Genomic DNA, 105,489 nt, shown 5'->3' with positions numbered 1-105,489 from the left:
ACCCTGGACGGCGGTGCCGGCAATGACACCTATTACGTGGACAACGTCGGCGACACGGTGATCGAGCGCGGTGCTTCGATTCTCGAAGTCGACAGCGTCATTTCCTCCATCAGCTACACCCTCGGCGCCAACCTCGAGGCCCTGACCCTGAGCGGCACAGCCGGCATCAGCGGCACCGGCAACGGGTTGAACAACCGCATCACGGGTAACGCCGGGGCCAACACCCTGGACGGTGGCATCGGTATCGATACCCTGGCCGGCGGCACGGGTAATGACACCTATGTAGTGGACAACCTCAAGGACGTGGTCAGCGAAACCAGCACCCTGGCCAGCGAAATCGACACCGTACGCTCCTCGGTGACCTGGACCCTGGGCGCCAACCTGGAAAACCTGACCCTGACTGGCACGGCCGCCATCAACGGCACCGGCAATGCCCTGGGCAATGTCCTGACCGGTAACGTCGGCAACAACGTGCTGAACGGCGGCGCAGGCAACGACCAACTCGATGGCGGTGCGGGCGCCGACATGCTGGTGGGCGGGCTGGGCACGGATACCCTGACAGGTGGCGAGGGAGCCGATCGATTCGTCTTCAGTGCACTGAACGAGTTGGGCAAGGGGGGGATTCGCGATGTCATTCTCGACTTCAACAGCCTCCAGGGCGATAAGCTTGACCTGTCGAAACTGGATGCCAACATCCTGACCATCGCGATCAACCCGTTCAGCTTCATCGACTCGAACGTCTTTACCGGTGCAGGGCAGTTGCGCTTCGTCGATAACGTACTCTACGGCAATATCAACGGTAGCCTGGACGCGGATTTCGAGATCCAGCTGGTAGGGGTCAATACTTTCAGCGCCAACGACCTGGTCGCGTGACGAGGCTACTCGCTGGCTGAAATAAAAAGCGCCGCTCGATGAGCGGCGCTTTTGTTTCTGTTCTTGCTTACGCCTGTCCCGGGAAGAAATAGAGAGGCCTATACAGCTCTCCGCGCCTGTGGTCAGCAAGGGCACAGAGCGCGTCGTCACCAAAAGAGGGCAACCCCGCGCGCGCATATCCAGTGGCTGGCGAAGTGGCCTGACGCGGTGAGATCGGCGTCACCTGTCGTTACTGGAATAGGGCGGTGAGGCGAAAAAGAATCACACCGCCGGCTTTTGCTCCGCGGCCTCGTCGAACTTCGACCGGGCCGCTTCGACCTCGGGTAGTTTGTCGAGCGTCCATTTATGCAGTTCGCGAAATGGCTGCTGCAGCGTTTGACCCAGTGGGGTGATCTCATACTGCACCGCCACAGGTGAGAACGAAATGATCTGGCGCGAGACGAGACCATTTCGTTCCAGTCGCCGCAGGCACTGTGTCAGTGCCTTCTGGGTGACGCCCTCCAGGCGGCGCTTGATGGCGTTGAAGCGATGCGGTCCGTCATCGAGCACCGCCAAAACCATCATTGACCACTTGTCCGCGATCTGGTCGAACAGCGCCCGGCTTGGGCACTCCGACGAAAAGCATTGCGGCTTCAATTCCAGCATCGAAGTTTCCTCATGTATACCAAGGCGACTTTAAGTGCCTAATTGACATCAGGTTTACAAAATATACTTTATGGCCTCCGAAAACAAATGGAGTCCATCCGATGTCGATCCCCGATACCAGCATCTTATTCCGTCCTTTTTCCATCCGGTCGCTCGAACTGAAGAATCGTATTGTCATGGCACCCATGACGCGTCTGTTCTCACCCGATGGCATTCCGAGTGAAGCGAGTGCTGCCTATTACCGGCGACGAGCAGAAGGAGGTGTCGGGCTGATTCTGTCGGAAGGCACCGTGATCGATCGTCCGGCATCGCGTAATGATGGCGGCATCCCATTTTTTCATGGCGACGCGGCGCTGGCGGGATGGAAAAACGTGATCGATGCGGTCCACGGCGCGGGCGGACGCATGGCCCCACAGATCTGGCACACCGGTTCCACGCGTTACATCAACGACTGGGAGCCGGATGCGCCAGTGGAGAGCCCTTCGGGCCTCGTTTCGCCAGGTGATCCGCGTGGCGTGGCGATGAGTGAAGAGGACATTGCCGACACGGTAGCAGCGTTCGCCAAGGCCGCAGCAGATGCCAAGCGACTGGGCTTCGATACCGTGGAGATCCACGGAGCCCATGGTTATCTGATCGACCAGTTTTTCTGGTCTGGCAGCAATCTGCGCACCGACCGCTACGGCGGCCCGTCCATCAAGGAACGCTCGCGCTTTGCCAGCGAGATCGTGTCTGCTGTTCGTCAGGCGGTGGGTCCTGAATTCCCGATCATCATGCGTGTCAGCCAGTGGAAGCAGCAGGACTACGGCGTGCGCATAGCTGAGACACCCGCAGTGATGGAGGACTGGCTGCTGCCACTGGTCGAGGCCGGTGTCGACGTCCTGCACTGCTCGCAGCGACGTTTCTGGGAACCTGAGTTTCCCGACATTGACGGTGAGAACGGGCTGAACTGCGCGGGATGGGCGAAGAAGGTCACGGGAGTCACGACCATCAGCGTCGGTTCGGTCGGGCTGGATAACGATGTCACTCACGCTTTTGCCGGCGAGGGATCGCTCCCGGCCAGCCTGGATCGGCTCGTTGAACGCATGGAGCGCGAAGAGTTCGATCTGATCGCCGTAGGGCGTGTCCTGCTGAGTGACATGGATTGGGTCGCCAAAGTGGAAAAAGGCGATTACGCAGGCCTGAAGGGCTTCAATCCGGCATCTTTGGCTGAATTGGTTTGAGCCTCATCGGGCGGTGGAGAGCGTGACGCCACAAAGGTCCTAGCCTGAAGACAGCAGCGGTCTGGCCTCGGATGTTGCGAGGTCGAGACCGTGACCCGTTGTCGAGTGTGCCCTGACTGTTAATGGTTGAACCCGTTGAGGCCACTCAACACCTGTGAACAGGATTCTCTTGCAGCCTGTGGCCCGGGCGTTTACGCGCAGGCCATGGAGCGTCACAAGCTGTCCGGGTCCCCAAAGAACATTTTGACTTGGCTCTAGGACGGTAGTTTCAGTTTGAAAAAGTCTTGATGTGCCCCCAATTTTGCCCCCAATCCTATGCCGTACACGAGCGATCACGAATGACGATTCCTGACACGGACTGGGGTGGCAATGTAATTTTCAGTTCTATTTTGAGTACCTGCCGCGCTCAAAAGCGTTTTTAAACAGCCTCGGCCAAAAGCGGACTGTTGCGCAGTGTCTTAGCCGGCCTCCGAGCGGCCCAGCTAAGCTAGGCCAAAGGCGCAGGTTTATCTCAAGAAACTGGGCGGCGTACCGTCAAAATGGCAGCGCCGAAGCAGATGAATGCTGAGCCTACGAGCCTGCCGATCCATATGGAGAGTGCTGGGCGGGTCAGTACACTTTTGACCTGAGCCGCAGCGGCGGCATAAACGCTCAATGAAGCCAGCGACAAACCCATGAAGATGAAGGTGAGTAGCAGGAATTGTGGCAGCAGCGCGACGTCCTGGTTAATAAACTGCGGGAACAGGGCGGTAAAGAATATCGTTGCCTTAGGATTGGTGACGGCGGTCAGGAAAGCCGACTTGTAGAGTTTCATACGTGACGGTGTAATCGCTTTGCCATCCGGCTGCACTTCCTGAATGAGGATTGGATGCTTGTTGAACAACTGCTTCACGCCCAGATATAAGAGGTAACCGGCACCCAGGACTTTCACCGCATTGAACATCCATTCGGAGCTTGCGAGCAGGGCGCCCAAGCCAGACACCGCAGCAGCCGATAAGCAGAACAATCCGCAAGCGTTGCCCAATGATGACCATACGGCATAACGCGGCCCAAATGCCAAACTGTTATTGATCGCCATAACGGTCGCAGGGCCAGGGCTTGCGATGGCAATCGCTGCGACTAGGGTAAAAGCCAAAACTGAGTGCGGATCCATATTTCATGTCCATAGGTGGTTGAGAGGGGGCATATTACAAGACGACCTGAAGCTGCCTGAACAATGCTGCCATCAAAATCCCGGCTGCAATCGCCGGAAGAGATTTGTGCAGTGTTAGCATCACGATGGCGGTCGTTAGCAATGCGAGTCGCGCGCCGTTATCACCCGTAATTGCCATCGGTGTCAGCACCGCCACCAGTACCGATCCGGACATGGCACTGATGAATTGCTGCACCCGGTAGTTGATGGGCACAAATGACATCACGAATACGCCGCCCCACCGGGTGGCGAGCGTGACAATTGCCATGATCAGAATGATGTACAGCGTGCCGAAGCCTGAAGTTTCAATGCTCATTCTTTTTCTCCGGCCAGAAGGCGCCCAGTAAACCGCCGGCCAATGCTCCAGTAACAACGTGACTGTTTTCAGGCAAATACAAGTAGGCCGATAAGGACGCTGCGGCCGCCACACTCCAGATGATCAACATGCGCAGGTTTTTTTGGCCTCCGAGCACCATCGCGAGAAGAAAACAGCCCATCACCATGTCGAGGCCCAGACTCACTGGGTTTTGAATGACGCTTCCAAACTTCAGCCCCAGCCAACTGCCAAGCGACCAAGCCGACCACAGCGCAAGACCGCCCCCAAACAGCAGTCCCATGCCTCGCTTGCCGCTGTTGAACGCCTGCATCGACATCGCCCAGTTGGCGTCGGAAACCACCATCATCACGCCGTAACGCTTGGCGCGTGGTAGTTCGCGTAACCAGGGGTACAGGGTTGCTCCCATCAACAGATGGCGGGCATTGATCGCGAATACCGTGATCACCAACGGTATTACCGGGACGTGCTGACCCCAGAGGTCAAGCACTGCAAATTGTGCTGCGCCAGCGAATACCAGAATACTCATTAGAAGAGTTGACGCTTCGCTCAGCCCTGTCTGCGCGGCAGCAAGCCCGAAGGCAATCGCAAAGACCACAACGAACATGGAGATCGGCAAGAGCTGTTTGAAGCCGCTCCATATTTCGTATTTATCCAACTCTACGGAGCTTGCATCGACACTTAACACCATTCCACCTCACTGGATCAGGTTGTACCTCTATTCAGGCGCCATTTTGGGGGCGCTGAGCGATCCAAGAAAAGCGAATAAGTTTTATAATCGCCATTCGAGTTTCGAATTGCTAAGGTTTAGTGATGCACTCCAAGGATTTGCAGATTGACTGGCTACGAACCTTCCTGGCGGTGGTTGATACTGGTTCCATGACGGCGGCGGCGCGACAGGTATCGCGCTCGCAGTCAGCGGTGAGCATGCAATTAAAGAAGCTAGAAGATAGCATCGGTCGCCCGTTGCTCAACCGCGAGCCTAGGCAACTGTCTCTGACGCCCGCTGGCTTCGATCTGCTGGGCCATGCGCGCAAGTTACTAGCGTCTCACTCGACCCTGGTGCTTGCTATGCATGGTGGGGCTCTTTCCGGGCGGGTGTCTTTTGGCGTTCCTGACGACTATGCAGTGCCGTACCTGGTGCCGGTGCTCAGGCACTTTGCTGCGCGCTTCGGTGAGGTCGAGGTCACGTTGGTGTGTGAAGAGTCCACAGCGCTGCTGGCAAAGGTTGATCGAGGTGAAATCGATTTGGCGCTGGTGACCCGTGATGCACCTTCACGTGGTGAGTTGCTCTTCAGGGAAGCCTTGGTGTGGGGCGCCGCTGAACAGCACGAGATCTGGAAGCGCAGCCCGCTACCGATTGCAGTGCATGAATTAGGCGGACGGTTGCGTACCGAGATACTGGCAGCGCTTGAGGCTCAGCAACGTGAGTATCGAGTTGTCTACAACAGTCCTAATGTCAGCGGGCAAATAGCTGCTGCTCAAAGCGGAATGGCAGTTGCTGTGCTTACGCGGTGCAGCCTTCCTCCCACTCTAAAGATGCTCGATGCGCGGCAAGGTTTACCCGAGCTTCCGGTAATTGAAGTCGTGCTGATGCGGAGCCGGGATTCAAAGGGATCTCGTGCCGTGGATACGCTGTACGATGAGGTCGTGGGTTCCCTAAGAGATCCTCTATGTGTTGAACGAGCTAAATAAATCGGGCTTTGAACTGGACAGACATGACGGGGGCTCTGGGAAAATTACTTCGCTCAGATAGAATAATTCGACTCTTCGGTGCTATTTGCTGTACCTAGCAGGATATTTAAAAGATATGCACATGAGGGGCTTTGAATTGTACTCATAAATCAATGTGCTGACTGTAGCTGTATCCAAAAAGGGTAGGAAACTAAAATTCAGTGACTCTCAACCCTATTGGACGACCAATCATGCACAGCGTCAGTTTTAAGCAAGTTGATGTGTTCACTTTCGAGCGATACAAAGGTAACCCTGTGGCAGTCGTTCTCGATGCGAAGGGGCTGTCGGACGCCGAGATGCAACAGATTGCCAATTGGACGAACCTTTCCGAAACCACTTTCGTATTACCGAAAACTCAAGAGCAGGCCGATTATCGCGTTCGCATTTTCACGCCTGGATCAGAGCTCCCGTTCGCGGGCCATCCCACTATCGGCACCGCACACGCTCTTATAGAGGCCGGCGCCATCGTTCCCACCGACGGCGTCGTCGTTCAAGAATGCGGTGCTGGGTTGGTGCGGCTTGATGTCACCATTGACGAGGCCGGAAAGCAGTTAATCTCGTTTGAGCTCCCCCATCCGAAATTCGAGCCATTTGATGCTCAACGTATTGATGAATTGGAGGCCTGTTTGGGCACATCCATATCACGTGAGTATCCACCTGTTCTTGTTGACGTCGGTGCACGTTGGGTTGTCGTCCAGCTCGCCAGTGCTCAGCAGGTGATTGCGAATAAGCCTGATTTGCAGAGTATGAAGGTAAGCAATCTACGCGATAGAGCAACTGGGGTAATTGTGTTCGGCAAGTACCCGGTTGACGGCACTGCAGATGTAGAAATACGCGCTTTTGCTCCAGCTTGCGGTGTTAGCGAAGATCCCGTTTGCGGCAGTGGAAACGGAGCCATGGCGGCTTTTATCCGACATACCGGGCAGGCCGAAGCATTTGGCAGTCAATTCCGAGCCAGTCAGGGTCAAATTTTGGGCCGCGCGGGTTTCATCAATCTCGAAGTGAGCGATGAGGTCATTAAGGTCGGAGGCGAAGCCGTTACCTGTATTGACGGCTTGATCAATCTTCGCTGATGAACGGTGTCCAGCTACCTCCGGTGGCTGGGCATGCCTAATCACCGTCACCAACTTTTGAAAGAAGGGGGGGAACACCCGTATCGGTGCGTCGTCAGAGTTTCTTTTGCTTGGTGGTCAATGAGACCCACGCGACACCGCTCAATGTCACTAAGGCCGAAATGCCGCTGAGCATTGTGATGTCCTCGCTGAGGATGAGAACGCCAAGTACCATGCTCAAGATGGGAACTGAAAGCTGAACGGCCCCGGCAGTAATAGTGGTCATTCGAACCCGTGCCCAATACCAAATCGCGTATCCAACGGCTGACGTTAAACCTCCAGCAATCACTGCATACCACGCCCCGGTAGTATCGACACGCAGATGATCATGTTGGTAAAGCACGAGCACAACAGCAAAGGGAATTGCCCCAAGAAAACTGCTCGCAGTCTTGACGAGTGGAGACTCGTTAGCCTTTCCCGCCACTGAGAAAGCGCCCCACGCGATTCCTGCAACCGCCATCAACGCGGCAGCATACGCAGGTGGTGCCGATGCGGATGGGGCGAGAAAAGCGATCATTCCGCCGAGAGCAACGAACAGCCCGAAGATGCTTGTGCGTTCCCCCCTCCGGAGCCCATAAGAAATCATAAGGACTTGTGCAGATGCAAAGAGTATCAATGCGCCTGCGCCGGTACTGATGTCACGGTAGGCGAAGGAAAAGGCGGCGACATATGTGAACAGGAAGATTGCGGCCCACCACTGCGCTTTGAGCTGTTTAATTTTTCCGCCCTGAGCCAGGAAAATTATCAGTAATGTCAGTGCGCCCGATATCACTCGGATGCCACTGAATGAAGCCGCATCGATGTCGGTCGTTTGAAAAGCTGCCCTGGTGAGCAATGAGTTGGCTGCGAACGCAATCATTGCAAGGCTCGTCATCAGAACGATAAAAGGCGCGACTGATGCGTTGCTAGCCGCTGTGTCAGTGCTCTGGCCTGAGCTCTTGAACGTCATTCTGAATCTCCATCACCGATTTCAATGCAATCGCAAGTGCGACAATGTGCGCTAGGTGTTAGCGCACGAGAGCGATGACGCTTAGGGCAAACCTTTCTGTGCCACACTTTCACCTGCGACAGTCAACACAATCCGGAATTTGGCTTCACCAGACTTCAACTTCTGAAAGGCCTCATTGGCTTGTTCGAGTGGCATGACCTCGATTCTCGGACGTACATCCGTGAGCACGCTGAAATCCAAGGTGCGCTCATTTTCGTAGGGTGTGCCTGTGAGGGATCCGCACACACTGCGTTCGCCGACGACTAACTGTCCAGACGAAACGGGCAGGGGTGACTTGTGTGCTCCAAGCAGAATCAACCTTCCTTGAGGTGCCAATCCGCCCACCACCGCAGACACCGCGTCGGGATGACCGACGGTGCTGACGATGGCCTGAGCACCGCCCAAGCTGTTGAGCGTTGCTGCAGCATCTTCGTTATTGGTATCGATATAAAGATGCGCCCCCAATGCCAGCGCATCATCTGCAATGTCTTGACCTCGGCCCACGGCGATGACTCTAAACCCCATGCGGCGCGCATACTGGAGCGCCATGTGTCCGAGGCCTCCTATACCAAGAATGGCCACGGTGTCACCCGCGTTGGCACCACATTTTTTTAGGGCATTGAAGGTCGCTATACCTGCGCAGAGGAGCGGGGCGGCCTCCACGGCGTCGAGCTCGTCGGGGATCGACACCAGTCCGCTGCTGCGAGCGATCATCAGCTCGGCATAGCCACCGTCACAGGTAGCACCAACGAAATGTTGGTTAGGGCAAAGTTGAAAGTTGCCCTGACGGCATTGGGCGCACTCGTTACAGTGTCCGCCGAGTCGGCCCACCCCTACGCGTTGGCCAATCTTCCAGATGGAAGAGGTGTGAGCGCCGAGCGCCTTTATACGGCCAACCACCTCATGACCTGGTACCCGTGGTGCTTGCAGCGTTGGATCTGCACCTTCGATGTCGCTTATGTCGGCACCACAGATGCCGCACGCTTCGACTTCAATCAATACCTCTCCGGTACATGGAGTAGGTATCGGGCGATCCACCATTTCGAGGACTCCAGGCCGGGTCACTTGCATTGCTTGGTAAGTATTTTTCATGGTCTTGTGTCCTATGGGTAGGTCAGATTTGACGTGAGTGGGTTCAGCGCTTCATCGATTCAAAGCTGGGCGAAGCCCCCGTCAACAACAATCTCCGCACCCAACATGTAGCGCGACTCATCACTGGCAAGAAACAGGACGGCTTGGGCAATCTCGTGTGGATCCCCTAAGCGGCGAGCAGGAATTCGAAGCGCCATTTGCCGCTTTGTCTCGGCCAATTGTTCAGGCGTGGCACCTTCCAATTCGAAGATTGGCGTGTCTACTGCACCAGGGCTTACGGCGTTGACGCGAATTTTTCGATCCATTAATTCGCATGACCACGAACGAGCAAATGACCGTACGGCTGACTTGGTCGCGGCCAAGGCAGAGAAACCACCCATGCCGACCGCATTTAGCCAGGCCGAGTTGAGTACAACGGAGGCGCCGTCACGCAGCACAGGTGTAATGGCTTGCATGGAGAAGAACAGACCTTTGACGTTGACGGCCATAAGCTCGTCAAAGCGAGCCTCTTCGGTAGTGAGCAGGGGTGTGGAGAACGCCACGCCAGCATTGCCGAAGAAAATGTCCAAACCACCTTCACCAAACGTCTCGGCAACCTTTCGAGCCATGCGTTGCATATCATTGAGGCTGCGTACATCGGCCTGAATCGTTGTCACTGCGCCGCCCAGTTCTGCTCCAACCCGTTTAAGACGTTCTGCGTCTCGGCCAGTAATGACCACCCGGGCTCCTTCTTCGACAAACAGCTGTGCAGTCGCCAGACCAATGCCACTGGTTGCGCCAGTGATCAAAGCAGTTTTGCCTCGTAGTCTCATGTTCAGTTCCTCAGGAGATCGGCTTAATGAGGGGTTCTTCGTCATCCACTAAAGCGTCGCTCTCAACTAGAGAAGTGCTGACGTCTGAACCGCGAACCAGCGTCATATCGACGGGGCATCTATCGGCGATGGCCAGAAGCTTTCGGCGCTGCTCATCGTCGAGAGGCCCGTTCAAAGTGATCGAACGGGTGAAAAGATCCGCAGGTGACTGGTCGTTTCGCTTGGCGTGCGTGACGTGGGCACTGGCACGTTGGAGCGGAATTCCTTTGCGGCGGGCATACATGCGCATGGTCATAACCGTACATGCCGCCAAACCTGCAGAAACGAGCTCATAGGGTGACAGTCCGCTTGCGAGCCCTCCCACGGATTTCGGTTCATCCGCGAGCAAATGGTGAGCGCCGGTGCTCAATCTGAGCTGGAACAATCCCGCTCCTGCCTCCTCTGCAGTTACACCTTCGCCCGTAGAGATATCGGCGATGTCATCGACCCATTTGGGCAGGTAGCGGGCGGCCCAAGCAGCGATTACTGATGCTGCATAGTCCGAGTCAGCCCGGCGTGTTAATAGATGGTTGGCATCGTCCAGCGAAACAAAACTCTTCGGGTGGCGCGCCGCGAGGAAGATCCTTGAAGCGTTGTTGATTCCGACCACATTGTCGCCAGGAGCATGCAAGACCAACAACGGCTTGCCCATCTGGGCAATGCGCTCTTCCAGATTCTGCTGTCGAGCGTCGTCTACGAATGATTTGCGTACTGTGAAAGGGCGACCACCCAGTAGAAGTTGCGCTTCGCCCTCTGTCTCGATCTGCGCGAGAGCGTCATTGTCGAACTGATGAAGGATATGTTTCACATCGGCAGGAGCACCGATGGTTGCCACTGCTTGCACGGAGGGCATTTCGGCGGCGGCACTCAACGCTGCCGCCCCACCCAAACTGTGGCCAATCAGTAATGAAGGAGGATGGCCTGCTTCAGTCATGGCGCGGCCTGCGGCGATGAGATCACCCACATCAGCGGCGAAAGTTGAGTGAGCGAATTCTCCTTCGCTACCCCCGAGTCCTGCGAAGTCAAAACGCAGTACACCAATCCCGTTCAGTGCAAGGGCTCGTGCAATTCGCGCTGCCGCGAGGCTTTCCTTTCCACAAGTGAAACAATGGGCAAAAATAGCCCACCCACGAGGTGTGGTCTGTGGACGCTCAATTCGTCCAGACAGCACTGTTCCAAGTGCTCCGTGAAAGTCAAAACGTTGATCTGGCATGTTCTCATCCTCAACGAATGGGGAAGTATTCGTTTAGTCCGGCAATGGCGATAAGGCCCGAATTGCCAGCGACGTGGCCTCAATGGCACCGGCAACGTATCCAGGGAACTGTGGTGACCATTCACTGGCGATGCCGGTGAGTCGCCCCTTCCAAATCCCTGAGCTCGCCGCAGCTTGGGGAGTGCTTGTGGGGTGGCCAGCCGAGCCAAGATCAGCTTCGGTAGCGGTCAAAGGATCCTGCGCCCAGTCCTTGATGAAGTCAGCGCGTGGTTCCGCTGCCTGTGATCCAAAGAGACGTACGAGTTGTGCACGGCTGTGTTCGCGCAGCACATCCTCGGGAACCGCTTTACGGACGTACGCAGGTACACCGAAGAAGCCAAATAGCGCCGCGCTGCCATCAGGCATGGAAGCATCGTGTATCTCGCCCAATGGGCCACGCGCACTCCGCGCGGCACCGGACAGCCCCTGCTCACGCCAGAATGGTCTGTCGTAGATCGCAAGGTATTTGGCATGAGGCGCCATCCAAGTGGCAGTGTCTCGCCACTGTCGAGCCAACTCGGTTGGCAATGCTGGCTCAAACTTGATGTTTCGCTCTACCAGACGCGGAGGCATCGCCAGCAAGACCTGCTCTGCGCACCAGGTCGTGAGGTTTCCGGCAGAGTCTGTGCTATCAATTTCTACATTGGCCGGTGTGGCGCGAATCGAGAGGACGGTCTGATCGGTAAGCGTTTGTTTTGAGTCCAGCGATCTGCTCAGTGCGTCGATGAGTGCCGACATGCCACCTTTCAAGCGAATAGAGGCCGGTGAGCTGGCATAGCCGCGCGTGCGTGCCGGCGATTCACTCGACGCGCGTTCCACCATCATGTCGCCAGTGTCGAACTGCTCGAAGTATTCCAGGCCTAGCTGCACAATCAGTTGATGCAATTCAATTTGGAAGTCGGGCCAGAACCAAGTGGGCCCTAAATCAAATCGATCAGAGGTATGTGTCGACGCCCGGTCGTGGGGCGCTCTGACTGATGCGATTCGGCCTCCGAGCACATCACGCGCCTCCAGAAGGATGTAATCCTGGCGACCCTGACGTTCGAGCAGATAAGCGGCATACAGGCCACTCAAACCTGCTCCGACGATGACAGTGCGTACGTTTGGCATTTAAATTCCTGCCGTCAGATCGGCCAGATGACCTGTTTTGAGATAGACGGTGGCACCCTGTTCACCAGCGGTGATCGGGGGGATTTCTCCAGCGGGTGTGCGCACCCAGCTACCGGAGGTAAAAGAGCGCTCACTCACAACCACTTCACCTTCCAGCACCAACAACTCCGCGCCTTGTACGGGCGTGGAGAGGAGTGCTTCAGATGCTGGCAGTCGAGTTAGGCATACTTCCTCAGATTGATCTGAGAATAAGGGGCATATCTCTCGATTACCGTGACGAAGCCAATTGTTTGGGTCACTGGTATCAATCCGCACGTGTTGGGCTTCGTCGTCGCGCATTTGCTGAAGTTTGACGAAGATAGTCGCGCCCTCACTGCTGGAGGGGCGGTGTCCAGAGCCAGGTGGGTTACGCAGATACCAGCCAGCAGGATAATGTTCGTCGTCCTCAGAAAAAGTACCGGCCAACACCAGGATTTCCTCACCGCCTGGGTGCATGTGGTGTGGGAAGTACGAATCGGGTGCATACCGCACTATGCTGGTTGCACGAGCTTTCTCTGCCCCCACGCGATCCAGCATCACACGCTCGACACCGTTTTGAGGGGAGGAGACCCATTCATACTTGTGGGGTGCCACGAACGCGCGGCGCGAGAAATCTGAATTGATCAGCATGGGGATTCTCCAAATAACGCGCTGACAGGTGCCCCCTAGCGGGCACCTGTCGCTGCGGCTTAGTCCTTTGGAAGCTGTTGGTAGGTCTCGATGACACGCGCCGAATAGGTCAGCGCTGCACCAGCATTGAGAGCAATAGCGACGCCCAAGGCTTCGGAGATTTCTTCGAGAGTGGCACCAGCATCGACAGCCTTTTTGGTGTGCACTGAAATGCAGCCGTCGCAGCGCGTGGTAACGGCCACAGCGAGGGCGATCATTTCATGAAACTTGGCTTCCAAATGACCAGTCCTGGCGGCAGCGTTGTCGATAGTCATCAGGCCGCGCATAACGTCGGGGCTCTGTTTTGCGTAATCGCCTACGCGTTCCAGAAGGGTTTCACGGTAAGCGTTCCAGTCTTGCATCATGACGGTATTCCTCTTGAAAATTTGGGCATGCGTCGCCGTGCTGCGCTTGTAACGCGGCTTAAGCGGCTAGGTAGATGCGCACATCGGGTGCAGCATCGAGTAATGGTTTCAGAGCTTCGACGACGTCCGCTGTGAACAGCTCGCTTTGCAGGTATGCGCGTGCGTTTTCTGTGGTGTCAAAGCCGTGCAGCACTTGCACATCCTCATCGCGTACAAGCAGCTCTTTGGACTGCGCACCCTTGATGGTTTCGAGGAAGGGCGCCTTGTACGTCTGGTAGATGCCGGCGGCTTCAGCACGTTTGGCAGCGGCAATCTTGAGGTTGATTTGCAGATAGACCATATGCGTTTCTCCTTACCAGTGGTGCAGCAATGTCGGCAGGCGCGAGCGCCTGCCCGAGGTGATCAGTTGCGGCCAGCCATCACGCCGCCGTCGACATCCCAAATCGCGCCAGTGACCCAGCCTGCTTTATCCGAAAGCAGGAACGAGACGACTTCGGCCACGTCCTGTGGAGTGCCGACACGACCGATTGGGTGGAAACTGTTGAAACCTTGCAGTGCGCTATGAACTTCAGCTTTAGGAATAAAGCCTTCGTAGATCGGGGTTTGTACCACCGCAGGGGAGACCGCATTGACGCGAATTTGCTTGGGGGCCAATTCCATCGCCAGATGTTGGGTCAGCGAATGCAGACCGGCCTTGGCCATCGAGTAGGCCGACGATGGAGTGGCTGCAATGGCTTGTTTGGCCCACATCGAACCGATGTTGACGATCGCACCAGGCTTGCTCTTGGCGACCAGGTTGGCGGCTACTTTCTGAGTGATGAAGAAGAACGCTTTGTTCAGCTTCATGTACTGGTCGTAATCTGCACCCTCGTGTTCCAGAAATGGTTTAGGGAAGAAAACGCCAGCCGCGTTCACCAGCAGATCGACATCTGCATGCTGCTCATCAATGGCTTTGAGCAATGCGTTCAAACCCTCGCTGCTGGATAGGTCAGCGGTCACTGCCCATACCTGGCCCAATTTCGCCAGCTCCTGACGCGCCGCTTCGGTCTTATCCGGGCGGTTGCCTACAATTACAGCGCTACCACCGCCAGCCAGCACCATGCGTGCCGATTCCAAACCCATACCGCTGGTGCCACCGACGACCAACAGCTTTTTGCCTTTGAATTCAATGCTCATTTTGAAAACCTCGATTTACGCCTGTCGACGACAGGACTCAGTAAAAGAAAAAATATCTCGGAGCATCCAGCTCATGCCCTTACGCTAAACTGCATGTAGCCTCGTGGCGTCCATTTACCGCTTCATCGATGGATGCGCTTTTTCTGACAGAATCATTACGTCAGACTTCGAGTTTCCTGAGCAGGGACTTTGCTCCGGCTTCGATATGGGATGGATTCTTCGCTGATTTGCATACGCCGACAAACGAGATAAAGTGTTCCTTTTTAAAAGAAAATCTTTACCGACATGAAAACGCCCGTTCATCTGAATGCTCTACGCGCGTTTGAAGCCAGCGCCCGCCATCAAAGCTTTTCAGCGGCAGCGGCGGAGTTGAACGTCACACCCGCCGCAGTCGGACAGCTCGTACGCACCTTGGAGGATTGGCTGGGCGCACCACTGTTTCTGCGCAGTAGCAGTGGACGGGTGCGGTTAATACCTACTGAAACTGCTGAGCGTGCACTGCCGGATATTCGGGCCGGCTTCGACAGGTTGGTTCTCGGCATGGAGAGACTCCAGGAGGCATCTCCTTCAGGCGTACTCACCGTGGCGATAAGTCCTGCATTTGCTGCCAAGTGGCTGCTGCCAAGGATTGAGCACTTTCACAACGCTCGACCTGATACTGATGTGAGACTTGATACCAACCTAAAGCCTGTGGACTTCGTCGCTCAGCGTATTGATATCGGGGTGCGATACGGCGCAGGTAGTTGGCCAGGCCTGGTGGCAGAAAAGCTAATGGGGGAAGAGGTCTACCCTGTATGTTCGCCAAAACTGCTTAGCGAACATTGGCGTTTGCAAAAGCCAAGCGATCTGGCAAGCGAGACCTTGATTCATGATTTGTCGATGGATAGGCCTACGGGGTTTCTATCTTGGGACATGTGGTTGCAGACGGCTGGCGTCCCCAACGTTGCGACACGCGGAATGCAAATCAACAATTCAGCGGCGGTTCTACAGGCTGCCATCGACGGTCACGGTATCGCTCTCGCTCGAAGCGTGATGGCAGCCGATGATCTCGCGACGGGACGTTTAATACGTTTGTTCCCCGAGATATCGTGCATTTCGCCATTGGCTTATTACGTCGTGTATCGAGCAGAGTGCTCGAGTTTGCCAAAACTGTCCGCTTTTCGAGACTGGCTATTCGAGGAGGCAGCGTCGAAGTAAAGGAACTGACATTCGGAGCGGCTACCAATAGTTAGCCGCTTGAGGACGGCGCTCGCCCCGAAGTGCTTTACTACCTAACAGGCTGAACCACATGGCATTGACCTTCTGGCTGCAAGCAGGCCAGTGCCGAGCCGACCTGTAAGGTTTGAGGTTGGACGCCTACGTTAGATGGGCGACGCTGTAGCCAAAGGAGCCCGAACATAGCCAGCAGCATTGGAACCAGAATTAGACCGGAGGCGGTCGTCCAGCCATAGGCGTCGAGCAGTCCGCCAGATAGAAATGAACCGAAAACCATAGTGCCGAATACAACGAAGTCGTTGATCGCTTGTACGCGCGGCCCGTCTTCTGAGGTGTGACAGGTCAGCACCAAGGCAGAGGCCCCGAGAAAACCGAAGTTGCAGCCGACGCCAAGCAATACCAGTGCAAGCCAAAAATGGCCAACGCTCATCCCTAGCATCCCAACCAGTGCAGCCATGCCTATCAGCGCAAGCCCTAATTGCCCCTAATGTAGCAATCCACTGGAGGTGGATGGATCTCCATGGTCTATCAAAAGGCAGAAATGATCAGGATTAACAGCCTTCCTGACGACGCCTATAGACTCTCAGGGTCGCCGAAAAACATCTGAATCCGCGAACGCAACCAGCGCTCGCCCGGATCGTTGTCCTGGGAGCCGCGCCAGGCCATGTGCAGCTCGAAGCTGCGTACCGGGATGGGCGGGTCTTCGGCGCGTACGCCACCGGCGGAGGTCAGGGCCTCGGCGGTGTAGTCGGGCACGGTGGCGATGATGTCGGTGCCCGACAGCAGCGTACTCAAGCCGTTGAACTGCGGGACGGCCAGTACGACGTGGCGCTTGCGGCCGAGCTTTTCCAGTTCTTCGTCGATGAAGCCGCTCAGGTCACCGGCGAAGGACACCAGGGCATGGGGGCGGGCGCAGAATTCGTCCAGGGTCAATTGCCCGGGCGCGGTATCGGCCCGCAGCACCTTGGGCGAGCTGCGCCGCAGTACCTTGCGCTTGGCGTTGGCCGGCAGGTCGTCGGTATAGCTGACACCAATGGAGATTTCGCCGGACGTCAGCAGGCTCGGCATCAGGAGGTAGTTGACCCGGCGCACCACCAGCACGATGCCCGGCGCCTCGGCGCGCAGGCGCTTGAGCAGCATCGGCAGCAGGGCGAATTCGGCATCGTCCGAAAGGCCGATGCGAAACACCGAGGTGCTGGTGGCCGGGTCGAATTCCGCCGCCCGGCTGACTGCCGTGGAAATCGAGTCCAGGGCCGGGGAGAGCAGGGCGAAGATCTCGATGGCCCGTGCCGAAGGTTCCATGCTGCGGCCGGTGCGCACGAACAGCGGGTCATCGAACAGGCTGCGCAGCCGCGACAGCGCGGCGCTGATGGCCGGCTGGCCGAGGAACAGTTTCTCGGCGGCGCGGGTTACGCTGCGTTCATGCATCAGTGTTTCGAACACGATCAACAGGTTCAGGTCGACACGACGCAGGTCATTACGATTCATCTGGGGTCCTGGCAGATTCGGCAAGCTTGACGTGGGCGGCCATATGGGAACAATGGCCGGCATGAATCTTACGGGTAAAGGCTGGTACTCTGCACCGGCTAATTGAATTTTCCTAGGCTCTGTAGGGAAAGCCCTGATACTCGTTCATGCTGCGTTGAAAACGGCCTCGCAAGGCTCATGTACCCCGGTACGCTGCGCTTGCCCGGCTGTGTTCGCCTTGCCTGAGCTTGGTCCCAAGACGTTTCGTAGCCTAGGGGCGGGCCTGCAGGGCTGGTGGTTTTCTGATGGCGGAATCAATGACAGGCATGTCGACTATTAATAGCCACTGATGGTCTTGGGCACAAAGCCCGGATAGAGTTCAGGGCATTAGAGGTTACTTTGACGAGGTTTGCGATGTCCCGCACGATCCGTTTTCACAAGTTTGGTGGTGCCGAGGTGCTCAAATGCGAAGAGCAGACGACGGCTCTTCCTGCGCCAGGAGAAGTGCAGGTCCGCGTAGAAGCGATCGGTATCAGCTGGTATGACACCCTTTGGCGCCAGAACCTGGCGTCGTCCCAGGCTCGCCTGCCTTCTGGCCTGGGCCATGAAATGGCTGGGGTGGTCACCGCCGTGGGCGACGGTGTCGACGACCTGGCCGTAGGCGACAAGGTCGCCAGCTTCCCCGCCGAAAGCCCGAACGACTATCCGGTGTACGGCGAGCTCATCGTGCTGCCGCGCACCGCGCTGACCCGGTATCCCGACGTCCTGAGCCCGATCGAAGCCGCCGTGCACTACACGCCGCTGCTGATCGCCTATTTCGCCTATGTCGACCTGGCGCGGGTCAAGCCCGGGCAGTTCGCCCTGGTGACGGATGCCAGCCATTGCGCCGGTCCGTCCTTTGTCCAGTTGGGCAAGGCGCTGGGGGTGCGGGTGATCGCGGCCACCAAGACCTCCGATGAGCGTGAGTACCTGCTGTCCCTGGGGGCCGAGAAGGTCATCGTCACGGAAGAGCAGGACTTGCTCATGCAAATCAACAAGCTTACCGACAATCGCGGTGTCGACGTGGTGTTCGACGGCCTTGGCGGACCGCAGATGTCCTTGCTGGGCGACGTGCTGGCGCCACGGGGCAGCCTGGTGTTGTACGGCCTGCAAGGTGGCAATCAGACGCCATTCCCGGCCTGTGCGGCGTTCCAGAAGAACATCCAGTTCTTCGTGCATTGCATTGGCAATTTCACGGGCAAGCCGGAACTGGGTATCGTCCAGGACCACGTAGCGTTGCAACGGGCTCTGCGCGATATCAACCAATTGACGGCCGATCGCGTCCTGTTGCCCCTCAAGACCCGTGTTTTCCCGTTCGCCGAGTTTGTCGAGGCGCACCGCTACATGGACGAATGCCCTTGCCGCGAGCGTGTTGCCCTCCAGGTGGTCGATCCCGCCTGACGTCCGTCCCGCGCAAGAGTCGTCGCAACGGGCTCTTGCGCATCCTCCGACCCGACCCGGTCATCCCCGCCATCATCGTAGGCCAGTGAATCCGTGCTGACACGGTTGCTTGCGCCTGCCTTTCGTTCGAACCCACTTCGTTTGTGCCCCGGACAACTGAGCTGGTTTTTGCCATTAATCTGTATCTTCTAATCATTAATGAAGTCCTGATAATTGAACGCTGGTTTTCAGCTCAAGGAAGAAGTCGTGGTGCAATACACGTTTTCGGAAGGTCTTCGTCCTTCAATACCTGTTCAAGATGCTTTGGCCGTTATTGGGTCCGGGTTCTTCTATCGATTGTCAGAAGAACAGCGTGGGGCAGGCTGTTCACTAAAGTTCAGCATGTTCTTTGTTTTTTGTACTCATTATCTGTGGGACGTTGTCGGAAATCTCCTAGGACGCGCCCGTGGCTTGTTGAAAGCCAATGATTGTGCGGGTTTGAGCCGGACCCTGGACGCAAGTTGGTTGGCGCTCAATGTATGTGTCAAATAATTACGGCAAGCAAAGTTCAAGCGTATTAACAATACTCTTCGCAGTAGTAGAACAGATCCTCCAGCCCAACATGTCGCGCGGTCACATCAGTGGGTGCGAGGCCGATATTCGAATTTCCAGGTAAATGGTTATGAGTGCAATTCATGAGCAGGCAATGGTTCACGTGTATCAACAGATATTGCAGCGACTGCTAAGTTTCTATTCCCGTGCCGAGCGCACGGCGTTGCAGCTTTTGATACAACGCCTGATTGTCGCCGCCGGCGGCATCGAGCGGATCGGTGATTACCGGGTGCTGACGGTCCAGAACGGAAGCCGGGACAGTTTCTATGTCCTGACGGCCCTGAGGGCGGCGCAATTGAGCATTGCCGGCCGGCATCCGGTCACCTTCGACCTGCGTGTCGCCACGCCGCGGTTGGGCGAGACCACCCAGTCTACCCTGGAAAACATCCACCGCTGCTATAGCGCGCTGTTCGTCTACGATGATCCCCGGGTCGAACTGCTGATGAGCGATAACCGCGAAGTGGTGCCGTTCAATCACCGCCAGCCATTGTCGGTGGCCGGGCACGAATCCAATCGCATGGACATGCTGGTCCTGGGACACCTTCGCTCCCCCGATAGCCCCCTGGAGATCGGCGACGATGGCTATCTGGCCATGGCGGAGTTCTATCGGCACATGGCGCGCTGGGAGGCGGGGGTCGATTCCCTGGTGAGCAGCGATACGCCACGCCAGCAGAAGCAGTTCATGGCGGGCCTTCGACGGGCGACCCGCAAGATCGGCCTGGTCACCGAGCCAACCGGCACCTTTGACAGTCTGTTCGCGCAGCTCGATGGTCTTGGCGGCGATCTCTTCCAGCATTTCTATGGGGCGCACCGGGTCGGGGCGTGGAAACCCGAGGGCTGTTTCCAGGCCTGCCGTCGCGTCGGGCATATCGGTATCGACGACCTGATCGTCGAGCGCTCCGAGGAAACCAACTGGCCGCTGTTCAGCGAATTCCTGCGGGTGCGGACCGACGACTTCATCGCGTCTTCCCCCGAGAACGAATACCTCAGCCCGCCGCTGTCGGCTCATCTGCATGGCCTGCAGGCTTGCTACCTGCAGGGGCGCAGCTACGAGACGGGCTATGGCGACTATGTCCAACGGGCTGTCATGATCATGCACCGCAAGCAACTGCCGGAGCATGCCTGCGCGCAGGCCAACGAGCTGTTCGGTCCGCCCTCGGCCATTGCCGAGCGGCGTGCCCTGGCCGCCCTCGAAGCGCAGAAGACGCTGGGGCTCAACGAAGCGCAACTGGTGTGCATGCTGTTCGCGCCCTTTGTCGAAAAAGGCGCAGGCCTCGAGCATTTCCTGCGCTGCTGCCATCCCGGCATGCTGGTGGCGATGCCGGACTTGCACAAGGCCATGCAGGGCGCGCCCATCGCCGACCAGGTGGCGCAGTGGATGGTGGATGTCAGCGGCCTGTCCATCGACATGCTCGGCAGGCTCTATGGGGCGAGCATCGCGGCGCCGGACCAGGAAAACGCGTCCGGAGTCGATCCGCAACAGGGCCTGGACGACACCGACGATGACGCGCCGGGACTGGACGCCGATGGCTTGCGCGAACGCTCGGCCAGGCATTGAGGGGCGCGGCTTGACGGATTTATTCAACGACTGCCCGGCCGGTTCGGTGCTCGCATCAATGGCGAGCCTGAAGTCATGAAAGGAGGGCGGGAAACGGATTTCGCCTACCAGGCGGTCTATCGCTACCTGACGACGTTGATCAACGAACTGGGCGCCGATGCCCGGGTGCGCCTGCCGTCGTTGCGGCAACTGGCCGACCGCCTGAGCGTGTCGATCTCCACCATCCAGTACGCCTATTCGCTGCTGGAGAAGGAAGGGCGGGTCTATTCCATCGCCAAGTCCGGGTATTACGCCTCGCCGGTGCCCTGCGTCGCGACCCTGGAGGGGGGCGACGATTTGCTCGAGACGCTGTATGTCAATGCACGGCGACCGGGCATGCGAGTACTCAGCGCCGACGAGCCTGCCGCGCTGCAGCCCCTGGACAGTCCGCTGCTATTGCTTGAGCGCGAATTGTTGCGACAGTATCCACGCTCCTCCCAGATGCCTTCGCAACCCTGGGGTGAACAGGAATTGCGTACCGCCCTGGCGGCCCGCTATACCTCTTCGCCGGCCCGCTGCTGGAATGCCGATGATGTCTACATCGGTGCCGATCCGAGGGGCGTGCTGGAAATCCTCATTGCGGTCCTGGAACTGCGGGGCGCGACGGTCCTGGTGGAATCGCCCTGCGACTGGACCCTCCTTCGCCTGTTGCAAGCGGCTGAGGTCCGGGTGGTGGAGTTGCCCTTGCTGGGGGATGGCGAAATCAGCCTGGAGCTACTGGAACAATTGCTGGCCAACGAGTCGGTGCGCCTGGTGGTGCTCTCCTCTGTGCTGAACATGCCCATGGGCACGCTCGCGTCCGAAGGCAATCGTCGCGCCGTGGCTCGCTTGCTGGAGATGCATGGCACCTGGGTGCTGGAAAACGACAGCTACACGGACCTGGCATTCGAAACGGGTGCCACGCCTTTTCGTGACCTGCTGGACCCGGATCGGCTGATCGTCTATTCCACCTTCGAAAAGACCGTGGGCCCTGAAGCGCCGTACGGTTATGTGCTGTCGCGTCAGCTGACCCTGCCGCTGCAACGGCATTTCCTGCTGCGCGCGTTTCGTCTGTCGCCGATTCGCCAGAAAGCCATCGCCCGGCTGTACAGCAATGGTCGGATCGATCAGCACGTGCTGGTCCTGCGGCGTCTGTTGCGCGACAGCGCGGGCGCTACGACGCAGCTGCTGGGCGAGCGGCTGGGGGACAGCGTGCAATGGGTGCAGCCCCAGGGAGGTGCGACGATCTGGGTGCGCTCGTTGCGACGGGTGGATCCGCGGCGGGTGTTCCAGCGCCTGCTTGCCCAGCGGATCGTCATTGCCCCGGGGGAGCTGTTCAGCCTCCAGGGCCTGTATGCCCAGCATCTGCGCCTGACCCATGCCCTGGGCGGATCGGATGAGATGGACGTCGCGCTCTGGGCGCTGGTCGAGGCCTTGAGGCTCGAGCAATCGTAATGCAGGGCAATGGATCGAACCCATCGCGCCACGGTCGAACTGTCAGTAAACTGCATTCCATTTCCCAAGCCACTCCATTCAGAGGTTTTGCATGACAGTCAGTCCATTTGCGGGCAAGCCGGCGCCGGCAGAGTTGTTGATCGATATCCCGCGACTGGTGACGGCCTACTACACCGGCCGGCCCGATGCCTCGGTTGCCACCCAGCGTGTGGCTTTCGGCACCTCCGGTCACCGTGGCAGCTCATTCGACCTGGGATTCAACGAGTGGCACGTGCTGGCGATCAGTCAGGCGATCTGCCTGTACCGAGAAGCCCACGGGATCGACGGGCCGCTGTTCGTCGGTATCGACACCCATGCGCTGTCTACCCCGGCGGGTGCCAGCGCCCTGGAAGTGCTGGCGGCCAACGGCGTGACCGTCATGATCGCCGAAGGCGACGAATACACCCCGACGCCCGCGGTGTCCCATGCCATCCTCTGCTATAACCGCGGGCGCACCAGCGGCCTGGCGGACGGCATCGTCATCACGCCGTCCCACAACCCGCCGCAAAGCGGTGGCTACAAGTACAACCCTACCAACGGCGGTCCGGCCGATACCCACATCACCAAGTGGATCGAAGCCAAGGCCAATGAATTGCTGGCCAACCAGTTGGCCGGCGTCAAGCGCATCAGCTACGAGCAGGCGCTGAAAGCCCCAACCACTCACCGCCATGATTTCCTCAACACCTACGTGGCCGACCTGGTCAACGTCATCGATTTCGACGCCATCCGTGCCGCCGGCTTGCGCCTGGGCGTCGATCCGCTGGGCGGAGCGGGGGTGCGCTACTGGCCGGCCATTGCCGAGCATTACCGCCTGGACCTTGAGGTGGTGAACACCCAGGTGGATTCGACGTTCCGCTTCATGACCGTCGACTGGGATGGGCAGATCCGCATGGACCCGTCTTCCAGTCATGCCATGCAGGGGCTGATCGGCCTGAAGGAGCGGTTCGACGTGGCCTTCGCCTGTGATCCGGACCATGACCGCCATGGCATCGTGACGCCGTCCGGTGGACTGCTGGCTCCAAACAACTACCTGGCCGTCGCCATCGACTACCTGTTCCAGAACCGCCCGCAATGGCGCGCCGATGCGGCGGTAGGCAAGACGGTGGTCAGCAGCGGGCTGATCGACCGCGTCGCCCGGCGCCTGGGTCGTCGTCTCTATGAGGTGCCGGTGGGCTTCAAGTGGTTCGCCGATGGCCTGTTCGACGGTTCCCTGGGGTTCGGTGGCGAAGAGAGCGCCGGGGCTTCGTTCCTGCGCAAGGACGGCGGTGTCTGGAGCACCGACAAGGACGGCCTGATCCCGGCGCTGCTGGCGGCGGAAATGACCGCCCGTACCGGTCGTGATCCAAGCCAGGCCTACCGCGCCCTGACGGATGAGCTGGGCGAACCGTTCTCGGTGCGCGTCGACGCCAAGGCCAGCCCGCAGCAGAAGGCCTTGTTGAGCAAGCTTTCGCCAGAGCAGGTCGCTTCCACCGAACTGGCCGGTGAGCCGATCCAGAGCATCCTCAGCCATGCCCCGGGCAACGACCAGGCCATCGGCGGCCTGAAGGTCATGACCGAAAATGGCTGGTTCGCGGCGCGTCCGTCCGGTACCGAGGACATCTACAAGATCTACGCCGAAAGCTTCATTGGCGATGAACACCTCAAGCAACTGGTGAGTGAGGCGCAAGCCCTCGTGGATGGCGCCATCAGCTGACCTGTGAGGAGGACCGTGTGCGAGCCTGCCCGGGAAGGCGGTTCAGTGGGCGAAGAGGTTGACTGACCTACCGCTATCGCCAGCAGGCTCGCTGCCACGGAAATCCGGGTGAAGATCTCGGCGCCATCTCTATCCCTATGGGCGCGCGCCCACGAAATCGAGCGTCCAGGCGATGGCAAGGGGCTTATTCCAAAGGCCCCAGCACCTGCCGGTATTTCTCCAGGCCCTGGGGTGTCCGGCGGGTCAGGCTGATTTCGATGCCTGTCGGGTTGTCCCGGCGGTTGCCGCTGAGCTTGCGCCAGCCTTTTTCCACGTCCCAATACCGCAATGCGGCATCGCTGACTTCGCTGAGCACGGCCACCCCCGGCCCGGGGGCGGGCAGTGGGTAGTGGCTGCGGGCCGGGCCCTGGGCGCGGTAAAGCGTGTCGCCCTTGAGCCACCAGCGCACCCGTTGCAGCTGGCCTTCCTGGGTCGCGGAGACACGGATGACATCCAGGCGAAACCCCCGACCCTCGGTGCTGCGCACGGTCAGGGCGGGTGGGGCGGTGGAGGGTTCGTCGTCGACGCCGGGCTTCATCGGTTCGCTCAACTCGGTACTGGCGCGCAGGGCCACGTCGCGCTCCAGCTGGTTCAGCACCCGTAGCAGCGCTTCAGTCTGTTCGGTGCTGGCCTGCAGGTGGCTGTCGGCCCGGGTCACGCTGTCCAGCCCGCGCCAGGCGATCAGACTGACCACCGCCATCAGCAGGATCGCCACCATGACTTCCAGCAAGGTGAAACCTGTCTCCCGGTTGTTCATCGGACCTGTATCCGTCCGGCGTCACTGCGTTGCACGGTGAGGCTGTTGAGGCCATCCGACAGGCGAATCTGCAGGGGCTCGGCAATCCATTCGGCGCTCAGGACGACACGTGGCCCCGGTTCGATATCGACTTGCAGGGAGGAACTCTGCCAGCGACGCGGGCGCAGTTGCGGATCGTCCTTGAAACGGTCCAGGCCGGTCCCCTGGTCGGCACGACGGCTGAAGCCGAACCCCTTGGCATCTGCGCGCCAGGTGATAGGGCGCCCGTCGACGCGGGCTTCGGTCTGGGCCAGTTGCAGCAATTGCGCCAGACGTTCGGCGTCCTGGCGCAGCAACTTCAACGGATCGGGCCGGATACTCAGGCTCACGGCGACGCTGGCGATTCCGACGATCACCAGCACCACCATCAATTCGATCAGGGTGAATCCCCGCAGCCTGTCCCGGCCCATGTCGCGCTCCTTTGCGTTGAGCGTCATCCTGCACGGCGAAGATGATAAGCATGTGAAATAAAACGGAGAGAATTGACGCGTAAGCTGAATGTCGGAATCAATACAAGGAGAGCCAGGTCATGTCCTTCATAGAGCGTGTGTCGCCGGCGCAGATCGTCCAGGCGCTAGGCCTGTTGGCGGCGCTGGCCGGGGTGGCGACCTGGTCTTCGTTATTGACGACATCCGCCGAATCCCGCACACCGGACGTGACGCCGCAACGCATGGCTGAGCGTTCCGATAACCCGGCGTTGCAGTGGTTTTCCAGCCAGCCGGCATCAGTGGACATCAAGGTCAGCGGCGTCATGGCCGGTGCCCGCGCGGCTGTGGCGATCCTCAGCCTCAACGACGGGCCACCCCGCGGTTTCCTGGTGGGCGAGAGAGTGGCCCCCGGCATACGCCTGGTGTCGATCGAGGCGCAAGCGGTGGTGATCGAACGCGGCAACCAGCAGACCCGGCTACCCCTGGCCCGACTGCCGGATTCGGTGAGCCTGCCTTCCCTGATACGTCGTTGAACAGCGAGCGGACGCAGGTCCGGCGCTCATTTTTCCCGACCGACCAGCGTCTCCAGCCGGGCCAGTGGCGGCGCCTCGCGGCTGCGGTCGGACACGCTCAGTTCGACCCGCAGCATCCGCCCGTTCTCCGCCGGGCGCAGGCTCTGTTCACAGCGCAGCAGCAGTCGCCCCTGGTCGCAGTCCGATACCCGGGTGCCCGGGGTGAAGCGGCCTTGCAGACGCAACTGCGCCAGTTGGGTACGGGCGGCCAGCAGGGCGATGGATTTGTCGCGCAACAGGCCATTGCCTTGGGTCATCACTGCGGCCACGCGCACCGCGGCCGACATGGCCACGGCAATGATCGCCAGGGCCACCAGCACTTCGATCAGGGTGAAGCCGGCTTGTGGAGCGGGGCGGCACATGGCTAGGACTCGATCGGTGAAGGCAAGCCTGCAAGGCTAGCCGGGGTTCGTGACCGATTGAAGACGCAAGCTCCTGACCAATTTCAATATCACTGACATATTTTCTTGCAACACTGCGCCTCGAATCGAATCCAGCGAAGGACCGTCGAGATGCAGATCGCCCGTTACACCGCCCGTCCCCAAGGCCCCAGCGGGCAGCGCGGCTTCACCCTTATAGAAATCATGGTCGTGGTGGTCATCCTCGGCATCCTGGCGGCGATGGTGGTGCCGAAGGTGCTCGACCGGCCTGACCAGGCGCGGGCGACGGCGGCCAAACAGGACATTGGCGGCCTGATGCAGGCCTTGAAGCTCTATCGTCTGGACCACGGCAGCTACCCGAGCATGAACCAGGGCCTCAAGGTCCTGGTCGAGCGGCCGGTCGATGCCAAGAACAGCACCTGGCGTTCCTATCTGGAGCGCCTGCCCAACGATCCGTGGGGTCGTCCCTATAACTACCTCAACCCCGGTGCCAATGGTGAAGTCGATGTGTTTTCCCTGGGCGCCGACGGCCAGCCCGACGGCGACGGGGTCAACGCCGACATCGGTTCCTGGCAGCTGTAAGGAACGTGATGCGCACGGATTCGCCCAACGGCGCGAAGCAGCGTGGCATGGCCGTCATCAGCGCGTTGTTGATCGCCGCGGTGGTGGCAGTCATCGCTGGCGGCATGCTGGCCCGCCAGACCCTCTTCACCCGTAGCGTTGAGGCCGAACAGCTACGTATCCAGGGAACGGCACGCTTGCAAGGCGGCCTGCAATGGAGCCGCCAACTGCTGTGGGAGGCCCGCCAGCGTGATCCCTTGACGCGTTTCGGCCAGCCTTGGGCGAAACCCATCGTGATACCGGGTTCGAGCGCGGTCGAAACGCCGTTCGAAGGACACCTGGAAGACGAGCAAGGCAAGTTCAACCTGCGCAACCTCGTCGCCAACGAGCGGGTGGACCCGGAGCAACTACGGGCCTTCGAACGGCTGTGCGAGCAACTGGGTGTTGCCGCGGCGGTACGCGGGCGCATCGTCGAACGCGTCATCGCGGGGTACCCGAGATTGCCGGACACCGAGCGCACGAATGCCGCGACGACGGCTCACACCTTCGACAGCGGTCGCGACACCTCGCCCCACGCCGGCGGCACGCCGCTGGCGCCCACGCGGCCGATGATACGCACGTTGCAGGATCTGCACGGCCTCAAGGGGGTCACGACCAAGATACTGGAAACCCTGGCGCCCCATGTCACCGTGCTGCCGGCCAACACCTGGCTCAACGGCAATACCGCCAGTGCCCAGGTGCTGGCTGCCTACGTACCCGGACTGTCGCTGCAACAGGCCCAGGCATTGGTGGCCGAGCGCGACGGTGGCCACTGGTTCATCAACCGCGGCGATTTCGTCAATCGCCTGCGCATGCCGCAGTTGGAAACCACCGCCGTCAAGGTCGGCATCACCAGCGACTGGTTCCGCTTGCGCGGTCAGGCCCGCAGCGGTCAGCGTCGGGTCGAACTGGACGCGTTGCTGCAGCGCAGCCCGGATCGGCTGCCCCAGGTGATCTGGTCACGGGTGGGTGTATGAAGCGGCTGCGGGTAGCGCTGGCGCCGCTGGGGAGCCTGGACCTCGACACGCCATTGGCGTTTGCCTGGCTGGACCGCCAGGGGCGGGTGAGCGAACACGGGCGCAGCAGCCTCCGGGCCTTGGGGCAGGGCGCCAAACACCTGTCGGTAGAATGCTTCCTTCATCCCCGGGACAGTTTGCTGACTCGGTTGGAACTGCCTTCGCTACCGGCGGCGAAAATCAGCGCGGCGGTGACCTGCGCGGCCCAGGCCCTGATGCTCGGGGCCTGCGAGCGGATGCAGGTCGCCCACGGCCCTCGGGACCCCGATGGACAGGTGTCGATTGCCTGGCTGGACCGCGAGTCGCTCAACCTGCTCGGCCGCCTCCTGCAACAGGCCGGCCTGAGGTTGCGCGGCCTTTACCCGGCGGCCTACGCCTTGCCGGCCTTGGCCGGACCGGTGGCCTGTATCGAAGACGGGCATCTGCTGGTGCGCCATGGCCCGCAGCATGCCGAGGTACAGCCGCTGGTCGGGGAGAGCGCGGACCCATGGCTGATGGACGCCGGGCCGGGTTTGCACTGGGTGGGAGAATCGCCGCCGCAGCCTTCCATCGCGACCTTGCCGGCAAGCCAGCGCCTGGCGGGTGCCGTGCCGGGCTGGGGCTTGCATGGGGGGCTGAACCAGCGAACGACCGGACGTGGGGGCTGGGGCCGGGCGGCGGCGATCTGCGCGCTGGCCCTGGTGGTCTGGGTCGTTGGCCTGAATCTCTACGCTGCCCGCCAGGCAGCCCAGGGGCAACGGCTCAAGGCGCAGATGACCCAGCGGGTGAAGCAGGCGTTTCCGCAGTTGCCGGTGGTCCTCAACCCATTGCAACAGGCGCGTCAGCAGATCGCTGCCCGTCGCGAGGGCTCGGCCACCGATCCGGCCCGGCGCTTCGCTGCCCTTGTGCGACAGGCCGGCAGCGCCATGCCCTTCATGGGCGGCAACGTGCAAACCCTGGTCTTCGATAACGGTGAGCTACGCCTGACCGTCGTCGCCGATGCGCAGAAAGCCACCGCCGCGGACGATTGGAAAATACCCCTGGCCCAGGCCGGCATCGACGTCGTCGCCATCGAGCAGGGCTGGTTGTTGCGTACGGCCTCGAACGGTACGGGTGCCGCGGACACCCCCGACGACACCTCGGAAGCCGACGATGAGTAACCCCTCCCTGACCCGCCTGAAGGTTCGCTGGCAGACCCTGCGTTCGCGTCTCAAGGGCGCCTGGCAGGGCCTGGCGTTGAGAGAGCGGCGCGCCGTGTCCCTGGCGGCGCTGGTGGTGGGCAGCTGCCTGGTCTGGCTGGTCCTGATCCAGCCGCCGCTCAAGACCATCGCCTATTGGCAGGCAGAAACCCCCAAGCTGCGTTCGCAGACCGAAGCGCTGGAGGTGCTGCTGCGGGATGTCGGCGGGCCTGCCCAGGGGCAGCCGGTCGAGTCGGCATTGCGTCAGACCCTGGAGGCCAGCGGACTGGGCGAACATTATCAGCTGCAGGCTGCCGACCCGGGTAACAACGCCTGGCAACTGACCCTCCAGGACGCTCCGGCCGATGGCGCGATCGACTGGTTGCTGAGCTATCCCGGACGATTTTCCCTGGAAGTGATCGAGGCCCGCTTGCAACGCACGGGCCCGGCCAGTTCCGACGACACCGACACCGCCGGCACATTGTCCGGAACCGTTCGCATGGATCAGGCGCAAGGCGCTAAGGAAGCTTCATGAAGGGGGCCAGATATCCACGTCATTGGCACAAGGCCGCGCCGTTGCTGTTGCTCGCGTTGAGCGCCTGCAACAGCATGCCGCCAGCCTCGCAGCCACCCTTGCTGGTGGACAGTGAGCTGGGCATGCCGCTGGGCAATACCCAGCGCACGGGCGACGCGTTGCTGGACCGGCAGCGGGCCCAGGCCTCGCGGGAACAGAAACCTGCGGCGAGGCATCCGGTCGATCTCACGTCCCGCAGTCGCGAAGCCCGCGCCAGCACGCCTGGGCGCAATCCGCTGGGGGATCAACCCGTCACGCTGAACTTCGTCGAGGCCGATATCCAGGCCGTGGTGCGAGCCTTGTCCCGCTCGACCGGGCAGCAGTTCCTGGTGGACCCCAGGGTCAAGGGCAACCTGACCCTGGTATCCGAGGGCCAGGTGCCCGCCCATCAGGCCTACGACATGCTGCTGGCGGCGCTGCGCATGCAGGGCTTCAGTGTGGTGGACGTGGGCGGCGTGGCCCAAGTGGTGCCCGAAGCCGATGCCAAGCTGCTGGGCGGGCCGATCTACAGTGCCGACAAACCGGCCGGCAACGGCATGCTGACCCGCACCTTTCGCCTGCAATACGAGAACGCGGTGAACCTGATCCCGGTGTTGCGGCCCATCGTTTCGCCCAACAACCCGATCAACGCGTACCCCGGCAACAACACCATCGTCGTCACCGACTACGCCGAGAACCTGACGCGGGTGGCGCAGCTCATTGAAGGCATCGACACCCCCAGCGCCATCGACACCGACGTGGTGCCCATCCAGAACGGCATTGCCGTGGACATCGCGCAGATGGTCTCCGACCTGCTGGAAACCCAGGGCGGTGACCAGACCCAGAAGATCAACGTGATCGGCGACCCGCGCTCCAACGCCATCATCATTCGCGCTGGCAGCCCCGAGCGCACCGAGCTGGCGCGCAACCTGATCTACAAGCTCGACAATGCCCAGAACAATCCGAGCAACCTGCACGTGGTGTACCTGCGCAACGCCCAGGCCGGCAAACTGGCCCAGGCCCTGCGCGGCCTGCTGACCGGGGAGAGCGAAACCGAGGGCCACGACAACTCGCGCTCGGTGCTCAGCGGCATGGGCGCCAGCACCAACGGCCAGGGCAGCCAGGGCAGCAGCGGTGATGGCAGCAGCGGGAACAGCGGCGCGGTCGCCCCCACCAGCGGCGGATACGGCCAGGGCAGCAGCGGGCAGGCTTCAGCCTCGACACAGAACGAGCAGAGCACCGCGTTCAGCGCCGGCGGTGTGACCATCCAGGCCGATGCCACCACCAACACCTTGCTGATCTCGGCGCCGGATCCGCTCTACCGCAACCTGCGGGAAGTCATCGACCTGCTGGACCAGCGCCGGGCCCAGGTGGTGATCGAAAGCCTGATCGTGGAGGTCGGCGAGGACGACGCCAGCGAATTCGGCGTGCAATGGCAGACCGGCGATCTCGGTGGCAGCGGCGTGATCGGAGGCGTCAATCTCGGCGGCACGGGGCTCAACCTCAACGGCAAGACCAGCATCGACGTACTGCCCCCGGGCCTGAACCTGGGGGTGGTCAACGGCACCGTGGACATTCCCGGCATTGGCAAGATCCTCGACCTGAAAGTCCTGGCCAGGGCCTTGAAAAGCAAGGGCGGCACCAACGTGCTGTCGACGCCGAACCTGCTGACCCTGGACAACGAAGCCGCGAGTATCTTCGTCGGCCAGACCATCCCCTTCGTCAGTGGCAGCTATGTCACCGGGGGCGGCGGCACCAGCAACAACCCGTTCCAGACCGTGACCCGCGAGGAAGTGGGCCTGAAGCTCAACGTGCGGCCGCAGATTTCCGAGGGCGGCACGGTCAAGCTCGATATCTATCAGGAGGTCAGCAGCGTCGATAACCGCGCCTCCGGCACCACCGGGATTGTCACCAACAAGCGCGCCATCGACACCAGCATCCTGCTGGACGACGGGCAGATCATGGTCCTGGGCGGGCTGCTTCAGGATGGCTACAGCCAGAGCAACGACGCGGTGCCATGGCTGTCGACCCTCCCTGGCATCGGTGCGCTGTTTCGCAATGAGCGGCGGCAGATCACCAAGACCAACCTGATGGTGTTCCTGCGGCCCTACATTATCCGTGACACGGCGGCGGGGCGCGGCATCACCCTCAATCGCTACGACTTCATGCGCCGCGCCCAGGGCCTGCTGCAACCGGAGCGCAGTTGGGCCATGCCGGACATGCAGGCGCCGCAACTGCCGGCCTCGGCCAAGGCGATCCCCGGCGCGGCGCCGGTCGGGCTGCAAACCCCGAGGGCGGCGATCAAGGCGGTGCCGGTCGAGGGAGATTCTCGTCAATGAGCATCAGCCCTCTGAGTGTTCGCGGCATGCGCAAGGCTGAAGCCAGCCCAAGAGTCTGTGGGAGCGAGCCTGCTCGCGATGACGGCAGTTCACTCAACCTCATTGCAACCGTACCGCCGCTACCGCGAGCCAGCTCGCTCCCACAGGCGGCATGTGTGTTTCTTGGGGTCGAGGTGTCGGCATGAACACTCTCCCATACGCCTGGGCCAAGGCCCAACGCCTGGTGCTGCGCCAGGGCGAAGAGGGGGCCGTGCTGATGGTGTGTCCTTCCACGCCGGGCTGGTCCATCAGCGAAGTCCGTCGTCAGTTCGGCGAGGTGCGGCTGGAGCGGGTGCGCGAAGACGACATCGAAGGCCTGCTCAACAGCGCCTACGCCGACACCGGCAGCGCTGCCGCCGTGGTGGGCGCGGCGGAAAACGAGGTGGACCTCGACCGCTTGATGCAGGACATTCCCGAGATCACCGACCTGCTCGATACCCAGGACGGCGCGCCGGTGATCCGCATGATCAACGCCTTGCTGACCCAGGCGGCCCGGGATGAGGCCAGCGATATTCACATCGAGCCCTACGAGAGCCATTCGGTGGTGCGCTACCGGGTCGACGGTACCCTGCGGGACGTGGTTTCGCCGCGCAAGGCCCTGCACGGTGCGCTGGTGTCGCGAATCAAGATCATGGCCCAGCTCGATATCGCCGAAAAACGCCTGCCCCAGGACGGCCGCATTGCCTTGCGGGTGGCCGGCAGGCCTATCGATATCCGGGTTTCCACCGTGCCCACGGGCCATGGTGAACGGGTGGTGATGCGGCTGCTGGACAAGCAGGCCGGGCGCCTGCAACTGGAGACCCTGGGCATGGACCCGGATGTACTGGGCAAGCTCGATCACCTGATCCGTCAGCCCCACGGCATCGTCCTGGTCACCGGCCCCACCGGCAGCGGCAAGACCACCAGCCTGTATGCCGCCCTGGCCCGGTTGGACGCCAGCGTTCATAACATCTTGACGGTGGAAGACCCGGTGGAATACGACCTGCCGGGCATCAGCCAGATCCAGGTCAACGCCAAGATCGACATGAGCTTCGCCCTGGCCCTGCGGGCGATCCTGCGCCAGGACCCGGACATCATCATGATCGGCGAGATCCGCGACCTGGAGACCGCGCAGATCGCGGTGCAGGCCTCCCTGACCGGTCACCTGGTGCTGGCCACGCTGCACACCAACGACGCCGTGTCGGCCATCAACCGTCTGATCGACATGGGAGTCGAACCGTTCCTGCTGGCCTCGTCGATGCTCGGGGTGCTGGCCCAGCGACTGGTGCGCAGGCTGTGCCCGCAGTGCAAACAACCCGACCCGGCGGCACCCGGCACCTGGCGCCCGGTAGGATGCGCCGCCTGCAGCCAGACCGGCTACAGCGGGCGCACCGGGATCCATGAACTGTTCTGCATCGACGATGACATCCGCACGCTGATCCACCAGGGGGCAGGGGAGCAGGCCTTGCGCGCCGCCGCTCGCCAGGCCGGCATGTTCAGCATGCGCGAGGATGGCGAGCGTTGGGTTCGTGGCGGCGTGACCGCTCCTGAAGAAATCCTGCGCGTGACACGGGACGCCTGATGAATCGCTATCGTTTCGAGGCGGCCGACGCCCAGGGCAAGATCGAGACCGGACACCTGGAAGCGGACAGCCAGGGTGCTGTTTTCAGCCTGCTGCGCAGTCGTGGATTGACCGCATTGCAGGTGCAGTTGGAACGCAACACACCTCAAGCCCACGGTGGCGGGTTATTCGCGGCCCGGCTCTCGGACAACGACCTGGCCTGGGCCACCCGGCAACTGGCGAGCCTGCTGGGGGCGAGCCTGCCTTTGGAAGCTGCGTTGAGCGCCACGGTGGAACAGGCCGAGCGCAAGCACATCGCCCAGACCCTGAGTGGAGTCCGGGCCGATGTACGCAGCGGCATGCGCCTGGCCGAAGCCCTGGCGGCGCGTCCCAAGGACTTTCCGGACATCTATCGGGCACTGATCGCCGCCGGCGAGGAGTCCGGTGACCTGGCCCAGGTCATGGAGCGGCTGGCCGACTACATCGAGGAGCGCAACAACCTGCGGGGCAAGATCCTGACGGCGTTCATCTACCCGGGGGTGGTGGGGCTGGTGTCCATCGGCATCGTGATCTTCCTCCTCAGCTATGTGGTGCCCCAGGTGGTCAGCGCGTTTTCCCAGGCGCGCCAGGACCTGCCCGGCCTGACCCTGGCCATGCTCACCGCAAGCGACTTCATCCGCGCCTGGGGGTGGCTGTGTTTCGGTGTGCTGGCGGGCGGGTTCTGGAGCTGGCGGATATACCTGCGCAACCCTCGGGCACGATTGAACTGGCACGCGCGTGTGTTGCGCCTGCCGTTGATCGGGCGTTTCGTGCTGGGGCTCAATACGGCACGTTTCGCCTCCACCCTGGCGATTCTCGGCGCCGCCGGGGTGCCGCTGCTGCGGGCGCTGGAAGCGGCGCGACAGACACTGTCCAACGACCGCCTGAGCCTGAGTGTCAGCGATGCCACGGCGAAGGTCCGCGAAGGGGTCAACCTGGCGGCCGCCCTGCGGGTGGAAAAGGTCTTTCCGCCGTTGCTGATCCACCTGATCGCCAGCGGCGAAAAGACCGGTTGCCTGCCCCCGATGCTCGAACGCGCCGCGCAGACCCTGTCCCGGGACATCGAACGCCGCGCGATGGGCATGACCGCGTTGCTGGAGCCGCTGATGATCGTGGTCATGGGCGGCGTGGTGCTGGTGATCGTCATGGCGGTGCTGCTGCCGATTATCGAGATCAACCAACTGGTTCAATAAACCGTCCTCGTCTGGTTGACACAGACCTTGTGGCAAGCACCGCTGCTCCGGGGATCTTTCACCGCAGGGCTGCGCAGCAGCCCCATGTCACCGCGCCAATCCGCCTGACACACCCGGGCGCAGTTGTGAAGGGCGCTTCGCACCCCAACGGGGAGATAAATCCCCTCGCCAGAAAAGCACACCGAGCAAAATAGACACAGACGCCGTCGACACCTCCCGAGCCTCGCTTTCGCCAAACTCGGGTTCCTCGTTCTGTCATCTTCCGCCGTTCGGCAACCATTCGCCGCCACTCCACGGCCAACCCTTGCCGTCCCCCCTGGAAAAACCGCCAGAACCCACGGCGCAGAGCCCCCGAACACCCGAGGAAAAAACTCGAAAAACAGCCCTCGGCTCCCGAGGTTTTTTCCTTTATCTGTCACCGGAAACTGCGAATTTCTAACCCATGGCCTCACCCCATCGCCACTGGCACAGGACCGAGCGCCATGACGGCAAGCACGCGTCAATCAACCTACGTACGAACACGATGAAAGGAGATTCTTCATGTTTAAGCGCAACGTTCTCGCGGTATCCCTGACCCTCGCCGGCCTCTGCGCCGCCCAGGCCGCCATGGCTGATGTCAACGGCGGTGGTGCGACCTTGCCTCAGCCCCTGTACCAGACTTCCGGCGTACTGACTGCTGGTTTCGCTCCCTACATCGGCGTGGGCAGCGGTGCTGGCAAGGCTGCTTTCCTGAACAACGACTACACCAAGTTCGTAGCGGGCAACACCAGCAAGAACGTGCACTGGGCTGGCAGCGACTCCAAGCTCAGCGCCACTGAGCTGAGCAACTACGTCACTGCCCACGGCGCCGCCTGGGGTCCATTGATCCAGGTGCCTTCGGTGGCTACCTCGGTCGCCATTCCGTTCAACAAGACCGGCACCGCCAACGTCAACCTGAGCGTCAACCAGCTGTGCGGCGTGTTCTCCGGCCGCCTGACCGACTGGAGCCAGATCACCGGCTCGGGTCGTACCGGTGCGATCACCGTGGTCTACCGTGCCGAGAGCAGCGGCACCACCGAGCTGTTCACCCGCTTCCTGAACGCCAAGTGCGCTGAAACCGGCACCTTCGCCATCACCACCAACTTCGCTTCCAGCTACAGCGGCGGTCTGCCAACCGGCGCCGTGTCTGCCACCGGCAGCCAGGCTGTGATGACTGCGTTGAACGCTGCCCAAGGTCGCATCACTTACATGAGCCCGGATTACGCCGCTACCTCCCTGGCCGGTCTGGATGACGCCACCAAGGTCGCTCGCGTTGCCGGTGTGTCCCCAGCCCCAGCCAACGTTTCGACTGCCATCGCTGCTGTTCCAGTTCCTGCCGCTGCCAACCGCGCCAACCCGAACGCCTGGGTGCCCGTGTTCGCCGCAACCACCAACCCGAACGACCCAAGCGTAGTGGCTTACCCATCCTCCGGCTATCCGATCCTGGGCTTCACCAACCTGATCTTCAGTCAGTGCTACGCCGATGCAACCCAGACCACCCAGGTGCGTGATTTCTTCACCCGTCACTACAACGCCACGGCAGCCAGCAGCAACGACGCCGCCATCACCGCCAATCGCTTTGTACCGCTTCCAGCGACTTGGAAAACCGCCATTCGCAGCAGCTTCGTAACCGCAACCAATGCCCTGAGCATCGGCAATGCGAACGTCTGCAACGGCATCGGTCGTCCGCTGTAACGAATCGCGCTAGCTCCATGCAACACGATCAGCAACGGCGCAAGCCGTTGCTGATCTTTTGCGTCAGGCCCCGACCAACACAGCCACATGAAATTTTCATGACAACCGTTCGGTCCCGAGCGGCTGTAACCGCCTAACCCCTATAACCAACGCTGGCAGCTTGATGGCAATGCCTTGCGACCCCTTAGAGCGAACCCGAAAGGATGAGTAGGATGCTGCGCTGCAAACCCCAGACGAACCTGAAGGCTCCACGTCGCGATGGCGAATTGTCGATGTTGCGACTCAAGCCGCTGGCCCAGGCCATTGCGCTGCTGATGGTGGCCGGCAATGCCCAGGCGGCGACGGCGTTCAGTTCGGCCTGGTTTGCCGCCAAGGGCGCCTCCCAGGCCGGTGGCGCGGGGCGGCCCGCTACGGCGCAGCCAGGCATGCCGCCGCCTTTGGCGCAACAGCAACGGGCCAATGCGCAGTTGCAGCGTTCGTTGACCAACCTCAACAACACCGTGGCCGCCATCGCGGCCCAGCAGGCGGCGCAAGCGGCGGGGCGGCAAGCGGCGTTCGGGCAGGTGCAGACTGTGCCGGATGGATTGGGCGAGGGCGGCCTCAAGGTCGATAACAGCCTGACCCAGGGCTGGCTCAACGCCAAGGGGCCCAAGCAGACCCAGGCCGGCGGCAAGACCACGGTGACGATCGAGCAGACCGCCGACAAGGCGATTCTCAACTGGGAAACCTTCAACGTCGGGCGCAACACCACGGTGGATTTCCAGCAGCATGCGGACTGGGCCGTGCTCAACCGGGTCAACGACCCTCAAGCGCGACCCAGCCAGATCCAGGGCCAGATCAAGGGCGACGGCACGGTGATGCTGGTCAACCGCAACGGCATCATTTTCAGCGGCAGCAGCCAGGTCAACGTGCGCAACCTGGCGGCCGTGGCGGCCAATATCAGCGATGAGCAATTCAGCAAGCGTGGGTTGTACGTCGATGCCACCGGCAGCCAACCGACCTTCACCGACGCGGCGGGCAAGGTCGAAGTGCAGCAGGGCGCGCTGATCGAAACCCACCGCGCCGCTACCTCCACGGCCGGTGGTGGTTATGCCTTGTTGCTGGGCTCCGAGGTGGAAAACGCCGGTTTCATCATCACCGCCAAGGGCCAGACCACCCTGGCGGCGGGCGACAGTTTTTATATCCGCCGGGGCCAGGGCACCAGCGGCAACCTGCGTTCCACTACCCGTGGCAACGAGGTGGCGACGTCCCTCAAGCCCGGCAGCAGCGCCGGCACGGTGATCAACAGCGGACTGATCCAGGCCAGTACTGGCGATATCACCCTCACCGGACACCGGGTTGAGCAGAACGGCGTGGCCATCGCGACGAGTTCGATGGACACCCGCGGCACCGTGCACTTGCTCAACGCCTTCAACGACAGCACCGGCAGCGTGACGCTGGGGCAGGGCAGCGCCACGGCGGTGCTGCTCGATGCTGCGGGCGGCAGCGCCCTGGACAGCCAGCGCAATGCCGGACCGGCAGGCCTCGATGGCACGCCGAACAACCTGATCACCGGTCAATTCAACAACCTCAGCAGCGTAGTGGACCGCAGCGACCAGTCCCGGGTCGAGATCGTCAGTGGCGCCAGTGTCGACTTCCAGAACGGCTCCATCACCCTGGCCACCGGCGGCCAGGTGGCCGTCAGCGCCGCCGGGCGCAGCCTGGTGCGCGATGGTGCGGTGATCGACGTGTCCGGTGCCATCGGCGTCAAGGTGGCGATGGAGTCCAATTCCATCAAGGTCAATGTACAGGGCAACGAGCAGCGCGACGCACCGGTGAACCGCGACGGCGGCAAGTTGACCAACAACGATGTCTGGGTCGACGTGCGTGACCTGGTCTACGTGCCGGCGGGCACCAACGGTTACGCCACTGACCGCTGGTATACCGCGGGTGGTCTGTTGGAAGTCGGCGGCTACCTGGGCACCCGAGGGCACAGTGTCGGCGAATGGGCGGCCCAGGGCGGTACCCTGACGTTTACCGGCAACGATGTCGTGACCCAGCAGGCGGCCCAGTTGAACCTGTCCGGCGGTACCCTGGACGTACAGAGCGGCTACCTGCGCCAGTCCTGGCTCAAGGGCGCTGACGGGCGTTTGTATGAGTTGTCCAGGGCGCCGGGGGACATCCTCTACACCGGCATCTACAAGGGCTACGAAGACCACAGTCAACGCTGGGGCCAGACCGATTACTACTACAACCCGCTGATCGCCCCCCGCGAGCGCTTCGAGGCCGGTTACACCGTCGGCCGCGACGCCGGCAAGCTGGTGGTGTCGACCCGCAACGCGGTGCTGGAAGGCCAGATCGTCGGCGAGGTCTACCAGGGCGAGCGCCAGACCCAGGCGCCGAACCTCAACCTCGACGGCTACCAGCAATCGCAAAACGCCGTGGCCCGTCGGGCCCAGTTGTGGGTGGGCAGCTACACGCCGATCTATGACAAGGCCAGTGGCGTGATCAACAGTGGCTTGAACCCCACCTTCGATCAGGTCACCGTCGGCAAGGTGACCGACAAGATTGCCGCAGGCTTGGACCTGACCTCGGCGGTCGGCAGCGACCGGCAAGGCAAGTTGATGCTGGATAACGCACTGCTCAATGGCTTCCAGCTCGGCGCAGTCAAGGTAGCGGCGGCTGAAGGCATCAAGATCGACGGCGCACTCAAGGTAGCCGACGGCGGGGATATCACGCTTTATGCGCCGCAGGTGGAAGTGAACGCCGACCTGACGGCCCGCAGTGGTCGCATTGTATTGGGTAACATCCTCAAGCAGGTCAGGACCGACAACTTCCAGATGGGAGACGTCACGCTTTCACCCGTTACAGGACAGCGGGCGACGGTCACATTGGGCGAAGGCGTCAAGCTGGACACCGCCGGACGCTGGAGCAATCTGCTGCTCGACGGCCACGACCGCCAAGGCCTGCCGTTCATTAACGGCGGCAGCGTGTCCGTGCGTAGCAGTGGTGATATCGATGTGCGCCGGGGCAGCCTGATCGACGTCAGTTCCGGCGCTGCGATCATGGCCGATGGCAAGACCCGGGGCGGCAAGGGCGGTGACTTGACCCTGATGGCGGCTACGGGGGCGTCGTCCGGCAACGGCGATCTGAACCTGGACGGTGAGTTGCGTGGCACCGGGGTGAGCGGTGGCGGGACCTTGAAACTGGCGGCCAACAAGGTGCTGATCGGCAACAGCGGTTCGTCCCTTGAACCCGGCACTTTGCAACTGGACGGCGATTTCTTCGATAAGGGCTTTTCAGCCTATGACATCACCGGCAACCAGGGCCTGACCGTGGCAGACGGGACCCGGGTCGATGTGACGATGCCAGTGTACCGTTTTGACGAGCAGGCGTTGAGCACCGGCAGCGGTGCAGACCCGGCCGGTGCCTTGCAGCGCTGGACGCCTGAGTTGTACCAGGAAGACGCGATCAAGGGGGTGCTGACCCAGCGTCGCGGCGCGAGCCTGAGCCTCAATGCCGGTACCGCGAATGCCAGTGCCGCCGACATGGCCGATACCGTATTGAACCTTGGCACAGGCAGCGTGATCAGCGTCGATCCCGGCCAGGGCATCGATGTGCGAAGCATCGGGCAATTGACCGCCAATGGCACGCTCAATGCCTGGGGTGGGCGGGTCAGCCTTACCGGGTTGGGCGTCAATGAAACGGTCAGCGACCCGGTCAATGCCCAGGGGCATGGCCGTTCCATCTGGCTTGGCGAGCAGGCGCTGATCGACGTCTCCAGTCGGGCCGTGACCGCCCGCGATATGCGTGGCCAGACCTACGGCCTGGTACGCGATGGCGGGCAGATTGTCATCGGTGGCCAGATCGATGTCGCGAAAGGATCGGCCTCGGCGTCCGAATTGTTCGTGGTGGTGCGCGAGGGCGCGCGCCTGCAGGCGGATGGCAGCCAGGCCGTGCTGGATATTCCCGGCCAGGGCCGCACGACGGTGGCGAGCAATGGCGGCAGTATTTCCCTGGCATCGGCCAACGGGTTGTACCTGGATGGCGCCTTCAGCGCCCGTTCGGGTGGGGCGGGGGCGGCGGGTGGCAAACTGTCGGTGGCGCTGGAAACGCCCTACTACGTGAAGAATGCCGTCAATGATCGAGTGCTGAAGGTGCGTGAGTTGGTGCTGGGGCAGTCCGCTCAGGCAAGTTTGCCGGGTGGCAGTGCCCAGACCGTGGCGGATTCATTGGTCTATGGTCATGGGCGGTTGGGTGTGGACCAGGTCCGGTCGGGCGGTTTCGACAGCCTGGCCCTGCTGAGCAATGGGCTGTTGAGTGTCGACGGTGACGTTTCTCTGTCTCTGGGGCAGAGCCTGAGTCTGTATGCCCGCAGCTTCGGGTTGGGTGCAACTGCACCAACCCATAGCCAAGTCCGGCTCAACGCCTCGCACGTGCTGCTATCGGGTCTGGCGGGACGTCAACCGAACAAGGACAACTACAGCCGACCGGTGATCGAGGGCGGTGTATCGCTGTTGGCGAACAAATCGGTCTTTGCAGTCAATGCCGACCTGCTGGATGTGCAGGGCAACGTGATGTTCAGCAGCAAAGGCACTGTGCTGCAGGCCGATGGCAGCTCCGTCGAGATGGAGCGCGGCGGTTTTGACCGGGTGCAGTTGAACAGTCGGGGCGATATGCGGTTGCTGGCCGGGTTCTCCGGCGACGATTTGCCTCAGGGCTTCACCACTCAGTTATTGACCCCCTCGGACATGATCCTGCGGGCCGCGCAACTGTATCCGGCGACCGGGGTTGGCGCACGGGTGTTGGCGGGATATGGCTGGGGCGCTGAGTCCGGAAGTGGCACCAAACTCTATGATCCGGCGCGCAGCCTGGTCATCGGCCGTACGACCCGGATCGCACCCCAAGTGCCTTATTCGGTATTTGGCCGCTTGCAATTGGGCAGTGCGAAGATCGAACAAGGTGGTGTCGTCCGGGCACCTCTGGGGTTGCTGGAAATCGGCACGAACAGCTCGGAAGGGGTATCCGATCGGGTGGAGTTGTTGCCAGGCAGTCTGACGTCGGTCAGTGGCAAGGGATTGGTGCTGCCGTATGGTGGCACCGTCGATGGTCAAAATTATCAGTACGCCGGCAAGAAAGTCGTGTTGCTGGGGCAAGGAGGGGTTCCTTCCGCCAACGGTGATCTCGAAATCGGCGTGATTCTCGGTGGCAGGTCGGTGGCGGCCGAGGCGGGTTCGGAACTGGATCTTTCGGGTGGAGGTGATTTGCTTGGCGCCGGTTTCATTTCCGGCCGCGGTGGCTCGACCGATGCGCGTTTCAATCCGCTGGTGCAAATGGGTGCCAACGGCGGATTCACCTTGCCTGGCCTGTCCAGCAACCCGGTCTACGCCATCGTGCCAGGCAACCAGAGCCAGTACGCGCCGGTCGCTCCGGAGGGCGGCGCCGTGGATCCGAGGGTAGGGCAGCAGATCACCATCGGCGCCGGCGTTCCTGGGTTGCCGGCGGGTACGTATACCCTGATGCCGTCCACCTATGCCTTGCTGCCGGGGGCGTTCCGGGTCGAGGTCAATGGCTTGGCGGGGCAAGGCGTCACAATGGGCGCGCAGCAGATGCGCAACGGCTCCTGGACTACCGCTGGTGTGTTATCGGTGGCCAATACCGGGCAGCGTGACAGTCTGTCCAGCCAGCTCATCCTGACGTCGGGCGATGTGCTGCGTCGCTACTCGCAATACAACGAAACCAGCTACGCCCAGTTTGCCGTGGCCGACGCCACGCGCTTGGGCGTCCCCAGGGCCCTGTTGCCGGTCGATGCCAAGACCTTGAAGTTGAACCTGGCGACGGGCGCTGGAGACCAGGCCTTCACCTTCAAGGGCGTCGGCAGGTTCGCGCCTCAGGCCGGGGGATTCGGCGGCACCGTCGCGGTGGTTGCCAGCAACGGTACCGCACTGGAGGTGGTCGCCGAAGGGCGGGGGGCCACGACCGGCTTCGAGGGTGTGACCCTCGAAGCCGAGAGTCTCAATGCGCTGGATGCGTCACGGCAGGTGATTGGCGGCCAGTTTTCAGTGCTATATGGCCAAGGTGGCAATTACATCACGCCACAGCGGGTATCGCGCAGCGTGACCTTGCGTGAAGGTGCGACGCTGGCAGCGCCCGAGGTTTTCCTGTTGGCCGACGGCGGCGAGCTGTTGGTGGAGCAAGGCGCCGCCATCAACACTATCGGGCAGGGCAAGGCGGCATACGATGCCCGTGATGGCTTTATCTATAACCTCAATGTGAGGAACCAGAATTACAACATGCTGGCGGCCTCCAACGGCTTGCTCAACGTGTTGGCTCCGCAGTCAGGCTCCATGGGCTCGGTCAACATCGGCGGGTGCAGCCTGACACCGTGCAGCGGCGTGACCCGGATTCACTCCGAAGGCAGCATCGTTGCAGCCTCCGGCAGCAGCCTGGAACTGGACGACCAGGTGCGTTACGGCACCCGTCACCTGACCCTGGCCCTGAGTAACATCAATGTCGGCACCGCCCAGGCATTGAGCGATGCGGCGGGACGCAACGTATTGCCTGCCGGCCTGACCCTGAGCCAGACGGTGCTCGATCGCCTGTTGCGTGGCGACACCCAGTATGGCGCTCCGTCCCTGGAAACCCTCGAACTGTCGGCCAGTCAGGCGCTGAATTTCTACGGCACCGTCAGCCTGGATACCTATGACCTGACAACCGGCAAGTCACGCCTGAGCAACCTGATGCTCAGCACCCCGGCCATCTATGGCGCCGGCAGTGTCGACGACGTGGCGACCATCCGCACCGCGAACCTGATCTGGAACGGTGCTGTCGGCGCGCCGGGTTCGGTGATCGCCGGTGGGGCCGGTACCGGTGCCGGTCGCCTGGACATCCAGGCCCAGCGCATCGAATTGGGCTACGGCGACTTTGCCCAGCCCAGCTCGGTCACTACCCTGGATCGCCTGGCGCTGGGATTCGCCAACGTCAACCTCAGCGCCAGCGAGCGTCTGACCGCCAACCACAAGGGCAGCCTGGCGGTGTATCGAAGCCAGGGAAGTTATGACGCCAAAACAGGCTACGCCTATAGCGGCGGCAATTTGAATATCCTCACCCCGTTGCTCACCGGTGAAGCCGGTTCGGTCAACCGCATCACGGCGGGCGGGGCGGTCAACGTGACCGGCACGACCGCCAGGCCGGGCACTGTCTCCGGGCTTGGGGGCGAGTTGTCCATCAAAGGCGCGAGCCTCAATTTGGCCAGTGCCGTGGTGCTGCCTGGCGGCAAGCTTACCCTCAGCGCGACGGATGACCTGACCCTGGCCGATAAGTCGCTGATCGACGTGGCTGGTCGCGCAGTCACTTTCAACGACGTGACACGCTACAGCGCTGGTGGCGAGGTGATCCTGCAAAGCCAGAACGGCAATATCCGCCAGGCTGATGGGGCCAGCATCGATTTCTCGGCTCGCAACAACCAGGCTGGCCGGCTCAGCGCGGTGGCCCTGGACGAGGCCGCCGGGATCGTTGATTTGCAGGGGCGGATTCTGGGTGGCAGCACAGGCGAATATGACGCTGCAGGCATCGCCATGCCGTACCTGGCCGGCGGTGTGGAAATGCAGGCCCAGCGCCTGGGCGGGGGCGGTAGCCTGAGTGAGCAGTTCGCTGCGTTGAACCAACGGTTGAACGAAGGACAGGTATTCGGTTCCCGTGGTTTCCAGCTCAAGCAAGGCGACCTGGTGATCGGCAACGAACTCAGGGCCTCGGCCATCAGCGTGTCGCTGGATAATGGCAGCCTGCTGGTCAACGGCAAGGTCGACGCCAGTGGCGAGCGGGTCGGCAGCATCCGGCTCGCGGCCGGGCGTTCCCTGACCCTGGGCAGCAACGCGGTGCTTGACGCCCACGGCGCCCGTCTGCGGGTGGACAGCTACGGCAAGATCATCGATTCACCGAACCGTGCCATCGTCGACCTGACTTCCCGCGGCGGTGTGCTGACCCTGGCCGAGGGTGCACGTATCGATCTGCGGCATGGCACTGCGGCGCCCGCCGGGCAGCACGACGGCCGTGCCCGTGGCACGCTGGAACTCAACGCGCGACGTGCCGGCTCGGCTCCGACCCAGGGCGACATCGCCATTGACGCCCGCGGTGGCCTGGATATCCAGGGCGCTCGTTCGATTGCCGTCAACGGTACCTGGCAGTACAACGACGCAGCCTACGGCAGCGATCCGGCGGCCAGCGGTCGGCCTTATCAGGTCATCGACCAGGCGTACCTGGATGGCAAGCACCAGGACAGTATCGCTTTCATCAACGCGGCCCTGGCCAACGGCGATTTGATGCAACGCAAGCTCGCCGGTCTGAACAACGCTCGATATGCCGATGCGTTCCACCTGCGGCCCGGCGTGGAGATCGTCAGCGCGACGGCCGACGGTGACCTGGTGGTGCGGGGTGACCTGGACCTGTCCGGTTATCGCTACGCCAGTGTGAATCCGCGCGCTCGTAAAACCGCCGTGTACGGCTCCGGTGAGTCGGGTGCACTGACCCTGCGCGCCGGGGGGGACCTGAACATCTATGGCAGCATCACCGACGGTTTCGCCCGGCCGCCCGCCACCAACGATGACAAGGGCTGGGTGCTGTTGCCGGGCATCGATTTCGCCGCGGGCGATATCGTCGTGCCCGGTACCGGTGTGACCTTGGCGGACGACACGGCGTTTCCGGCAGGCTCGGTGCTCAACTTCGACGTGCCACTCAAGGGTGCCACCCTGGCGGCGGGAACACGCCTGCCGGTCGCCGCGACGCTTGATCAACCACTGGAGCTGCCGGCCGGTACGGTGCTGGCCGCGGCGGTGCATGACGCCTCGGGTAACCTGTTGTTCGCAGCCGGCACCTTGTTGGCTTCGGCTCAGACCCTCGAGGCAGGAACAGTCCTGGGGGCTGGCAGCCTGCTGGGCACCAGCGCAACCATAGGCAGCCTGATCTGGCCTAAAGGCGTTGCATTGCCAGGCATTGCGGACGCGAGCAACGGTTTGACCAATGTGCAGCGTCTCAATGGCGCCCTGGCACTGAGCGTGGGCTCGAAAATCCCTTCAGGTACCGACATCAAGCTGCCGGCCGGTGTGGAGTCGGTGCAGTTGCGTCCGGAAGTGGCGGGGAGCAACTGGGCTATCGCCCCGATGCTGGCCGAGGGTTCGCAATCCTGGTCGTTGCGCCTCGTGGCGGGGGCCGATACACAGGCGGCTGACAGTCGGGTCGTGAAGCCCGTGTCGGCCAGAGGCGATCTGCATCTGGCCGACAGTCATTACGGCGTGTTTGGCGTGCCGAATATGGTGTGGACCGAAGCAGGATCGCTGGAGTTTTTTGGTGACACCAGCATGGTGGGGCAACCGGTGGACTTCGCAGGGTTCGGCGATCCGAACCTATGCATCGACGATCCGTCTCGCTGTGAAGTGGGAGGTCCTCCGGGTTATAAGCCGGGCAGTCAGCGCTGGAGCGTCATTCGCACCGGCACGGCAGACCTTGAGTTGCTGTCGGCAGGTGACTTGAGGATGGATTCTCTTTACGGGGTCTACACCGCCGGCAGCTCGGCCAGCGCAACCTACGCCGGCGATCCGTACAACCAGCCCAAGGCGTTGGGGGCAGGAGGTACGGTGCTCAATGACGAGACAGGCGAAAACGAGCAATTCGTGGACGGCGGCGTCAACAGTGTCTATCGCGCCTGGTACCCTGACTCTGGCGGTAACCTGACCCTGAAGGTCGGTGGTGACATGACCGGCAACGCCATGGATGTTTCCAGCAGCAGTTATGGGCGGCCCAACTCATTCGATACCGGTTACGACACGGTCAACGTTGGTAACTGGCTGTGGCGCCAAGGCAACGGCTCAGTTGCCACGGGTGCCGGGGCACAACCGTCCGCCTGGTGGATCAATTTTGGCAGCTACACCGCTGCGCAGGACCCCAGCATGGCCGATCTGATGGTCGGTTTTACCGGTTTCGGTACGCTTGGCGGCGGCGACCTGAATGTTCAAGTGGCGGGCGATGCCGGGATACTCGATCGACTGACGGGGAGTCTTCTCGAACCGCGCAGCAACAGCCGCAGTCAAGGGCTGGTCCTTGCCGTGGGCAGTACCGGGCGTGTAGGCGCCGATGGCAGGCTGCAACTGACTGGCGGTGGCGATCTCAATCTGCGTGTGGGGGGGGCTGTGAACCCCGAGAGCCTGATCGCCAACGGGCATCTGAACGGTGCGGTGATCAACCTGCGGGGCCACGTGCAGGTCGACAGCGGCGCCATCGGTCGAATCGACCTTCAATACGGCGACGCCGTCTCGGCACAGTCACCTGGAGAAACCCGAGCCTACGACTCCTTCAAATCCACACGAGGCTTTGCCACCGGTGGACTGACCCTCATGCCGGGGGACGCTACCTTTGATCTGGCAACTTCGGGCGACCTTGTCGTGATGGACGTCGCCGATCCGGGCCGGGCGCCGATGATGAGTGGGTCGCCCTTCAAAAACGCTGCGACTGACGGATCAGGCCTGAGCTGGTTCACGTTGTGGACGGCCAATACTGCGGTCGATTTGTGGTCGTCGGGAGGCAACCTGACACCTTTGACATCCAGCATCGCAACCGACCTGGCGGTGGTATATCCGTCCATCCTGAGGGCTGTGGCAGCCAGCGGCAGCCTTTATTACGGGAAGTCCTCAGCGCTCTATGATAATGGCTACAACGGCAACGACCGCCCAGCGCTGCTGCTCGCTCCCGGCATCAACAGTGAGCTGCAGTTCATGGCCGGCGATTCCATCTACGGTGGCGACATGTCGGTCAGTCGTTCCGGTGCTGCCTCCGAGGCCCTGGCCACACCGTTGCGACCGGCTTTTGCCGGGCTCGTCAATGGTAGTGTGGCGCTCAGCAATCTCTCCGCCGATGCCAATCGTGCGCGTCCCAGCGCGAATATCCTGCCGTTGCTTGCGTTCGATACCAGCAGCGCTTCCAGCGAGTGGGCCGGCAACGCAGATCCTGCTCGCTTCTATGCACTCACCGGCGATTTGCTGGCCGTCGCGAGCGGACGAACGATGAGGTACACCTCCGAGAACGATAGCCGATTCGGGCAGATTGCCTATGAAGGCATGGGGGCTGTCTGGATGAGGGCCGGACGAGACATTGTAAGCAGTGGTATACCGCTGGGCGGCTCGCTGAACAGCGACTTCTTCCTGGGGAACTACACCAGTACCGGCAATCTATTGATCCACAACAACCCCACCGACATCTCCATCGTCTCGGCCGGGCGCGACATCCTCTACAGCAACTTCAACGTCGCCGGCCCCGGCCTGCTGGAGATCACCGCCGGGCGCAATATCCTGATGGAAGACAAGGTCAGCATCACCAGCCTCGGCGCCGTGGTACCGGGTGATTCGCGCCCTGGGGCGAGCCTGGCGCTGCAAGCCGGCACGGGTCTCGACGGGGCGGACTACCAGCGCTTCTTCAAGGCGTACCTGGACCCGGCAAACCAGGCCCTGGCCGGCGTGCCCCTGGCGAACCAGGACGGCAAGGTCGCCAAGACCTATGAAGCTGAATTGGTGGATTGGCTGGAGCAGCGCTTCGGCTTCAGCGGCGACAGCGAGCAGGCCCGCGCCTATTTCGCGGCGCTGCCAGCCGAGCAGCAGCGGGTGTTTGCCCGCAATGTGTACTTCGCCGAGCTCAAGGCCGCAGGCCGTGAGTACAACGAAGCCGGCGGTGTGCGCCAAGGCAGCTACCTGCGGGGACGGGAAGCGATCGAATGGCTGTTCCCGACCAAGGACGTGGCGGGCAATCCGATCACCTACAAGGGCGACATCACCCTGTTCGGCGGGGCAGGCGTGCACACCGACTTCGGTGGCAGTATCCAGATGCTCACACCGGGTGGCGGGCAGACATTCGGCATCGAGGGCAACGCACCGCCGTCCACCGCCGGGGTCATCACCCAGGGTGAGGGGGATATCCAGTTGTACGCCCGCGACAGCATCCTGCTGGGCCAGAGCCGGATCATGACGACCTTCGGCGGCTCGATCCTCGGTTGGTCGGCCCAGGGCGACATCAACGCCGGCCGGGGTTCGAAAACCACCGTGGTCTATACGCCGCCCAAGCGCTTGTACGACACCTGGGGCAATGTTTCCTTGTCGCCGTCAGTGCCGAGCACGGGTGCCGGTATCGCCACCCTCAACCCGATTCCCGAGGTGGCGCCGGGGGATATCGACCTGATCGCGCCGCTGGGCACCATCGATGCGGGCGAGGCCGGAATCCGGGTATCGGGCAACGTCAACATCGCGGCGCTGACCGTAGTGAACGCGGCCAACATCCAGACCCAGGGCAAGTCCACCGGGGTGCCGCTGGCGGCCTCGGTGAACACCGGGGCGATCACCTCGGCCAGCTCGGCGGCGTCCTCGGCCACCCAGGCGGCTGAAGATGTGGCCCGCCAGCAACAGAATGCGGCGCGGCAGAACCAGGCATCGGTGTTCACCGTGCAGGTGGTGAGCTTCGGTAACGAACAACTGGCGCCGTCCCGGGACGGCGCCAGCCGCGAAACCCCAAGGGCCTACGACCCGGCCAGCCCGGTGCAGGTACTGGGCGCCGGCCCCCTGGACGAGCAGTCAAGGCAGCGTCTGACCGAGGAAGAGCGGGGGCGGTTGAGTTTGTAGGGGGCTGAGCTTGCAGTGAGGTGGGCTGTGCTGGCGTCATTGCGGGCAAGCTCGCTCCCACAGGGAACCGGGGGGGCTTTTGCATGCACCACAGTGCCTATTGTGGGAGCGAGCTGGCTCGCGATAGCGGTGGGAGGGTTACAGCCAGCGCGGTGTGGTGAAGAACGAGGCCATTTCCGAGCGAGCCAGGGCGGAGCCGAAATAGGGGCCTTGGACGTGGTCGCAGGCCACACTGCATAGTTGCCTGAATTGCCGGGCATTTTCGATGCCTTCGGCAGTGACCATCAGGCCGACGCTGCGACTGAGGCGGATCATCGCCAGGACTCCGGCCTCGTCGTGCTCCAGGCCCAGCTGGGCGAGGATGTTGCGATCGAAACGGATGCCATCGAACGGCTGGTTCAGCACTTCGCGCAGGGAGGCGATGTTGGTGCCGAACTTGTCGATGTTGATCAGCACACCGACATCCTTGAGGGCATGCAAGGTCGTGGCGACAGTCTTGTGGTCCACCAGCAGGATGCCTTCGGCCACTTCCAGGGTCAGGCGATGGGGTGCCAGGCCGCTTGCATCCAGGGCCGTTTGCACCTGGTTGAGCAGGAAACCGCTGCTGAACCATTTGGGCGAAACCGCCAGCGACACGTTGACCGGCGTCGGCCAGCTTGCCGCTTCCTCACAGAGATTGGTCAGCATCCACGTCCCCAGCTCTTCCAACTGGCCTGACGTTTCGGCGACGGGTATGAAGTCGCTGCCGCTCAGTTCACCTTTTTCGGGATGGTGCCAGAACATCTGGGCTTCGAACCCATGCAACTGCTCGGCATTCACATCGAAGCGGGGCAGGTAGCGCAACTCCAGCTGGCCGTGGTGCATGGCATCGCGCAATTGCTGCTCATAGCGGCGGCGGTCCCGGGCCACGTTGCCCATCGCTTCCACGTACACGCGCCAGGTGTTGCGGCCGGCAGCCTTGGCCGCATACAGGGCGATGTCGGCCTGTCGCAGCAGCTCGTCGGCGCGGGTTTCACCGGGTTGTGCCCAGGCAACGCCGATGCTCACCCCCAGGTACAGGGTATTGCCGTCCAGGTGCATGGGGCGCTGCATGCAGTCGATCAGGCGCGCGCACAGTTGCTCCAGGTCCTGCGAATCGCCCGGCTCAGGCATGACGATGACAAATTCATCGCCCCCCAGGCGAGCCACCAGGTCGGTGCCGCGCACGTTCTGCACAAGCAGATGCGCCACTTCCCTGAGCACCTTGTCGCCCACGGCATGCCCCAGGGAGTCGTTGACCGGCTTGAATCGGTCCATGTCCAGGTTCAACACGGCCAGCGGGACGCCGCTGGCCGGATCCAGGTGTTCGTTGAGGCAGTCGAACAACCGGTTGCGGTTGGCGAGCCCGGTCAGCGGGTCGTGCAGCGACAGATGCTTGATCTGGGCCAGTGCCCGCAGCTCATCGGTGATATCGGTGGCGGTGCCGCGAAATCCCAGGGCGCCGGCTTCGATGGCCCGCACCGAGAGCTTGCAGGTACGCATGCGCTGGTTGCGCGCGGTGTACTCGCACAGCAGTGGGGAGGACGAACCACTGCTGGCGCCGCCCAGTAACCATTGGGCGATGGAAATGCTGCCGCCGTGTGGATGCAGCAGCCTGTGCAAGGGTTTACCCAGCCATTCGCCGGGACTGAAACCGGTCACCTGTTCGAAGCGTTCCGAGAGGTAGGTCAATGTCCCTTTGGCGTCTACCTCCCATAGCCAGTCTGACGACACTTCGGCAATGTCCCGGAAGCGTTCTTCGCTGCGCTCCAGGGCCTTGCGGTGGGCCAGCAGGCTGTCGTACTGGCGCTGCTGGGCACGGAGCATCATCAGCGCATGCCGCAACACGGCGAGCGCCAGGATCCCCAGGATCAGCAACGCCACGATCAGCAGCGGCAGCAAGACCTTGCGCAGGTCGTGTCCGGGAGTGGCCGGTCGCCAGGCGAGGGCTTCCTGGCCTTGGCCGTCAAGGGCCTGGTCATCAAGGGCTAGCTGGGCGGTGCCCTGCGGCCCCTGGGTTGCGGTGATGAATGCATCGGGCAAGGCAAAATCCCGGGCCAGGGCCTGTAGGGAAGCAGCGTCCAGGACTTTCACGAATAACAGCAGGCTGGGCGGCCCTGGTATCTCGGGCACGCTGTTGTCGGTGCCGATGGTGATGGCCGAGGCGGCGACGAATGCCGGCGCATTGTTGTGATGCAACAACTTGACCACGACCTCATCGTGGTTTTCCGGGGCCCTGGCAAGTTTCGCGAGCCCTCGCAGGTCACCGGCCAGCCAGGTATCGGCATCGACCTCGTCCATTTTTCCGTCGATCACCGAATACACGGTTTTCCCGCTCGGGGACACGACGAATACCGCCTGGTAGCCGTAAAGCGAATAAACGCTGCTACCAACGTTCTCCTGGTCGTAGGCCCACTCCTTATCCACCGTCACATGCAGGTGCCGGTAGGCGTCGCTCCACTTGGAGTAGTCACTCAAGTCACGTGCAATTGCGGTGCGGATCCCCTCGATGGCCCGCTGGGCGAAGAAAAAGCTCTGTTCCCGGGCGCGCTCATCCTGGTTCTGAGTGATGTTGAGCAGCACGCCGATCGCCAGGGCGGACATGACAAACAGCAGGAGCATGATGGCCGGGAAGGTGCGTCGGGTGAAGCTACGGGTCGGCAGCCCCGGGGACAGGTCGGTGGAATGGTCACCAGCATCTTCAGTCATAAACAAGCCATCGGCAAAACGCGAAATATCCCGCACGACTTTGTATCGGCTGTCGGACAATTAACTTAATTGCCCGACAGCCGATGTACAGCCGCGGATTGCGCGCTGCGCGAGCGCTTGGCGCTATTGCTTGTCCTTGCGGTGCCCCGGCAGGAGCCCGCTCAGCACCTGCTTGGCCGTCTGCGCCAGGATGCCTGCCTCGTTCGGATCGCCCTGGAGCAGGGTGCTGGCGAATTTCTTCGCCTGTTCCAGCTTGATATGGGGAGGCAGCGGCGGGACGTCGGGGTCGGTGCGAAATTCGATCAGTACCGGGCGATCCGCCGCCAGTGCGGCTTCCCAGGCGCCGGCCACATCATCCTCATGCAGTACCAGGATGCCTTTGAGGCCAATGGATTCGGCGAACAGGTGGTAGGGCACGTCGGGAATGTCCTGGGAGGCTTCGAACTTGGGGTCGCCCTCCATGACCCGCTGTTCCCAGGTCACCTGGTTCAGGTCCCGGTTGTTGAACACCGCACAGACCCAGGCGCCATTGCCCCAGGTCCGCCAGTACTTGGCCACGGTGATCAGTTCCGCCATGTTGTTCATCTGCATCGCGCCGTCTCCCACCAGGGCGATCACCGGTCGGTCCGGATGGCAGAATTTCGCGGCGATGGCATAAGGCACGGCGGCGCCCATGGACGCCAGGCCGCCGGACAACGAGCACATCATGTCGCGACGGATATGGAGGTCCCGGGCATACCAGTTGGCGCAGGAGCCTGAGTCGCAGGTGACAATGGCGCGATCCGGCAGCCGGGGCGACAGTTCGAATGTGACCCGCTGCGGATTGATCGGCTTGGCGCTGACCAGGGCGCGCTTCTCCAGGGTCTGGTCCCAGCGCTGGCGCCAGTGCTCGATTTTCTCGCGCCAACTGCGGTCGGTCTTCTCTTCGATCAGTGGCAGCAGGGCCCGCAGGGTATCGGCGCTGTCGCCGTGCAGGTTGACTTCCATGGGGTAGCGCAGGCTGAGCATGTCCGCCTGAATGTCGATCTGCACGCCCCGGGCCTGGCCCTCGGGCGGCAGGAACTCGGCGTAGGGAAAGCCGGAGCCGATCATCAGCAATGTGTCGCAACCGGCCATCAGGTTGTCGCTGGGCTCGGTCCCGAGCAGGCCGATGGAGCCGGTGACCCAGGGCAGGTCGTCCGGCACCGCCGCCTTGCCCAGCAGGGCCTTGGCCACGCCGGCACCGAGTTTCTCGGCGATGGCGATCACCTCATCGGTGGCCTGCAGCGCTCCGGCGCCCACCAGGATGGCGACTTTCTTGCCGGCGTTCAGCACATCGGCGGCCTTGCGCAAGTCTTCTTCGTAGGGCACGACCCTGGGTTTGCGATAGCCGACGCCGGAATGCACGGTGCCATGCTTGTGGGCTGGCGCCGCGTAGGGCATCTCCTGGAGGTCGTTGGGCAGGATCAGCGCCGTGACCCGGCGCTCGCCCACGGCCGTGCGCACGGCGCGGTCCACCAGATGGCGGACCTGGGCGGGTGCGCTGGCTTGCTGCACGAACGCCCCGGCGACATCCTTGAACAGGCTGACCAGGTCCAGTTCCTGCTGGTAATGCCCGCCCAGGGCGGCGCGGGCCTGCTGGCCGCAAATGGCGAGCACCGGCATGTGATCCATTCGGGCGTCGTAGAGTCCGGTCACCAGGTGGGACGCGCCAGGCCCCGAGGTGGCGATGCATACCCCCAGCTCGCCGGTGAACTTGGCGTGGGCACAGGCCATGAAGGCTGCCATTTCTTCGTGTCGGGCCTGGATGAAACGGATTTTCCCGTTGGCCCGGTTCAACGCGCCAAAGACGCCGTTGATGCCATCGCCCGGATAGCCGTAGATCCGGCGAACCCCCCATTCGTAAAGACGTTCCACCAGAAAATCACCGACGGTCATGCTCATGTCTGTCCCTCGTTTCAGGCCGCGAGCCGCTTGGAGCGGCGTGCAGCGGTTGGCGTGCTTACAGACTTGACCGACACAGGCCGCGCAAGGTTTAGATTTTTTCCGGGGCGGGTGCCAGGGCCGGGCGTGTATCTCAGTGTGTACCGGGGCAGGGCGGATACATCTGCTTGACGAAGGGGCGGGTCCGAGACACAGGCCGGATACACACCGACGATTAACTACGCCAGCCAGCCGGGACCCATACGCGGTGCCGGTGACTGGCGATCGAATCCCTGGAGGAAATACCCCATGCTCAACTTCTCGCGCAATTCGTCCCTGGCACTCGGCCTGGCCCTGGTCGGTGGCCTTGGCCTGTCCTCGGCGGCTTCTGCCCTGACCATGAACGACCTGGCCCAGGGCTATACCCTGGCAGCGGCCGATACGGTGAAGAAACCTGCCGAAGGCAAGTGCGGCGAAGACAAGTTCGCCAAGACCGATACCAACCACGATGGCAAGGTCTCGCGGGACGAGTTCATCGCCGCCGCACCGGAGCGTGCGGCCGAGTTCGACAAGATCGACGCCAACCACGACGGCGGCATATCCCTGCCGGAAGCCAAGCAATACCTGTCGGCCCAGGCCAAGACCGCCGAAGGCAAATGCGGCGAGGGCAAGTGCGGGGCGGCAATCGAGTCCTGATCCTCCGCCTTTGGGGAGCCCCGACTGGTACATGAATGGGGCAGGCGTGTTTGTGTGGCGAGGGGTTGACGCTCCTCGCCACAGGTCGGTGGCGACGTGCCCCCATCCGTCGTGGCTCTCCCTCTCTTGTTTGTCAAGGAGATGTGCCATGTCCCAAGAGTTTTGCCATAGCTTCAACCGTCCTGCCGCTGGTGCTTCATTCCCCCAGACCTCTGTCGGCCTGGGCTTGCGCCGGGCCTTGCTCGATGAACTGCGCGAGGCGCCTGCCGGTGATTTCGACTTCCTGGAGGTCGCGCCGGAAAACTGGATCGGCATCGGTGGCGCCCATGGCGCCGCTTTGCATGGGTTGGCCGAGCGTTTTCCACTGTCCTGCCATGGCCTGTCGCTGTCCCTGGGCGGGCCGGCTCCGCTGGACCTGGCGTTTCTCGCCCAGGTGCGCGGTTTCCTGGAGCGCTTCGATGTGCCGCTGTACAGCGAGCACCTGAGCTACTGCGGCGATGACGGGCATCTGTATGACCTGCTGCCGCTGCCCTTCACCGAGGAGGCGGTGCATCACGTCGCGGCCCGCATAAGACAGGCCCAGGATGTCCTGGGGAGACGCCTGGCGGTGGAAAACGTGTCTTACTACGCCGCCCCCCACCAAGACATGAGCGAGCTGGAATTCACCCAGGCAGTGCTGCACGAGGCGGATTGCTACCTGTTGCTCGACGTCAACAACGTCTATGTCAATTCGGTCAATCACGGTTTCGACCCCTGCGCATTCCTGGACGGCCTGGATCCCGGGCGGGTGGTGGCAATGCATGTGGCCGGGCATTACGACGAATCCGACACACTGAAAATCGACAGCCACGGCGCGCCGGTCAAGCCGGTGGTCTGGACGCTGTTGGCCAGGGCCTATGCGCGTTTCGGCATCCAGCCGACCTTGCTGGAACGGGATTTCAACTTCCCACCCTACGCCGCGCTGGTAGCCGAATTGCAGATCATCCGCCAGTTGCAGCGGCAAACCGCCGACCGGCAGGCGGTGATCCATGGCTGAACTCCGGCAGACCCTGCACCAACAGCAGCAGGCATTGACCGGCTACCTGCGCGATCCGGAGCGGTGTCCGGTCCCGTCCGGCATGGACGTGGAGCGGGCCCAGGTCTATCGCGACCTGATCTTCGAGAACATGCGCTCGTTACTCAGTGGCACCTTTGCGGTGCTGGTAAGCGTGCTGGGGCAGGACCGCTGGCGCGCCTGTGTACGCCGCTTCCTGCGCGAGCATCGCTGCGTCACGCCCAGGTTCGCAGAGATCGCCAGGGAGTTCGTGGACTATCTGTCGGCCCGGCCGGTGTCCGAGGAACCGCCGTTCATGGCTGACCTGGCGCATTACGAGTGGGTCGAAATGGCACTGTTGCAATCGCCGGCCCAAGCCTTGCCCAACGATGACGAAACGTTGTGCCTCGACCGGCCCTTGCAGCTTTCGCCCCTGGCCTGGCCGTTGGCGTATGAATGGCCGGTGCATCGCCTGGCGCCGGATTACCAGCCGTCGACACCGCCATCCCAGCCAACCTTGCTGTTGGTCAGGCGTACCCCTGGGCTCGACGTGCGCTTTTCTGAACTCAGCCCCTTGGCCTGGCGGTTGTTGCAGCGTATCGAGCAATTTCCGGAACTGAAGGCACGGGCGCAATTGCTGGGATTGGCCGAAGAAGCGGGGGCGAATGCCTTCGAATTCATGGACAGCGCCTTGGCGCTGCTCAAGCGCATGCGAGAGGAAGGTGTGGTGGGCGCAAGACACTCGCCGCCGATTGAAACGCAAACCCTGTAAGAAGTGAGCTTGCTCGCGATGCCAGCGGGTCGCCATCAACCGTGACCGATACGCCGCCATCGCGAGCAAGCTCGTTCCCACAAGGTTTGTTTTCAGGCGTCGTTTCGACGGTTCAGGGCAGTCTGTAGCAGCGCATCCACGCTCAGTTTCCCCGCCCCCTGCAACAGCAGCGGCATCAACGCCACCAGGTAGATCAATGGGAGCTTGAAGTTGCCATGGCCTTTATTGGTGATCGCATAGCCCTGGGCCAGCTCGCTGAGGCTTGACCAGTCTGCGGGCCAATGCACGGCGGCGGTGGCCACCACGGTGACGATAATCAGTACCAGCGCCGATAGACGGGTGCCCAGGCCGATCAGCAGGGCGATGGCGCAGAGCAGTTCGGCCCACATCGACAGCTCCCAGTTCCAGCTGGCGGGCAACTGGTCGAAGGGAAATGGGAAGGCGGACTGGATTTCGCTGAACCAGTTCGTACCGTTCCATTTTTCCAGGCCGGATTCGAAGAACTCCCAAGCCAGGAACAGGCGCAGGCCCAGTGGCGCAAGCCATGCTCCGGCGTGATCGAGACGAGTGGGCAGGGCTTTAAGGATGCTTGGATACATGACGATCTCCCCCGATTACGCTGCGTGTTGCAGAGGTTGGGCACGCGTGTTGGCCCGGCCCGGCGTGCCGACCAGGCGGATGATGGTGGTGGCGCAGGTCAGGCCAAACGGCAGTACGTCCCCGTCGCTCGTGGGGACGCCCTTGAAGTCAGAGCAGGCAAAGATCGGGAAGCGACCCTGGAAACGCAGGTTGGATGGCGTGGCGGTGGCAGGCATGGCGAGACTCCTTGAGGTGTGGTTCCCGACCCTTTCAGTGGCCGGGGCTCGGGGAGTCTTTCAAGCGGGTGTAAGCGGGGTGTGTCGGGAACGCGGGGGATTGCAAGTTCGTGTGTGCCCGGCGACGGCAGACACATTGGCATACAAACCCGGATGCCAGGCCTTGTGGACGTTCAGCTGGCAGGAGCGGTTTCGCGGCTCAAGCGCAGCTCGGCGCACAAGCCGCCGCCTTCGCGATTGCTCAAGGTCAGCGAACCGCCCATGGCGATCGCCAGTTGCTGGGCAATGGCCAATCCCAGGCCCGTTCCGCCGGTTTCCCGGTTGCGCGAGCTTTCCACGCGGTAGAACGGCTTGAGCACCTCGGTCAGTTCGTGCTCGCTGATGCCGGGGCCACGGTCCAGGACCTGGATCGCCAGTTGGCCATTGCCGGTCAATTGCACGTGGATCTGCGCCGAGCCGCCGAATTTCAGTGCGTTGTCCACCAGGTTGACCAACACCCGGCGCAGGGCGTGGGGGCGGGTGTCGATGACGGCGGCGTTCTTGCCCGACAATTGAACGTCCTTGCCGGTGTCCTGGTAGTCGAACACCAGGCTGTCGAGGAACGCATCCAGGTTGATGCGGCAACTGGCTTCTGTAGCGCCATGGATGCTGCGGGCGTAGGCGACGCCTTCGCGCACCAGGTGTTCCATTTCGCCCAGGTCGCTCCACAGCTTGTCCTTTTCGATGCCATCGTCCATGAACTCCGCGCGCAGCTTCATGCGGGTGATGGGCGTCTGCAAGTCGTGGGAAATCGCCGCCAGCAGTTGCATGCGCTCTTTCAGGTAAGCGGCGATGCGCTCCTGCATGGCATTGAACGCCTTGGCGGCATGGACCACTTCGGTCGGGCCTTTTTCGTCCAGGCGCGCGCCGTGGGCGTTGGGGTCAAGGGTTTCCACGGCCTGGGACAGGCGGGTCAAGGGCCTGACGGCAATGCGCACGGCCAGCCAGGTGCAGCCGATCAACAATGCCAGCTGCCCCAGCAACACCACCGGCAGCCAGGGAGACAGGGGCGTCATGGCCGGGCGGACGTCGATGGTCAGCGGGCTGCCGTCGCCCAGGCGCAGATGGGCCTGGTAGTGCTTTTGCGGGCCGGGAATGTCGGTGAAGGTCAGCGCATAGGCCTGGCCGATGGCGTCCTGGATCGAGCTGACCGATATCGGTGCGTCTTCCGGGACCATGGGCTGGCCGGGCAGGCCTTCATCGAGCAGGTAGTTGTAGTTGCGCCGGGTGAGGCGGGGCAGCCAGGCCGGACGCTCGGCAGCGGGCAGGCGATCGAGGATGGCGACCGAGGTCGAAACGTCGGTTTCCAGGTTGCCGAGCATGGTGGTCTTGGCGCTCTGGTAGCGTTCGTAGTACTGGACACCGAAAGACAGGCCCTGGGCCAGGATCAGGCCGATCAGGAAGATCAGCGACAGCCTCGACGCGAGGGTCCGCGGCCAGCGCAATGACAGGTTCATGCCGAAACCTCGAGGATCTCGACCGGCAGCGAAAACACATAGCCTTCGCTGCGCACGGTCTTGATGTAGGCCGGCTCGCGGGCATCGTCCAGCAGGCGCTGGCGCAGCCGGCTGACCAGCAGGTCGATGGAGCGATCGAACAGGTCGGCATCCCGGCCCTGGGTCAGGTTGAGCAACTGGTCACGGTTGAGCACTCGCTGCGGATGGTCGAGGAACACCCGCAACAACCGGTATTCGGCGCCGCTCAGGGCGACCATGGTGCCGTCGGTATCGAGCAGATGGCGGGCCGTGGTGTCCAGGCGCCAACGACCGAACGCCAGCAGGCGCCCGCTTTCGGTCACCACCAGATTGGGGGGCAGCATGCGGGTGCGGCGCAGCACCGCGTTGATGCGGGCCAGCAACTCCCGGGCGGCGAAGGGTTTGACCAGGTAATCGTCGGCCCCCATTTCCAGGCCGATGATGCGGTCGGTCTCGTCGTTGCGCGCGGTGAGCATCAGCACCGGCGTGGCCTTGTGCTTGCCGGCACGCAGCTCCCGGCACAGCACCAGCCCGTCGTCGCCCGGCATCATGATATCCAGCACGATCAGGTCCACCGGGGTGGTTTCCAGAAAGGTGCGCATCTGCCGGCCGTCGGCGACGACGGTGGTACGTAGGCCGTTCTTCTTCAGGTAGTTGCCCACCAGCTCTCTGATCTCGCGATCGTCATCCACGATCAACACATGGTCGACATGATCCATGGTGTACAGCCCCTTATGGCGTTTCGTTGGTGGTCAGTCTACAGACACCGACCGGCCTGGCTCGCGACGGTTTGTATTGCAGTGTATCTGGCGCGCGACGGATACACAGCGATGCAAAAAGCCGCCTGGCTCGATACAGGCGCGATACCTCGGTGGCATTCAATGGCTTCCAACGAGGCGACACCACGAGCCTCGACACAAGTCAGCCCATTGAACGAATCGAGGAACGCACCATGAACACCAAAGCCATCTACGCCGCCTGTCTTTTCGCCGCACTGAACATCTGCACCTTGTCGGCCCGAGCCGAAAGCAATGTTCCGGCGCAAACCTACGCCTACGGCTCCCACCTGGATATCCAGAAGGTGCTGTCGCTCACCGAAGACGCCAACCCGACCTGCGGTGTGGTGAACGCCCGGATGACCTACCTGGACTCAGCGGGCCACAAGCAGGCGTTGGACTACCGCAAAATTTCCGAAAACTGCAATAACGAAAACTGATGAAAAAGATCAGGAATGCTCTCCAACCGTTTGTTGCAACTGGATTCATGTCACTGGATCGCCACGGGCCATGGTGCTGCGCAACGCTGTTTCAGGCCTCTCCAGGGGCTGTTGCGCAGCCCCGCAAGCCACATCATGTCCGGTTGATTGATCCGACCTGGCTGCTTATCCATTCATCCATTATTAGGTGATGCCATGCTTCTGATCGCTTTTCTTGGCGGGATCCTGACGATCCTCAGCCCCTGTATTCTTCCGGTCGTCCCGTTTCTGTTCGCCCGTGCCGACCGGTCCCGCAGTTCGGTATTGCTGACCCTGGGCGGCATGGTGTTGACCTTCGCCTTGGTGTCGAGCCTGGCGGTGGTCAGCAGTGAGTGGGTACTGCGCGCCAGCAGCGTCGGCCGCCAAGTGGCCCTCGGGGTGATGGTGCTGTTCGCCTTGTCGCTGATGTTCAGCCGGGTCGGCACCTGGTTGGCGCGGCCGTTGGTGAACCTGGGCAATCGCATCGATGCCGGTGCCGGGCAGGTGGCCGGGCCGCTGGCGTCCGTGTTCATCGGGGTGGCCACCGGATTGCTCTGGGCGCCGTGCGCCGGTCCGGTACTCGGCGTGATCCTGACCGGGGCCATGCTGCAAGGCGCCAATGCGCAGACCAGCCTGTTATTGCTGGCTTACGGCCTGGGCAGCGCCTTGTCCCTGGGTGTGCTGATCCTCGCCGGACGCGGGCTGGTGGGACGCCTCAAGCTCTCCCTCCCGGTGACGACCTGGTTGCGCCGCGGCACCGGAGCCGTGGTGTTGCTGGCTGCCGTGGCGATTGGCACGGGTGTCGATGATCGTCTGCTGGCCAATACGTCCTCCCAGGGCGCGGCCACTCTGGAGAAAGGCCTTTTGGAGAACGTGCCCAAGGCGATCGACTACGTGGTCAGCAAGGCCAACGCCGCACCCATGCCGAACCTTCAATCCCAGGGGGCCATGCCTTCGCTGGACGGCGCGGTGCAGTGGCTGAACTCGCCTGCGCTGAGCAGCGAGTCCTTGCGCGGCAAGGTAGTGCTGGTGGATTTCTGGACCTATGACTGCATCAACTGTCAGCACACGCTGCCTTATGTGAACGGCTGGGCGAAAAAGTATGAGAAGGACGGATTGGTGGTGATCGGCGTCCACACACCGGAATATGGTTACGAGAAAATCATCGACAACGTGCGCCAGCAGGTGCGCAAGCTGGATATCCAGTACCCGGTGGCTATCGACAACCAGTATGCGATCTGGCGCGCCTTCAACAACCAGTACTGGCCCGCCCACTATTTCATCGATGCCAAGGGCCAGGTGCGTTACAGCCATTTTGGCGAAGGGCGTTATGGTGAGCAGGAGCAGGTGATCCAGCAACTGTTGCAAGAGGCGAAGGCAGGCCAGTGAGCCGTGGCGAGGGAGCCTGCTCCCTTGTCATAGGGGCGTCAGGCTTGAGGTATTTCTACTTAAAGTCGTTATATTTCAATATTTTGCTTTTAAAACATAAAGTGATTTATAGAAAAAAGACGGCCCTTGAGAGGGTCGTCTTTTTTAATAAAATTCCATTATTTTCAATAAGTTATTGATCTAATCTACAGTTGTTTGGATGATTTGTCGCGCTCAGGCGCCAGGCAGCAGAAACGGCTGGTTTGGCAGCCCCGCAGGCGTGCAGTCATCTTGAACCGCTTCGGCCGAATACTGGCCCCTTGCTCATGGCAACGTCGTCAAACTTCTTCTATTTCAGAACGTTGGGCGACAAATCTATGCGCATTTCTATGTGGGTCGTGGCGACATTTCTCTTGGCGATCGTCTCGCTCGAAGCCCAGGCCAGGGCGTTGACGAAAAACCAGCTGTCGGTGTGCCGCTGGGGTTCGGATATCGCGGCCGGGGCCCAGGCCTCGAAGCTGTCCGGGATCACCCTTTACGGCGCCCGGAAAAAACTGCAGGTGCGCAAGTTTCCCCGGCCGTGGATGCGCATGACGGCCCTGGGCATTACCGAGCAGACCTACAACAGCGCTTCGCGCCTCAAGCCGGCCGCGGTCAAGCAGACCTATTACGAGCAATGCGTGCGCCATGAACTGGCGCAACGCTAGGCGGTGTCGCGAATGGATTCATGCCGGGCTTCTGCCGGGCATCTCGATGCCATGCTGGTGCACCCGTCGATAGAGGGTGGCCCGGGAAATGCCCAGGGCCCGGGCCGCGGCGGTGGGCTTCCAGCGATGACGCACCAGCGCGTCGAGCAAGGCCTGGCGCTGCGCACAGGCCACCGGTTCCGGCGTATCGGCCATAGCGCCCGGGCCCTGCAACGACTCGGGCAGGTGGCTGAGCAAAATCACGCTGGCCTCGCATACCGCGCAGGCGTAGCGCAGCACATGGCGCAACTGGCGGATGTTGCCCGGCCAGTGATAGCCGAGCAGGCATTCCAGGGCCGGGCCGCTCAACTGCTGCAGCAAGCCTGAGCAGCGCATCGATTCTTCTTCGAGAATGCGATTGATCAGCGCCAGCCGGTCGGTGCGTTCGCGTAACGGCGGAAGCTGGAAGCGGGCGCCTCCCAGGCGGAAATACAAGTCTTCGCGAAACTCGCCGGCAGCCACCAGGGTTTCCAGGTCGCGGTGGGTGGCGCAGATCACCTGGATGTCCACGGCCCTGCGCCGCGAGGCCCCCAGGGGCGCCACTTCACCTTCGGCCAGCACCCGCAGCAGGCGGGTCTGCAAGGCCAGGGGCATGTCACCGATTTCGTCAAGGAACAGCGTGCCGCCATCGGCCTGTTCCAGCAGGCCCTGCATGCCCTTGGCCGAGGCGCCGGTGAACGCCCCGGCGACATACCCGAACAGTTCGCTTTCGATCAGGCTTTCAGGGATCGCCGCGCAGTTCAATGCCACGAAGGGGCGCTCTCGGCGCTGGCTGGCCTGGTGCAACTGACGGGCGAAGACCTCCTTGCCGGAACCGGTTTCACCCTGGATCAACACCGGCAGGTTGCGATCCTTGACGCGCACCGCCAGGCGCAGGCTGTCGGCCAGGCGCGGATCCAGCTCGGAAGGAGCCATCGCCACCCTGGGTCGCGGAACCGCCCGATGGCGGGGCGCACTCAGGCGGCCATGCAGGGCATGATCGAGTGGGTAAAGGCTTTCGTCACGGGCGCGGTGCAATTGCTGCTGATCGAAGACCTGGCTGATGTTCTGCGGCAGTTGGCCGTAGTGTTGCAGCAGATACTGGCGGGCGGCGGGGTTGAGGGCCTGCAGGCAACCGTCGTCGTCCCAGGCGAACAGGAAATCGGGCTGGCTGTCGACATAGCCGGCGTTGTGATGAGCCCGCAACACCCAGTAGCCCTGGGCGCTGCTCATGAAAAACGCCTGTTCGATTTCCCGGGCGCTCTGCACCACCATCTGGCGGATCAGGTGTTGGGAACGGCGATCATCCGGTGAGCGCACCGCCGACACATCCAGCACCCCGAGCAGTTCTCCCTGGGGATCGAATACCGGCGCGGCGGAACAGGTCAGGCCAATGAATGCGGCTCGGAAATGGTCGCGCTTGTGCACGGTCACCGGGGCCCGGGCGGTGAGCACCGCCGCTACGCCGCAGGTGCCTTCTTCGCCTTCCGACCAGCAGGTCCCCAGGTACAACCCGGCCTTGCGGCAGTCGTTGCGGATCGTGGTTTCCACCCGGTAGTCGATGGTCTGGCCCTGGGCATCGGTCAGCAGCACGCAGTAGTCGGCATCGCGCACCCGGCCGTGGAGGCGGGTCACTTCTTCACTGGCGATGTTGAGAAACAGCTCCGAGCGCTCGCGACACTGCCGGAGCACGCCCTCGGACAGGATGCGCGGACCCTGCAGCGAGCCAGGGTCCAGGTGGTGTTGCTCCATGGAGCGGCGCCAGGAATCGAGGATCAGGTCCGGGACGGGACGTTGGGGCAACTGGTCCGCGTTCTTCACCACGCGGCTGACGCAATCCACATGCGCCCGGGAGTGAGCGGAAAGCATACGGGCCTCCGGTTCAGCTTCTTATCGTTGTGCGCTCATTAAGCGCCGTTCCCCTGGCGCAGACAAGCACGACGGACGACAGGCCCGCTGTGAGACGCCACGTCTCACAGTCTCACGACTGGCTCGTGCAGGCTGACATGCCACGTCTCACCCAGACCGGATCCATGGCCGGGCTGATCCGAAACCGGCCGCTCTGGCTCGCCTGTCTCGCCGCTTCTGCGCGGTTCTGGCACCGCCCTTGCTCTATCCCCTTCAACCCGCCCGACGGGTCTTCCAATAATAAAAACGAGGTTCGCATGGGTTATCGCTCAGGTTCTTTTCCTGCCCGCAACGGGGTGGCGCCATGAACCGGCCGCCCCTGACCGTAGGCATCATCGCCAATCCCGCTTCTGGTCGGGACGTGCGTCGCCTGACCGCCAATGCCGGGTTGTTTTCCAGCACCGACAAGGTCTCGGTGATCCAGCGCCTGCTGGCGGCCTTCGGTGCCACCGGCATCCAGCAGGTGCTGATGCCCACCGACATGACCGGCATCGCCGCCGCCGTACTGAAGAACAGTCATGGCCGGCAGGCCCGTGGCAGCCACTGGCCGGCCCTGGAGTTCCTCGACCTGACCCTGCGCCAGACGGTCGAGGATACGCGCAATGCCGCGCGCCTGATGGCCGAGCGGGGAGTGGCGTTGATCGCCGTACTCGGCGGCGACGGCACCCACAAGGCGGTGGCGGCGCACGTGGGAGACATCCCCCTGCTGACCCTGTCCACCGGTACCAACAATGCATTCCCCGAGCTGCGCGAGGCGACCACCGCCGGGTTGGCCGGCGGCCTGTACGCCAGCGGCCGGATCCCCGCGCAGATCGGCTTGCGCCGCAACAAGCGGCTTCTGGTCTGCGAGGCCCAGCGTGGCCTGCGGGAAGTCGCCCTGGTGGATGTGGCTGTGTCGCCGCTGCGGTTTGTCGGCGCCCGGGCCATCAGCCGGGCGGCGGACCTGGCCGAGGTCTTCGTGACCTTCGCCGAGCCGCAGTCCGTGGGCTTGTCGGCGCTGTGCGGCCTGTGGTTCCCGGTGTCGCGCCAGGCGCCGGGAGGGGCCTGGATGCGCCTGGACCCGCAATCGCCCGAGGCGCTGCTGGTACCGCTGGCTCCCGGTCTGCTGCAGGGCTGCGGCGTACTGGCCGCCGGCCCGCTGGAGCCTGGCATTGCCCACGGGCTGTCGCTGTCCAGCGGCACCCTGGCCCTGGATGGCGAACGGGAAATCGAATTCAACGTCAACGACCGGCCCACGGTCACCCTCGATGCCGGCGGCCCGCTGAGTATCGATGTCAATGCGGTGCTGGCCTACGCCGCGCAGCACCGTCTGCTGGCCATCGGCCGCGAACACCCGCAACACCCCCAAAACCTTCAAGACACCCCTGGAGAATAAAAATGTCGACAACCCTCACCCACGATCAATTGCTGCACGCCTACCAGGTCATGCGCACCATCCGCGCCTTCGAAGAGCGCCTGCACGTGGAATTCGCCACGGGCGAGATCCCTGGGTTCGTCCACCTGTATGCCGGCGAAGAAGCCTCGGCCGCCGGGGTCATGGCCCACCTGGGCGATGACGATTGCATCGCCTCCAATCACCGTGGCCATGGCCATTGCATCGCCAAGGGCGTGGACGTCTACGGGATGATGGCCGAGATCTACGGCAAGAAAACCGGCGTCTGCCAAGGCAAGGGCGGCTCGATGCACATCGCTGATTTCGAGAAAGGCATGCTCGGCGCCAATGGCATCGTCGGTGCCGGCGCGCCCCTGGTGGTGGGCGCGGCGCTGGCGGCCCGGCTCAAGGGCACCGACAGCGTCGCCGTGGTGTTCTTCGGCGATGGCGGCTCCAACGAGGGCGCGGTGTTCGAAGCCATGAACATGGCGTCGGTGTGGAACCTGCCGTGCCTGTTCATCGCGGAAAACAACGGCTATGCCGAAGCCACCGCGTCCAACTGGTCGGTGGCCTGCGATCACATCGCCGACCGCGCGGCCGGGTTCGGGATGCCGGGCGTGACCGTGGACGGCTTTGACTTCTTTGCCGTGCACGAAGCCGCCGGGGCCGCCATCGAGCGGGCCCGGGCCGGGGAAGGACCGTCGCTGATCGAGGTCAAGCTGACCCGTTACTACGGGCACTTCGAGGGCGATGCCCAGACTTATCGGGCACCCGATGAGGTCAAGCATTTTCGCGAAAACCAGGACTGCCTGATGCAGTTCCGCGAGCGCACCACCCGGGCCGGCTTGCTGTCGGCAGAGCAGTTGGACCAGATCGACAAGGAAGTGGAGCTGCTGATCGAGAACGCGGTGTACAAGGCCAAGTCCGATCCCAAGCCCACGGCCGCGGACCTGCTCACCGACGTGTACGTCTCCTATCCCTGAACGCCTTCCTCAAAACAAGAATAGAGAATCCCATCATGGCGAGAAAAATCAGCTACCAGCAGGCAATCAACGAGGCCCTGGCCCAGGAAATGCGTCGCGACGCCAGTGTCTTCATCATGGGCGAGGACGTGGCCGGCGGCGCCGGTGCGCCCGGTGAAAACGACGCCTGGGGCGGAGTGCTCGGCGTCACCAAGGGGCTTTACGACCAGTTTCCCGGACGCGTGCTGGATACCCCGCTGTCGGAAATCGGCTATGTCGGCGCCGCCGTCGGTGCCGCCACCTGCGGCGTGCGGCCGGTGTGCGAACTGATGTTCGTCGACTTCGCCGGTTGCTGCCTGGACCAGATCCTCAACCAGGCGGCGAAGTTTCGCTACATGTTCGGCGGCAAGGCCTCCACGCCCCTGGTGATCCGCACCATGGTGGGTGCCGGCTTGCGCGCCGCGGCCCAGCACTCGCAGATGCTCACCTCGCTGTGGACGCACATCCCGGGGCTGAAGGTGGTCTGCCCGTCATCACCCTACGACGCCAAGGGGCTGCTGATCCAGGCGATTCGCGACAACGACCCGGTGATCTTCTGCGAGCACAAATTGCTGTACGGCATGCAGGGCGAGGTGCCGCAAGAGCTCTACACCATTCCCTTTGGCGAAGCCAATTTCCTGCGCGATGGCAAGGACGTGACCCTGGTCTCCTATGGCCGCACGGTGAATATCGCCATGGATGCGGCCCGCAGCCTGGCCGGGCGGGGTATCGACTGCGAAGTCATCGACCTGCGCACCACCAGCCCGATGGACGAGGACAGCATCCTGGAAAGCGTGGAAAAGACCGGGCGGCTGGTGGTCATCGACGAGGCCAACCCGCGGTGCTCCATGGCCACCGATATCTCGGCACTGGTGGCGCAAAAAGCCTTCGGGGCGCTCAAAGCGCCGATTGAAATGGTCACCGCGCCCCACACGCCGGTGCCGTTCTCCGATGCCCTGGAAGACCTGTACATCCCCGATGCGGCGAAGATCGAAAGCGCCGTGCTCAATGTGATCGAGTGGAGCAAGCGCTGATGAGCCAGATTCATACCCTGACCATGCCCAAGTGGGGGCTGTCGATGACCGAGGGCCGGGTCGATGCCTGGCTCAAGGAAGAGGGCCAGGCCATCACCAAGGGCGACGAGGTGCTGGACGTGGAGACCGACAAGATCTCCAGCAGTGTCGAGGCCCCGTTTGGCGGTGTGTTGCGCCGGCAAGTCGCCCGCCAGGACGAAACCCTGCCGGTGGGCGCCTTGCTCGGCATCGTCGTGGAAGGCGAGGCCAGCGACGCCGAGATCGACGCGGTCATCGAGCAGTTCCAATCCAGCTTCGTGCCCGGTGACGCAGCCGATGAAGACAGCGGCCCGGCACCTCAGAAAGTCGAATTGGACGGCCGGGTGATTCGCTATTTCGAACGCGGCGAGGGCGGTGTGCCGTTGGTGCTGGTGCATGGTTTTGGCGGCGACTTGAACAACTGGCTGTTCAACCATGAAGCACTGGCCGTCGGGCGTCGGGTCATTGCCCTGGACCTGCCGGGCCATGGCGAATCGTCGAAAACCCTGCAACGTGGCGACCTGGACGAGCTGAGCGGCGTGGTGCTGGCCTTGCTCGATCACCTGGATATCAATGCTGTGCATCTGGTGGGCCATTCCATGGGCGGGGCGGTGTCGTTGAATGCCGCGCGCCTGATGCCCCAGCGGATACGGTCCTTGACCTTGATCGGCAGCGCCGGGCTGGGCACGCAGATCAATGGCAGCTACCTGCAGGGCTTCGTCGAGGCGGCCAACCGCAACGCCCTCAAGCCGTCACTGGTGCAACTGTTCTCCAATGCCGAGCTGGTCACGCGGCAGATGCTCGACGACATGCTCAAGTACAAGCGCCTGGAAGGCGTGGACGCAGCCCTGCGGCAACTGTCGGCGACGCTGTTCGCCGACGGCCGCCAGCAGGTGGACCTGCGCGAAGTGGTGCAGGCCGGCCATGTACCGACCCTGGTGATCTGGGGTAGCGACGACGCAATCATTCCGGCGGCCCACAGCGAAGGGCTGGCGGCGCGGGTCGAGGTGCTCGCCGGGCAGGGCCACATGGTGCAGATGGAAGCGGCCGAGCAGGTCAACCGGCTGATTCTCGAATTCGTTCAACAGAACTGATCAAGCGGGCGCCGACCGGGTCGTCGCCCCAAGCCTTGGAGGCACTATCATGAATGTTTCAATCACGCCTGCCCGCAGCATGCGCGCCGCCGTCTGGCACGGTCGCAACGATATCCGCGTCGAGGACGTACCGTTGCCGGTTTCGCCGCCCGCCGGCTGGGTGCAGATTCGGGTGCAGTGGTGCGGTATCTGTGGCTCCGACCTGCACGAATACGTGGCCGGGCCGGTGTTCATCCCGGTGGATGCACCGCATCCGCTGACCGGTATCAAGGGCCAGTGCATCCTTGGCCACGAGTTCTGCGGCGAAATCGTCGAACTGGGGGCCGGTGTGGAGGGTTTCAGTGTCGGCGAACCGGTGGCGGCCGATGCCTGCCAGCATTGCGGCACCTGCTATTACTGCACCCATGGGCTCTACAACATCTGTGAAAACCTGGCCTTCACCGGGTTGATGAACAACGGCGCATTCGCCGAGCTGGTCAATGTTCCCGCCAACCTGCTGTACAAGCTGCCCGCCGGATTCCCGGCCGAGGCCGGTGCGCTGATCGAACCGCTGGCGGTGGGCATGCACGCGGTGAAAAAGGCTGGCAGCCTGTTGGGGCAGAACGTGGTGGTGGTCGGCGCCGGAACCATCGGCTTGTGCACCATCATGTGTGCCAAGGCTGCCGGCGCGGCCCAGGTGATCGCCCTGGAAATGTCCAGCGCCCGCAAGGCCAAGGCCCTGGAAGTCGGGGCCAGCCACGTGATCGATCCCAACGAATGCGACGCCCTGGCCGAAGTGCGACGGTTGACCGGCGGCCTGGGGGCCGACGTCAGCTTCGAGTGCATCGGCAACAAGCACACCGCCAAGCTGGCCATCGACCTGATCCGCAAGGCCGGCAAATGTGTGCTGGTGGGGATCTTCGAGGAGCCGAGTTCATTCAACTTCTTTGAACTGGTCTCCACCGAGAAGCAGGTGCTCGGGGCGCTGGCCTACAACGGCGAGTTCGCCGACGTGATCGCCTTTATCGCCGACGGACGCCTGGACATCTCGCCCCTGGTGACCGGACGTATCCAGCTGGAGCAGATCGTTGGGCAGGGCTTCGAGGAACTGGTCAACAACAAGGAGCACAACGTGAAGATCATCGTGTCACCCGCACGGATCTGAGGGCGCCTGAGGTGGGGCGATTTGGCGATGGTCGGAGTGGCCATCGCCTTTTTTCAGGTATAGGCCAGCAGCCGGCCACAGCAGATCACCGCGAACCATAGCGCCATGGACAGCAGTGCCTGGATTCTGGCCAGGCCGGGTGCCTTGTGGCCGATATTCCATTGCTGGACGCCGCGGTAGGTTCCAACGTGGAACACCAGGGCGTTGAGGCCCGCCGTCGCGATCAGGCAGAGTTTGAGGACGAAGACGTCGTTGCCGGCAAAGTCATGGGGGTGCGCGCTGAACATCATCAGCCCGGCAGGCACGATGAGCAGCAGGGCCGCAAGGGCCCAGGTCAGCAGATGACGGGCCAGGGCGGTCACGGCGATGCCCTTGGACAACCCCAGGATGCGCAGGTCGAACATCACCACCGCGCCCACCAGCACCGAAAAGCCGATGATGTGCACGACTTCCACCAGCGGGTAGAGCCACAGCTCGCCGCGCATGGCCACCGCCAGGGATGAATCCGCCAGTTGGTCCATCCAGCCTTGGGTCGCACCCGCCGGGGAGGCCTGCATCAGCGCAACTCGGTGGTCTTGCCGTCGATGGTGATGCGTTCGGCGCGCAATTCGTCGGGTTTGTTGCGGTTTGCATAGCCGACCACGGTGGCCCGGTTACCCGCTTTGAGCCTGTCTTTGGTCAGGCCCCGATTCTCCATGCGCGACGGCGGGGCCAGCACGACGGTCCAGGTTTTGTCGGTGGTTTGCAGGCGCACGTAGCCGTGGGGATGGGAGTAACCGGATTCCTTGATGGTGCCGTCGAGTTGCAAGGGGGTGCTGGCGTCATATTCGCTCCAGCCGTGGTGAGCGAGTGCTGCCGTGGCCATCAGCATCGACGCCAAACCGATGCAGCGAAGGATAACGTTCATGGCAAGGTCTCCTGTGAGGGCGGTTCAACCCGGCAAGTAAGCGCGCCAGACCCGCCGTTCATCGAGCTGAAGCCGCTGTTCCTCGTCCTTGCGCAAGGGGCGGTCGCAATCGAGAAAGAACTCATCGAGTTGTGGCGGCTCGACATGGGTGGCGCTGAGCATGGTGTGGACCTGCCCACGATGATGGATCTGATGTTCGAACAGGTGCAACAGCAGCCGGTCGATTCGTTCGCGCACGACACCGTCGGCCCGGACCAGGTCGACGCAGCGGGCGAGGTCTGTTTGCCGCAGGGTTTCGCAGAACGCCACCAGCCGCTGGTCGGTCTGGGTCTGCTTATGCACCAGTGGGGCAAAGGCCAGGGTTTCGGAGAAATCCTTTATCTGGCCGTCTCGGTCGCCTTCCAGGGCGGTGAGGTAATAGCGGTCCACTTCCAGGATGTGGCAAAGCGTGGCTTGGATGGACGGGAAGAATCCCGTGCGCGGCGCGGCATAGTCAGCCTCGCTCAACTGCGCGCAGGTGCTGAGCAGCCGGTGATTGGCCCATTGGTTGTTCAGGGCCTGGGCCAGGAAATAGTTCATGGGCGGTCTCCCTGTGGTGTCCGCCACAGACATCGTGGGAGCGAGCTTGCTCGCGATGAAGGCGGCATATCCAGCATAGCCGGTTCAGGCCGACCGCTATCGCGAGCAAGCTCGCCCCCACAGTTTGAGTCCCATGCGCCCACTATCGTGTATTCACCATAGAACCCTGTGGGAGCGAGCCTGCTCGCGATGGCGGCGTCCCAGTCACCGCCAGTTGGCGCCATGCCCCGGGGTCAAAGCCCTACATCCGGTAACGCCGGCCGATTGGCCATGGCCTTGGCCATGATCTGTTCCACATACACCCGGTCCTCTTCCGGCAAGGCCAGGCGCGGTGGGCGGGTGAGGGCGCTGCCGCGACCGGCGATGGCTTCGCACAGCTTGATGCACTGCACCAGGTCGGCGCGGGCGTCCAGGTGCAGGATCGGCATCAGCCACTCGTAGATCGGCATCGCTTCGGCAAAGCGTCCGGCGCGGGCCAGCCGGAAGATGGTCTCGCCTTCCTTCGGGAACACATTGGACATCCCCGAGACCCAGCCTTCGGCCCCCACGGCGAGGCTTTCCAGCACCACGTCGTCAAGGCCGGCGAACAGCACGAAGCGGTCTCCCACCTCATTGCGCACATCGATGAAGCGCCGGGTGTCGCCGGAGGAATCCTTGAAGCACACCACGTTGTCGCAGTCGGCCAGGGAGATCAGGATGTCCGGCGTCACGTCGTTCTTATAGATCGGCGGGTTGTTATAGACCATCAGCGGTACGTCGGCATGCCGGGCCACATAGCGGAAGTGTTCGGCGGTTTCGAACGGCTTGGAGCCGTAGACCAGCGCCGGCATCAGCATCACCCCGTCGACCCCGACCTTGCGCACCGCGTTGGCGACCTTGGCCGCCTGCACGCTGGTGAACTCGGCTACGCCGCAGATCACCGGGACCCGGCCACGGGAGGCGTCCACCGCCACTTCGGTCACGGCGATCTTCTCCTCGGCGCTCAGGGAGGTGTTCTCGCCCACCGAGCCGCAGACCACCAGGCCGGATACGCCGTCGCGGATAACATTGGAAATCACTTGGTGGGTCTTTTCCAGGTTGATGGAAAAGTCTTCGTTGAATTGAGTGGTGACAGCGGGGAATACGCCGCTCCAGTTGATGCGTTTGCTCATGGGTTGTCTCCGGTGGTTAGCGGTATGTGGCAAGAGGACTTGCACAATCGGAAAATCATGCGCCAGGCCAGGTATCTGAAAGCCGATAGCCTTGTGGCCACGGATCGGCCGGGTCGAGCAACAGCTGATGGGTCCCGGTGATCCATGCCCGTCCGGCGATGCACGGGTAAATCGCCGGGCGTCCGGCCACGTCGATCAGTGAGTCGATGCGGCAGTGGAATTCGGAGCCGATGATCGAGCGGCCGATAAATCGCTCGCCCACCTGCATCAAGCCCTTGGCGTGCAGCACCGCCATGCGTGCCGAGCAGCCGGTGCCGGTGGGGGAGCGGTCGATCTTGCCGGGCTGGATCACCACGGCGTTGGCGCCAGTGGCAATGCCGTTCTCCTGGACGATGGGCGCGGCGATCTGGCAGAACGAGATGTGTGACCAGTCAGGATTCAACGGGTGCACGAAGCCCAGTTGTTCGTTGGCGGCGCGGGTGATCTTCAAGCCCACGGCCACCAGCTCGGCGGCTTCCTCGGGGCGAATGGCAAAGCCCAGGCGTTGGGCGTCGACGATGACGAAGCTGTCGCCGCCATAAGCGGTGTCCACTTGCAGGGAGCCCAGGCCTTCGACTTCGATCCAGGCATCGAGGCGGTCGGCGAAGGAGGGCACGTTCTTGATCTCGACCCGTTGCACCTTGCCGTCGCGGCAGTCGGCCACCGCTTCGATCAGGCCGCCAGGGGCCTCCAGTACCAGGCGGGTCCGGGGCTCGGTCATGGGCAGGATGCCGCTGTCCAGCAACACGGTGGCGACGCACAGCGAGTTGGAGCCGGACATCGGCGGGGTGTCGGCCGGCTCCATGATGATCCAGGCCATCTGCGCCCGCGGGTCCTTGGCCGGCACCAGCAAGTTGACGTGGCGGAACACACCGCCACGGGGCTCGTTGAGGACGAAGTTGCGCAGGGTCTGGTCCCGGGCGATCCAGCGTGACTGCTCCCACACCGTGGCACCGGGTGGTGGGGCGACGCCGCCGACGATGACATCGCCGACTTCGCCTTCGGCGTGGCAACTGACTACATGGATGATTTTCGATGAGCGCATGGATCAAATCCTTGTGTTGTCTGGCTGGGTTTCATCGCGAGCAAGCTGGCTCCCAAAAGGGGGGGCTGTCGTGTACACAAAACAGTGTGGGAGCGAGCTCGCTCGCGACAGGGCCATCCGCTATTTCACCGACTTGAGAAACGCCGCCGTCTCCGGCTGCACCGGATTGCCGATCACCTGGTCCGGCGGTCCGATTTCATGGACCCGGCCGTTGCAGAAGAACGCCACCCGGTCGGACACGTCCCGGGCAAAACGGATTTCGTGGGTCACCAGCACCATGGTCATGCCGTCTTCGGCGAGCATGCGCATGGTGTCCAGCACTTCACCCACCAGCTGCGGGTCCAGGGCCGAGGTGGCTTCGTCGAAAAGCATGTAGTCCGGCGACATGGCCAGGGCCCGGGCGATGGCCATGCGCTGTTGCTGACCGCCGGAAAGCTTGCCCGGAAACGTCTTGAGCTTGTCCCCCAGGCCCACGTGTTCGAGTTGGCGAACCGCCAGGGCCTCGGCGTCCTGCCTGCTCTTGCCCAGTACCTTGCGCGGGGCCAGCATGACGTTTTCCAGCACGGTCAGGTGGGGGAAGGCGTTCCATTGCTGGAAGACGATGCCGATCTTGCGCCGCAGGCGGTTGAGGTCGGTGGACGGGGCATGGACCTCGACGCCGTCCACGCGGATGCTGCCTTTCTGGATCGGTTCCAGGCCGTTGATGCACATCAGCAAGGTCGACTTGCCGGAGCCCGAGCCGCCGATGATCGACACCACTTCGCCTTTGTCCACCGTCAGGCTCACCCCCTTGACCACTTCCAGGTGGCCGAAGGATTTGTGTACGTTTTCGATCTCAATCATTTTCCTGCCACCTTCTTTCCAGGCGTGCGCCAAGGCGGGCGACCACCAGGCTCATGACGTAGTAGATGAGGCCCGCGATGCACAGCACCAGCAGGGGTTCCTGAATGCGCGTGACGATGGTCTGGGAGGCCCGCAGCAGTTCGACGATGCCGATCCACATCACCAGGGCGGTGTCTTTCATGACCCCGAGCACCAGGTTCAGCCAGCCGGGAAACGCGACCCGCGTGGCGATGGGCAGGACGATGAAGCGCAGGTCCTGCAGGTAGCTCAGGCCCAGTGAACGGCTGGCCCGCCGAGTGCTGAGGGGCACCGCCAGCACGCCGCCGCGCACGATTTCGGTGAAGTACGCCGCGGCGTAGATCCCGAGCACGATGCAGCCGACTGCGAACGCGCTGAGGTCCAGGCCGGCGATGCTCTTGAGGGAGTTGAACAGCACGAACTGGATCAGCAACGGTACGCTGCGAAACACGTCCAGCACCCAGGCCAGCGGCAGGCTGGCCCGGGGCATCAGCGCGCGCAGCAGGCCGAACAGCAGCCCGGCCAGGGTGCCCAGCAGGATCGACCAAGCGGTCAACTGCACTGTGACCCAGGCGCCGTCGAGCAGGAACAGCAGGTCGTTGAGCGTGAGGCTGGTGGCGAACATGACGAACCCTCAATAGCGGAACAGACGCCAGGACAGCAGCCGGGCCAATCCGACGATCGCCTTGGCGATCAGGTAATACAGCAGCGCCGCAAGGGCGAAGTACTCGAAGGTCCGGAACGTCTTGACGTTGTATTCCTGGGTCACGCCGGTGAGGTCGTTGTTCAAGCCGACGACCACGCCCAGGGAGGTCATCAGCACCGCCCAGACCATCTGGTTGGTAAGCGGGTAGAACACGATGCGCAACAACTGCGGGACGATGATCATCCGGTAGGCCTGGGACGCGCTCATGCCCAGGGAGCGGGCCGCGCGCATCTGCGTATCGGGTACCGCCCTGAGGCCGCCGCGCAGGTTTTCCGCCAGGTAGCCGGCGTTGTTGAAGGTGATCCCGGCCAGCAGCGCCAGCCATGAGCTGACATGCAGGCCGAGGGAGCCGAGGCCGAAGTAGAGGATGTAGATCTGGAACAGCGAGGGCGTGTTGCGGGCGATGGACACCCAGCCATTGCCCACGCCCCGCAGCAGAGGGTTGCGCGCCTGGCGCATCACGGTCAGGACCAGGGCGATCAGCACGCCGAAGATCATCGACAGGGCGGCGGTCTCGAACGTCACCCAGGCGCCGGCGAGCATGTCGGGCAGGGCCCGCAGGGCGGGGCGCCATTGGAAGCTGTAGTCAAACATGGGGGCGGGATCCTCGGCCAGTGGCAGGTTGCAGCCAGCGCGGCGGCTGTCCGCCGGTGGCGGCGGTGCAGGCTGCCTCGACGCATTCGGCCAGGCTGGCGAAGTGCACGCCGCGTCCCACCAGGCCTGGCGCGTAATGGGCGTATTTGCCGGAATTGGTCATCAACGTGGTGGCCCGTGGCGGGATGACGGGTTCGCCCAGCATGCACCAGCAGGTATCGGTGACCAGCGTTGCGCCAAAGGCCTCCAGGGGCTCGATATGCCCCGCGGCCCGGGCCTGTTCCAGCACGGTGCGGCCGCAGGTGATCGCCAGCACCACGTGCGGATGTTTGCGGCGTCCCGCGCACAGCGCCGCCAGTGCGGCGAACTCACTGAGGGAAAAATGCGGGTTGCCCAGGGACACCACATCCACGTGGTTGTCCCTGGCGTTGTTCAGCTCGCGCCAACTGGCAAGCAGGCCGGCGATGGCCACGGTTTCCAGCGGCAAGGCCTGATCCCATGCGTCGGGGTCCAACGCTTGCGGGGTCACCCCGGCGATATGGAACAGCGGCGCGGCGCTGGTGGTGGCGAACGCGGCGCCGAAGGCCTTGAGGTTGTCCAATGTCGGAGCGGCATTTTGCAGGCCACGAATCAACGGGATTCGCCGGCCCGCCAGGTGGCCGATGTGATAGCCCAAAAGCGGATAGAAGCTGTCGTCGGCGACCTCCATGGCCGGCACGTCGATGATCAGTTGAGCCTCGCGCTGGGCGTCGAGATGACAGCCGGACAACGGCGCGCGGCCGCACAGGGCGATGCAGATGTCGAGGAAATCCGGGTACTTCTGAGTGCGGGCGCCCAGCACGCTGTTGGCGTAGACCACTGCGTTGGACTCGGCCCAGACGATCTGCTCGCCGACCTTGGGAGCGGTGTCCAGCAGGTAGGGTGCGCAGGTGAAGCTCAATTGCGCGCCCATTGCCATGTAGGCATCCCCCAGGGCGCTGGCCGGCTCGCCCAGCGCCGGATCGACCCCCAGTTCTCGCCAGCGGCGCTGGTCCACGGAAATGGCATTGAGGGTGGTGGGGATGCAGACCTTTGCCCCCCACTGCACCAGTTGCTCGGCGAAGCGCAGGCTCGCCGGGCCTGTGTAGATGCAACCGTCGATGTGGGCCTGGGTCACGTCCAGCAGTTGTGTGGCAGCCTGGATCCCGGCCATGTGCAGCACGATCTGCATCGCCACCTGGGCGGCCTTGCCGTGGGTGCCATCGAGCAAGGCCCGGTCCCGTTCGGTGAGCTGGATGTGCGTCGGTGTGCAGGACGGCGTAAATCCCTCGCGGCCTTGCCAGCCATCGTCGGGACGACGGCCGGACAGGGTCAGGCGGTTGTCTTCGACACGCACGAAACCCTGGCCCCGCAAGCGCTCGAACGCTTCGCGTCCAACGCAGACCACGGGCAATGAACGCTGGAAGATCACCTGCGCCACCAGTACGCCCAAGGCCAGGATCTCGTCCACCTCGGCAAGCACCAGGGCGGCGGGGGCATGACCGTTGCTGATCAGTTCCATCAACACGCTGCTGCCGGTGCAGGAGCCGCGTCCGCCGGGAATCGCCAGCACGCGCCCGGCCAGGCGCTCGCCGCTCAGCGGATGATGGCGGTCGATGACCTCGCCGCTGGCCGGGTCGACACCGCCCCAGAAACTCAGGCCCACGTCGGCGAAGAGCAGGGTGCCCTGAGCGGCTCCCTCCACCAGGCAACGTCCTTCGATGCGCACAGGCGTGCTTGGCATGCGCCGCTCCTCAGTAATAGACCTGGGGAACGGTCAGGTCGGTGGGCGGGATGTCAGTGCCGACCCATTTGGTGAACAGCTCCTTGTACCGCCCGGTGCGCACTTGCTGGTTGATGAACAGGTTGAGGTAGTTGATCAGGCCATACTCGTTGCGCTTGGCACCGAGGGAGACGTAGTCGATGACATAAGGTGCGTCGCCAGCGATCTTCAGGTTCTTGTATTTACCCGACTTGATGGTGGCGGCCGCCACGGTGTTGGTCACCACGGTGGCATCGATGTGCCCCTGGGCAACGGCCAGCAGCGTGTCGTTCTGCGACTGGTAGGCGCGGAAACTGCCGCTACCCCAACTCTTCTGGTCCTTTTCCAGGGCGATGGCCTCGTAGGTGCCGCTGGTATTGCCCAGGGCCTTGCCCTTGAGGTCGGCGTAGCTGTTGATGCCGGTGTTGTCCCGGGTCAGGACTACCATCTGGAATGCGAAGTAAGGCACGGTGAGGCCAACGGTCTTGGCCCGCTCAAGGGTGTCGGAGGTGGATGCGACGATGACATCGGCGCGGCCGGAAATCAGCGCCGGGATGCGGTCCGGAAAGGGCGTCTCCACCACTTCGGCTTCCACGCCCAGGACTTTCGCCAGGTCGTGGCAATAGTCCACGTCAAAGCCTACCGGTTTGTTGCTTTCATCGCGCGAGCCCATGGGCGGGAAGTCCAGGGTCACGGCGCAACGCAGCTTGCCCGAACCGATGATGTCGTCGAGCTTGTCGGCCTGGGCCGGGGAAACAAGGAGAGGGGTCAGTACAACGCTTAACGCTACGGCCAATGCAGGGTTCTTCATAGATGCCTCGCTGTCGAATGGGTGCGTTGAAATATCGTATTGAGGATTTCGTATACGATATTAAATAAGCAATCCCCATGCCTGTTCAGGCTGTGTCGCCTGGCGACGCGTCAGAGGGTTGATCTAGAGGGCTTTCGCTCAAACAGGCGCCCTACAAGGCCGTGGGCGAACCTGGTCCAGGGTGTTACAGATAGGAGCAGCGCGGCGCGCTCGTGCCCCGAGAGGGAACAATTCAGCGCTGGTTCTCCCGATACTGGCTGGGCGAAAGGCTGGTCAAGGCGCGGAACTGACGGCTGAAGGCGCTGTGGTCGGTATAGCCACAGCGCAGGGCGATTTCGGTGATGGGCAGGTCCTTGTCCAGCAACAGCCGCGAGGCTTCTTCCAGGCGCGCCTTGTGAATCATCTGCCGGGGCGTGAGCTGGAAGATGCGTTTGCAGTGACGCTCCAGTTGCGCCACCGACAAGCCGGCGATTGCGGTCAGTTCCGCCAGGCTGACGGCGCGGGCGAAGTGCTGCTTGATATGGGCATCCACCGCCGCCAGTTTCTGGAACGCCGGGTGGCTGGACTGGGGCAATTGCAGGTCCCGGGAAATGCCCGCCAGGCCTACGATCCGTGCATCGGCATCGCGCAGGGCAAGCTTGTGGGTCAAGCACCATACCGGTTGGTTGCCGTAGTACAGGTGGAGTTCGAGTTGGTCCGCCAGCTCTCGGCCGCTTGCCAGCACCCGCCGATCCTGTTCGGTGTACAGCGGCCCGAATCGTTCGGGGAAGACTTGTTCGGCGGTGAGCCCCAGCAGATCGCCGCTGTGCTTGAAGCCGCAGCGTCTGGCCAGGGTCTGGTTGACGAAGGCATAACGTGCCTGCCTGTCCTTGATGAAGAACACCACGTCCGAAAGGGTATCGAGCAACGGTGCGATGGGTTGCAGGCTGTGCAGCAGGGTGTCCAGGTCGCAGGGCGGGAAAGAAGTGAACGAGGGGTACATGGCCGGCATCGTCTTGGAGTGGGCGCGAGGGTGCTCGCGATAGCGCAGTGTCGTTCGAAAATCGGGTGGCTGTCACGCCGCAATCGCAGGCAGGCTCAGTCGCTTGCAGAGGCCCCCAGGTCCAGCAGTGTTTCGATTCGCGCCGGGCTGAAAGGCGGACGCGGCACCGGCGGGGTCCAGCCAAGCAGGTGTTCCAGGGCGGCACCGCAGACCCGACCCTGGCAGGCGCCCATCCCGCAGCGACTGGCGAGTTTCGCCTCGCGCCAGTTCCGATGGCCCGTCAGCTCGCCAAAGGGCACATCCTCGCAGCGGCAGACCAGGGTGTCTGCCTGGGCCAATGACTTGAGCCTGTCATCCAGGGCGAACGCCTTGTTCAGGGTCGTGGCAAAACCTTGCCAGTAGCGGCGACGGGTCCACAGCGCCTGGGCCGAGGCGGTATCGCCCACCGCCGCATGCCCGGCGATGCTGCCTTCCACAAGCGCCAGCTCGCTGCCGCCGAAACCGGTGCATTCGCCGGCGGCGTAGTGTTCGGGGCGGCTGGTGGCTTGCCAGGCGTCCACCGCGAGGGCATTGCCAGCCAGCTCGCAGCCCAGGGCCTGGCCGAGCTGGGTGTTGGGGATGAGTCCGAAACCACAGGCCAGGCGATCACAGGCCAGCTCTATCGTCTTGCCCTGTTGCAGCAGACGCACGCCTTCGAGCCGATCATGACCATAGGCTTGCAGCACATGGCTGTCGGTGCGGTAGTGCCGGTCGAACAGAGCGACAGCTTGCAGGCACTTGCCCGGCCAGCGCGGCAGTCGTGCGGCAAAACCGGCCACGGCGCTGCGCTTGGCTTGCTCGGCAATCCGCACGAGCTGCGCGCCCTGGTGCCTGGCTGTGGCGGCGCTGGCCAGCAGCAGCGGCCCGCTGCCGGCGATCACCAGCCGTTCGCCGCGTACCGGCAAGCCAGCCTTGATCAATGCCTGCAAGCCGCCGGCACCGGTCACCCCGGGCAGCGTCCAGCCGGGGAAGGGCAGCAGCAGTTCGCGTGCACCGGTGCAGAGGACCAGGCGCTCATAGGTGATCTGCCAGCCACGTTCGGCATCTTCCAGCAGCAAGGTCTTGTCGCCAACCTCCGCGATCACCCGGGTGCCGGCATGGCAGTGCACGTTGGCGCAGGCCTGCAGTCGGGCGCGCAGGCGTTGCGCCGCGGGCGGCAGGTTGGCCTGGGGCCCGTCGCGCCAGATCTGTCCGCCCGGTGACGGGTTGTCGTCCAACAGCACGATCCGTGCGCCGCTGCCGGCGGCGGCCAGGGCCGCGGCCATGCCGGCGGGGCCGGCGCCGATGATCAGCAGGTCGGTGGTTTGGTTCATGGTCGGGTTCGCACCTGCATGCCATCGCGGCACAGCGTCTGGCAGGCCAGGCGCCGCTGGCCGTCGATCAACACCCGGCATTCCTGGCAGATGCCCATGCCGCACATCGGCGCGCGGCGTTGTCCGCTGACCGAGGTCCGGCTGCAGCCGTCCGCGCCCAGGGCGAGGGCGGCCGCGACGCTGGTCCCAGTGGCGACCGACAGCGGCCGGTCATCGAGGAATAATTCAGGCATGGGCCGGTTCTCCCAGGAAACGCTGCGGCAGGTAGGGGCGTGCCGCCAGCGGTGACGTTTCGTTGAACAGTTGAGCCACCAGCAGGTCGGCCGTGGCCGGTGCGGTGGTGACCCCCAGCCCTTCATGGCCCACCGCCAGCCACAAGCCCTTGCGCCGCGGGTGTTGCCCCACCAGTGGCAGGCCGTCCGGGCTGGCGGCGCGAAAACCGGTCCAGGCGCGGATGCCGTTGAGTTGCGCCAGCCCCGGCAGGTAGTCGACGGCGCGCTTGAGCATCCTGGCCAGCATCCAGCCTTCTACCTGCGGGTCGACGGTACCGAACTGCCGCGACGCACCGATGAACAACTGGCCGGTCGGTCGGGGCTGGATATTGCACGCCACGGAAGGGCCGCTGGCGTTGTGGGCGCTGGTGACGTAACCCAGTTCAACCAAGGTGTGGGTAACGGTGGCGGGGTAACGATCGGTGATCAGCAGGTGACCTTTCTTCGGCTCGATCGGCAGTTCCGGGCAGAGGTCGGTGGCCTGGATGCCGTTGGCGAGAATCACCGCTTCGGCGCGCAGCCAGCGACCGTCGTCCAGGCGTACCCGCTGGCCATCCACTTCGACGACCTGAGCGCGCTGCTGATCGATGAGCGGATTGTCCAGCATCCAGCGGGCGGCCGCCGGAGCGTAGAGGATGGCGTCGCCGTTGATCAGCAAGCCACCCTCGAGGCCTTTGCGCAGCCCAGGTTCGCGCTGCTGCAGGCTGGCCTGGCCGATCAACTCGCAGGCTTCGCCATGGGCCAGCAGGTTCAGGTATTTGCTGTGGGCCACCGCCATTTCCTCGGGATTGGCCGCCAGCCACAGGGTGCCGTTGTTGCGCCAGGCGCAGCCTGGGGGCAGGGCATCGGCCAGCTCGCGCCAGCGGCCGAGCGAATATTGGCTCAGGGCCAGTTCCGCCGGGTTGTCGTCCAGCACCAGCAAATGGCCCATGCCGGCGGCAGTGGCGCCGTGCCAACCGGCGTCCAGCACCAGGGCCCGCACGCCTCGTTGGGCCAGCGCCCGGGCACAGGCGGCGCCAATGATACCGGCACCGATGACAATCACGTCGGCAACGGCGCCCTCGCTCACGGACGGATGCCCCAGGCGAACGGGTCGTCCGGCTCGATGATCAGCGAGGCTTCGGCGCTGATGAATGCCCGGCCGCGAATGGTCGGTACGATGCGTTCGCCCGCCGTTTCGTAGCAACCTTCGAACTGGCTGCCGATGACGCTCGCCTGGCGCCAGGTCTGGCCCGCTTGCAGCTTTCCGTCCGCGGCCAGGCACGCCAGCTTGGCGCTGGTACCGGTGCCGCAAGGGGAGCGGTCATAGGCCTTGCCGGGGCAGAGCACGAAGTTGCGGCTGTCAGCGTCAGGGTCATCGGCAAACAGCTCGACATGATCGATCAGGCCGCCGTCTTCGCCACGAAAGCCTTGCTGTTCCAAGGCTTGCTGCACGGCATAGGTGTAGGCGGTCAGCCCGTCGAGGTTATCGCCCGCCACCCGTTGGCCGTGGTCGGCGATCAGGAAAAACCAGTTGCCGCCCCAGGCCAAGTCACCCGTCACCGGGCCGATTCCGGGAACCTCCAGGGTCAGCGCCTTGCGGTAGCGATAGGCGGGCACGTTGCGCACGCTGACCGAGCGGTCCTCGTGCAAGGTCGCCTGCACGGTGCCCACCGGGGTTTCGATGGCGTGCACGCCGGGCCCGATCCGTCCCAGGTGGGCCAGCGACGCCACCAGGCCGATGGTGCCGTGGCCGCACATGCCCAGGTAGCCGCTGTTGTTGAAGAAGATCACCCCGGCACAGGCGCTGGGGTCCTGCGGCTCACAGAGCAGCGCGCCCACCAGCACGTCGCTGCCGCGCGGCTCCAGCACGCAGGCCGTGCGCCAGGCGTCGTGCAGGCTCGCCAGGCGCTGCTTGCGTTCGGCCATGCTGCCCTGGCCCAGGTCGGGAAACCCGTCGATGACCAGTCGGGTCGGTTCGCCGCCGGTATGGGAGTCGATCACGGTGATGCGCTTCATGGGTGGGCCACGTCCATTCAGATGAGTGAACGCAAGCGTCGCCCGTGCCGGGGGCCGGCGGCTTGATGCTTTTATCCGCCGCCGATGACGAAATCGGCACAGCGCCGGTCCCTCAATGACTGGACGGCAGGAACTCGAAAAGGGTCTTGCAGACCCCGGCGATGTGTTCGTCCAGCAGTTTCACGGCCCGCTCTACATCCCCGGCCCGGCAGGCGTCGACGATCTCCCGGTGTTCGTGGTCGGCGCGTTCCTTGCCGGCCGACAGGCTCATCTGCATGCGCAGGTAGCGCTCCAGCTTGTCGTGCACCGAGCGGATCAGGCTGACCATGAACGGCCGCTGCGCCGGCTCGTACAGGCAGGCATGCAATTGCCAGTTGAGTTCGGCCCAACGCCCCACGTCGTCTTCGCCGATGAATTCGCGACAGATGCCCTCGGCCCGAGCGAAGGTCTCTTCGGTCATGTTGGGAATCGCCAGGCGCAGCACCTTGTCTTCGAGCAGCATCCGCACCTCGAACATCTGTGCCAGTTCTGCCTCGGAAATGCGCGTCACCATTGCCCCGCGATTACGCTGGAACATCACCAGCCCTTCGGCCTCCAGTCGCTTGAGGGCTTCGCGCACGGGAATCTTGCTGACGTTGAACTGCCGGGCGATGTCGTCCTGGCGGATCGGTTCGTCCTCGGCGAAATGCCCGGCCACGATGGCGTCGCGCAGGTGGCGGGTGATGATTTCCGAAGTGGAGGGGGTATTGCCCAGGTCGGGCAGGTTGAACTTGGATAAAGTCACGGCGGCGGTCGGATGGCTGAGATGGGGATATGGTATACGACTTTACCGAGACGGTCGTTGGGACTATCAGCCGTCAAGCCGACCCCACTGTGTGGCGCGGGGATCAATCCCCTGGACACAGGGTTTCTGCGTTATCCATGGGAGAAACTGGCCACGCTGGCCTGCGTCCGAACGACGACCAGCCCGGTGACGCACGCTCCGACGCTCAACGCTATGCCAAACAGTATCAACGCCACATTGGCGCCGAAGGCATCCGCCAACAGCCCGGTCACCACGACCGGGATGCTGAAGCCAACATAGGCGAACAGGAAGAACCCCGCGCTGACCCGCGCCTTTTCCATGCCGGCCATGGCGGTGACGGCTGATAACCCGCCCAGGTACAGGAAACCGTAACAAGCACTGCTGGCACCCAATGCTCCCACCAACACGGCGAGCAGGGAGCCGACGCTCGCGCCCCAGGCCAGCAACGCGTAGCTCCCAGGCAGGATCAACAGGCCCAGGCTCGTGGCCCTGGCCGGTTGCAGGCGGCGTACCCAGGGCTGGAAAAGCAGGCCGCAACTGATCACGGTGAATGTCGACAGGCCCGACCAGCGCTGCAGATCATGGGTTGCCAGCACCGACGGCAGGATGGCGATGACCAGGCCCGAGGTGGCCCAGGCCAGCAGCATGGAGAAGCTGTAGGGCAGGCTGCCGGCCGGGAACAGGGGCAGGCGTAGCATTGGCGCATGGCGGTTCCTTGCGGCAGGGTCCGGCAGTCGCCATACCACCACGATCGCCACGGTGGCCATGGCCAGCTGCAACCAGAAACTGCCGGGGACCACGCTGGGATATACCAACAGGAACAGGCTGGTCAGGGCGGCACCCAGGCCGAACCCAAGGGACGTACTGGCCGTGACCCGATTGGCGCAGGCGCGCGGGTCGCCGTTCGCCAGCAGTTCGCTCATATAGGCGGTGGAAGTCGCCGAGGCCAATCCGGTACCCAGTCCCATCATCAGGCGCGCCAGTCCCAGGGCGATCAGGTTCGGCCAGAGCGAGGTCATCACGGTGGCCACCATCGACAGGCCCAGGGCGACCAGGATCAGCGGCTTGCGCCCGACCCGGTCGGGCAAGCCGCCAAGGGCGAGCAGGACCGGCAGCACCCCCAGCACATAACAGGAGAATGCCACCGCCGTGGCCCCGGCACCGTGGCCGGAGGCTTGCGCATAGGTGGTGTACAGCGGCGCCTGGAGGTTGACCGCCAGGGTGATCAGGCAAAGGCCGAAGGCCAGTCCCCATGAGTGTCGATCCGGTGTGTTCAAGCGTATGTCCTGATGGTCTGCACGTGTGAGGGACTATCAAGTCCGGGCCGCAGACGGACAAGGAACACAACGGTGCCTTTTGTGTTTAACTGTTCCCTCGAATCATGGAAACACTTGAGCCAAGAGACCGCCAAGGGCACGCGCCATGGACTTGAACATCGATCGCAACGCCGGGACCCCAGTGATCCGGCAACTGGTGACACACCTCGGGGAGTGGATACACGCCCAGCACATCCGTCCTGGCGCGCGGATGCCCTCCATTCGTTCCCTGGCCCGGGAAAACGGCGTGAGCCTGTCTTGCGTGATCAAGGCCTACGACCAGATGGTCGCCAGTGGGGTGCTGGAGTCCCGCCACGGCTCGGGATTCTTCGTGGCGCAACAGGCGGCCCGCGCCGCCGAGCCGGACACAGAGCCGGGGGATGGGCGGTGGTCGCTGTTCGACAACGCGTCGACGCAGCTCAAGCTCGGTTGCGGCTGGCTGCCCGACGCCTGGCGCGACGATACCGACCTGGGCCAGGCGATCCGCCAGGTGGTGCGCAGCGACAACCACGCATTGTTCAACTACAGCAGCCCGTTGGGCTCGCCTCATCTGCGCCTGCAACTGCAAAAACGCCTGGGCCTGATCGACATTCACGTCGACCCGGCACAGATCATCACCACCCAAGGCGCCAGCCAGGGCCTCGACCTGTTGGTGCGAACCCTGCTCAAGCCCGGCGACCTGGTACTGGTGGAAAGTCCCGGCTACTACAACCTGTTCAATCTGCTGAAGTTGCAGGGGGTCAGGACCGTGGCGGTGCCGAGAACCGCCCAAGGCCCGGACATCGCCCGCCTGGAACAGCTTCTCGGCGATCACAAACCCTCATATTTCTTCATCAACAGCATGTACCAGAACCCCACCGGCACCAGCCTGGCGCCGAGCGTGGCCTATCGTCTGTTGCAACTGGCGACGGCCCATGACTTTCGCCTCATCGAAGACGACATCTACGCCGATTTCCAGAATGGCCCGACGTCCCGCCTGGCCTCCCTGGATGCACTGGACCGGGTGATTTACCTGGCGAGTTTTTCCAAGACCTTGTCCAGTTCGCTGCGCATCGGTTATGTGGTCGCCCAGCCCGACATCATCCGGCGCCTGGCCGAAGTCAAGATGATTACCGGCATCGGTTGCTCACTGCTGGCGGAAAACGTGGTAGCGACATTGCTGGCCAACGGTGCCTATCGCAAGCTGATCCAGCGCTTGCGCCAGCGACTGAACAAGCAGATGGCAAGTACGCTGCGCCACCTGGACCCGGCCCACTGGGAAGTGTTTGCCGAGCCGATGGGGGGGATGTTCGTCTGGGCCAGGCCTCGGTACCTGACGGCACAACGGGTGCAGCAGATCGCCCTGCAATTGCAGATCCAGTTGTCCCTGGGTTCGACGTTCCTGCCCCAAGGGGAGGCGTGCGACTGGTTGCGGTTGAATGTGGCCCATACTCAGGATCATCGTGCGCAGGTGTTCTTCCAGCGGGTGGAGCAGGAATCGATTGTGGCGGGCCAGTAGAGCATGGGGAGACTGTTCTGGTGCCATCGCGAGCAAGCTCGCTCCCACGGAGCAGAGCCGGGGGGCACCGAAGATCCCTGTGGGAGCGAGCTTGCTCGCGATGACGGACTGACCGGTCACAAAAAATATTTTTGCTAATGGGAATAGATATCAAACAGAAATGAGTTGCTGTATCTTTCGCGACACATTCTTGTCAGCCTCCCGATGCGGAGGCTTTTTTCCATTAGGATTGTGCATTGATGCGTCGGATTCTCGTTTCACTGTGTGTGCTCCAGGCTTATTCCGTTTCCACCTGGGCTGAACAGCCAGTCCCTGCCAAGCCGGCTTCCCTTGAGTTGCAAGCCACGGATATCGTCGGTAGCGCCGACTATGAATCGGCACAGGGACCGGTGAAGGGCTATCACGCCACCCGTTCGGCCAGTGCCACCCGTACCGACACCGCGATTCATGAAACGCCACAGTCCATTTCCGTGGTATCCCGCGACGTGGTCCAAGACCTCAGTGCCACGCGCCTGCAGGATGCCCTCGATTACGCCGGCGGCGTAGGCCGGGCCAACAACTTCGGTGGCCAGGGCCTGACCACGTTTACCGTGCGCGGCTTTACCACGGGGGAGTTCTACCGCAACGGTTTCCCCATCAACCGTGGCTACCCGAACATGCCCGACGCCAACACCATCGAGCGGCTGGAGGTCCTGCGTGGCCCGGCCACCATGCTTTACGGTCGTGGCGATCCGGGCGGTACCTTCAACGTGGTGTCCAAGCAGCCGTTGGCCGAGCGCACGGTGACCCTGGGCAGCCAGGTCAATGACCAGGGCATGCGTCGTGGCACCGTGGATGCCTCCGGACCGCTGGACGAAGAGGGCCGCCTGGCTTACCGGTTGAACGTGATCGGCGAGGGCGGCGATACCTTCCGCGATCACGTCGAGACCGAGCGCTATGGCATTGCGCCTGTGGTGACCTGGCAGGTCAACGACACCACGCGCCTGACCTTCGAAGGCGATTTCATGCGCAACAATGCGCCGCTGGACCGTGGCCTGACCCATTACGCCGGCCAGCGCGGCACTGCGTCGCGGGATACGTTTTTCGGCGAAAAGGACGCCGGCAAGCTGCACAACGACAACAACATGCTGCAGGTACGCTTCGAGCACATGCTCAACGACGACTGGACCCTCGCTGGCGGAACCCAGTGGCTCGACGGCACCTTGCAGGGCAACGCGGTGGAGGGCAACGGGATCGCTGCCGACGGGCGCACCCTGGGCCGCAACTTCAACTACCGCAAGCTGGAGTGGACCGATCGTGACACCCAGCTCAACCTCTCCGGGCATTTCTCCACCGCAGGGTTCGAACACACACTGTTGACCGGTATCGAGTACGAAGACTACGACTATCAGTCCATCATCCAGCGTTCCTCCGGCGCCGCCGGTGCCTACCCGATCGACATCTTCGATCCGGTGTACGGCCAGCCACGCCCGGCGTTGACACGCACGCCGACCAATGACCAGGAAAACCTCAAGACCCTGGGCGTATTCATCCAGGACCAGGTGGCGCTGACCGAGCGCTTGAAGGTGTTGGCCGGCGCGCGCATCGAGCGGTTCGAGCATCGGTACGAGAATTTCACCACCCGCAATGGGGATTGGGATGCCAGCCATAACGCGACCACTCCACGACTGGGCGTGATCTACGACCTGACCGACACCGTGGCGGTGTATGCCAATACCGCCCGTTCGTTCAAACCTAACACTGGCCGTAGCCGTGCAGGCGGTGGGTTCAAGCCGGAGGAGGGCAAGTCCTACGAAATGGGCGTCAAGTGGGAAGCGCTGGACCGCCAGTTGAGTGTCGATGCGGCGGTGTACCAGATCGAAAAGCGTAACGTACTGACCCCCGATCCCTTGGACCAGGACTTCAAAGTGGCGGCCGGCGAAGTGCGCAGCCGCGGTTTCGACTTGAATGTGGCGGGCAACCTGACACCACAATGGCGAATGATCGGTGGCTACGCCTATGTGGATGCCGAAGTGACCAAGGACACCAGCATCCCGTCCGGCACCCGCTTGCTCAACGTGCCCAGGAACTCCTTCAGCCTGTTGAACGTCTACGAGTTCCAGGACGGTGGCCTCAAGGGCCTAGGCCTTGGTGTCGGTGCCCGGTACGTCGACGAGCGGGCCGGCAATACCGCGGCCAGTACCTTTAGCATGGACAGCTACAGCGTCGTGGACCTGCTCGGTTTCTACAAGGTCAACGAGCGGATCCGCCTCAACCTGGATCTGAAGAACCTGTTTGATGCCGACTACGAAGAGGGAGCATTCGGTGGCGTCTACGCCTACCCGGGCGCTCCGCGGACCGTGCAGGCCGGCATCTCCTACACGCTCTGAATCCAGTGCGTCATGAAAACCCCGGAGGTCCTGCCTCCGGGGTTTTTCTTTATTACCACTTGCCCGTGCTCATGCCGCCGTCCACTGGCAGTATCGCGCCGGTGGTGAAGTCTGCGCTGGCCAGGTACAGCACGGCTTGGGCGATCTCTTCGATGGTGCCTACGCGTCCGGCCGGGGCCAGGCCGTTGAGGAACTCGCGGTGCGCCGGATCATGCATCGGTGTGTCGACGATCCCGGGGGCCACGGCGTTGACCTTGATGTTGTAGGGCGACAGCTCGAGGGCCAGGGCGCGGGTCATCTGGTTGACGCCGCCCTTGATCAGCACCGGCAACGCCGCCGGTACCTGGATGTTGGGCTGCAGGGCCACGGCGGCCGAGATGTTGATGATGAAACCTTGCTGGCGGCTGATCATATGGGCGGCCGCGGCCTGGCTGGCGAAGACGAGCCCTTTGAGGTTGGTGTCCAGCAACGCGTCCAGGTCCTGGGGGCTGTATTCGACAAAGGGCTTGGGCAGGAAGAAGCCGGCGTTGTTGACCAATCCGTCGACGGCGCCGAACGCCTCGATGGCTCTTTCGACCAGTGCCGTTGCGGTCGAAGGATCGGCGATATCGCCCACCACGCCGATGAAGGCGGCCGGATGACCGAGCAGGGCGGCGGCATTGTCCAGGCCGGCCCCGGAGCGCGCATTGCCCACCACGTTATAACCCCGGTCCAGGAATGCCTTGACCAGGCCCAGGCCGATCCCGCTGGACGCGCCGGTGACGATGACGGTTTTGTTGATGCTCATGATTGACTCCTGATCACATTGAATGGAACCGGGCGCCCGTGTGGGCGGTGGTTGTGGTCAGGGTATTGCTGCATCGATGCTTGATAAATATGGGTTCTGGTACTTGAGTTGATACCTCATGTAATGAGTGGCAAGGGCAACGCAAGCTCGTTCCCATGGATTTGTCAGACAGGCAGGCAGAAAAAAGCCCGGTCAATGGACCGGGCTCGGAAGGGATCTGTCATTCCTTGGGAAGACTTCGATAGTGGGTCGTCGTCATTCCCGCGTACCCCCAGTTATCCGTATCGACTTCCTCGATCACGATATGGGTCAGGTGCGGATCCTTGCCCAGTACGCGCTGAAGGGTATCGGTGATTTCGGCGATCACCTGGGCTTTTTGTTCGCGGGTAACGCCGTCTCGGGTAATTCGCACATTGACGAAAGGCATGTCGCACTCCTGCTGATCAAAAAGACGCAGGAGAAATTCCCACGTCAACGAACTCACTGTATTTATACGCCACAGGCTGATAAACAGGGCCTCGGCATATTCAGTTGATACGCGGTGTAATCAATCATGAAACGTCATTTCGAAGACCTGCAGTTGGGCAGCATAGAACTGTTTTGCCTGGCGGCAGAGGCGGGCAGTTTCACCGCTGCGGCGCAACTGGCAGGGGTAACCCCCGCGGCGGTGAGCCGTTCGGTCTTTCGCCTGGAAGAGCGCCTGGGCTCCCGGCTTTTCGTGCGTACCACCCGCAGCATCCGCCTGACCGAAGCCGGCAGGACCTACTTCGAGCAATGCCGCCAGGCGTTGACGCAACTGGTGGAGGCGCAGCAGGAAATGATGGGGGCGCAGTCGGTACCGTCCGGGCAACTGCGCATCAGCTTGCCCACCACGTATGGTCACCACCGCATCCTGCCATTATTGCCGACCTTTCGGGCGCTGCATCCGCAAGTCAGCGTGGACGTCCACTTGAGCAACCGCAACATCGATTTCGTGGCCGAAGGGTATGACCTGGCTATCCGGGTGCGGGCCCAGCCGGACTCCTCCATGATCGCCCGCCTGCTGGAAGACGCGAAGCTGGTGGTCATCGCTTCCCCGGACTATCTGCGTCGGGCCGGGACCCCACAGACCCTGGAAGACCTGGACGTTCACGAATGCATCCAGTTCGAATTGCCCAGCAGCGGTCGTCGCATCTCCTGGTTGTTCAATGTCGACGGCCGGGAGCGCGAAGTGTTCGGCCAGGGCGGCTACTGCTGTTCGGATGATGTGCTGGGTGGGGTCAGCCTGGCCAGGCATGGGGCAGGGTTGTTTCAGACGTATCGATTCATTGTCGAAAAGGAACTGGCGGATGGGAGCCTGGTGGAGGTGCTACAACCCTACAGCGGCCGATCCCGTCCGTTTACGTTGCTCTATCCTCACGGCCGGTATGTGCCGCAACGGGTGCGTGCTTTCGTGGACTTCCTGTTGACGTACCGGCAGCAGTGGGCCGAAGCCTGAAGCAAAAACCTGTGGCGAGGGGATAAGTCCCCCCCGCCACACTGAAGCGATCAGGTTTGCGCTCGGTCAGCGATCAGAACCGGAATGCCTGACGACCGATCAACAACCACTTGCCGTCTTTCTGCTTCTGCCAGATCTGGAAGTTCTCGATTTCCGTCGGGACCACTTCGGTGCCCTTGAGCGCTTGGGCCGAAAAGTGGTTACGCACCAGGGCGGTGTCTCCCGACAGGATGATTTTCTGATTCTTCATTTCCAGGGTCTTGAACGCACTCTTGCCGGTTTCGATGTCGGCAATGAAGGCTTTCTTGTCCTGGATGTTGCCGCTGGAATGCCCATAGGTCAGGTTCTCGGCGGCCAGGGCCTGGAGTTGCGGGATGTCCTTGTGCAGCATGGCCTGGGTCAGGTGGTCGACGGCCTGGGCCACTTCCTGTTCGGCCGATGAGGTGGCTGCCGCTGCGTAGCCGCTGAACAGGCACAAGAAGCTGACGATCAATGTCGCTTTTTTCATGAAGATTTCCTTGTTGTTGTAGGTATCGGCAATGCACGAGCACTTTGCTTGAATTGTGCTCGTCGGTCATCGTACAACTTGTCGAAGGCCACGGGAATAGTCGTACAGCCGGGCCATCTGTGAAATCGGCGAGGTCTGGTCAGAGGACACCGGGGAGGGACAACGATACTGCGAGGGACAACGATACTGCGAGGGCCTTCCTGGGCTGGCGGCGCATTCACAGCCCCTCGCGAACCGCTCCCCGAATGCCGTCCAGCAACATGGTGAACGCCGGGTTGTCGTTGTCCTCTCTCCACACCAGGTGCAGTTCGCTCTGCACCCCTTCACCCAGGTCGATTTCACGGAATACGACATGCTTGAACACCACGCTGGTGGCGCAGCGCGGCACTAGCGCCAGGCCCATGCCGGCGTTGACCAGCGCCAGGATCGTCAGCGACGAACCCAGCCACTGCACGAATTGCGGCGCGACCCGGGCCGAGCGGAGCATGCCGGTAAGCAGTTCGTTGAAGGGCGGGTAGGCGGTATGGGAGTACATGAGGAACGGTTGGCCGTCGAGATCCTGGACGCTCACGGAGTCGGCGCGGGCCAGCGGGTGGCCGGCAGGCACCGCCAGGACGAAGGGTTCGCGTACCAGGCACTCGGTGGCGTAGCCGGTCTCCAGTAGCGGGGAGCGGACGATGCCCAGGTCGATCCGCCGGGCCCGCAGTGCTTCATGCTGCTGATAGGTATTCATTTCCGACAGGACAATCTTGACCTGGGGCTGTTTCAGCCGTGCCTCGGCAATGACCCTGGGCAGGAACTCATACACGGCGCTGCCGACGAAGCTGATCGTCACCGAACCGATATCGCCCTGGGCGAACCGCCGGGCGGCCACGGCGGCCTGTTGCGCCTGCTCCAGGAGATTCTGCGCCTCGATGAAGAAAGCCCGGCCGGCGGCCGTGAGCGCGACGCTGCGGGTGCTGCGGGTGAACAGCTCGACCCCCAGGTGGTGCTCCAGCAACTGGATCTGCCGGCTCAAGGGCGGCTGGGTCATGTTCAGCCGTTCGGCGGCGCGACGGAAGTTGAGCTCGGTCGCCACGGTGGTGAAGCAGCGCAGTTGGGCCAGTTCAAACATTGATTCAATCCAGGTATCAATCAAGTGCCAAGTTAGATTAGACGGGAACAATACCGGCCGTCCATCATCGGGCCGTTCTCCACAAAAACAATGAATGGGAGGCTCCCTTGAACAACCTGTCGGACTCCACGCATGACAGCACCCTCGCGGTCGCTGCCGCCAAGGTCAAACGTCATGTCCTGCCCCTGGTGGTGGTGATGTTCATCGTCAACTACATCGACCGGGTCAACATCGGCTTCGTGCGCAGCCACCTGGAAACCGACCTGGGCATCGGCGCCGCTGCCTATGGCCTGGGCGCCGGGCTGTTCTTCGTCGGCTATGCGCTGTTCGAAGTGCCGTCCAACATGCTGCTGCAACGTTACGGCGCCCGGGCCTGGCTGACCCGGATCATGTTCACCTGGGGCGCGGCGGCGATGGCCATGGCCTTCGTGCGCGGCGAAACCAGTTTCTATGTCTTGCGTTTCATCCTCGGCGCGGCTGAAGCAGGGTTCTTCCCCGGCATCATCTACTACTTCACCCAATGGCTGCCCGCCAATGAACGCGGCAAGGCCATGGCGATCTTCCTCAGCGGCTCGGCCATCGCCTCGGTGATTTCCGGACCGGTGTCCGGTGCCTTGCTGCACATCAGCGGCATGGGCCTGCATGGCTGGCAATGGATGTTCCTGATCGAAGGTTTCGCCTCCATCGCCCTGTGCGGGTTTGTCTGGTTCTGGTTGCAATCGCACCCCAGCCAGGCCAAGTGGCTGACCGCTGAAGAGAAGACCGTGCTGATCGCCGCCATTGCCGAGGAGCAACGTGCCAGGGAAGCCGCCCAGGTCATCAAGCCGTCGGTGTTCAAGTTGCTCGCCGACCGCCAGATCGCGCTGTTCTGTTTCATTTACTTTTCCATCGCCCTGACCATCTACGGCGCCACCTTCTGGCTGCCGAGCATGATCAAGAAAATGGGCGGCCTGGGGGATTTCCAGGTGGGCCTGCTCAACTCCATTCCGTGGATCATTTCCATCGTGGCGATGTATGGCTTCGCCGCCTTGGCCAGCCGCTGGAAGTTCCAGCAGGCCTGGGTCGCGGTGACCCTGGTGATCGCTGCCTTCGGCATGTTCATGTCCACCACCGGCGGTCCGGTGTTCGCCTTCGTCGCGATCTGCTTCGCGGCCATCGGTTTCAAGGCGGCCTCGGCGCTGTTCTGGCCCATCCCCCAGGGCTACCTGGACGCGCGCATCGCAGCGGCGGTGATCGCCCTCATCAACTCCATCGGCAACCTCGGCGGTTTCGTCGCGCCCACGGCCTTCGGCTTCCTGGAACAGACCACCGGTTCCATCGAAGGCGGCCTGTACGGGCTGGCCATCACCTCGCTCGTGGCGGCCGTGGTGATCTTTTTCGCCCGCACCGCGCCGCGTCGGGACAAGCCTGACTCGCTGTCCGGTCGGCCCGAAGCGGCGACCCACGCCGACTCATCGGAAAAATCACAAGCCCTGAACCCTGGCCCATCGGGAGCCGCTGTATGAAGATCAAACGCGTCACCGTCACACCCATCGCCTTCCGTGATCCGCCGCTGCTCAACGCCAGCGGCATCCACGAACCCTACGCGCTGCGCTCGATCATCGAAATCGAGAGCGACAACGGCTACATCGGCCTGGGAGAAAGTTACGGCGATGCGCCGGCTCTGGCGATCCAGCAACAGCTGCAAAGCCAGCTGATCGGCCTGGATCCGTTCAACCTCAATCAGCTGAGGGCCATTGTCCAAGCCACCGTGGCGGCCCACCGCCCGGCGAGCGTCGCGGGGGCGGAGCTGGCGCCGGGATCCCACGCCAGCAAGGCAGTGAGCAATGCCTATTCGGCCTTCGAGGTGGCGTGCCTGGATCTTCAGGCCCGTTACCTGAACGTACCGTTGGTGGACCTGCTGGGCGGGGCGATTCGCGATCAAGTGCCGTTCAGTGCCTACCTGTTCTTCAAGTATGCCGAGCACATCGATTCACCGTACCCGCCGGACAGCTGGGGTGAAGCCCTGGATGAACGGCAGATCGTCGCCCAGGCCCGGCGCATGATCCAGGACTACGGCTTCAAGAGCATCAAGCTCAAGGCCGGTGCCCTGGAGCCGGAGCATGAAGTGTCGTGCATCAAGGCGTTGAAGCAGGCGTTTCCCGGTTATCCCTTGCGCATCGACCCCAATGGCAACTGGTCGCTGGAGACTTCCATTCGCATGGCCGAGTTACTGGGCGATGACCTGCAGTATTACGAAGACCCGACGCCAGGGCTGGGGGGGATGGCCGAACTGCACAGGCGCACGGGGCTGCCCCTGGCCACCAACATGGTGGTCACCGACTTCGACGAGCTGCGTCGCAGCATCGCCCAGGACAGCGTGCAGATCGTCCTGGCCGATCACCATTACTGGGGCGGGCTGCGCGACACCCAGGTGCTGGCGAAGATGTGCGCCACCTTCGGCCTTGGGGTGTCGATGCATTCGAATTCGCACCTGGGCATCAGCCTCATGGCCATGGCCCACGTGGCGGCAGCGGTGCCGAACCTGGACTACGCCTGCGACACCCATTACCCATGGCAGGAGCCGGACGAAGAAGTCATCCAGGGCGGCAAGCTGCCCATCGTCGATGGCTGCGTGAAAATTACCCGGGCGCCGGGGCTCGGGCTGGAGCTGGACCGAGACCAGTTGGGCCTGCTGCATGAACAGTACCTGCGTTGCGGCATTCGCCAGCGTGACGATGTGCGGCAGATGCAGCGCTACCGGCCGGACTGGAAAACCGTCAAGCCGAGGTTCTGAGGCGACGGCGGCGGGCCTGCCGCGCAGGCCAGCGAAAGCAGGCCCTTGTGGTGAGGGGATAAATCTCCTCACCACAAGGTCGGTGGTATTGAGCACCCACCTTATACCCTCCCAGGCCATCCAGTGGCCCACGCCCAAAGTACCGCGCCCGCCGACAACGCAGTCTTACGCCCAAACTGCCGCGCCCGTCAGCCTCGCCGTCTTACACCCAAAATGCCGCGCCAGCCCGGCGCTTCCAAAGCACTCGCCAATTGCCCCCAAGGCAGCGTATGGCGTGGCCTGCAGCCTTTCGATAATCGCCTCCGACATCCCGTCCCCTGTTGCGGAGCGCGCCATGCACAACAATAACAATACCCGCCACCGTTTTTTGCCTGCGGTGATCGCCGGCCTTTCGACCCTCGGCCTGACGTCGTGGGCCCAGGCTGAAATCATGCTGTACGACAAGGACCAGACCACTTTTTCCACCGACGGCTATATCAATGCTTTCTACGTCAACAGCGACGTGGATCGTGCCGGCGAGCAATTCGACCGTCGTCAGTCGCGGGTCAAGATGGGGTTCTTGCCCAACTACCTGGGCTTCAACATGGGCAAGCAGGTCGATGACCTCAAGCTAGGCGCCCGCGCATCGTTCTGGGTGACCATCAACGACAGCGAAACCAACGGCACCGACACCGCCATCGACGTGCGCCAGTTCTACGGCACCGTGGCCAACCCGGAGTGGGGCGAGGTATTGATCGGCAAGGACTTCGGCCTGTTCGCCCGTTCCAACATCCTGCTGGACGAGCTGTTGGCCGGCTACGGCCAGGTCAGCGATACCCTGGGCCTGGTGGACGGTGGTGGCGTGTCGTTCGGCAACATCGGCAGCGGCTATCCCTATCCGTTCCCCACCTCGCAGATCACCTATCGCACGCCGGTGGTGGACGGACTGCGCATGGCGGTGGGGATCATGGACCCGGTGGACACCAACGACAACAGCGCCACCGGCAAGGCCTACCAGGAAAACCCACGCACCGAGAGCGAGATCACCTACCAGTTCGACCTCGCCGGAGCCAAGATCTACAGCTGGCTCAACGGCAGCTACCAGACCTCGGACAACACCGATACCACCGTCGAGTCCGTGACTTCCAAGGGGGTGGGCTATGGCGTGCAGGCCAAGATGGGCGGGCTGTCGCTCACCGGCTCCGGATTCCAGGCCAAGGGCATCAACCCGTTCTTCACCAACAACGCGGGCGAAGCCACGTTGCGCAATGTCGACAGCAAGGGCTACCTGCTGCAGGGCTCGTACAAGCTGGGCAAGAATCGCCTGGCGCTGTCCTATGGCAAGACCGATGACGACGGCAACGGGGTGGTGGGCAGCGGCGCCGATTACGAAACCCGTGGCATCGCCTTGTTCCACGACATCAACGACAACCTCAAGCTCGTGGCCGAGTACAACCAGTTCGAAATCAATGGCCACGACACCAGCGCCCAGAACGAGGACACCGATACCTTTGCGGTGGGCGCTGTGTTGACCTGGTGACAACGATTCGCCGGGCGAAAAGCACACCCCGCGGGGCTGTACGATGCGCCTGAGACACTGAGGTCATGATCGCTCCCACGCGGAGCGTGGGAGCGATCAGTCATCGAGCCAGTTTCGTGGCGGTCCCACCGTGCGCATCGCGGTCGGGACCGCCACCGTTCTCCTCCCATGGAAGCGTGCACCCGCTACCCAAGTAGCATTCGTCGCCCTGGCGCGGCTTCGTACACTCAAGACTCCTATCACGCACCCGTCGGAGGCGAAGATGCCACAGGCCCGGAACGAAGGCGTGGTCAGCGCAATGTCCCAGGCAACGGACGTCCAGCAAGTGGCCCAGGAGCTGGCGCGGCAGTTGCTGCATCCCTATCTGGGGTTCGTACTGTTCTTCTGTTCAGCCGAATACGATCTGCCGGCCCTCGGCCAGGCGCTTTCGCGCAGTTTCGGTGGCATTCGCCTGGTGGGGTGCACCAGCGCCGGGGAGATCACGTCCCTGGGCTACGGGCGCAACTGCGTGACAGCGGTGGGCTTCGACCACCGGCACTTTTCCATCGCCGCCGAGTTGATCGGCGAAATGGAGCATTTCAGCCTGATCGACGCCCAGCAGATGGTCGAACGACTGGCTGGCGGTTGTCGCAGCAATGCCCTGGCGCCGATCAAGGGCCACAGCTTCGCGCTGACCTTGCTCGATGGCCTGTCGAGCCGCGAGGAAATGGTGCTGGCGGCGTTGAGTGCGGCCCTGGGAGACATCCCGCATTTCGGCGGCTCGGCCGGAGACGACAATTACCTCACCCACACCCACGTGTACTTCGAAGGCCAGTTCCACAGCGGCGCCGCCGTGGTGGTGCTGGTCAACACCTGGCTGGAGTTCGAAGTGTTCACCACCCATCACATCCTGCCCCGCCAGGAGAAACTGGTGGTGACCGGCGCCGACAGCGCTTCCCGGCGGGTCTATGAGCTCAACGCCGAACCCGCCGCCGAGGAATACGCCCGGCACATCGGCGTGCCGGTCGGCGCCCTCGATTACCGGGTGTTCGCCGCCCATCCGCTGGCGGTGCGCATCAACGACCAGTACTACGTGCGCGCCATCCAGCAGGTGCATCCGGACCTGAGCCTGAGTTTTTACTGCGCGGTGGAGAACGGCATCGTCCTGACGGCCATGACCCCGGGGCCTCTGCTGGACAACCTGCAAGACCTGTTCGACGGCCTTAAGTCGCGCCTCGGCGACCTCTTGCTGACCATCGGCTGCGATTGCTTCCTCCGGCGCCTGGAGCTGGAGGATCGTGGCGGCCTGGAGCCGATCGGGCAGTTCCTGCGTGAACAACGGGTGATGGGCTTCAACACCTATGGAGAACAGTTCAATGGCATGCATATCAACCAGACCTTCACCGGAGTTGCCATTGCCCGACATCGCGTCCCCGGCCATCGCTGAGCTGCAGGCGCAGCTCGCCAAGCTGCAGCACGAAAACCGCAAGTTGCGGCGTATCAACGATGCCCTGATCGAGCGCGTGGAGTCCGGTGTGACCCGGGGCAGCGATCCGTATGCGGCGTTCCAGCATTCGGTGGTCCTGGCCGAGCAGGTTCGCGAACGCACCGACGCCCTGAACCAGGCCATGGCCGAGCTCAAGGCCGGTAATCACTTGCTGGGCGAGGCAAGGTTGCGCGCGGAGATGGCCCATCGGCACCTGATCGACGCCATCGAGAGCATTTCCGATGCCTTCGTGCTGTTCGACGAACAGCAGCGCATCGTCCTGTTCAACAGCCGCTTCAAGGCGTTCTGGGCCCACAGCCGGGTGAGGATCATCGCCGGGATGCGTCTTGGCGAGGTCAAGCGCCTGATGACCGCCAACGGCCTGTTCAGCGAGGAAACCCGCGGGCAGGATGACGAGCATGTGCTCTACCGGCTGCAGAACGGGCGCTGGTTGCAGGTCAGCGAACGGCCGACCCAGGAAGGCGGGCGGGTGATACTGTTCACCGATATCACCGACGTCAAGCTCAGCGAAACCGTGCGTCGCGAACAGGCCGTGGCGCAGAAGTCCCATCTGTTGCAGCGGGCGGTGGACAACCTGTCCCAGGGCGTGGCGATGGTCAACGCCCAAGGCGTGCTGGAACTGTGGAACCGGCGTTTCCTGGAACTCAGCGGCCTGGCCCCGGTAGCCGCCCACAGGCCGTTCAACGAGGTGATCGCCGACAGCGAACTGCAACTGCTGACCCCCGCCAGCCGCGACGGCAACGGTCGGTTGATCCACGAGTGCGAGCAACGCCTGTCCGATGGCCGGGTCCTGGAGATCCGTACCCATCCGCTGCCCACCGGCGGCTACGTCAATACCTTCACCGACATCACCGAGCGTTACCAGCATGCCGAGGCGCTGAGTGAAAGCGAGCGCTGGATCCGTCTGATCACCGACCATGTCCCGGCGTTGATCGCCTACCTCAATGCCGACCTGGTCTATGAGTTCACCAACAAGGTCTACGAGCAATGGTACTGCTGGCCCCGGGGCGTGATGCTCGGCCAGAGCCTGCGCGAGGCCCACAGCGAGCAGCATTACCAGCGCCTGGAGGCCTATGTGGCCCGGGCCTTGGCGGGGGAGAGCGTAACGTTCGAATTCGCCGAGACCAACATCAACAACCAGGAGCGCTACATGCTGCGCTCCTACGTGCCGAACCGGTTGGCCAACGGCGAAGTGGTGGGGATCTTCGTGCTGATCCGCGACATCACCGAGCGGCGGCGCACCGCCGAGGCGCTGCACCAGGCCTACCAGAACCTGGAGCAACGGGTGCAGGAGCGCACCGCCGAACTGACCACCCTCAATGACCAACTGTTGCGAGAAATCGACGAGCGCAGTCGGGTGGAGGTGCGCTTGCGCGAGGCCAAGCGCGAAGCCGAGCAGGCCAACCTGTCGAAAACCAAATTCCTCGCGGCGGTCAGCCACGATTTGCTGCAGCCCCTCAATGCCGCGCGATTGTTCACCAGCGCCTTGCTCGAACGCCGCGAGCCGGTGGCGAACGCGCAGTTGGTGCGCAACGTCAGCAATTCCCTGCAGGACGTGGAAAACCTGCTGGGCACCCTGGTGGATATCTCCAAGCTGGACGCCGGGGTGATCAAGGCGGATGTCGCCCCGTTCGCCCTCAGCGAGCTGCTCGACAACCTCGCCGCCGAATACGCCCAGGTGGCCCGTAGCGAAGGGCTGGGGCTGCGCTTCGTACCGTGTTCGGTCCTGGTGCGCAGCGACATGCAGTTGCTCGCGCGGATCCTGCGCAACCTGTTGAGCAATGCCATCCGCTATACCCCCAGCGGCCGGGTGGTGCTGGGGTGCCGACGGCATCGACGGCAGGTCTCGATCCAGGTCTGGGACAGCGGCATCGGCATCGCCGAGGAACGCCTGGAGGAAATCTTCCAGGAGTTCAAGCGCGGCGATGTGCAGCGCCCGGACCAGGACCGCGGCCTGGGCCTGGGGCTGGCGATCGTCGAAAAGATCGCCGGTATCCTCGGGCACCGGATCCAGGTGCGTTCGTGGCCGGGCAAGGGCTCGATGTTCTCCATCGACGTGCCTCTGAGCGCCACCGCGCCCACGCCGCAGCCCTGCCTGGACATGAGCGAACCCATGCTCGAACGCTTGCGCGGCGCGCGGATCTGGGTGCTGGACAACGACGCGGCCATTTGCGCCGGCATGCGCACGCTATTGCAAGGATGGGGGTGCCAGGTGCTGACCGCGCTGTCGGAGCAGGACCTGGCGGGCCAGGTGGACTGCGCCCACGCCGAGGTGGACCTGTTGATCGCCGACTATCACCTGGACAACGATCAGAACGGCGTCGACGCGGTGGCCCGTATCAACGCTCAACGGGCTTCGGCGATCCCGGCCATGTTGATCACCGCCAACTACAGCAACGAGCTCAAGCAGCAGATCCGTGAGCGCGGCCACACCTTGATGCACAAGCCGGTGCGGCCGATGAAGCTCAAGACGGCGATGAGTCATTTGTTGGGCCAGCCCCGCAACCATTGAGCCGAACGCTGTTGCGGCGAGGGGATTGTTCCCGCCGGGTCTGCCTGGCAGACCCCGGTTGTCAGTTTTCAGGGCCGCTTCGCGCCCCAGCGGGGCGGTGCGACGTTTCGCTAGATCGCCTCGCCACAGGGATGTGTGTCAACGCCGCAGATAAGCCCCGAAATCGATATCCCCGGCACTGAGGATCGCCTGCACCCGGTTGTGCACATTGAGCTTGCGCAGGATGGCCGAGACGTGGGCCTTGACCGTGGTCTCGGCGATGTCCAGGGTGTAGGCGATCTGTTTGTTCGACTCACCCTTGGTCATGCGCTCGAGTACCAGCAGCTGCTTGCGGGTCAGGGCCTGGAGCAGTTCGGGCGGGAACGCCGGGGTTTCGCTCAGGCGCCGGCCTACCGGGTTCTTCTGGGTGCGGATGATGTCCGGTGGCAGGTACACGTTGCCGTTGAGGATCTGTTCGATGGCGTCGGTCATCTGCGAACGTGGCGAGGATTTGGTAATGAACCCCACCGCACCGTAGGTGATGGCCTGCAGGACGATCTGCTTGTCCTGTTCGGCGGAAACGATCACCACGGGGATCGTCGGCGCCTCGTTGCGCAGGTTGATCAGGCCATTGAGGCCGTGCATGCCGGGCATGTTCAGGTCCAGCAGGATCAGGTCCAGGTCGTCGTGCTCGTGGGTCAGTGCCAGGGCACTGTCCAGGTCGGCGGTTTCCATGACTTCGCTGCCAGGGAAGCCGTCGCTGATAACGTTGTGGATGGCTTCGCGAAACAGTGGGTGATCGTCGGCTATCAGGATTTTATACATGGCCATTCACCTCGTTATTGTTGTGGGGCAGTTGCAGCACGCTTTTGACTCGCACTTGTGCATCAGGGAAAAGGTTCGGGTCGGGCGGCCTGCAAGGGCAGGTTGGCCGCTTCCCAGGCATCGAGGCCATCGCGATACCAGTACAGATGCTTATAGCCCATGGCAGCGGCGCGTTTTACCGCGTTCCAGCTCAACCAGCAATCGGAGCGGCAATAAAAGACCAACGGTTGGTCCATGCGCCCGGCGGTGGCTTTGCGCAGGTAATGAGCGAAGTAGTCCTGCCAGGTCGGATCCAGGTGGCCGTCGCCGGTATTGGCCAGCCACAGGCTGCCGGGGAGGTTGGCGTGGGGTTCGTTGTCGATGAACCGGCCCTGGACCCAGGGCCGACGGTAGACGTCCACCAGCACGGGAGGCGAGGCTTGCTGGAGCAGTCGCTGCAACGCCTGGGTATCGATGGTCTGCGCGCCTTGGACCTCGGCGGGCGTGGGGCTGCGATACCGGTCGATGCGATAACCCTGGGGCGAGAACAGCGTGTCGTCGGCCTGGGCGACGCTCAGCCACAGGCACGGCAAGACGATTGCCAGCAAACGGAGCATGGGGATTGATCCTTGTTGTTATGGGTGCATTACATGCCAGGGTCGCGGTCTTGTGAATGCGACCATAGACAGGAAAACCAGTACTAAAGTCGTAAAAATGCTCCTGTCACAGGCTGGGGATCGCCACCGGACCTTGTGGGAGCGAGCTTGCTCGCGATGACGGCGGCACAGCCAATACCGAGGCCGACTGAACCACCGCTATCGCGAGCAGGCTCGCTCCCACAGAGGGACAGGCACGGTTAACCTGCCTTGCGCAACGCCGCATGCTGCGGATTGAACGTCCACACCGCCAGCAGCGCGAACACCAGGGTCAGCACCAGGCACACCACCATTGCCAGCAGGTTGAACTGCCCGTACAAGGCAAACCGCACCAGTTCCACCCCGTGGGTGAACGGGTTCACCGCGCAGAGCCAGTACAGCCAGGGGCTGGCCTCGAGCATTTTCCATAGCGGGTACAGTGCCGAAGACAGGAAGAACATCGGGAAGATCACGAAGTTCATGACCCCGGCGAAGTTCTCCAGCTGCCGGATAGCGTTGGACAGCAGCAAGCCCAGGGCGCTGAGCATCAGGGCCACCAGCAGCAGCGCCGGCAATGCCAGCAGCAGGCCCTCGACCGGGGGCTGGACGCCATACAGCCAGGCAATGGCCAGGAAGGCATAGACCTGCAGCAATGAGATAAGCGAGGTCGCCACCAGCTTGCTCGCCAGCAGGAATGCCCGGGGCAGGGGGCTGGTCAGCAGCACCCGCATGCTGCCCATCTCCCGGTCGTAGACCATCGACAACGAGCCTTGCATGCCGTTGAACAACAGGATCATGCACGCCAGCCCAGGCACGATGTACACCTCATAGGGAATGTAGGTGTCGTAGGGGGCGATGATGGCGATGCCCAGTGCCGCCCGAAAGCCGGCTGCAAAGACCAGCAGCCACAGGAGCGGGCGGACCAGCGCACTGAGCAGGCGCGTGCGTTGCAGCATGAAGCGCAGCCATTCGCGTATCACGATGCCGCTGAAACATTGCCAATACGCATTCATGAGCAAACTCCCGGCGTGGTCAGGCAAGTAAAGGCCGAGCCCAGGTCACCGCCATGGGCCTGGCTCACGGCATCGGCTCGGCCACTGGCGACGAGGCGGCCTTGATGCAGGATCAGCAGCGCGTCGCCGGGCTGCACTTCATCCAGCAGATGGGTGGTCCAGAGCACGCTGATGCCTTGCTCGCTGCACAGTTGCCGGACATGCAGGCCAAGGGCCTGGCGACTGCCCGGATCCAGGCCGACGCTGGGCTCGTCCAGCAGCAACAGGCGTGGTTCATGGAGCAGTGCCCGGGCGATTTCCACCCGACGACGGTGACCGCCATTGAGATTGCGCACTCGTTCGTGGCGTCGCTCAGCCAGGCCCTGGCGGGCCAGCTCGGCGTCGATCCTGGAACCTCCCTGGCGCCGCGACAGGCCATGCAGGGCGGCGTGATAACGCAGGTTCTGCTCGACGCTCAGGTCCAGGTCCAGAGTGCTCTGCTGGAAGACCACGCCCAACTGACGCAAGGCCGCCCGAGGCGAAGCCTGCAAGCAGTGGCCGCCGACACGGATCTCGCCTCGCTGCACATCGTAGAGGCGCGTGAGCAGGGCGATCAGCGTCGACTTGCCAGCTCCGTTGGGGCCCAACAGCGCGGCGAACTGCCCGGCGGGCAGCGCGAAACCGACTTGCCTGAGGGCTTCGCGGGCGCCATAGGCGAAGCTCAGGTCACTGACCTGCAAGGCGTTCATGGCGTGACCACCACGCCCCACGGATAGCGCCCGACTTTCACCGACTTGAGCACCTTGCGGCTCTGGACATCGATCACCGAGACATCACCGCTCACGCCGTTGGTCGCCAGCAGTTGGCGTTGGTCCGGGGTGAACGCCAGTTGCCAGACCCGGCGGCCCACCAGCAGGTAGTCCAGCACTTCGAAAGTCTTGGCGTCGATCACCGCCACATGGTTGGCCGGGCCCAGGGCGACGAAGGCGAGCTGGCCGTCGGCACTGAGCTTGATGCCCACCGGTTGCACCTTGTCCGGGTGTACGCCCTTGATCTGGAAGGTCAGGGTCTTGAGCACCTGGCGAGTCGCGACATCAAGGATGGTCAGGGTGCCGCCGATCTCCGCCGACGCCCAGAGTTGCGAGCCATCGCGGCTGAACTCGACGAAACGCGGCCGCTGGTCCACCAGGGTGTTGTCGGCCAGGGTCTGGGTGCTGGTGTCGATCCAGTGCAGCATGTTGGTGGTTTCGCTGGTGTTGACCGCCCACTTGCCGTCGGGGCTGACGGCCATGCCCTCCGGCTCGACGCCCACGCCGATCTGGCCGAGCACTTCGGAGGTCTGGGTGTCGATCACCGTCACCAAGGCGTCGTCCTCGTTGGAGACGTAGAGCCAGCGGTCGTTGGGATGCAGGGCGAACTGTTCCGGATCCTTGCCGGAGGGCAGCTCCTTGACGATCTTGCGGGTGGCCACGTCCATCACCTGGACCCGGTCCGAATCGCTGGCGCAGATGTACAGGAGACGGTTGTCGTGGGACAGCAACAGGCCCCGTGGACGTTGGCCCACCGGCAGGGTCTCGATGACCTCCAGGCGCTGCAGGTCGATCAGGCTCAGGCTGTTGTCCTTCTCGTTGGAGACCCAGGCGATGCTCGCGGCGGCGGGACCGGCGGCGAACAACGCCATGCCCAGGGTGAGGACCTGGCAGGCTTGGAGCAAGGGGCGAGGCATGGCGGTTTCCTTATTGTTGTTATCGATCAGGGGTAACGGCAGCTCACTTCGGGTTTGTCATAGCCCAGGCTGTCCATTTCGTTGGAGGGGTGCAGGAAGCCGTCCTGGGGGGAGGTGCTGACCAGGGCCCGCGGCTGGACCAGGGGAATCGGTTGGCGCAGTTGGCCATTCCATGGCCGGTAGCTGAGCTTGCGGCCCTTGAAGCCGTCCAGCGGCAATTGATCGCTCAGAGCCAGTTGGCGGATTGCCGACGGGTCGTCCTGGCGCAGCTTGCTCACCGCGCTGGCGATGCTGCGCACGGCGATCCAGGCCGCGAAGTCACGGTCGTTCATCCAGCGGCCGGCCAGGGCCTCGAAGCGCTTCTGCAGTTGCGCCGCGCCGTAGGTTTCCACGGTCTTGTGCCAGCCGGTGGGCACCAGCCCCTGGGTGCCGGCCACCGGCCGCGGGTACCAGGTCTGGTAGGGCAGGTATTCGCCGAAATCCCCGCGTTCGTCCGCCACCAGCACCACGTCGTATTCGGCGGTCTGGGTGAACAACGGCATATCGGCCTGGGCGCTGCGGCGCTGATCGTTATCGAACTGCCAG

At 62.8% G+C, this 105,489-nt stretch carries 90 protein-coding genes (1 of these 90 running past the window's edge); 38 read left to right on the top strand and 52 right to left on the bottom strand.

The features are described from left to right. A partial coding sequence (locus BLP99_RS17100; protein WP_143007958.1) for a calcium-binding protein occupies window positions 1–873 on the top strand: 873 nt, incomplete at its 5' end. 261 nt (window positions 874–1,134) lie between these two features. On the opposite strand, the gene BLP99_RS17095 is transcribed toward BLP99_RS17100, so the two are convergent. After that, on the bottom strand, window positions 1,135–1,518 hold the full coding sequence (locus tag BLP99_RS17095) for a winged helix-turn-helix transcriptional regulator (RefSeq protein ID WP_072391217.1): 384 nt from the start codon (window positions 1,516–1,518) through the stop codon (window positions 1,135–1,137). Window positions 1,519–1,619: 101 nt separating this feature from the next. On the opposite strand from BLP99_RS17095, the gene BLP99_RS17090 reads away from it, so the two are divergent. Continuing rightward, window positions 1,620–2,738 carry an NADH:flavin oxidoreductase gene (locus BLP99_RS17090; RefSeq protein WP_092181152.1) on the top strand — a complete coding sequence of 373 codons (1,119 nt, stop codon included), beginning with the start codon at window positions 1,620–1,622 and terminating at the stop codon, window positions 2,736–2,738. A 511-nt stretch (window positions 2,739–3,249) separates the two neighbouring features. Here the strand turns inward: BLP99_RS17090 and BLP99_RS17085 are convergent. Genes BLP99_RS17085 through BLP99_RS17075 form a run of 3 tightly spaced genes read right to left on the bottom strand, consistent with a single transcriptional unit; the run spans window position 3,250 to window position 4,955 of the window. Further along, complete coding sequence (locus tag BLP99_RS17085) at window positions 3,250–3,891, bottom strand: LysE family translocator (protein ID WP_092181149.1); 642 nt, start codon at window positions 3,889–3,891, stop codon at window positions 3,250–3,252. Window positions 3,892–3,925: 34 nt separating this feature from the next. Beyond that, a complete protein-coding gene (locus tag BLP99_RS17080) occupies window positions 3,926–4,246 on the bottom strand; it encodes an AzlD family protein (protein WP_072431092.1) in 321 nt (106 codons plus the stop codon). Then, window positions 4,236–4,955 (bottom strand): AzlC family ABC transporter permease, encoded by a 720-nt coding sequence (locus BLP99_RS17075; RefSeq protein WP_072431091.1) that lies wholly within the window; start codon window positions 4,953–4,955, stop codon window positions 4,236–4,238. The genes BLP99_RS17080 and BLP99_RS17075 overlap by 11 nt, the downstream gene beginning before the upstream one ends. Before the next feature lie 122 nt (window positions 4,956–5,077). Between BLP99_RS17075 and BLP99_RS17070 the strand changes: the two genes are divergently transcribed. Together BLP99_RS17070 and BLP99_RS17065 are read left to right on the top strand one after the other, a co-directional pair. Next, complete coding sequence (locus BLP99_RS17070) at window positions 5,078–5,959, top strand: LysR family transcriptional regulator (RefSeq protein ID WP_072458833.1); 882 nt, start codon at window positions 5,078–5,080, stop codon at window positions 5,957–5,959. A gap of 230 nt (window positions 5,960–6,189) precedes the next feature. Beyond that, window positions 6,190–7,071, top strand: coding sequence for a PhzF family phenazine biosynthesis protein (locus BLP99_RS17065; RefSeq protein WP_034138534.1), 882 nt, complete (start codon window positions 6,190–6,192; stop codon window positions 7,069–7,071). A 94-nt stretch (window positions 7,072–7,165) separates the two neighbouring features. Here BLP99_RS17065 and BLP99_RS17060 read toward each other — a convergent pair whose 3' ends face one another. The 9 genes from BLP99_RS17060 to BLP99_RS17020 all read right to left on the bottom strand — a co-directional run bounded on the left by BLP99_RS17060 (window position 7,166) and on the right by BLP99_RS17020 (window position 14,652). Further along, the gene (locus BLP99_RS17060) at window positions 7,166–8,059 is read right to left on the bottom strand and encodes a DMT family transporter (RefSeq protein ID WP_197432264.1); all 894 of its coding nucleotides are present in this window, start codon (window positions 8,057–8,059) and stop codon (window positions 7,166–7,168) included. 81 nt (window positions 8,060–8,140) lie between these two features. Next, complete coding sequence (locus tag BLP99_RS17055) at window positions 8,141–9,190, bottom strand: alcohol dehydrogenase (RefSeq protein ID WP_072431089.1); 1,050 nt, start codon at window positions 9,188–9,190, stop codon at window positions 8,141–8,143. A 59-nt stretch (window positions 9,191–9,249) separates the two neighbouring features. Next, window positions 9,250–10,002 (bottom strand): SDR family oxidoreductase, encoded by a 753-nt coding sequence (locus tag BLP99_RS17050; protein ID WP_072431088.1) that lies wholly within the window; start codon window positions 10,000–10,002, stop codon window positions 9,250–9,252. A 10-nt stretch (window positions 10,003–10,012) separates the two neighbouring features. After that, complete coding sequence (locus BLP99_RS17045; RefSeq protein WP_092181145.1) at window positions 10,013–11,254, bottom strand: bifunctional alpha/beta hydrolase/OsmC family protein; 1,242 nt, start codon at window positions 11,252–11,254, stop codon at window positions 10,013–10,015. Between the two features lie 33 nt (window positions 11,255–11,287). Further along, the gene (locus tag BLP99_RS17040) at window positions 11,288–12,403 is read right to left on the bottom strand and encodes a flavin monoamine oxidase family protein (protein WP_072431086.1); all 1,116 of its coding nucleotides are present in this window, start codon (window positions 12,401–12,403) and stop codon (window positions 11,288–11,290) included. Then, the gene (locus tag BLP99_RS17035) at window positions 12,404–13,072 is read right to left on the bottom strand and encodes a cupin domain-containing protein (protein ID WP_072431085.1); all 669 of its coding nucleotides are present in this window, start codon (window positions 13,070–13,072) and stop codon (window positions 12,404–12,406) included. 59 nt (window positions 13,073–13,131) lie between these two features. Then, window positions 13,132–13,473 carry a carboxymuconolactone decarboxylase family protein gene (locus BLP99_RS17030; RefSeq protein WP_218124375.1) on the bottom strand — a complete coding sequence of 114 codons (342 nt, stop codon included), beginning with the start codon at window positions 13,471–13,473 and terminating at the stop codon, window positions 13,132–13,134. Window positions 13,474–13,534: 61 nt separating this feature from the next. Further along, window positions 13,535–13,816, bottom strand: coding sequence for a hypothetical protein (locus BLP99_RS17025; protein WP_072431083.1), 282 nt, complete (start codon window positions 13,814–13,816; stop codon window positions 13,535–13,537). Window positions 13,817–13,878: 62 nt separating this feature from the next. Then, window positions 13,879–14,652 carry an SDR family NAD(P)-dependent oxidoreductase gene (locus BLP99_RS17020; protein WP_034138527.1) on the bottom strand — a complete coding sequence of 258 codons (774 nt, stop codon included), beginning with the start codon at window positions 14,650–14,652 and terminating at the stop codon, window positions 13,879–13,881. A 285-nt stretch (window positions 14,653–14,937) separates the two neighbouring features. Between BLP99_RS17020 and gcvA the strand changes: the two genes are divergently transcribed. Further along, the gene (gene gcvA, locus BLP99_RS17015) at window positions 14,938–15,849 is read left to right on the top strand and encodes a transcriptional regulator GcvA (RefSeq protein ID WP_072431082.1); all 912 of its coding nucleotides are present in this window, start codon (window positions 14,938–14,940) and stop codon (window positions 15,847–15,849) included. A gap of 70 nt (window positions 15,850–15,919) precedes the next feature. Here the strand turns inward: gcvA and BLP99_RS17010 are convergent, their stop codons facing one another. Together BLP99_RS17010 and BLP99_RS17005 are read right to left on the bottom strand one after the other, a co-directional pair. Beyond that, the gene (locus BLP99_RS17010) at window positions 15,920–16,330 is read right to left on the bottom strand and encodes a hypothetical protein (RefSeq protein ID WP_331717120.1); all 411 of its coding nucleotides are present in this window, start codon (window positions 16,328–16,330) and stop codon (window positions 15,920–15,922) included. A 110-nt stretch (window positions 16,331–16,440) separates the two neighbouring features. Then, entirely contained in the window at window positions 16,441–17,355 is a 915-nt protein-coding gene (locus BLP99_RS17005) for a LysR family transcriptional regulator (protein ID WP_072431080.1), read from the bottom strand. Between the two features lie 393 nt (window positions 17,356–17,748). Here BLP99_RS17005 and BLP99_RS17000 point away from each other — a divergent pair, with 393 nt between their 5' ends. The 4 genes from BLP99_RS17000 (at window position 17,749) to pgm (ending at window position 24,128) form a co-directional block, all read left to right on the top strand. Beyond that, window positions 17,749–18,774 (top strand): zinc-dependent alcohol dehydrogenase family protein, encoded by a 1,026-nt coding sequence (locus tag BLP99_RS17000; RefSeq protein ID WP_072391226.1) that lies wholly within the window; start codon window positions 17,749–17,751, stop codon window positions 18,772–18,774. A gap of 661 nt (window positions 18,775–19,435) precedes the next feature. Then, a complete protein-coding gene (locus BLP99_RS16995; RefSeq protein ID WP_092181142.1) occupies window positions 19,436–20,923 on the top strand; it encodes a hypothetical protein in 1,488 nt (495 codons plus the stop codon). Between the two features lie 75 nt (window positions 20,924–20,998). Next, the gene (locus tag BLP99_RS16990; RefSeq protein WP_092181139.1) at window positions 20,999–22,396 is read left to right on the top strand and encodes an aminotransferase-like domain-containing protein; all 1,398 of its coding nucleotides are present in this window, start codon (window positions 20,999–21,001) and stop codon (window positions 22,394–22,396) included. Window positions 22,397–22,487: 91 nt separating this feature from the next. Next, window positions 22,488–24,128, top strand: a complete 1,641-nt coding sequence (gene pgm / locus BLP99_RS16985) for a phosphoglucomutase (alpha-D-glucose-1,6-bisphosphate-dependent) (RefSeq protein WP_072391235.1) — start codon at window positions 22,488–22,490, stop codon at window positions 24,126–24,128. 184 nt (window positions 24,129–24,312) lie between these two features. Here the strand turns inward: pgm and BLP99_RS16980 are convergent, their stop codons facing one another. Beyond that, window positions 24,313–24,924 (bottom strand): type II secretion system protein GspJ, encoded by a 612-nt coding sequence (locus BLP99_RS16980; protein ID WP_072391238.1) that lies wholly within the window; start codon window positions 24,922–24,924, stop codon window positions 24,313–24,315. Next, window positions 24,921–25,373: a type II secretion system minor pseudopilin GspH gene (gspH, locus tag BLP99_RS16975; RefSeq protein WP_092181136.1), complete on the bottom strand. Its 453-nt coding sequence runs from the start codon at window positions 25,371–25,373 to the stop codon at window positions 24,921–24,923. The genes BLP99_RS16980 and gspH overlap by 4 nt, the downstream gene beginning before the upstream one ends. Before the next feature lie 119 nt (window positions 25,374–25,492). Here gspH and BLP99_RS16970 point away from each other — a divergent pair, with 119 nt between their 5' ends. Beyond that, window positions 25,493–25,924: a general secretion pathway protein GspC gene (locus BLP99_RS16970; RefSeq protein WP_092181133.1), complete on the top strand. Its 432-nt coding sequence runs from the start codon at window positions 25,493–25,495 to the stop codon at window positions 25,922–25,924. 26 nt (window positions 25,925–25,950) lie between these two features. Here the strand turns inward: BLP99_RS16970 and gspI are convergent, their stop codons facing one another. Beyond that, the gene (gspI, locus tag BLP99_RS16965; RefSeq protein ID WP_092181130.1) at window positions 25,951–26,325 is read right to left on the bottom strand and encodes a type II secretion system minor pseudopilin GspI; all 375 of its coding nucleotides are present in this window, start codon (window positions 26,323–26,325) and stop codon (window positions 25,951–25,953) included. Window positions 26,326–26,475: 150 nt separating this feature from the next. Here gspI and gspG point away from each other — a divergent pair, with 150 nt between their 5' ends. The 9 genes from gspG to BLP99_RS16920 all read left to right on the top strand — a co-directional run bounded on the left by gspG (window position 26,476) and on the right by BLP99_RS16920 (window position 49,167). Further along, complete coding sequence (gene gspG / locus BLP99_RS16960; RefSeq protein ID WP_072458825.1) at window positions 26,476–26,925, top strand: type II secretion system major pseudopilin GspG; 450 nt, start codon at window positions 26,476–26,478, stop codon at window positions 26,923–26,925. 8 nt (window positions 26,926–26,933) lie between these two features. Further along, the gene (gene gspK, locus BLP99_RS16955; RefSeq protein ID WP_092181127.1) at window positions 26,934–27,920 is read left to right on the top strand and encodes a type II secretion system minor pseudopilin GspK; all 987 of its coding nucleotides are present in this window, start codon (window positions 26,934–26,936) and stop codon (window positions 27,918–27,920) included. Beyond that, window positions 27,917–29,098: a type II secretion system protein GspL gene (gene gspL / locus BLP99_RS16950; protein WP_092181124.1), complete on the top strand. Its 1,182-nt coding sequence runs from the start codon at window positions 27,917–27,919 to the stop codon at window positions 29,096–29,098. Before gspK ends, gspL begins: the two co-directional genes overlap by 4 nt. Then, window positions 29,091–29,651, top strand: a complete 561-nt coding sequence (gene gspM / locus BLP99_RS16945; RefSeq protein ID WP_072458822.1) for a type II secretion system protein GspM — start codon at window positions 29,091–29,093, stop codon at window positions 29,649–29,651. The genes gspL and gspM overlap by 8 nt, the downstream gene beginning before the upstream one ends. Then, on the top strand, window positions 29,648–32,008 hold the full coding sequence (gspD, locus tag BLP99_RS16940) for a type II secretion system secretin GspD (RefSeq protein ID WP_092181121.1): 2,361 nt from the start codon (window positions 29,648–29,650) through the stop codon (window positions 32,006–32,008). Before gspM ends, gspD begins: the two co-directional genes overlap by 4 nt. Window positions 32,009–32,189: 181 nt before the next feature. Then, the gene (gene gspE / locus BLP99_RS16935; RefSeq protein ID WP_092181119.1) at window positions 32,190–33,608 is read left to right on the top strand and encodes a type II secretion system ATPase GspE; all 1,419 of its coding nucleotides are present in this window, start codon (window positions 32,190–32,192) and stop codon (window positions 33,606–33,608) included. Beyond that, window positions 33,608–34,819: a type II secretion system inner membrane protein GspF gene (gene gspF / locus BLP99_RS16930; RefSeq protein ID WP_072431067.1), complete on the top strand. Its 1,212-nt coding sequence runs from the start codon at window positions 33,608–33,610 to the stop codon at window positions 34,817–34,819. The genes gspE and gspF overlap by 1 nt, the downstream gene beginning before the upstream one ends. A 540-nt stretch (window positions 34,820–35,359) precedes the next feature. Continuing rightward, window positions 35,360–36,532 carry a substrate-binding domain-containing protein gene (locus BLP99_RS16925; RefSeq protein WP_092181116.1) on the top strand — a complete coding sequence of 391 codons (1,173 nt, stop codon included), beginning with the start codon at window positions 35,360–35,362 and terminating at the stop codon, window positions 36,530–36,532. Window positions 36,533–36,744: 212 nt separating this feature from the next. Further along, window positions 36,745–49,167: a filamentous hemagglutinin family protein gene (locus BLP99_RS16920; RefSeq protein ID WP_092181113.1), complete on the top strand. Its 12,423-nt coding sequence runs from the start codon at window positions 36,745–36,747 to the stop codon at window positions 49,165–49,167. Window positions 49,168–49,305: 138 nt separating this feature from the next. Here the strand turns inward: BLP99_RS16920 and BLP99_RS16915 are convergent, their stop codons facing one another. After that, window positions 49,306–51,894 carry a bifunctional diguanylate cyclase/phosphodiesterase gene (locus BLP99_RS16915; RefSeq protein ID WP_092181110.1) on the bottom strand — a complete coding sequence of 863 codons (2,589 nt, stop codon included), beginning with the start codon at window positions 51,892–51,894 and terminating at the stop codon, window positions 49,306–49,308. A gap of 123 nt (window positions 51,895–52,017) precedes the next feature. Continuing rightward, a complete protein-coding gene (locus BLP99_RS16910) occupies window positions 52,018–53,817 on the bottom strand; it encodes a thiamine pyrophosphate-requiring protein (RefSeq protein WP_072458817.1) in 1,800 nt (599 codons plus the stop codon). Window positions 53,818–54,105: 288 nt separating this feature from the next. On the opposite strand from BLP99_RS16910, the gene BLP99_RS16905 reads away from it, so the two are divergent. From BLP99_RS16905 to BLP99_RS16895, 3 genes are all read left to right on the top strand, one after another. Beyond that, the gene (locus BLP99_RS16905; RefSeq protein WP_072391282.1) at window positions 54,106–54,492 is read left to right on the top strand and encodes an EF-hand domain-containing protein; all 387 of its coding nucleotides are present in this window, start codon (window positions 54,106–54,108) and stop codon (window positions 54,490–54,492) included. A 148-nt stretch (window positions 54,493–54,640) separates the two neighbouring features. Further along, window positions 54,641–55,528, top strand: a complete 888-nt coding sequence (locus BLP99_RS16900; protein WP_072458816.1) for an HvfB family MNIO-type RiPP peptide maturase — start codon at window positions 54,641–54,643, stop codon at window positions 55,526–55,528. Then, window positions 55,521–56,297 carry an HvfC family RiPP maturation protein gene (locus BLP99_RS16895; protein ID WP_072391297.1) on the top strand — a complete coding sequence of 259 codons (777 nt, stop codon included), beginning with the start codon at window positions 55,521–55,523 and terminating at the stop codon, window positions 56,295–56,297. The genes BLP99_RS16900 and BLP99_RS16895 overlap by 8 nt, the downstream gene beginning before the upstream one ends. A 92-nt stretch (window positions 56,298–56,389) precedes the next feature. On the opposite strand, the gene BLP99_RS16890 is transcribed toward BLP99_RS16895, so the two are convergent. The 4 genes from BLP99_RS16890 to BLP99_RS16875 form a co-directional block, all read right to left on the bottom strand. Then, complete coding sequence (locus BLP99_RS16890) at window positions 56,390–56,896, bottom strand: HvfX family Cu-binding RiPP maturation protein (protein WP_072391300.1); 507 nt, start codon at window positions 56,894–56,896, stop codon at window positions 56,390–56,392. Window positions 56,897–56,911: 15 nt separating this feature from the next. Then, window positions 56,912–57,112, bottom strand: coding sequence for a hypothetical protein (locus BLP99_RS16885; RefSeq protein ID WP_072391303.1), 201 nt, complete (start codon window positions 57,110–57,112; stop codon window positions 56,912–56,914). 173 nt (window positions 57,113–57,285) lie between these two features. Continuing rightward, window positions 57,286–58,608: an ATP-binding protein gene (locus BLP99_RS16880; RefSeq protein ID WP_072391306.1), complete on the bottom strand. Its 1,323-nt coding sequence runs from the start codon at window positions 58,606–58,608 to the stop codon at window positions 57,286–57,288. Further along, window positions 58,605–59,345, bottom strand: a complete 741-nt coding sequence (locus BLP99_RS16875) for a response regulator (protein ID WP_072391308.1) — start codon at window positions 59,343–59,345, stop codon at window positions 58,605–58,607. The genes BLP99_RS16880 and BLP99_RS16875 overlap by 4 nt, the downstream gene beginning before the upstream one ends. Window positions 59,346–59,578: 233 nt before the next feature. Here BLP99_RS16875 and BLP99_RS16870 point away from each other — a divergent pair, with 233 nt between their 5' ends. The 3 genes from BLP99_RS16870 (at window position 59,579) to BLP99_RS16860 (ending at window position 61,935) form a co-directional block, all read left to right on the top strand. Then, window positions 59,579–59,842: a DUF2790 domain-containing protein gene (locus BLP99_RS16870; protein WP_072431057.1), complete on the top strand. Its 264-nt coding sequence runs from the start codon at window positions 59,579–59,581 to the stop codon at window positions 59,840–59,842. 195 nt (window positions 59,843–60,037) lie between these two features. Beyond that, window positions 60,038–61,249 (top strand): cytochrome c biogenesis protein DipZ, encoded by a 1,212-nt coding sequence (locus BLP99_RS16865; RefSeq protein WP_072391314.1) that lies wholly within the window; start codon window positions 60,038–60,040, stop codon window positions 61,247–61,249. A gap of 356 nt (window positions 61,250–61,605) precedes the next feature. Further along, window positions 61,606–61,935 (top strand): hypothetical protein, encoded by a 330-nt coding sequence (locus BLP99_RS16860; RefSeq protein WP_072391317.1) that lies wholly within the window; start codon window positions 61,606–61,608, stop codon window positions 61,933–61,935. Window positions 61,936–61,953: 18 nt separating this feature from the next. On the opposite strand, the gene BLP99_RS16855 is transcribed toward BLP99_RS16860, so the two are convergent. Further along, entirely contained in the window at window positions 61,954–63,822 is a 1,869-nt protein-coding gene (locus BLP99_RS16855) for a sigma-54-dependent Fis family transcriptional regulator (protein WP_092181107.1), read from the bottom strand. A 343-nt stretch (window positions 63,823–64,165) separates the two neighbouring features. Here BLP99_RS16855 and BLP99_RS16850 point away from each other — a divergent pair, with 343 nt between their 5' ends. The 5 genes from BLP99_RS16850 to BLP99_RS16830 all read left to right on the top strand — a co-directional run bounded on the left by BLP99_RS16850 (window position 64,166) and on the right by BLP99_RS16830 (window position 69,524). Continuing rightward, window positions 64,166–65,236, top strand: coding sequence for an ATP-NAD kinase family protein (locus tag BLP99_RS16850; protein WP_072431055.1), 1,071 nt, complete (start codon window positions 64,166–64,168; stop codon window positions 65,234–65,236). Window positions 65,237–65,238: 2 nt separating this feature from the next. Continuing rightward, a complete protein-coding gene (locus BLP99_RS16845) occupies window positions 65,239–66,216 on the top strand; it encodes a thiamine pyrophosphate-dependent dehydrogenase E1 component subunit alpha (protein ID WP_072391327.1) in 978 nt (325 codons plus the stop codon). 35 nt (window positions 66,217–66,251) lie between these two features. Then, complete coding sequence (locus tag BLP99_RS16840; protein ID WP_072391330.1) at window positions 66,252–67,268, top strand: alpha-ketoacid dehydrogenase subunit beta; 1,017 nt, start codon at window positions 66,252–66,254, stop codon at window positions 67,266–67,268. Beyond that, window positions 67,268–68,380, top strand: a complete 1,113-nt coding sequence (locus BLP99_RS16835; protein WP_072458813.1) for an acetoin dehydrogenase dihydrolipoyllysine-residue acetyltransferase subunit — start codon at window positions 67,268–67,270, stop codon at window positions 68,378–68,380. The genes BLP99_RS16840 and BLP99_RS16835 overlap by 1 nt, the downstream gene beginning before the upstream one ends. Before the next feature lie 79 nt (window positions 68,381–68,459). After that, entirely contained in the window at window positions 68,460–69,524 is a 1,065-nt protein-coding gene (locus tag BLP99_RS16830; protein WP_231991144.1) for a 2,3-butanediol dehydrogenase, read from the top strand. A 53-nt stretch (window positions 69,525–69,577) separates the two neighbouring features. On the opposite strand, the gene BLP99_RS16825 is transcribed toward BLP99_RS16830, so the two are convergent. The 17 genes from BLP99_RS16825 to BLP99_RS16745 all read right to left on the bottom strand — a co-directional run bounded on the left by BLP99_RS16825 (window position 69,578) and on the right by BLP99_RS16745 (window position 84,683). Beyond that, on the bottom strand, window positions 69,578–70,081 hold the full coding sequence (locus BLP99_RS16825) for a DUF6644 family protein (protein WP_072391340.1): 504 nt from the start codon (window positions 70,079–70,081) through the stop codon (window positions 69,578–69,580). Then, window positions 70,081–70,431, bottom strand: coding sequence for a DUF6152 family protein (locus tag BLP99_RS16820; protein WP_092181103.1), 351 nt, complete (start codon window positions 70,429–70,431; stop codon window positions 70,081–70,083). Before BLP99_RS16820 ends, BLP99_RS16825 begins: the two co-directional genes overlap by 1 nt. Before the next feature lie 24 nt (window positions 70,432–70,455). Continuing rightward, on the bottom strand, window positions 70,456–71,010 hold the full coding sequence (locus BLP99_RS16815; protein WP_092181100.1) for a DinB family protein: 555 nt from the start codon (window positions 71,008–71,010) through the stop codon (window positions 70,456–70,458). A gap of 233 nt (window positions 71,011–71,243) precedes the next feature. Then, on the bottom strand, window positions 71,244–72,161 hold the full coding sequence (locus BLP99_RS16810) for a dihydrodipicolinate synthase family protein (protein WP_072431051.1): 918 nt from the start codon (window positions 72,159–72,161) through the stop codon (window positions 71,244–71,246). A 55-nt stretch (window positions 72,162–72,216) separates the two neighbouring features. Beyond that, window positions 72,217–73,245 carry a trans-3-hydroxy-L-proline dehydratase gene (locus BLP99_RS16805; protein WP_092181097.1) on the bottom strand — a complete coding sequence of 343 codons (1,029 nt, stop codon included), beginning with the start codon at window positions 73,243–73,245 and terminating at the stop codon, window positions 72,217–72,219. A gap of 120 nt (window positions 73,246–73,365) precedes the next feature. Then, the gene (locus BLP99_RS16800) at window positions 73,366–74,088 is read right to left on the bottom strand and encodes an amino acid ABC transporter ATP-binding protein (protein WP_072391355.1); all 723 of its coding nucleotides are present in this window, start codon (window positions 74,086–74,088) and stop codon (window positions 73,366–73,368) included. Next, window positions 74,081–74,731, bottom strand: a complete 651-nt coding sequence (locus tag BLP99_RS16795) for an amino acid ABC transporter permease (protein ID WP_072391358.1) — start codon at window positions 74,729–74,731, stop codon at window positions 74,081–74,083. Before BLP99_RS16795 ends, BLP99_RS16800 begins: the two co-directional genes overlap by 8 nt. A 9-nt stretch (window positions 74,732–74,740) precedes the next feature. Further along, complete coding sequence (locus tag BLP99_RS16790; RefSeq protein ID WP_072458811.1) at window positions 74,741–75,406, bottom strand: amino acid ABC transporter permease; 666 nt, start codon at window positions 75,404–75,406, stop codon at window positions 74,741–74,743. Then, the gene (gene lhpI, locus BLP99_RS16785) at window positions 75,399–77,168 is read right to left on the bottom strand and encodes a cis-3-hydroxy-L-proline dehydratase (RefSeq protein WP_072431048.1); all 1,770 of its coding nucleotides are present in this window, start codon (window positions 77,166–77,168) and stop codon (window positions 75,399–75,401) included. Before lhpI ends, BLP99_RS16790 begins: the two co-directional genes overlap by 8 nt. Before the next feature lie 10 nt (window positions 77,169–77,178). Next, window positions 77,179–77,997: an ABC transporter substrate-binding protein gene (locus BLP99_RS16780; RefSeq protein ID WP_072391372.1), complete on the bottom strand. Its 819-nt coding sequence runs from the start codon at window positions 77,995–77,997 to the stop codon at window positions 77,179–77,181. A 232-nt stretch (window positions 77,998–78,229) separates the two neighbouring features. After that, window positions 78,230–78,979: an AraC family transcriptional regulator gene (locus BLP99_RS16775; protein WP_076407067.1), complete on the bottom strand. Its 750-nt coding sequence runs from the start codon at window positions 78,977–78,979 to the stop codon at window positions 78,230–78,232. Window positions 78,980–79,074: 95 nt separating this feature from the next. Beyond that, on the bottom strand, window positions 79,075–80,331 hold the full coding sequence (locus BLP99_RS16770; RefSeq protein ID WP_092181094.1) for an NAD(P)/FAD-dependent oxidoreductase: 1,257 nt from the start codon (window positions 80,329–80,331) through the stop codon (window positions 79,075–79,077). Further along, the gene (locus BLP99_RS16765) at window positions 80,328–80,564 is read right to left on the bottom strand and encodes a 2Fe-2S iron-sulfur cluster-binding protein (protein WP_092181091.1); all 237 of its coding nucleotides are present in this window, start codon (window positions 80,562–80,564) and stop codon (window positions 80,328–80,330) included. The genes BLP99_RS16770 and BLP99_RS16765 overlap by 4 nt, the downstream gene beginning before the upstream one ends. Beyond that, the gene (locus tag BLP99_RS16760; protein ID WP_092181088.1) at window positions 80,557–81,672 is read right to left on the bottom strand and encodes an NAD(P)/FAD-dependent oxidoreductase; all 1,116 of its coding nucleotides are present in this window, start codon (window positions 81,670–81,672) and stop codon (window positions 80,557–80,559) included. The genes BLP99_RS16765 and BLP99_RS16760 overlap by 8 nt, the downstream gene beginning before the upstream one ends. Then, window positions 81,669–82,601, bottom strand: coding sequence for a 4-hydroxyproline epimerase (locus tag BLP99_RS16755; protein ID WP_092181085.1), 933 nt, complete (start codon window positions 82,599–82,601; stop codon window positions 81,669–81,671). The genes BLP99_RS16760 and BLP99_RS16755 overlap by 4 nt, the downstream gene beginning before the upstream one ends. A 112-nt stretch (window positions 82,602–82,713) precedes the next feature. Continuing rightward, a complete protein-coding gene (locus BLP99_RS16750) occupies window positions 82,714–83,385 on the bottom strand; it encodes a GntR family transcriptional regulator (protein ID WP_072391391.1) in 672 nt (223 codons plus the stop codon). A 131-nt stretch (window positions 83,386–83,516) separates the two neighbouring features. Further along, the gene (locus BLP99_RS16745; RefSeq protein WP_092181082.1) at window positions 83,517–84,683 is read right to left on the bottom strand and encodes an MFS transporter; all 1,167 of its coding nucleotides are present in this window, start codon (window positions 84,681–84,683) and stop codon (window positions 83,517–83,519) included. Window positions 84,684–84,828: 145 nt separating this feature from the next. Between BLP99_RS16745 and BLP99_RS16740 the strand changes: the two genes are divergently transcribed. Together BLP99_RS16740 and BLP99_RS16735 are read left to right on the top strand one after the other, a co-directional pair. Beyond that, window positions 84,829–86,220 carry an aminotransferase-like domain-containing protein gene (locus BLP99_RS16740; protein WP_092181079.1) on the top strand — a complete coding sequence of 464 codons (1,392 nt, stop codon included), beginning with the start codon at window positions 84,829–84,831 and terminating at the stop codon, window positions 86,218–86,220. Window positions 86,221–86,459: 239 nt separating this feature from the next. Beyond that, entirely contained in the window at window positions 86,460–88,589 is a 2,130-nt protein-coding gene (locus BLP99_RS16735; RefSeq protein WP_092181076.1) for a TonB-dependent siderophore receptor, read from the top strand. Between the two features lie 52 nt (window positions 88,590–88,641). On the opposite strand, the gene BLP99_RS16730 is transcribed toward BLP99_RS16735, so the two are convergent. Both BLP99_RS16730 and BLP99_RS16725 read right to left on the bottom strand, forming a co-directional pair. Continuing rightward, entirely contained in the window at window positions 88,642–89,376 is a 735-nt protein-coding gene (locus BLP99_RS16730; RefSeq protein ID WP_072391403.1) for an SDR family NAD(P)-dependent oxidoreductase, read from the bottom strand. 220 nt (window positions 89,377–89,596) lie between these two features. Beyond that, window positions 89,597–89,803 (bottom strand): tautomerase family protein, encoded by a 207-nt coding sequence (locus tag BLP99_RS16725; RefSeq protein ID WP_072391406.1) that lies wholly within the window; start codon window positions 89,801–89,803, stop codon window positions 89,597–89,599. A 126-nt stretch (window positions 89,804–89,929) separates the two neighbouring features. On the opposite strand from BLP99_RS16725, the gene BLP99_RS16720 reads away from it, so the two are divergent. Further along, window positions 89,930–90,853 carry a LysR family transcriptional regulator gene (locus tag BLP99_RS16720; protein WP_072391409.1) on the top strand — a complete coding sequence of 308 codons (924 nt, stop codon included), beginning with the start codon at window positions 89,930–89,932 and terminating at the stop codon, window positions 90,851–90,853. A gap of 73 nt (window positions 90,854–90,926) precedes the next feature. Here BLP99_RS16720 and BLP99_RS16715 read toward each other — a convergent pair whose 3' ends face one another. After that, window positions 90,927–91,361, bottom strand: coding sequence for a nuclear transport factor 2 family protein (locus BLP99_RS16715; protein WP_072391413.1), 435 nt, complete (start codon window positions 91,359–91,361; stop codon window positions 90,927–90,929). Between the two features lie 217 nt (window positions 91,362–91,578). After that, a complete protein-coding gene (locus BLP99_RS16710; RefSeq protein WP_072391416.1) occupies window positions 91,579–92,475 on the bottom strand; it encodes a LysR family transcriptional regulator in 897 nt (298 codons plus the stop codon). Window positions 92,476–92,582: 107 nt separating this feature from the next. Between BLP99_RS16710 and BLP99_RS16705 the strand changes: the two genes are divergently transcribed. The 5 genes from BLP99_RS16705 to nahK all read left to right on the top strand — a co-directional run bounded on the left by BLP99_RS16705 (window position 92,583) and on the right by nahK (window position 100,768). Continuing rightward, complete coding sequence (locus tag BLP99_RS16705; RefSeq protein ID WP_072391419.1) at window positions 92,583–93,980, top strand: MFS transporter; 1,398 nt, start codon at window positions 92,583–92,585, stop codon at window positions 93,978–93,980. Continuing rightward, the gene (locus BLP99_RS16700; protein ID WP_092181073.1) at window positions 93,977–95,251 is read left to right on the top strand and encodes a glucarate dehydratase family protein; all 1,275 of its coding nucleotides are present in this window, start codon (window positions 93,977–93,979) and stop codon (window positions 95,249–95,251) included. The genes BLP99_RS16705 and BLP99_RS16700 overlap by 4 nt, the downstream gene beginning before the upstream one ends. A 334-nt stretch (window positions 95,252–95,585) precedes the next feature. Beyond that, complete coding sequence (locus BLP99_RS16695) at window positions 95,586–96,770, top strand: porin (protein WP_092181070.1); 1,185 nt, start codon at window positions 95,586–95,588, stop codon at window positions 96,768–96,770. Window positions 96,771–97,032: 262 nt separating this feature from the next. Beyond that, the gene (nosP, locus tag BLP99_RS16690) at window positions 97,033–98,196 is read left to right on the top strand and encodes a nitric oxide-sensing protein NosP (RefSeq protein WP_072391428.1); all 1,164 of its coding nucleotides are present in this window, start codon (window positions 97,033–97,035) and stop codon (window positions 98,194–98,196) included. Beyond that, window positions 98,126–100,768, top strand: coding sequence for a hybrid sensor histidine kinase/response regulator NahK/ErcS' (nahK, locus tag BLP99_RS16685; protein ID WP_256327871.1), 2,643 nt, complete (start codon window positions 98,126–98,128; stop codon window positions 100,766–100,768). Before nosP ends, nahK begins: the two co-directional genes overlap by 71 nt. A gap of 138 nt (window positions 100,769–100,906) precedes the next feature. On the opposite strand, the gene BLP99_RS16680 is transcribed toward nahK, so the two are convergent. The 6 genes from BLP99_RS16680 to BLP99_RS16655 all read right to left on the bottom strand — a co-directional run. Further along, window positions 100,907–101,572 (bottom strand): response regulator transcription factor, encoded by a 666-nt coding sequence (locus BLP99_RS16680; protein ID WP_053151254.1) that lies wholly within the window; start codon window positions 101,570–101,572, stop codon window positions 100,907–100,909. Window positions 101,573–101,634: 62 nt separating this feature from the next. Continuing rightward, a complete protein-coding gene (locus BLP99_RS16675) occupies window positions 101,635–102,168 on the bottom strand; it encodes a PQQ-dependent catabolism-associated CXXCW motif protein (RefSeq protein WP_072391434.1) in 534 nt (177 codons plus the stop codon). Between the two features lie 239 nt (window positions 102,169–102,407). Next, window positions 102,408–103,199: an ABC transporter permease gene (locus BLP99_RS16670; protein ID WP_072391437.1), complete on the bottom strand. Its 792-nt coding sequence runs from the start codon at window positions 103,197–103,199 to the stop codon at window positions 102,408–102,410. After that, entirely contained in the window at window positions 103,196–103,927 is a 732-nt protein-coding gene (locus BLP99_RS16665; RefSeq protein WP_072391440.1) for an ABC transporter ATP-binding protein, read from the bottom strand. Before BLP99_RS16665 ends, BLP99_RS16670 begins: the two co-directional genes overlap by 4 nt. Continuing rightward, a complete protein-coding gene (locus BLP99_RS16660) occupies window positions 103,924–104,904 on the bottom strand; it encodes a YVTN family beta-propeller repeat protein (RefSeq protein WP_072391444.1) in 981 nt (326 codons plus the stop codon). The genes BLP99_RS16665 and BLP99_RS16660 overlap by 4 nt, the downstream gene beginning before the upstream one ends. Window positions 104,905–104,930: 26 nt before the next feature. Then, window positions 104,931–105,489: the end of an ABC transporter substrate-binding protein gene (locus BLP99_RS16655; protein ID WP_072391447.1), read on the bottom strand. 608 nt of this gene lie beyond the right edge of the window; 559 of the gene's 1,167 nt are visible here — the last part of the coding sequence; its start codon lies beyond the right edge, outside the window; it ends in the stop codon at window positions 104,931–104,933.

The sequence above is a fragment of the Pseudomonas sp. NFACC32-1 genome, assembly GCF_900101215.1.
Lineage (GTDB): Bacteria > Pseudomonadota > Gammaproteobacteria > Pseudomonadales > Pseudomonadaceae > Aquipseudomonas.
Note: the sequence above shows the minus strand (reverse complement) of the source record. Positions and strands in the feature narration are given on the sequence as shown.

What these genes read in the sequence shown, in the direction of transcription:
- BLP99_RS16885 (WP_072391303.1), bottom strand. Translation starts at nt 57,112, where the DNA reads ATGCCTGCCACCGCCACGCCATCCAACCTGCGTTTCCAGGGTCGCTTC.
- BLP99_RS16730 (WP_072391403.1), bottom strand. Translation starts at nt 89,376, where the DNA reads ATGAGCATCAACAAAACCGTCATCGTCACCGGCGCGTCCAGCGGGATC.
- BLP99_RS16860 (WP_072391317.1), top strand. Translation starts at nt 61,606, where the DNA reads ATGCGCATTTCTATGTGGGTCGTGGCGACATTTCTCTTGGCGATCGTC.
- BLP99_RS16890 (WP_072391300.1), bottom strand. Translation starts at nt 56,896, where the DNA reads ATGTATCCAAGCATCCTTAAAGCCCTGCCCACTCGTCTCGATCACGCC.
- BLP99_RS16895 (WP_072391297.1), top strand. Translation starts at nt 55,521, where the DNA reads ATGGCTGAACTCCGGCAGACCCTGCACCAACAGCAGCAGGCATTGACC.
- BLP99_RS17060 (WP_197432264.1), bottom strand. Translation starts at nt 8,059, where the DNA reads ATGACGTTCAAGAGCTCAGGCCAGAGCACTGACACAGCGGCTAGCAAC.
- BLP99_RS16795 (WP_072391358.1), bottom strand. Translation starts at nt 74,731, where the DNA reads ATGTTCGCCACCAGCCTCACGCTCAACGACCTGCTGTTCCTGCTCGAC.
- BLP99_RS16990 (WP_092181139.1), top strand. Translation starts at nt 20,999, where the DNA reads ATGAAAGGAGGGCGGGAAACGGATTTCGCCTACCAGGCGGTCTATCGC.
- BLP99_RS16665 (WP_072391440.1), bottom strand. Translation starts at nt 103,927, where the DNA reads ATGAACGCCTTGCAGGTCAGTGACCTGAGCTTCGCCTATGGCGCCCGC.
- BLP99_RS17075 (WP_072431091.1), bottom strand. Translation starts at nt 4,955, where the DNA reads ATGGTGTTAAGTGTCGATGCAAGCTCCGTAGAGTTGGATAAATACGAA.
- BLP99_RS16820 (WP_092181103.1), bottom strand. Translation starts at nt 70,431, where the DNA reads ATGAACGTTATCCTTCGCTGCATCGGTTTGGCGTCGATGCTGATGGCC.
- BLP99_RS16995 (WP_092181142.1), top strand. Translation starts at nt 19,436, where the DNA reads ATGAGTGCAATTCATGAGCAGGCAATGGTTCACGTGTATCAACAGATA.
- BLP99_RS16925 (WP_092181116.1), top strand. Translation starts at nt 35,360, where the DNA reads ATGTTTAAGCGCAACGTTCTCGCGGTATCCCTGACCCTCGCCGGCCTC.
- BLP99_RS16920 (WP_092181113.1), top strand. Translation starts at nt 36,745, where the DNA reads ATGCTGCGCTGCAAACCCCAGACGAACCTGAAGGCTCCACGTCGCGAT.
- gspL (WP_092181124.1), top strand. Translation starts at nt 27,917, where the DNA reads ATGAAGCGGCTGCGGGTAGCGCTGGCGCCGCTGGGGAGCCTGGACCTC.
- BLP99_RS17085 (WP_092181149.1), bottom strand. Translation starts at nt 3,891, where the DNA reads ATGGATCCGCACTCAGTTTTGGCTTTTACCCTAGTCGCAGCGATTGCC.
- BLP99_RS16755 (WP_092181085.1), bottom strand. Translation starts at nt 82,601, where the DNA reads ATGAAGCGCATCACCGTGATCGACTCCCATACCGGCGGCGAACCGACC.
- gspD (WP_092181121.1), top strand. Translation starts at nt 29,648, where the DNA reads ATGAAGGGGGCCAGATATCCACGTCATTGGCACAAGGCCGCGCCGTTG.
- BLP99_RS16720 (WP_072391409.1), top strand. Translation starts at nt 89,930, where the DNA reads ATGAAACGTCATTTCGAAGACCTGCAGTTGGGCAGCATAGAACTGTTT.
- BLP99_RS17005 (WP_072431080.1), bottom strand. Translation starts at nt 17,355, where the DNA reads ATGAATCGTAATGACCTGCGTCGTGTCGACCTGAACCTGTTGATCGTG.
- lhpI (WP_072431048.1), bottom strand. Translation starts at nt 77,168, where the DNA reads ATGCCAAGCACGCCTGTGCGCATCGAAGGACGTTGCCTGGTGGAGGGA.
- nosP (WP_072391428.1), top strand. Translation starts at nt 97,033, where the DNA reads ATGCCACAGGCCCGGAACGAAGGCGTGGTCAGCGCAATGTCCCAGGCA.
- gspG (WP_072458825.1), top strand. Translation starts at nt 26,476, where the DNA reads ATGCAGATCGCCCGTTACACCGCCCGTCCCCAAGGCCCCAGCGGGCAG.
- BLP99_RS16830 (WP_231991144.1), top strand. Translation starts at nt 68,460, where the DNA reads ATGCGCGCCGCCGTCTGGCACGGTCGCAACGATATCCGCGTCGAGGAC.
- BLP99_RS16735 (WP_092181076.1), top strand. Translation starts at nt 86,460, where the DNA reads ATGCGTCGGATTCTCGTTTCACTGTGTGTGCTCCAGGCTTATTCCGTT.
- BLP99_RS16765 (WP_092181091.1), bottom strand. Translation starts at nt 80,564, where the DNA reads ATGCCTGAATTATTCCTCGATGACCGGCCGCTGTCGGTCGCCACTGGG.
- BLP99_RS16840 (WP_072391330.1), top strand. Translation starts at nt 66,252, where the DNA reads ATGGCGAGAAAAATCAGCTACCAGCAGGCAATCAACGAGGCCCTGGCC.
- BLP99_RS17095 (WP_072391217.1), bottom strand. Translation starts at nt 1,518, where the DNA reads ATGCTGGAATTGAAGCCGCAATGCTTTTCGTCGGAGTGCCCAAGCCGG.
- BLP99_RS17050 (WP_072431088.1), bottom strand. Translation starts at nt 10,002, where the DNA reads ATGAGACTACGAGGCAAAACTGCTTTGATCACTGGCGCAACCAGTGGC.
- BLP99_RS17025 (WP_072431083.1), bottom strand. Translation starts at nt 13,816, where the DNA reads ATGGTCTATCTGCAAATCAACCTCAAGATTGCCGCTGCCAAACGTGCT.
- BLP99_RS16910 (WP_072458817.1), bottom strand. Translation starts at nt 53,817, where the DNA reads ATGAGCATGACCGTCGGTGATTTTCTGGTGGAACGTCTTTACGAATGG.
- BLP99_RS17035 (WP_072431085.1), bottom strand. Translation starts at nt 13,072, where the DNA reads ATGCTGATCAATTCAGATTTCTCGCGCCGCGCGTTCGTGGCACCCCAC.
- BLP99_RS16980 (WP_072391238.1), bottom strand. Translation starts at nt 24,924, where the DNA reads ATGAACAACCGGGAGACAGGTTTCACCTTGCTGGAAGTCATGGTGGCG.
- BLP99_RS16825 (WP_072391340.1), bottom strand. Translation starts at nt 70,081, where the DNA reads ATGCAGGCCTCCCCGGCGGGTGCGACCCAAGGCTGGATGGACCAACTG.
- gspH (WP_092181136.1), bottom strand. Translation starts at nt 25,373, where the DNA reads ATGGGCCGGGACAGGCTGCGGGGATTCACCCTGATCGAATTGATGGTG.
- BLP99_RS16670 (WP_072391437.1), bottom strand. Translation starts at nt 103,199, where the DNA reads ATGAATGCGTATTGGCAATGTTTCAGCGGCATCGTGATACGCGAATGG.
- BLP99_RS16880 (WP_072391306.1), bottom strand. Translation starts at nt 58,608, where the DNA reads ATGAACCTGTCATTGCGCTGGCCGCGGACCCTCGCGTCGAGGCTGTCG.
- BLP99_RS16710 (WP_072391416.1), bottom strand. Translation starts at nt 92,475, where the DNA reads ATGTTTGAACTGGCCCAACTGCGCTGCTTCACCACCGTGGCGACCGAG.
- nahK (WP_256327871.1), top strand. Translation starts at nt 98,126, where the DNA reads ATGGCATGCATATCAACCAGACCTTCACCGGAGTTGCCATTGCCCGAC.
- BLP99_RS17000 (WP_072391226.1), top strand. Translation starts at nt 17,749, where the DNA reads ATGTCCCGCACGATCCGTTTTCACAAGTTTGGTGGTGCCGAGGTGCTC.
- BLP99_RS16695 (WP_092181070.1), top strand. Translation starts at nt 95,586, where the DNA reads ATGCACAACAATAACAATACCCGCCACCGTTTTTTGCCTGCGGTGATC.
- BLP99_RS17055 (WP_072431089.1), bottom strand. Translation starts at nt 9,190, where the DNA reads ATGAAAAATACTTACCAAGCAATGCAAGTGACCCGGCCTGGAGTCCTC.
- BLP99_RS16800 (WP_072391355.1), bottom strand. Translation starts at nt 74,088, where the DNA reads ATGATTGAGATCGAAAACGTACACAAATCCTTCGGCCACCTGGAAGTG.
- BLP99_RS16780 (WP_072391372.1), bottom strand. Translation starts at nt 77,997, where the DNA reads ATGAAGAACCCTGCATTGGCCGTAGCGTTAAGCGTTGTACTGACCCCT.
- BLP99_RS16660 (WP_072391444.1), bottom strand. Translation starts at nt 104,904, where the DNA reads ATGCCTCGCCCCTTGCTCCAAGCCTGCCAGGTCCTCACCCTGGGCATG.
- BLP99_RS16675 (WP_072391434.1), bottom strand. Translation starts at nt 102,168, where the DNA reads ATGCTCCGTTTGCTGGCAATCGTCTTGCCGTGCCTGTGGCTGAGCGTC.
- BLP99_RS17045 (WP_092181145.1), bottom strand. Translation starts at nt 11,254, where the DNA reads ATGCCAGATCAACGTTTTGACTTTCACGGAGCACTTGGAACAGTGCTG.
- BLP99_RS16875 (WP_072391308.1), bottom strand. Translation starts at nt 59,345, where the DNA reads ATGGATCATGTCGACCATGTGTTGATCGTGGATGACGATCGCGAGATC.
- BLP99_RS16680 (WP_053151254.1), bottom strand. Translation starts at nt 101,572, where the DNA reads ATGTATAAAATCCTGATAGCCGACGATCACCCACTGTTTCGCGAAGCC.
- BLP99_RS16845 (WP_072391327.1), top strand. Translation starts at nt 65,239, where the DNA reads ATGTCGACAACCCTCACCCACGATCAATTGCTGCACGCCTACCAGGTC.
- BLP99_RS17080 (WP_072431092.1), bottom strand. Translation starts at nt 4,246, where the DNA reads ATGAGCATTGAAACTTCAGGCTTCGGCACGCTGTACATCATTCTGATC.
- gspE (WP_092181119.1), top strand. Translation starts at nt 32,190, where the DNA reads ATGAACACTCTCCCATACGCCTGGGCCAAGGCCCAACGCCTGGTGCTG.
- BLP99_RS16805 (WP_092181097.1), bottom strand. Translation starts at nt 73,245, where the DNA reads ATGCGCTCATCGAAAATCATCCATGTAGTCAGTTGCCACGCCGAAGGC.
- BLP99_RS16715 (WP_072391413.1), bottom strand. Translation starts at nt 91,361, where the DNA reads ATGAAAAAAGCGACATTGATCGTCAGCTTCTTGTGCCTGTTCAGCGGC.
- BLP99_RS16815 (WP_092181100.1), bottom strand. Translation starts at nt 71,010, where the DNA reads ATGAACTATTTCCTGGCCCAGGCCCTGAACAACCAATGGGCCAATCAC.
- BLP99_RS17090 (WP_092181152.1), top strand. Translation starts at nt 1,620, where the DNA reads ATGTCGATCCCCGATACCAGCATCTTATTCCGTCCTTTTTCCATCCGG.
- BLP99_RS17065 (WP_034138534.1), top strand. Translation starts at nt 6,190, where the DNA reads ATGCACAGCGTCAGTTTTAAGCAAGTTGATGTGTTCACTTTCGAGCGA.
- gspK (WP_092181127.1), top strand. Translation starts at nt 26,934, where the DNA reads ATGCGCACGGATTCGCCCAACGGCGCGAAGCAGCGTGGCATGGCCGTC.
- BLP99_RS16905 (WP_072391282.1), top strand. Translation starts at nt 54,106, where the DNA reads ATGCTCAACTTCTCGCGCAATTCGTCCCTGGCACTCGGCCTGGCCCTG.
- BLP99_RS16915 (WP_092181110.1), bottom strand. Translation starts at nt 51,894, where the DNA reads ATGACTGAAGATGCTGGTGACCATTCCACCGACCTGTCCCCGGGGCTG.
- BLP99_RS16810 (WP_072431051.1), bottom strand. Translation starts at nt 72,161, where the DNA reads ATGAGCAAACGCATCAACTGGAGCGGCGTATTCCCCGCTGTCACCACT.
- BLP99_RS16855 (WP_092181107.1), bottom strand. Translation starts at nt 63,822, where the DNA reads ATGCTTTCCGCTCACTCCCGGGCGCATGTGGATTGCGTCAGCCGCGTG.
- BLP99_RS16850 (WP_072431055.1), top strand. Translation starts at nt 64,166, where the DNA reads ATGAACCGGCCGCCCCTGACCGTAGGCATCATCGCCAATCCCGCTTCT.
- gcvA (WP_072431082.1), top strand. Translation starts at nt 14,938, where the DNA reads ATGAAAACGCCCGTTCATCTGAATGCTCTACGCGCGTTTGAAGCCAGC.
- BLP99_RS16900 (WP_072458816.1), top strand. Translation starts at nt 54,641, where the DNA reads ATGTCCCAAGAGTTTTGCCATAGCTTCAACCGTCCTGCCGCTGGTGCT.
- BLP99_RS16790 (WP_072458811.1), bottom strand. Translation starts at nt 75,406, where the DNA reads ATGTTTGACTACAGCTTCCAATGGCGCCCCGCCCTGCGGGCCCTGCCC.
- BLP99_RS17020 (WP_034138527.1), bottom strand. Translation starts at nt 14,652, where the DNA reads ATGAGCATTGAATTCAAAGGCAAAAAGCTGTTGGTCGTCGGTGGCACC.
- BLP99_RS16725 (WP_072391406.1), bottom strand. Translation starts at nt 89,803, where the DNA reads ATGCCTTTCGTCAATGTGCGAATTACCCGAGACGGCGTTACCCGCGAA.
- BLP99_RS17030 (WP_218124375.1), bottom strand. Translation starts at nt 13,473, where the DNA reads ATGCAAGACTGGAACGCTTACCGTGAAACCCTTCTGGAACGCGTAGGC.
- BLP99_RS16770 (WP_092181094.1), bottom strand. Translation starts at nt 80,331, where the DNA reads ATGAACCAAACCACCGACCTGCTGATCATCGGCGCCGGCCCCGCCGGC.
- BLP99_RS16870 (WP_072431057.1), top strand. Translation starts at nt 59,579, where the DNA reads ATGAACACCAAAGCCATCTACGCCGCCTGTCTTTTCGCCGCACTGAAC.
- gspM (WP_072458822.1), top strand. Translation starts at nt 29,091, where the DNA reads ATGAGTAACCCCTCCCTGACCCGCCTGAAGGTTCGCTGGCAGACCCTG.
- BLP99_RS16970 (WP_092181133.1), top strand. Translation starts at nt 25,493, where the DNA reads ATGTCCTTCATAGAGCGTGTGTCGCCGGCGCAGATCGTCCAGGCGCTA.
- BLP99_RS16740 (WP_092181079.1), top strand. Translation starts at nt 84,829, where the DNA reads ATGGACTTGAACATCGATCGCAACGCCGGGACCCCAGTGATCCGGCAA.
- BLP99_RS16775 (WP_076407067.1), bottom strand. Translation starts at nt 78,979, where the DNA reads ATGTACCCCTCGTTCACTTCTTTCCCGCCCTGCGACCTGGACACCCTG.
- BLP99_RS16835 (WP_072458813.1), top strand. Translation starts at nt 67,268, where the DNA reads ATGAGCCAGATTCATACCCTGACCATGCCCAAGTGGGGGCTGTCGATG.
- BLP99_RS16865 (WP_072391314.1), top strand. Translation starts at nt 60,038, where the DNA reads ATGCTTCTGATCGCTTTTCTTGGCGGGATCCTGACGATCCTCAGCCCC.
- pgm (WP_072391235.1), top strand. Translation starts at nt 22,488, where the DNA reads ATGACAGTCAGTCCATTTGCGGGCAAGCCGGCGCCGGCAGAGTTGTTG.
- BLP99_RS17070 (WP_072458833.1), top strand. Translation starts at nt 5,078, where the DNA reads ATGCACTCCAAGGATTTGCAGATTGACTGGCTACGAACCTTCCTGGCG.
- gspI (WP_092181130.1), bottom strand. Translation starts at nt 26,325, where the DNA reads ATGTGCCGCCCCGCTCCACAAGCCGGCTTCACCCTGATCGAAGTGCTG.
- gspF (WP_072431067.1), top strand. Translation starts at nt 33,608, where the DNA reads ATGAATCGCTATCGTTTCGAGGCGGCCGACGCCCAGGGCAAGATCGAG.
- BLP99_RS16700 (WP_092181073.1), top strand. Translation starts at nt 93,977, where the DNA reads ATGAAGATCAAACGCGTCACCGTCACACCCATCGCCTTCCGTGATCCG.
- BLP99_RS17040 (WP_072431086.1), bottom strand. Translation starts at nt 12,403, where the DNA reads ATGCCAAACGTACGCACTGTCATCGTCGGAGCAGGTTTGAGTGGCCTG.